This window comes from Plantactinospora sp. BB1 (assembly GCF_003030385.1).
Taxonomy (GTDB): Bacteria; Actinomycetota; Actinomycetes; order Mycobacteriales; family Micromonosporaceae; genus Plantactinospora.
This window is the reverse complement of the sequence record NZ_CP028159.1, coordinates 3,725,564-3,840,086: the sequence shown is the minus strand read 5'-3', so window position 1 is coordinate 3,840,086 and position 114,523 is coordinate 3,725,564. Positions and strand designations below refer to the sequence as shown.

General features: G+C 72.2%; 106 protein-coding genes and 1 pseudogene (2 of these 107 cut by a window edge). 46 read left to right on the top strand and 61 right to left on the bottom strand.

The genetic code is table 11. The annotated features are described in order from the left end of the window. The 4 genes from C6W10_RS16835 to C6W10_RS16820 form a co-directional block, all read left to right on the top strand. Positions 1-278, top strand: partial view of a family 16 glycoside hydrolase gene (locus C6W10_RS16835; protein ID WP_159104618.1) — the final stretch only. 2,773 nt of this gene lie to the left of the window's left edge; 278 of the gene's 3,051 nt are visible here — the last part of the coding sequence; its start codon lies beyond the left edge, outside the window; its stop codon occupies positions 276-278. A gap of 50 nt (positions 279-328) precedes the next feature. Next, the gene (locus C6W10_RS16830; RefSeq protein ID WP_199853955.1) at positions 329-1,564 is read left to right on the top strand and encodes a multicopper oxidase domain-containing protein; all 1,236 of its coding nucleotides are present in this window, start codon (positions 329-331) and stop codon (positions 1,562-1,564) included. Between the two features lie 35 nt (positions 1,565-1,599). Then, a complete protein-coding gene (locus tag C6W10_RS16825) occupies positions 1,600-5,676 on the top strand; it encodes a ThuA domain-containing protein (RefSeq protein ID WP_107258896.1) in 4,077 nt (1,358 codons plus the stop codon). Between the two features lie 217 nt (positions 5,677-5,893). Further along, positions 5,894-6,628, top strand: coding sequence for a TetR/AcrR family transcriptional regulator (locus tag C6W10_RS16820; protein WP_107258895.1), 735 nt, complete (start codon positions 5,894-5,896; stop codon positions 6,626-6,628). A 25-nt stretch (positions 6,629-6,653) separates the two neighbouring features. Here C6W10_RS16820 and C6W10_RS16815 read toward each other — a convergent pair whose 3' ends face one another. Genes C6W10_RS16815 through C6W10_RS16795 form a run of 5 tightly spaced genes read right to left on the bottom strand, consistent with a single transcriptional unit; the run spans position 6,654 to position 10,927 of the window. Next, positions 6,654-7,154, bottom strand: coding sequence for a hypothetical protein (locus C6W10_RS16815; RefSeq protein WP_159104617.1), 501 nt, complete (start codon positions 7,152-7,154; stop codon positions 6,654-6,656). Positions 7,155-7,194: 40 nt separating this feature from the next. After that, positions 7,195-8,448 carry an MFS transporter gene (locus C6W10_RS16810; protein ID WP_107258893.1) on the bottom strand — a complete coding sequence of 418 codons (1,254 nt, stop codon included), beginning with the start codon at positions 8,446-8,448 and terminating at the stop codon, positions 7,195-7,197. Next, complete coding sequence (locus C6W10_RS16805; protein ID WP_234361812.1) at positions 8,445-8,963, bottom strand: MarR family transcriptional regulator; 519 nt, start codon at positions 8,961-8,963, stop codon at positions 8,445-8,447. The genes C6W10_RS16810 and C6W10_RS16805 overlap by 4 nt, the downstream gene beginning before the upstream one ends. Before the next feature lie 51 nt (positions 8,964-9,014). Continuing rightward, positions 9,015-9,668, bottom strand: coding sequence for a response regulator transcription factor (locus C6W10_RS16800; RefSeq protein WP_107258892.1), 654 nt, complete (start codon positions 9,666-9,668; stop codon positions 9,015-9,017). After that, positions 9,656-10,927 (bottom strand): sensor histidine kinase, encoded by a 1,272-nt coding sequence (locus tag C6W10_RS16795; protein WP_107258891.1) that lies wholly within the window; start codon positions 10,925-10,927, stop codon positions 9,656-9,658. The genes C6W10_RS16800 and C6W10_RS16795 overlap by 13 nt, the downstream gene beginning before the upstream one ends. 167 nt (positions 10,928-11,094) lie before the next feature. Between C6W10_RS16795 and C6W10_RS16790 the strand changes: the two genes are divergently transcribed. Together C6W10_RS16790 and C6W10_RS37365 are read left to right on the top strand one after the other, a co-directional pair. Next, positions 11,095-11,328, top strand: coding sequence for a hypothetical protein (locus C6W10_RS16790; protein ID WP_199853954.1), 234 nt, complete (start codon positions 11,095-11,097; stop codon positions 11,326-11,328). Between the two features lie 29 nt (positions 11,329-11,357). Further along, positions 11,358-11,528: a hypothetical protein gene (locus C6W10_RS37365; protein ID WP_159104616.1), complete on the top strand. Its 171-nt coding sequence runs from the start codon at positions 11,358-11,360 to the stop codon at positions 11,526-11,528. A gap of 22 nt (positions 11,529-11,550) precedes the next feature. Here the strand turns inward: C6W10_RS37365 and C6W10_RS16785 are convergent, their stop codons facing one another. Next, positions 11,551-12,582: a LacI family DNA-binding transcriptional regulator gene (locus C6W10_RS16785; protein WP_199853953.1), complete on the bottom strand. Its 1,032-nt coding sequence runs from the start codon at positions 12,580-12,582 to the stop codon at positions 11,551-11,553. A gap of 30 nt (positions 12,583-12,612) precedes the next feature. Here C6W10_RS16785 and C6W10_RS16780 point away from each other — a divergent pair, with 30 nt between their 5' ends. Beyond that, entirely contained in the window at positions 12,613-13,842 is a 1,230-nt protein-coding gene (locus C6W10_RS16780; protein ID WP_107258890.1) for an MFS transporter, read from the top strand. 33 nt (positions 13,843-13,875) lie between these two features. Here C6W10_RS16780 and C6W10_RS16775 read toward each other — a convergent pair whose 3' ends face one another. Beyond that, positions 13,876-14,829 carry a GlxA family transcriptional regulator gene (locus C6W10_RS16775; RefSeq protein ID WP_107258889.1) on the bottom strand — a complete coding sequence of 318 codons (954 nt, stop codon included), beginning with the start codon at positions 14,827-14,829 and terminating at the stop codon, positions 13,876-13,878. Between the two features lie 83 nt (positions 14,830-14,912). Between C6W10_RS16775 and C6W10_RS38590 the strand changes: the two are divergent. Next, positions 14,913-15,212 (top strand): annotated as a pseudogene (locus C6W10_RS38590) (DUF6010 family protein); the annotation flags it as partial. Here the strand turns inward: C6W10_RS38590 and C6W10_RS16765 are convergent. The 3 genes from C6W10_RS16765 to C6W10_RS16755 all read right to left on the bottom strand — a co-directional run bounded on the left by C6W10_RS16765 (position 15,200) and on the right by C6W10_RS16755 (position 18,379). Beyond that, positions 15,200-15,757 carry an N-acetyltransferase gene (locus C6W10_RS16765; RefSeq protein ID WP_199853952.1) on the bottom strand — a complete coding sequence of 186 codons (558 nt, stop codon included), beginning with the start codon at positions 15,755-15,757 and terminating at the stop codon, positions 15,200-15,202. The pseudogene C6W10_RS38590 and the gene C6W10_RS16765 overlap by 13 nt on opposite strands. Before the next feature lie 115 nt (positions 15,758-15,872). Beyond that, on the bottom strand, positions 15,873-16,985 hold the full coding sequence (locus C6W10_RS16760; RefSeq protein ID WP_107258887.1) for a serine hydrolase: 1,113 nt from the start codon (positions 16,983-16,985) through the stop codon (positions 15,873-15,875). A gap of 161 nt (positions 16,986-17,146) precedes the next feature. Beyond that, on the bottom strand, positions 17,147-18,379 hold the full coding sequence (locus tag C6W10_RS16755) for an MFS transporter (RefSeq protein ID WP_107258886.1): 1,233 nt from the start codon (positions 18,377-18,379) through the stop codon (positions 17,147-17,149). 91 nt (positions 18,380-18,470) lie between these two features. Here C6W10_RS16755 and C6W10_RS16750 point away from each other — a divergent pair, with 91 nt between their 5' ends. From C6W10_RS16750 to cphA, 3 genes are all read left to right on the top strand, one after another. Next, the gene (locus C6W10_RS16750; protein WP_107258885.1) at positions 18,471-19,091 is read left to right on the top strand and encodes an ABATE domain-containing protein; all 621 of its coding nucleotides are present in this window, start codon (positions 18,471-18,473) and stop codon (positions 19,089-19,091) included. A 293-nt stretch (positions 19,092-19,384) separates the two neighbouring features. Next, complete coding sequence (locus C6W10_RS16745; RefSeq protein WP_107258884.1) at positions 19,385-20,224, top strand: cyanophycinase; 840 nt, start codon at positions 19,385-19,387, stop codon at positions 20,222-20,224. Between the two features lie 24 nt (positions 20,225-20,248). Further along, positions 20,249-22,954, top strand: coding sequence for a cyanophycin synthetase (gene cphA, locus C6W10_RS16740; RefSeq protein WP_234361811.1), 2,706 nt, complete (start codon positions 20,249-20,251; stop codon positions 22,952-22,954). A 36-nt stretch (positions 22,955-22,990) separates the two neighbouring features. On the opposite strand, the gene C6W10_RS16735 is transcribed toward cphA, so the two are convergent. Both C6W10_RS16735 and C6W10_RS16730 read right to left on the bottom strand, forming a co-directional pair. Continuing rightward, positions 22,991-24,733 carry a substrate-binding domain-containing protein gene (locus C6W10_RS16735; protein ID WP_234361809.1) on the bottom strand — a complete coding sequence of 581 codons (1,743 nt, stop codon included), beginning with the start codon at positions 24,731-24,733 and terminating at the stop codon, positions 22,991-22,993. A 199-nt stretch (positions 24,734-24,932) separates the two neighbouring features. After that, positions 24,933-25,514: a dihydrofolate reductase family protein gene (locus tag C6W10_RS16730; protein ID WP_107258882.1), complete on the bottom strand. Its 582-nt coding sequence runs from the start codon at positions 25,512-25,514 to the stop codon at positions 24,933-24,935. 319 nt (positions 25,515-25,833) lie between these two features. Here C6W10_RS16730 and C6W10_RS16725 point away from each other — a divergent pair, with 319 nt between their 5' ends. Further along, on the top strand, positions 25,834-26,361 hold the full coding sequence (locus C6W10_RS16725) for a DinB family protein (RefSeq protein ID WP_107258881.1): 528 nt from the start codon (positions 25,834-25,836) through the stop codon (positions 26,359-26,361). A gap of 116 nt (positions 26,362-26,477) precedes the next feature. Here C6W10_RS16725 and C6W10_RS16720 read toward each other — a convergent pair whose 3' ends face one another. After that, on the bottom strand, positions 26,478-27,587 hold the full coding sequence (locus C6W10_RS16720) for a cellulose binding domain-containing protein (protein WP_107264003.1): 1,110 nt from the start codon (positions 27,585-27,587) through the stop codon (positions 26,478-26,480). A gap of 601 nt (positions 27,588-28,188) precedes the next feature. Between C6W10_RS16720 and rox the strand changes: the two genes are divergently transcribed. Further along, positions 28,189-29,613: a rifampin monooxygenase gene (rox, locus tag C6W10_RS16715; protein WP_107258880.1), complete on the top strand. Its 1,425-nt coding sequence runs from the start codon at positions 28,189-28,191 to the stop codon at positions 29,611-29,613. Between the two features lie 88 nt (positions 29,614-29,701). Here the strand turns inward: rox and C6W10_RS16710 are convergent, their stop codons facing one another. The 5 genes from C6W10_RS16710 to C6W10_RS16690 form a co-directional block, all read right to left on the bottom strand. Continuing rightward, the gene (locus C6W10_RS16710) at positions 29,702-30,268 is read right to left on the bottom strand and encodes a hemerythrin domain-containing protein (protein WP_107258879.1); all 567 of its coding nucleotides are present in this window, start codon (positions 30,266-30,268) and stop codon (positions 29,702-29,704) included. Between the two features lie 52 nt (positions 30,269-30,320). Beyond that, positions 30,321-30,755 (bottom strand): RidA family protein, encoded by a 435-nt coding sequence (locus C6W10_RS16705; protein WP_199853951.1) that lies wholly within the window; start codon positions 30,753-30,755, stop codon positions 30,321-30,323. Between the two features lie 50 nt (positions 30,756-30,805). Next, complete coding sequence (locus tag C6W10_RS16700) at positions 30,806-31,639, bottom strand: SDR family NAD(P)-dependent oxidoreductase (protein ID WP_107258877.1); 834 nt, start codon at positions 31,637-31,639, stop codon at positions 30,806-30,808. 110 nt (positions 31,640-31,749) lie between these two features. Continuing rightward, positions 31,750-31,932 carry a family 1 glycosylhydrolase gene (locus C6W10_RS16695; protein ID WP_369931447.1) on the bottom strand — a complete coding sequence of 61 codons (183 nt, stop codon included), beginning with the start codon at positions 31,930-31,932 and terminating at the stop codon, positions 31,750-31,752. 97 nt (positions 31,933-32,029) lie between these two features. Beyond that, positions 32,030-33,163 carry a LacI family DNA-binding transcriptional regulator gene (locus C6W10_RS16690; protein ID WP_234361807.1) on the bottom strand — a complete coding sequence of 378 codons (1,134 nt, stop codon included), beginning with the start codon at positions 33,161-33,163 and terminating at the stop codon, positions 32,030-32,032. Between the two features lie 465 nt (positions 33,164-33,628). Between C6W10_RS16690 and C6W10_RS16685 the strand changes: the two genes are divergently transcribed. Together C6W10_RS16685 and C6W10_RS16680 are read left to right on the top strand one after the other, a co-directional pair. After that, positions 33,629-34,681 carry a lytic polysaccharide monooxygenase gene (locus tag C6W10_RS16685; RefSeq protein ID WP_107258875.1) on the top strand — a complete coding sequence of 351 codons (1,053 nt, stop codon included), beginning with the start codon at positions 33,629-33,631 and terminating at the stop codon, positions 34,679-34,681. 84 nt (positions 34,682-34,765) lie between these two features. Then, positions 34,766-36,481 carry a cellulase family glycosylhydrolase gene (locus tag C6W10_RS16680; RefSeq protein ID WP_107258874.1) on the top strand — a complete coding sequence of 572 codons (1,716 nt, stop codon included), beginning with the start codon at positions 34,766-34,768 and terminating at the stop codon, positions 36,479-36,481. Between the two features lie 246 nt (positions 36,482-36,727). Here C6W10_RS16680 and C6W10_RS16675 read toward each other — a convergent pair whose 3' ends face one another. Further along, on the bottom strand, positions 36,728-37,366 hold the full coding sequence (locus C6W10_RS16675) for an ATP-binding protein (protein WP_234361805.1): 639 nt from the start codon (positions 37,364-37,366) through the stop codon (positions 36,728-36,730). A gap of 208 nt (positions 37,367-37,574) precedes the next feature. Between C6W10_RS16675 and C6W10_RS16670 the strand changes: the two genes are divergently transcribed. Further along, positions 37,575-38,027 (top strand): STAS domain-containing protein, encoded by a 453-nt coding sequence (locus tag C6W10_RS16670; RefSeq protein WP_107258873.1) that lies wholly within the window; start codon positions 37,575-37,577, stop codon positions 38,025-38,027. 24 nt (positions 38,028-38,051) lie between these two features. Here the strand turns inward: C6W10_RS16670 and C6W10_RS16665 are convergent, their stop codons facing one another. Continuing rightward, positions 38,052-38,468, bottom strand: a complete 417-nt coding sequence (locus tag C6W10_RS16665) for a YeeE/YedE thiosulfate transporter family protein (protein ID WP_107258872.1) — start codon at positions 38,466-38,468, stop codon at positions 38,052-38,054. Continuing rightward, positions 38,468-39,139: a YeeE/YedE family protein gene (locus C6W10_RS16660; RefSeq protein ID WP_107258871.1), complete on the bottom strand. Its 672-nt coding sequence runs from the start codon at positions 39,137-39,139 to the stop codon at positions 38,468-38,470. Before C6W10_RS16660 ends, C6W10_RS16665 begins: the two co-directional genes overlap by 1 nt. Positions 39,140-39,938: 799 nt before the next feature. Between C6W10_RS16660 and C6W10_RS16655 the strand changes: the two genes are divergently transcribed. Together C6W10_RS16655 and C6W10_RS16650 are read left to right on the top strand one after the other, a co-directional pair. After that, positions 39,939-40,613 carry a TOPRIM nucleotidyl transferase/hydrolase domain-containing protein gene (locus C6W10_RS16655; RefSeq protein ID WP_234361803.1) on the top strand — a complete coding sequence of 225 codons (675 nt, stop codon included), beginning with the start codon at positions 39,939-39,941 and terminating at the stop codon, positions 40,611-40,613. Positions 40,614-40,812: 199 nt separating this feature from the next. Further along, positions 40,813-41,361 (top strand): hypothetical protein, encoded by a 549-nt coding sequence (locus tag C6W10_RS16650; protein WP_107258870.1) that lies wholly within the window; start codon positions 40,813-40,815, stop codon positions 41,359-41,361. A gap of 67 nt (positions 41,362-41,428) precedes the next feature. Here C6W10_RS16650 and C6W10_RS16645 read toward each other — a convergent pair whose 3' ends face one another. Then, positions 41,429-42,208, bottom strand: a complete 780-nt coding sequence (locus C6W10_RS16645; protein WP_234361801.1) for a protein phosphatase 2C domain-containing protein — start codon at positions 42,206-42,208, stop codon at positions 41,429-41,431. A gap of 94 nt (positions 42,209-42,302) precedes the next feature. Beyond that, on the bottom strand, positions 42,303-42,722 hold the full coding sequence (locus C6W10_RS16640; protein ID WP_107258868.1) for a universal stress protein: 420 nt from the start codon (positions 42,720-42,722) through the stop codon (positions 42,303-42,305). A 210-nt stretch (positions 42,723-42,932) separates the two neighbouring features. Between C6W10_RS16640 and C6W10_RS16635 the strand changes: the two genes are divergently transcribed. Beyond that, a complete protein-coding gene (locus C6W10_RS16635; RefSeq protein ID WP_107258867.1) occupies positions 42,933-44,318 on the top strand; it encodes an APC family permease in 1,386 nt (461 codons plus the stop codon). Here the strand turns inward: C6W10_RS16635 and C6W10_RS16630 are convergent. After that, on the bottom strand, positions 44,315-45,025 hold the full coding sequence (locus C6W10_RS16630) for a DNA alkylation repair protein (RefSeq protein ID WP_107258866.1): 711 nt from the start codon (positions 45,023-45,025) through the stop codon (positions 44,315-44,317). The two genes, C6W10_RS16635 and C6W10_RS16630, sit on opposite strands and share 4 nt — an antisense overlap. A 74-nt stretch (positions 45,026-45,099) precedes the next feature. Continuing rightward, on the bottom strand, positions 45,100-46,011 hold the full coding sequence (locus C6W10_RS16625; RefSeq protein ID WP_234361799.1) for an alpha/beta fold hydrolase: 912 nt from the start codon (positions 46,009-46,011) through the stop codon (positions 45,100-45,102). 67 nt (positions 46,012-46,078) lie between these two features. Between C6W10_RS16625 and C6W10_RS38585 the strand changes: the two genes are divergently transcribed. From C6W10_RS38585 to C6W10_RS16615, 3 genes are all read left to right on the top strand, one after another. Continuing rightward, complete coding sequence (locus tag C6W10_RS38585; protein ID WP_234361797.1) at positions 46,079-46,231, top strand: hypothetical protein; 153 nt, start codon at positions 46,079-46,081, stop codon at positions 46,229-46,231. 342 nt (positions 46,232-46,573) lie between these two features. Further along, entirely contained in the window at positions 46,574-47,050 is a 477-nt protein-coding gene (locus C6W10_RS16620) for an STAS domain-containing protein (protein WP_107258865.1), read from the top strand. 120 nt (positions 47,051-47,170) lie between these two features. Then, positions 47,171-47,428, top strand: coding sequence for a DUF3040 domain-containing protein (locus tag C6W10_RS16615; protein ID WP_107258864.1), 258 nt, complete (start codon positions 47,171-47,173; stop codon positions 47,426-47,428). Between the two features lie 166 nt (positions 47,429-47,594). On the opposite strand, the gene C6W10_RS16610 is transcribed toward C6W10_RS16615, so the two are convergent. Beyond that, positions 47,595-48,845, bottom strand: coding sequence for a CdaR family transcriptional regulator (locus tag C6W10_RS16610; protein ID WP_107258863.1), 1,251 nt, complete (start codon positions 48,843-48,845; stop codon positions 47,595-47,597). Positions 48,846-49,228: 383 nt separating this feature from the next. Between C6W10_RS16610 and C6W10_RS16605 the strand changes: the two genes are divergently transcribed. After that, entirely contained in the window at positions 49,229-50,695 is a 1,467-nt protein-coding gene (locus C6W10_RS16605) for a beta-1,6-galactanase (protein ID WP_107258862.1), read from the top strand. Positions 50,696-50,840: 145 nt separating this feature from the next. On the opposite strand, the gene C6W10_RS16600 is transcribed toward C6W10_RS16605, so the two are convergent. Then, a complete protein-coding gene (locus tag C6W10_RS16600) occupies positions 50,841-51,671 on the bottom strand; it encodes a class II fructose-bisphosphate aldolase (protein WP_107258861.1) in 831 nt (276 codons plus the stop codon). A gap of 143 nt (positions 51,672-51,814) precedes the next feature. On the opposite strand from C6W10_RS16600, the gene C6W10_RS16595 reads away from it, so the two are divergent. Further along, the gene (locus C6W10_RS16595) at positions 51,815-53,203 is read left to right on the top strand and encodes an L-fuculokinase (protein WP_199853950.1); all 1,389 of its coding nucleotides are present in this window, start codon (positions 51,815-51,817) and stop codon (positions 53,201-53,203) included. 67 nt (positions 53,204-53,270) lie between these two features. Then, entirely contained in the window at positions 53,271-54,248 is a 978-nt protein-coding gene (pfkB, locus tag C6W10_RS16590; RefSeq protein WP_107258860.1) for a 1-phosphofructokinase, read from the top strand. A 144-nt stretch (positions 54,249-54,392) separates the two neighbouring features. On the opposite strand, the gene C6W10_RS16585 is transcribed toward pfkB, so the two are convergent. From C6W10_RS16585 to C6W10_RS37350, 5 genes are all read right to left on the bottom strand, one after another. Beyond that, complete coding sequence (locus C6W10_RS16585) at positions 54,393-54,713, bottom strand: TraR/DksA C4-type zinc finger protein (protein ID WP_107258859.1); 321 nt, start codon at positions 54,711-54,713, stop codon at positions 54,393-54,395. A 114-nt stretch (positions 54,714-54,827) separates the two neighbouring features. Then, positions 54,828-55,685, bottom strand: coding sequence for a rod shape-determining protein (locus tag C6W10_RS16580; protein ID WP_107258858.1), 858 nt, complete (start codon positions 55,683-55,685; stop codon positions 54,828-54,830). A gap of 111 nt (positions 55,686-55,796) precedes the next feature. Further along, entirely contained in the window at positions 55,797-55,976 is a 180-nt protein-coding gene (locus C6W10_RS37360) for a hypothetical protein (protein ID WP_159104614.1), read from the bottom strand. Between the two features lie 259 nt (positions 55,977-56,235). After that, positions 56,236-56,418 (bottom strand): hypothetical protein, encoded by a 183-nt coding sequence (locus C6W10_RS37355; RefSeq protein WP_159104613.1) that lies wholly within the window; start codon positions 56,416-56,418, stop codon positions 56,236-56,238. A 131-nt stretch (positions 56,419-56,549) separates the two neighbouring features. Further along, complete coding sequence (locus C6W10_RS37350) at positions 56,550-57,065, bottom strand: universal stress protein (RefSeq protein ID WP_159104612.1); 516 nt, start codon at positions 57,063-57,065, stop codon at positions 56,550-56,552. 570 nt (positions 57,066-57,635) lie between these two features. On the opposite strand from C6W10_RS37350, the gene ygiD reads away from it, so the two are divergent. Beyond that, positions 57,636-58,517 (top strand): 4,5-DOPA dioxygenase extradiol, encoded by an 882-nt coding sequence (gene ygiD / locus C6W10_RS16570; RefSeq protein ID WP_234361795.1) that lies wholly within the window; start codon positions 57,636-57,638, stop codon positions 58,515-58,517. Positions 58,518-58,581: 64 nt separating this feature from the next. Here ygiD and mnhG read toward each other — a convergent pair whose 3' ends face one another. From mnhG to C6W10_RS16520, 11 genes are all read right to left on the bottom strand, one after another. Next, positions 58,582-58,941: a monovalent cation/H(+) antiporter subunit G gene (mnhG, locus tag C6W10_RS16565; protein WP_107258856.1), complete on the bottom strand. Its 360-nt coding sequence runs from the start codon at positions 58,939-58,941 to the stop codon at positions 58,582-58,584. Beyond that, positions 58,938-59,267 carry a monovalent cation/H+ antiporter complex subunit F gene (locus C6W10_RS16560; RefSeq protein ID WP_107258855.1) on the bottom strand — a complete coding sequence of 110 codons (330 nt, stop codon included), beginning with the start codon at positions 59,265-59,267 and terminating at the stop codon, positions 58,938-58,940. Before C6W10_RS16560 ends, mnhG begins: the two co-directional genes overlap by 4 nt. After that, positions 59,264-59,815, bottom strand: a complete 552-nt coding sequence (locus tag C6W10_RS16555; RefSeq protein ID WP_107258854.1) for a Na+/H+ antiporter subunit E — start codon at positions 59,813-59,815, stop codon at positions 59,264-59,266. The genes C6W10_RS16560 and C6W10_RS16555 overlap by 4 nt, the downstream gene beginning before the upstream one ends. Continuing rightward, a complete protein-coding gene (locus C6W10_RS16550; RefSeq protein ID WP_107258853.1) occupies positions 59,812-61,317 on the bottom strand; it encodes a Na+/H+ antiporter subunit D in 1,506 nt (501 codons plus the stop codon). Before C6W10_RS16550 ends, C6W10_RS16555 begins: the two co-directional genes overlap by 4 nt. Beyond that, a complete protein-coding gene (locus C6W10_RS16545) occupies positions 61,314-61,805 on the bottom strand; it encodes a Na(+)/H(+) antiporter subunit C (RefSeq protein ID WP_107263997.1) in 492 nt (163 codons plus the stop codon). Before C6W10_RS16545 ends, C6W10_RS16550 begins: the two co-directional genes overlap by 4 nt. A gap of 14 nt (positions 61,806-61,819) precedes the next feature. Next, positions 61,820-64,738, bottom strand: a complete 2,919-nt coding sequence (locus tag C6W10_RS16540; RefSeq protein WP_107258852.1) for a Na+/H+ antiporter subunit A — start codon at positions 64,736-64,738, stop codon at positions 61,820-61,822. Beyond that, positions 64,732-65,217: a cation:proton antiporter regulatory subunit gene (locus C6W10_RS16535; protein WP_107258851.1), complete on the bottom strand. Its 486-nt coding sequence runs from the start codon at positions 65,215-65,217 to the stop codon at positions 64,732-64,734. The genes C6W10_RS16540 and C6W10_RS16535 overlap by 7 nt, the downstream gene beginning before the upstream one ends. A gap of 1,042 nt (positions 65,218-66,259) precedes the next feature. After that, positions 66,260-66,601 (bottom strand): conjugal transfer protein TraR, encoded by a 342-nt coding sequence (locus tag C6W10_RS16530; protein WP_107258850.1) that lies wholly within the window; start codon positions 66,599-66,601, stop codon positions 66,260-66,262. Between the two features lie 638 nt (positions 66,602-67,239). Then, on the bottom strand, positions 67,240-68,370 hold the full coding sequence (locus tag C6W10_RS16525) for a hypothetical protein (RefSeq protein WP_107258849.1): 1,131 nt from the start codon (positions 68,368-68,370) through the stop codon (positions 67,240-67,242). 205 nt (positions 68,371-68,575) lie between these two features. Beyond that, positions 68,576-68,803, bottom strand: a complete 228-nt coding sequence (locus tag C6W10_RS37345; protein WP_159104611.1) for a hypothetical protein — start codon at positions 68,801-68,803, stop codon at positions 68,576-68,578. A 1-nt stretch (position 68,804) separates the two neighbouring features. Continuing rightward, the gene (locus tag C6W10_RS16520; protein ID WP_159104610.1) at positions 68,805-69,659 is read right to left on the bottom strand and encodes a CBS domain-containing protein; all 855 of its coding nucleotides are present in this window, start codon (positions 69,657-69,659) and stop codon (positions 68,805-68,807) included. 675 nt (positions 69,660-70,334) lie between these two features. On the opposite strand from C6W10_RS16520, the gene C6W10_RS16515 reads away from it, so the two are divergent. From C6W10_RS16515 to C6W10_RS16480, 8 genes are all read left to right on the top strand, one after another. After that, a complete protein-coding gene (locus C6W10_RS16515) occupies positions 70,335-71,057 on the top strand; it encodes a class I SAM-dependent methyltransferase (RefSeq protein WP_107258847.1) in 723 nt (240 codons plus the stop codon). A gap of 125 nt (positions 71,058-71,182) precedes the next feature. Continuing rightward, complete coding sequence (locus C6W10_RS16510) at positions 71,183-71,389, top strand: DUF3072 domain-containing protein (protein WP_107263996.1); 207 nt, start codon at positions 71,183-71,185, stop codon at positions 71,387-71,389. A gap of 159 nt (positions 71,390-71,548) precedes the next feature. Beyond that, positions 71,549-72,367 carry an endonuclease/exonuclease/phosphatase family protein gene (locus tag C6W10_RS16505; protein ID WP_107258846.1) on the top strand — a complete coding sequence of 273 codons (819 nt, stop codon included), beginning with the start codon at positions 71,549-71,551 and terminating at the stop codon, positions 72,365-72,367. A 212-nt stretch (positions 72,368-72,579) separates the two neighbouring features. Beyond that, positions 72,580-73,404 carry a carbohydrate ABC transporter permease gene (locus tag C6W10_RS16500; RefSeq protein ID WP_199853037.1) on the top strand — a complete coding sequence of 275 codons (825 nt, stop codon included), beginning with the start codon at positions 72,580-72,582 and terminating at the stop codon, positions 73,402-73,404. After that, on the top strand, positions 73,401-74,231 hold the full coding sequence (locus tag C6W10_RS16495) for a carbohydrate ABC transporter permease (RefSeq protein ID WP_107258844.1): 831 nt from the start codon (positions 73,401-73,403) through the stop codon (positions 74,229-74,231). Before C6W10_RS16500 ends, C6W10_RS16495 begins: the two co-directional genes overlap by 4 nt. A 41-nt stretch (positions 74,232-74,272) precedes the next feature. Continuing rightward, positions 74,273-75,682: an ABC transporter substrate-binding protein gene (locus C6W10_RS16490; RefSeq protein ID WP_107258843.1), complete on the top strand. Its 1,410-nt coding sequence runs from the start codon at positions 74,273-74,275 to the stop codon at positions 75,680-75,682. A 238-nt stretch (positions 75,683-75,920) separates the two neighbouring features. Next, positions 75,921-76,289: a hypothetical protein gene (locus C6W10_RS16485; RefSeq protein WP_107258842.1), complete on the top strand. Its 369-nt coding sequence runs from the start codon at positions 75,921-75,923 to the stop codon at positions 76,287-76,289. A 61-nt stretch (positions 76,290-76,350) separates the two neighbouring features. Beyond that, positions 76,351-76,566: a hypothetical protein gene (locus tag C6W10_RS16480; RefSeq protein ID WP_107258841.1), complete on the top strand. Its 216-nt coding sequence runs from the start codon at positions 76,351-76,353 to the stop codon at positions 76,564-76,566. A gap of 162 nt (positions 76,567-76,728) precedes the next feature. Here C6W10_RS16480 and C6W10_RS37340 read toward each other — a convergent pair whose 3' ends face one another. Genes C6W10_RS37340 through C6W10_RS16460 form a run of 5 tightly spaced genes read right to left on the bottom strand, consistent with a single transcriptional unit; the run spans position 76,729 to position 82,664 of the window. After that, on the bottom strand, positions 76,729-77,661 hold the full coding sequence (locus tag C6W10_RS37340) for an NAD(P)-dependent oxidoreductase (RefSeq protein ID WP_159104609.1): 933 nt from the start codon (positions 77,659-77,661) through the stop codon (positions 76,729-76,731). Further along, positions 77,649-78,611 (bottom strand): hypothetical protein, encoded by a 963-nt coding sequence (locus tag C6W10_RS37335; protein WP_159104608.1) that lies wholly within the window; start codon positions 78,609-78,611, stop codon positions 77,649-77,651. Before C6W10_RS37335 ends, C6W10_RS37340 begins: the two co-directional genes overlap by 13 nt. Then, entirely contained in the window at positions 78,608-81,262 is a 2,655-nt protein-coding gene (locus C6W10_RS16470; protein WP_107258840.1) for a PEP/pyruvate-binding domain-containing protein, read from the bottom strand. The genes C6W10_RS37335 and C6W10_RS16470 overlap by 4 nt, the downstream gene beginning before the upstream one ends. A 5-nt stretch (positions 81,263-81,267) precedes the next feature. Next, entirely contained in the window at positions 81,268-81,915 is a 648-nt protein-coding gene (locus tag C6W10_RS16465) for an isoprenylcysteine carboxylmethyltransferase family protein (RefSeq protein ID WP_107258839.1), read from the bottom strand. Further along, entirely contained in the window at positions 81,912-82,664 is a 753-nt protein-coding gene (locus tag C6W10_RS16460) for an AfsA-related hotdog domain-containing protein (protein ID WP_159104607.1), read from the bottom strand. The genes C6W10_RS16465 and C6W10_RS16460 overlap by 4 nt, the downstream gene beginning before the upstream one ends. A gap of 330 nt (positions 82,665-82,994) precedes the next feature. Here C6W10_RS16460 and C6W10_RS16455 point away from each other — a divergent pair, with 330 nt between their 5' ends. Next, positions 82,995-83,735 carry a polysaccharide deacetylase family protein gene (locus C6W10_RS16455; RefSeq protein ID WP_107258837.1) on the top strand — a complete coding sequence of 247 codons (741 nt, stop codon included), beginning with the start codon at positions 82,995-82,997 and terminating at the stop codon, positions 83,733-83,735. Between the two features lie 77 nt (positions 83,736-83,812). Here C6W10_RS16455 and C6W10_RS16450 read toward each other — a convergent pair whose 3' ends face one another. From C6W10_RS16450 to C6W10_RS16405, 10 genes are all read right to left on the bottom strand, one after another. Further along, a complete protein-coding gene (locus tag C6W10_RS16450) occupies positions 83,813-85,048 on the bottom strand; it encodes an iron-containing alcohol dehydrogenase family protein (protein WP_107258836.1) in 1,236 nt (411 codons plus the stop codon). Beyond that, positions 85,048-85,887, bottom strand: coding sequence for an ABC transporter ATP-binding protein (locus C6W10_RS16445; protein WP_107258835.1), 840 nt, complete (start codon positions 85,885-85,887; stop codon positions 85,048-85,050). Before C6W10_RS16445 ends, C6W10_RS16450 begins: the two co-directional genes overlap by 1 nt. Further along, positions 85,884-86,666: an ABC transporter ATP-binding protein gene (locus tag C6W10_RS16440; RefSeq protein ID WP_107258834.1), complete on the bottom strand. Its 783-nt coding sequence runs from the start codon at positions 86,664-86,666 to the stop codon at positions 85,884-85,886. Before C6W10_RS16440 ends, C6W10_RS16445 begins: the two co-directional genes overlap by 4 nt. Further along, on the bottom strand, positions 86,663-87,637 hold the full coding sequence (locus C6W10_RS16435) for a branched-chain amino acid ABC transporter permease (RefSeq protein WP_107258833.1): 975 nt from the start codon (positions 87,635-87,637) through the stop codon (positions 86,663-86,665). Before C6W10_RS16435 ends, C6W10_RS16440 begins: the two co-directional genes overlap by 4 nt. Then, entirely contained in the window at positions 87,637-88,521 is an 885-nt protein-coding gene (locus C6W10_RS16430) for a branched-chain amino acid ABC transporter permease (protein ID WP_107258832.1), read from the bottom strand. Before C6W10_RS16430 ends, C6W10_RS16435 begins: the two co-directional genes overlap by 1 nt. 11 nt (positions 88,522-88,532) lie before the next feature. After that, entirely contained in the window at positions 88,533-89,702 is a 1,170-nt protein-coding gene (locus C6W10_RS16425; RefSeq protein WP_107258831.1) for an ABC transporter substrate-binding protein, read from the bottom strand. A 132-nt stretch (positions 89,703-89,834) separates the two neighbouring features. Beyond that, positions 89,835-91,316, bottom strand: a complete 1,482-nt coding sequence (locus C6W10_RS16420) for an NAD-dependent succinate-semialdehyde dehydrogenase (RefSeq protein ID WP_234361793.1) — start codon at positions 91,314-91,316, stop codon at positions 89,835-89,837. 5 nt (positions 91,317-91,321) lie between these two features. Next, the gene (locus C6W10_RS16415; RefSeq protein WP_107258830.1) at positions 91,322-92,287 is read right to left on the bottom strand and encodes a MaoC family dehydratase N-terminal domain-containing protein; all 966 of its coding nucleotides are present in this window, start codon (positions 92,285-92,287) and stop codon (positions 91,322-91,324) included. Further along, positions 92,280-93,110: a citryl-CoA lyase gene (locus C6W10_RS16410; protein WP_107258829.1), complete on the bottom strand. Its 831-nt coding sequence runs from the start codon at positions 93,108-93,110 to the stop codon at positions 92,280-92,282. The genes C6W10_RS16415 and C6W10_RS16410 overlap by 8 nt, the downstream gene beginning before the upstream one ends. Then, positions 93,107-95,227 (bottom strand): acetate--CoA ligase family protein, encoded by a 2,121-nt coding sequence (locus tag C6W10_RS16405; RefSeq protein WP_107258828.1) that lies wholly within the window; start codon positions 95,225-95,227, stop codon positions 93,107-93,109. Before C6W10_RS16405 ends, C6W10_RS16410 begins: the two co-directional genes overlap by 4 nt. Positions 95,228-95,520: 293 nt before the next feature. On the opposite strand from C6W10_RS16405, the gene C6W10_RS16400 reads away from it, so the two are divergent. Further along, complete coding sequence (locus C6W10_RS16400) at positions 95,521-96,036, top strand: MarR family winged helix-turn-helix transcriptional regulator (RefSeq protein WP_107263993.1); 516 nt, start codon at positions 95,521-95,523, stop codon at positions 96,034-96,036. 84 nt (positions 96,037-96,120) lie between these two features. On the opposite strand, the gene C6W10_RS16395 is transcribed toward C6W10_RS16400, so the two are convergent. Then, positions 96,121-97,128: a hydroxyacid dehydrogenase gene (locus C6W10_RS16395; RefSeq protein WP_234361791.1), complete on the bottom strand. Its 1,008-nt coding sequence runs from the start codon at positions 97,126-97,128 to the stop codon at positions 96,121-96,123. Positions 97,129-97,291: 163 nt separating this feature from the next. Between C6W10_RS16395 and C6W10_RS16390 the strand changes: the two genes are divergently transcribed. From C6W10_RS16390 to C6W10_RS16380, 3 genes are read left to right on the top strand one after another with little or no spacing between them, the layout of a single operon-like run. After that, positions 97,292-98,281: a sugar ABC transporter permease gene (locus tag C6W10_RS16390; RefSeq protein ID WP_234361790.1), complete on the top strand. Its 990-nt coding sequence runs from the start codon at positions 97,292-97,294 to the stop codon at positions 98,279-98,281. After that, a complete protein-coding gene (locus C6W10_RS16385) occupies positions 98,278-99,177 on the top strand; it encodes a carbohydrate ABC transporter permease (RefSeq protein ID WP_107258827.1) in 900 nt (299 codons plus the stop codon). The genes C6W10_RS16390 and C6W10_RS16385 overlap by 4 nt, the downstream gene beginning before the upstream one ends. A gap of 28 nt (positions 99,178-99,205) precedes the next feature. After that, positions 99,206-100,846: an extracellular solute-binding protein gene (locus C6W10_RS16380; RefSeq protein WP_159104606.1), complete on the top strand. Its 1,641-nt coding sequence runs from the start codon at positions 99,206-99,208 to the stop codon at positions 100,844-100,846. A gap of 24 nt (positions 100,847-100,870) precedes the next feature. Here C6W10_RS16380 and C6W10_RS16375 read toward each other — a convergent pair whose 3' ends face one another. Both C6W10_RS16375 and C6W10_RS16370 read right to left on the bottom strand, forming a co-directional pair. Further along, positions 100,871-101,938, bottom strand: a complete 1,068-nt coding sequence (locus C6W10_RS16375) for a LacI family DNA-binding transcriptional regulator (RefSeq protein WP_107258825.1) — start codon at positions 101,936-101,938, stop codon at positions 100,871-100,873. Between the two features lie 56 nt (positions 101,939-101,994). Continuing rightward, on the bottom strand, positions 101,995-103,950 hold the full coding sequence (locus C6W10_RS16370) for a DUF2264 domain-containing protein (RefSeq protein WP_107258824.1): 1,956 nt from the start codon (positions 103,948-103,950) through the stop codon (positions 101,995-101,997). A 155-nt stretch (positions 103,951-104,105) separates the two neighbouring features. Here C6W10_RS16370 and C6W10_RS16365 point away from each other — a divergent pair, with 155 nt between their 5' ends. The 7 genes from C6W10_RS16365 to C6W10_RS16335 all read left to right on the top strand — a co-directional run. Continuing rightward, entirely contained in the window at positions 104,106-106,865 is a 2,760-nt protein-coding gene (locus C6W10_RS16365) for a Tat pathway signal sequence domain protein (protein ID WP_107258823.1), read from the top strand. Next, entirely contained in the window at positions 106,862-108,748 is a 1,887-nt protein-coding gene (locus C6W10_RS16360) for a hypothetical protein (protein WP_199853949.1), read from the top strand. Before C6W10_RS16365 ends, C6W10_RS16360 begins: the two co-directional genes overlap by 4 nt. 236 nt (positions 108,749-108,984) lie before the next feature. Continuing rightward, entirely contained in the window at positions 108,985-110,382 is a 1,398-nt protein-coding gene (locus tag C6W10_RS16355) for a family 43 glycosylhydrolase (RefSeq protein ID WP_199853948.1), read from the top strand. Between the two features lie 21 nt (positions 110,383-110,403). Next, positions 110,404-111,849 (top strand): glycoside hydrolase family 43 protein, encoded by a 1,446-nt coding sequence (locus C6W10_RS16350; protein ID WP_107258821.1) that lies wholly within the window; start codon positions 110,404-110,406, stop codon positions 111,847-111,849. 159 nt (positions 111,850-112,008) lie between these two features. Next, positions 112,009-113,826: an ABC transporter ATP-binding protein gene (locus C6W10_RS16345; protein ID WP_107258820.1), complete on the top strand. Its 1,818-nt coding sequence runs from the start codon at positions 112,009-112,011 to the stop codon at positions 113,824-113,826. A 71-nt stretch (positions 113,827-113,897) separates the two neighbouring features. Next, positions 113,898-114,032 carry a keywimysin-related RiPP gene (locus C6W10_RS16340; RefSeq protein ID WP_159079647.1) on the top strand — a complete coding sequence of 45 codons (135 nt, stop codon included), beginning with the start codon at positions 113,898-113,900 and terminating at the stop codon, positions 114,030-114,032. Between the two features lie 40 nt (positions 114,033-114,072). Then, a protein-coding gene (locus C6W10_RS16335) for an asparagine synthase-related protein (RefSeq protein ID WP_107258818.1) crosses the window boundary here: on the top strand, positions 114,073-114,523 show its 5' portion. Its footprint extends 1,391 nt past the window's final position; only the first 451 of its 1,842 coding nucleotides appear in the window; the start codon lies at positions 114,073-114,075; its stop codon lies off the right edge, out of view.

The following is a 114,523-nucleotide window of genomic DNA, read 5'->3' as shown; positions in this document are numbered from 1 at the left end:
TCGACCGGGTCGACCTCGACGGCGCCCGGGTCACCCCGAAGGGCACCTGGAACGACTACGAGATCCGCGTCGTCGGCCAGCACTACTCGGTGTTCCGGAACGGCGAGTTGATCAACGAGTACCTGAACGTCCCCGACGCCGTCTTCAGCCCGCCCCGGGCGGACGATCCCGGCGGCGCCGGGCGGCAGAACGCGACCGGCTACATCGGCCTGCAGAACCACGGGGCCGGCGACATCGTCACCTTCCGCAACGTCCGGATCGCCCCGCTGACCCCGTGACGTCGCACGCCGTCCTCTCCCCCGCCTAGCCGAGCGATTGGATCGAAACGTTGGACAAGGAAACGAAGGACATCGGCGAGGTCGTACTCTCGGCGCCCGCCGCCGGGCCGGCGTCGCAGCCGGCGTCGCCGGTCCGGCTGCTCGGCACGAGCGGCGGCCGGGCCCTGATGGTGGCGGCCATCATGCTGGTGACGCTCGTCGGCGCGGGCGGGCTGGCCGTGGCCGGCGGCGCCACCACGGCCGCCCCGCCGGCCGAGCGGACGGTCGAGGCCGCCGCGGCCTCGGCGGAACGGCCGGCCGGCTGTGTCACCCCGGACCGCCGGCTACAGATGTACGCGGTCGAGCTGCCCAAGGACCCGGTGACCAACCAGGTCCGGCTCGGCTACGGCCTCACCCCGCAGACGGCCTCCTACCCGGGGCCGACGATGGAGATGATCGAGGGGGAATGCCTGGCGATCACCCTGCACAACCAGGTGCCGGCCGCCACCCTGGAGCAGTTGCGCACCGACCCGGCGCACCCGGTCGGCGTCTCGCTGCACGTGCACGGGGTCAAGTACACCCAGATGTCCGACGGCACGGTGCACAGCAACTCCTTCGTGCCGCCGGGCGGGTCGCGGACCTACATCTGGTACGCCAAGCCGCGCACCGCGACCTCGCAGGGCACCGCCGGCTACTGGTGGTACCACGACCACGTGGTCGGCGGGCCGCACGGCACCCAGGGCCTCCGCTCCGGGCTCTTCGGCGGCCTGGTGGTACGCCGGCAGGGCGACCCGAGGCCGGACCGGACCTACGTGACGGCCTTCGGCGACCGGCAGACCATCAACCTGCGGCGCAGCGCGGAGGCCGACACCTGCGACCCGGTGAACCCGCAGCCGGGCCCGACCTGCCTGGTCGCCAAGCTCGGCGAACGCATCGAGTTCATCGTGATCGGCATCGGCGACGACATGCACACCTTCCACGTGCACGGACACTCCTGGGCGGACACCCGGACCGGCCTGGTCCCCGGCGGCAACAAGGCGCTCATCGACTCGATCCCGGTGATCGACAACAAGACCCTCGGCCCCGGTGACACCTTCGGCGTGCAGATCGTCGCGGGCGACTCCGTGGGACCGGGGCACTGGATGCTGCACTGCCACATGCAGTTCCACTCCGACCTGGGCATGTCGACGACGCTGCACGTGCTCGACGAGAACGGACAGATGCCGCCGCACGCCGGTGGCCACCGGCCGGCCGCGCCGGCACAGGGCGCCGCCGCACCGGCCGGCGCGCACGGGAACCACCGATGAGTAGAACTCTTCGTACCCCCTCTGGAGGAGGAGAAATGGCTCACCACCGCCATTTCCGGCTGTCCCGATCGGTCGGGCGACACCGCCCCGACCCCGTCGACCCGCCGTCCGCCGCGCTCGACCCGGTTTCCCGGGCCCGGTGGCGTGGCGCCGGACCGCTGCGCCGGGCGGTCGCCCTGGCCTCGGCCGCCGTGCTCACGCTCGGCCTGCTGGGCGCGCCGGCCGCCGCCGCCCCGGACGGGAGCGTCGGCGGGGTCGCGCCGGCCTGGAGCGGCCAGGCGGTGAACGTACTGGTCTTCCACGGGCCGGCGGCGTCCCAGGACGACCCGGTCGCCCGGGCCGTCAGCACGATCCGCAAGCTCGGCAACGAGAACGGTTTCACCGTGCACGCCTCCGCCGACCCGGCGGTCTTCACCGCGGACAACCTGGACCGCTACCGCAGCGTGGTCTTCCTGTCGGCGAACGGGGTGACGCTGAACGACGCCCAGGAGGCGGCGTTCCAGGCGTACGTCAAGGGTGGTGGCGGCTTCGTCGGCATCCACGACGCCGCCCGCGCGCAGCCCGGCTCGGAGTGGTTCACCGGTCTGATCGGTACCCGCCCGGCGGCGAGCCTGCCCAACGCGGAGAAGATCGAGAGCGTCACGGCCAGCGGCAACAACCCGCCGAACGAGATCGTCGAGAACCTGATCGACGGGTCGACCGGTACGAAGTGGCTGACGCGTACCCCGACCGGCTGGGTAGTCGCCAAGCTCGGCGCGCCGAAGGCGATCGCGCACTACGCGCTCACCTCGGCGAACGACTTCACCGGCCGGGACCCGAGGGACTGGACCCTACAGGGGTCGGCCGACGGCGAGACCTGGACGGACCTGGACCGCCGGACCGGGGAGACCTTCTCGGGGCGGTTCCAGACCAAGCAGTACACGTTCACCAACACCCAGCCGTACCAGTACTACCGGCTGAACATCACCGCGAACAGCGGTGAGCCGCTGATCCAGCTCGCCGAGCTGTGGCTGATCGGCCCGGACGCCGGACCGGCGCCGGAGTCCCGGGTGCAGGAGGCCGTGGTCGAGGTGGTCGACCGGCAGCACCCGGCGAACAAGGGCCTGCCGCTCAACTGGACCCGCGCCGACCAGTGGATGAACTGGGACCCCAGTCCGGTGGGCCGGGTGCACACCGTCGCCCAGGTCCGGGAGCGCAGCTACCAGCCGGGGCTGGGCGGCAACGGCGCCTTCCACCCGATCTCCTGGTGCCGGGACTACGACGGCGGCCGCTCGTTCTACACCGGGATGGGGCGCACCGAGGCGAGCTACACCACCGACACGAAATTCCGCAGCCACCTGCTCGGCGCGTTGCAGTGGACGACCGGTCTGGTCCGGGGCGACTGCCAGGCGACCATCGGGGCGAACTACAGGATCGAGCGGCTGACCGCCGCCAACCAGTCCGGCCAGCTCGACCAGATCGGTGAGCCGCACGGCCTGACCATCGCCCCCGACGGCAAGGTCTTCTACATCGGCAAGGCCGCCTGCCCGAGCGGGCCGATCGTCGACTGGGCCAACCCGGACGTGGGGCTGGGCTGCGGCACCATCCACCAGTGGGACCCGAAGAGCAAGCAGGTCAAGCTGCTGACCACGCTGGAGGTGATGGGCAACCGGGGCAGCGGCAGCGAGCTGGTGAAGAACGAGGAGGGCCTGGTCGGCATCACCCTCGACCCGAAGTTCGCCGAGAACGGCTGGTTCTACGTCTACTGGATGCCGCACGAGTCGATCGACCGGGAGCGCCGGGTCGGCCAGCGTACGGTTTCCCGGTTCACCTACGACCACGCCGCCCAGTCGGTCGACCAGGGCACCCGCAAGGACCTGCTGCACTGGGACACCCAGATCCACAGCTGCTGCCACGCCGGTGGCGGGATGACCTTCGACGAGTCCGGCAACCTCTACATCGGCAGCGGCGACAGCAACTCCTCCGGCGGGTCGAACGGCTACTCCGGAAACAACTGGACCCAGGAGTACGCCGGGATCTCGTTCCAGGACGCCCGGCGTACCTCCGGGAACACCAACGACCTGAACGGCAAGATCCTGCGCATCCACCCGGAGCCGGACGGCACCTACACGATCCCGGACGGCAACCTCTTCACCGGTCAGGAGCAGGGCGGCGGAAAGACCCGACCGGAGATCTACGTGATGGGTGTCCGCAACATCGCCCGGATCGCCTGGGACCCGGTCAACGACTGGCTCACCGCCGCGTGGGTCGGCCCGGACGCCGGTGCCCCGAGCCCGGAACTCGGCCCGGCGAAGTACGAGACCGCCACCATCATCACCTCGGCGGGCAACCACGGCTGGCCGTACTGCATGGGCAACCGGCAGCCGTACCGGGACCGCAGCAACACCGACGCCACCGTGCTGACCGGCTGGTACGACTGCGACAACCCGAAGAACGAGTCGCCGCGCAACACCGGTCTGGTCAACCTCCCGCCGGTACGGGACAACATGATCTGGTACTCGCCGCAGGGTGGTGGCCCGGTCTTCCCGAAGCGCACCGACGGCAGCGGGCTGCCGACGTACAAGGCCGAGGACGCCACCTACACCCAGCCGTACCTGAGCGGCGGCGGTCAGGCCATCATGGACGGTCCGACCTACCAGCGCGAGAAGGTCGACGTGAACAGCGGCGTCGCCTGGCCGGCGTACTGGGACGACAAGTGGTTCATCGGTGACCAGTCGAACGCCAACAACCGGATCGCGGTCACCGTCGACCCGGAGACGGTCGCGCACGCCGGGGCGCCGGCCTTCGCCGAGGACCTGCGCAGCATCATCCAGGGCGGTACCGGCCCGAACCAGCTCGACTCCTGGATGGACGCGAAGTTCGGGCCCGACGGTGCGCTCTACATGCTCGACTACGGTCGGGGCTTCTTCAGCCTGCACCCGAACCAGAAGCTGGTCCGGATCACCTACCAGGGTGGCCAGGCCACCCCGAACCCGAGCCTGGCCACGGCCCGGTCGGTGACGCCGAGCCAGCCCCGGACCATCGGGTTCTCCGCCGCGCGGGCCGGCGGGGTGGCCTGGGAGTGGGACTTCGGCGACGGCAGCAAGCCGTCGCACCAGGCCCACCCGACGCACACCTACAAGCGGTACGGGACCTTCACCGCGACGCTGAAGGTGACCTACGCCGACGGTGAGGTGGTCACCGGGAAGATCGACGTGAACGCCGGCTGCGCCGCCGCCGACGCCCGGCCGACGGTCTGGATGCTGGACACCGACACCGGGGTGGAGAACCGGAAGGTCGGCGGCGGCTGCACGATCAACGATCTGATCGACGACGAGACCACCTGGCCGAACCGGGCCTCGTTCGTCACCCACCTCGACGCCGTGCTCGCCGAACTGACCGCCGCGCACGTCATCGACAACCGCGAGTCCAGGGCGCTGCGCCGGGCGGGTACCCAGTCCCCGATCGGTGCCACCGACGGCTACCAGCCGATCTTCGACGGTTCGGCGAAGTCGCTGGCCGGCTGGCGCCAGGCACCGGGCGGGTCGTTCTCGCTGCGCCCCGACGGGTCGATCCGCAGCTCCGGTGGCCTCGGCATGCTCTGGTACGCCGACCAGCAGCTCGCGGACTATTCGATCAGGGTGCAGTTCCGCGACATCTCCCCGGAGAACGTCCGGGCCAACAGCGGCATCTTCGTCCGGTTCCCGGATCCGAGGACTCCGCTGGAGCAGCGGCCGGCGGGCAGTTGTGGCACCGTCGGGTCGGCCCGTACCTCCCAGGCATGGGTCGCCATCTACTGCGGCCACGAGATCCAGATCTACGACGGTGAGACCGGCGAGCCGCAGAAGACCGGCTCGGTCTACAACTTCGCGCCGAACACCCTGGACCGGGCCGGTGCGACCCCGAAGAACCAGTGGAACGACTACGAGGTCCGGGTGACCGGCCAGCACTACACGATCGTCCGCAACGGTGTGGTGATCAGTGAGTTCGAGAACGCCCCCGGCAAGCAGTCGTCCCGCCAGGGCGACCCGCCGACCGACCTGCGGCAGTTCCTCAGCGGCTTCGTCGGATTGCAGAACCACGGCAACAACGACGTGATCGAGTTCCGCAACATCCGGGTGCGGCAGCTCTGAGCGAACGGTGCCGGATACGGGTCGAGCGGCCCGTATCCGGCACCGCTGTCTTTCCAGCCGAGCAGGTGCGAGCTGCCGGCGGCCCGGCGTCGCCCCGGCCGGCGGCAGCGCGTACGGCCGGCTCCCCGTCGCGGGTCGCGGTTGGCGAACGACGGTCGCGAACTACATTGGCAGCGGCCGGAGGCGTCGTTCGACAGCGGGAGGGGGTACCGCCGCGATGGTGGGCCGAGCGGACCAGCCGATCTGGCTGCGGCCGGAGTCGCTGCCGGCGGGTCGTCCGGCGGAACGCAGCCGCGCCGAGGTGACCTCGGCGGCGATCGCCCTCGCCGACCGGGACGGGCTGGAGGCGGTCACCATGCGCCGGGTGGCCGCGAGCCTCGGGACCGGCCCGGCGTCGCTCTACCGCTACGTGGCCGCCCGGGACGAACTCGTCGACCTGATGGTGGACGCCGTGGCCGCGGAGTACGACCTCGCCCCGCCCGGCGACGACTGGCTCGCCGATCTCGTCGAGTTCGCCCGGCAGACCCGTACGATCATGCGCCGTCATCCGTGGCTGGCACCCCTGGTGACCGGTCAGCCGGGCATCGGCCCGAACGGCCTCGACCTGGTCGAACACGTCCTCGCCGTACTCGCCGACCACCCCGCCGCCGTCGGCGTCAAGTTGCAGACCTTCGCCATGCTCAACGGCATCGTCGCACTCTTCGTGCAGGCGGAACTGGCCGGCGCCCGTCAACGCGGGGGCCGGAGCACCGAGCAGTGGCAGCAGGCACAGGCGGCCTACCTGCGCCACGTCGCCGCGCAGGGTCGGCATCCGCGTCTTGCCGAGGCCATCGCGCGGGGATCGACCGGGGCCACGGCCGAGGAGGATCCGTTCGACCTCATCGTCTCGCGCACCATGGCCGGCATCCTCGGGCCGGCGACTCCCGCCCCGTCGGCGGACGCCGGCCGGTAGCCGTCGCGCCGTCCACTCGGGCCGCTCAGTCGCTGACTCCGAGGTGCAGCAGCCACACCCGGTCGCGCACCCGGACCACGAGGTCGACGTAGGCCCCCTCGTACCAGTCCCGGGCGTGCACGGTGAGGGTCCAGGACTCGGCGGAGGCGGGCCAGAGCCGCCCCATCAGGGCCACGGCCCAGTCCGTGAGCGCTTCGGCCAGCAGCCGTGCGGCCCCCTGCTCGGCCCAGGCGTGCGGCTGGCGCCCCGGGACGAACATTCCGGGAAGTGCCGCCCGGGCCGTCGCGGACCAGGAGTCCACCGGCTCCAGGCCCGAGACCCGGCAGTTCGCCGGTAGCAGCGCGTTCACCGCCGCGACCACGTCGTCGCCGGTCAGCGGGCCGTCCACCAGGGTGAACGTGCAGGCGTGGTCGGTCTCCTCCAGCAGGTCCTCCAGGACCCGGAGCGCACGGTTGACCATCTCCGGGACCGCTTCCTGCGTCGCGTTCCTCGCCGCCGACAACCCGGCCCAGTCGAATTCCGTCACGGCGACCAGGGTAGTGATCATCCCCGTCGAGGGGTGTCCCTCAGCTGTGTGCGGGGGCGGGAGATTCCCGGGTGCTGCGCAACCGCTGGAGTTGCGGGACGAGGGCGCTGATCAGGCCCAGTCCGGCCAGGCAGGTGAGCCCGCCGACCACCAGGGCGGTGCCGGCCGTGCTCCCGGCCGCGACCAGCCCCGCGCGGAGGCCGCCGAGGTGTGGTCCGGCCGTACCGACGATGTGTTCCAGCGCGGCGACCCGGCCACGGTGGGACTCCGGCGTACCCGACTGCACGATCGTTCCGCGTGACACGACGGACCAGGTGTCGGCGGCACCGGCCAGCGCCAGCAGGGCGAGCACCACCGGAAGCTGACCACTCAGACCGACCCCGGCCAGTGCCGCCCCCCACACCCCGGCGCAGCACAGCAGCACGAGGCCGGGGCGGTCCCGCCGGGTGATCGTTCCGGAGAGCGCGGAGGCGAGTACGCCGCCGACCGCCACCGCCGAGGTGAGCAGGCCGAGCACCTCCGGCGAACCGCCGAACTTCTCCTGGTTGATGACCGGGAAGAGGGCCATCGGCATGGCCAGTACCGTCGCGGCGAGGTCGACGAGGAAGGCGGCCCGGACCACCGGGGTGCGGGCGGCGTAGCGGATCCCCTCCCAGACGGCGGCGGCACCGGCTCGCCCGGTCCCCTCGGTCGGGCCGGTCGGAGGCAGCCCGGTGATCCCGATCAGGGCGGCGACGGCGGCGATCCCGTTGATCACGAAGCAGACCGTCGTCCCCCACCGGGCGGTGAGCAGACCCGCCAGGGCCGGGCCGAGGAGCACCGCCAACTGGAAGGAGAGGTGGTTGAGGGCCAGTCCGGCGGCCAGCCGGTCGGCGGGGAGCAGCCGTGCGACGAAGGTACGGCGGGCCGGGGTTCCCAGTGCGGAGAAGGCCGCCGCGACGGCGACCAGTACCAGCATGGCCCAGGTCCCGTCGGCCGGCCCGGCGGCCACGGCCGCCATCAGGAGGCTGGTCACGATCTGGCCCCAGGTGGTGGCCAGGGCCAGCCGCCGCCGGTCGACGTGGTCGACGAAGGCGCTGCCGAGCAGGGCGAAGACGATGAGCGGAGCGGCGGTGAAGAGGCCGATCAGCCCGACCGTCACCGGGTTGCGGGTGTGCTCCCAGACATAGAAGGTGACGGCGAAGACCCCCAGCTGGCCGCCGAGTCCGGAGGCTGTGGTGCCCAGCCAGAGACGACGGAACGTGGGGTACTCGCGCAGCGGGCGGGTGTCGACCAGGGCGCCGGGAAGGCTCATCGCAGACGTCCGTCGAGGGCCTGGGCGAGGTTGTCGGCGAGGCGCTGGCGGAACGAGCGCGTCGCCAGCGCGGCGTTGATGTCCTCGACGACCCGACTCAGCGGATACGGCAGTTCCGCCTCCAGTTCCCGCACCGTGGCCTCGGTCGCCCGCCACTCCGCCTCCAGCAGCGGCAGCACCTCCCGGCCCCGGCTGCTCAGCCGGATCCGGCGGGTCCGACCGTCACCGCCCTCCGCGCTGTCGACGAACCCCGCCGCGCGCATCGCGGCGGCGGTCTGGCTCATCGCCGAGTGGGTCACCTCGACGGCGGTGGCCAGTTCCTGGATCGTCATCGACTCGTGTCGGGACAACTGGATCAGGGGACCGACGAACCGGGTGCGCAGCCCGGATATCCCCGCCTCGTCGTAGAGCGAGGCGATCTCCTGGTCCATCGCGTTCAGCATCTGCCACAGCGGGCGCCAGTGGCTGCTGTCGAGCAGGTCCCGGCTCTCTTCCCTCTTCTCGGCTCCGGTCACGCAGCCGACGTAACAGCACTTATATAAGCGCTGTCAAACCAATTGCGGCGCTCATCGCTGGGTGTCCTCCAGATAGCGCAGGACCGCGGTCACCCGCCGGTCCGCCCGGTCGTCCGGCGGCAGGTCCAGCTTGGCGAAGATGCTGCGGATGTGCTTGTGCACGGCACCCTCGGTGACGAACAGGCGCTCGGCGATGGCGCCGTTGCCCAGCCCCTCGGCCATCAACCCGAGCACGTCACGCTCGCGCAGGCTCAGCCGGCTCAGCGTGCTGTCGGGACGGCTGCGCGCCAGCAACTGGCCGACCACCTCCGGGTCGACCGCCGTACCGCCGTCGGCGACCCGGTGCAGCGCGGCCAGGAACTCGTCGACCCGGCCGACGCGTTCCTTCAACAGGTACCCCAACCGCACCGTGCCCCCGGCGAGCAGCTCGGTGGCGAAGGTCTGCTCGACGTACGCCGACAGGACCAGCACGGCAAGACCCGGCTGGCGGCGACGGGCCTCGACCGCGGCGACGATCCCCTCGTCGGTGTGCGTCGGCGGCATCCGGACGTCGACGATGGCGACGTCCGGGGCGTACGCGTCGACGGCCGCCAGGAACGCGCCCGGCGTGTCGGTGGTCGCGACCACGTCGAGCGACTCCGCCCGCAGCAGCAGCGCCAGACCCTCCCGCAGCAGGGGGTCGTCCTCGGCGATCACGATCCGCACGGCAGCTCCACCTCCATCGTCGTGGGCCCACCGACCGGGCTGGTGAGCCGGAACCGCCCGTCGTACGCCTCCACCCGGCGACGGATGCCGACGAGGCCGGACCCGTCGCGCTCCTCGGCACCGCCGTGGCCGTCGTCCGCCACCCGCAGCAGCAGCCGGGCGCCGGCCCGGCGCACCGTGACGGTGGCGCTGGCCGCTCCGCTGTGCCGGGTCACGTTGGTCAGCGCCTCGGCCACCACGAAATAGGCGGTGGCCTCGACCGAGGCGGCACAGCGGCCGGGCACCTCGACGTCGACCCGGCAGGGCACCCCGCAGCTCGCGGCGAGTCCACCGAGGGCACCGGCCAGCCCGCGATCGGCCAGGACCGGCGGGAGGATGCCGCGCACCACGCCACGCAACTCGGCCAGTGCCTGCTCGGCGGCGTCCTGCGCCCGCTCCAGCACGTCACCGGCGAAGACCGGATCCCGGGCCACCGCCCGCCGGGCGGCACCCAGCAGGACGGTGACCGCGACCAGCCGGTTCTGCGCACCGTCGTGCAGCGACCGCTCGATCCGGCGCAGCTCGACCGCGTGCGCGTCCAGCGCCGCCGCGCGGGTCGCGGTCAACTCCGCCACCCGCAGCGACAGGTCGGTGTCGGCGGGCGGCGCCAGCAGGCGACGTCCGGGCCACGCCTGGAGCCGCGCCATGCCGGGGCCGAGGCCGACGACGACGGCCAGCCAGCCGACCCCGGTCAACCCGACGGCCAGCGCGTCCAGCAGCCCCTCGATCCGCCAGTACACCAGCCCGGGGCCACCGGCCTCGGCCGGCAGCAGCCAGAACCACAACGGGAAGGTCAGGCTCTGCACCGCGTACAGCGGCAGGCCCAGGCCGACCAGACCGATCACGAACCCGCCGGTGGCGTGCACCAGCAGCCAGGCGAGATCACGCCGTACGGCGGCATCCCGCAGGGCGGCCCGCGCTCCGGCCGGTACCGGCCCCGGACCGATGATCTCGGGGCCCCACCGGGACAGCCGGGCCCGCTCCCGATCGGCCACCGCCCGCACCACGCGCAGGGCCGACGGCACCAGCAGCAGCCCGACGCCGACCGGAACGGCCAGCACGACCGCGACCAGGTAGCTCAACCCGCCCAGCGCCAGCAACGCCGTGCCGAGCCCGCCGACCAGATGCTCCAGGGCGTCGACCGAGTCCCGTGCCCGGTCCCGCAGATAGTGCCGGACGGAGCGCCACCGGGCGCCGGCCGGGTCGTCGGTCGTCCTCATCCCACCTCCCGGCCAGACCCTAGGACACCCGAGGTCGTCGCCGCGAGGTGCCGAGCCGGGAAGTACAGCCTGCTGTACTCCGGTCGACGCGCTGGCGGGATCGTCGGCGGCCGGCGGTGTTCCTAGCGTGGGACGTACCGCCGAACCGACCGCACCGGAGGTACCCGATGGCCGACCCGTACCGAATCCCGCAGACGCCCGACCCGACCGTCCGGCCCGACCAGGCCGCCGGCCGGAGGGTGCTCCGTCCACTGCTCTGGACGGTGCTGATCGTCAGCGCCGCCGCCAACGGGGTCTCCTCGATCACCGGTCTACCCGCGCTCGTGGGGATCGGCTTCGGCGTCGTCACCCTCGGCTGCGTCGCCGCCCTGGTCGTGCACCACTACCGACACCGCCGCTGACCGGCACGTCACCGGTCGGACCCGCAGTCGTGGCGTGGACGTTCTCCCGGTCCGGTTCCGCCCCGCACCTCTTCGGCGAGCGGCTGCGGGACTTCGAGCGGGACCTGCCCGCCCTGCTCCGGGAGGCGGCACCGGACGACCGTTTCGCCGAGCACCTTCCGCCGACCGACATCCAGACCTGGCGCAGGCCACGGGACTGAACCGAGCGGGTCGTCGCACCGGTCAGCCGCCGGTGGATGCCCGCCGGACCAGCCGCCAGTCGTCGCGGTGATCCGGTGCCGGGTCGCCGAGCGCGGCGGTGGCACAGGCGGTCCCCTGCGCGCGCAACGACTGGGCCACCGTGGTGAGCCCGTGTTCCCGGGCCACGTCCGAGTCGTCCCAGCCGCTGATCCGGACCGGGTCGGCCGCCTCGCGCAGCGCGGCGAGCGCCAGCCGGTCGCTCATCGCGGCGACGGCGTCGAGGTCGGGCGCGGCCGCGAGCAGGTGGCGCATCACCGACCGGGCTTCGGCCTCGTCGTTGGTGCGACACACGCCGACCGGCACCTCCGACCAGTCGATGCCGAGTTCCTCGGCGGCGTCACGGTATCCGGCCAGCCGGTCGCGGGTGACCGGGTATCCGACGGTGTCCGGCTCGACGCCACGGCGGACGAAGGTGTCGCGCTGCCGGTCGACCGGGAAACTCAGCACGGCCGGCCGTCGGGCGGTCGCGAACACCTCGGCACCCACCGCACGGGCGGCGCCGCGGTTGTCGATGCCCACCAGCGTCGTGCCGTCCCGCCCGGGACCGCCGTGCACGACGACCGGGCGGCGGGTGCCGCACGCGGCGGCGAGCGCCGGGTCGTCGCCGGTGGTCGTCCAGACGACGTAGGCGTCCACCGGGGCGGCGACCACCCGGCCGGCGTCCTCGTCGCCCGTTCCGGTCGGCACGATGAGCAGCCCGTAGCCGCGCTCGGCGCACACCTCGGCGATGCCGGCGAGGAAGGCGACCGCCTGCGGGTCGTCGAAGGCGTAGCTGAGGTGCTCGCCGAGCACGACGCCGAGGGTACGGGTGACGCCGTAGCGCAGCGACCGCGCGCTGGGGTCCGGTCCCGGGTACCCGAGGGCGGCGGCGGTGCGCAGCACCCTGCTCCGACTCTCCTCGGAGACCCGCTCGGGGCGGTTGTAGGTGTACGACACCGTCATCGGCGACACGCCTGCCGCCCGGGCCACGTCGGTCATCGTCACCCGGCGGGTGGTGGGCTGGCGCGGTTGCACCCCCGAATGATACCTGTGTAGCGTTACACAATGCCTGTCGTCTCCCCCCACCGGCAGCTCGTCACCGCCACCTACCTCAGCTCGACCGCCTTCGGCGCCTTCTGGGGCACCTGGGGTTCGGCCGTGCCACGCGTACGCGACCAGGCCGGCCTCGACGCCGGCCAACTCGGCACCGCGCTGCTGTTCATCAGCGCCGGTGCGCTGCCCGCGATGCTGCTGACCGGCCGGGCACTGGACCGCTGGGGGCTGCGTCCCACCGCCCTCCTGGTCGTCGCCCTGGGCGGGGCGGGACTCGCGGCCGGCGTCACCGCTCACGGGTTCCCGAGCCTCTGCGCCGGGCTCGTCGCCGTGGGCATCGCCAGCGGCGCGGCCGACGTGGCGATGAACTCGGTCGGCGGGCGCGCCGAGCAACGCTCCGGGAGGCCGATCATCACCCGGGCCGGCGCGGTCTTCTCCACCGCCGTCGTCGCATCCAGCCTCGGCACCGGCGCGGCATTCGCCCACGGGGCGCCCACCTGGGTCCCCTTCGCGGGCGTACTGCTGCTGTCGGTGCTGGCCGGCGCCGGCATCCACCGCGCCCTGCCCCGCCACGTGTCGGCCCCGGAGCCGGGCGTGCCGGCCGGTGGCACCGGCAGCCGGCTGCCGGTCGTACCGCTGCTTCTCGTCGGCGTGCTCGGCGCGCTCGCCTTCGCCAGCGAGAACGCCCACCAGAGCTGGGGTGCGGTCTTCATGGCCGACGTCCTGGCCGCCGGACCCGGACTGAGCGCGACCGCCCCGGCCGCGTTCGCCGCCGTCGTGGCGGCGACCCGCTTCGCGGTCAGCACGCTGCCACCGAAGTACGCCCGGCCGGTCCTCGTCCTCGGCGCCGTCGTCGCGGCCGGCGGCGCGGCGCTCCTCGCGCACGCCCCGACCGTGCCCGTCGCGCTGGCCGGGCTGGTCCTCGCGGCCGCCGGGACCGCCGCGCTCTTCCCGACGCTGCTGAGCATCGTCTCGCGCAACGTCGTCGAATCCGCGCGTGGCCGCGCGACCTCGATCGTGACGGTCGTCTCCTACCTCGGCTTCCTACTGGGGCCGGTCTACGTCGGCCTGTGGGCGTCCGGGACCGGCCTGCGCGGCGCCATGGTGGCGGTGGCGGCGCTCGGCCTCGCCCTGGCCGCACTCACCCTTCCGCTGCTGGCGCTGAGCCGTTACGCGGTGACGCCCCGGCCACCGGCGCGGCACGCCGAGAGCGTCGCCGTGCCGTCGACCCACTCCCCGTGATCCGCCGGACGGAACCGGGCCGCCCGGCCACGGTCAGGGCGTACCGGCGGGCCGCGCCGCCGACGCGAACGACCGGCGGTACTGGCCCGGACTCACCCCGACGACCTGCCGGAACCGTTCCCGGAACGCCGTCGCCGAGGCGAACCCGGCCAGCTCGCCGACCCGTTCCACCGGCTGGTCGCCGGTCTCCAGCAGAAGCTGCGCGTGCCGGACCCGCTGCCGGTTGAGCCACTGCATCGGGGTGGTGCCGGTCTGGTCGCGGAAGTGCCGGCTCAACGAGCGGGTACTCATCGACGCCCGCTCGGCGATGGCGGCCAGGGTCAGCGGGGCGTGCAGGTTGTCGGTCAGCCAGCCGAGCAGGGGCTGGAGGGAGATGCCGGTCGGGGCGGGTGGCTCGTGTGCGATGAACTGCGCCTGGCCACCGGCCCGTTCGAGCGGCATGACCGAGCTTCGGGCGGTCCGCGCGGCCACCGCGGCGCCGTGATCCCGGCGTACCAGGTGCAGGCAGAGGTCCAGTCCGGCGGCGGCACCCGCCGAGGTCAGCACCGACCCGTCGTCGACGAAGAGCACCTCCGGGTCGACCTCCACGGCGGGGTACCGGCGAGCCAGTTCGGTGGCGGCGGCCCAGTGCGTGGTGGCGCGACGACCGTCGAGCAGTCCGGCGGCGGCCAGCAGGAAGGCGCCGGTACAGATCGAGACCACCCGGCCGGTCGCGGCGGTGAGCGCCGCGACCAGTCCGGGCGGGATCGGGGCGTCCACGTCGGCGACACCGGGGACGACGACCGTGTCGGCCTCGGCCAGCGCGGCCAACCCCTCCGGCACGCGGATGGCGACCGGCCCGGCCCGGACCTCGGCGGCGTCCGCGCAGACCCGCACCTGGTACGCCGGGCCGCCGTCGGCCAGCCGGGCCCGGCCGAAGACCTCGATCGGCACGGAGAGGTCGAACGGAACCACGCCGTCGAAGGCGAGGATCACGACGCGATGCATCCGCCCATTCTGGCGCGAACCCGTCGGTGGCTGTCTCGGCAGCCACTGCCGCCAGCCGACCGGCCCGGCTACGTTCGGTGCCCATGACCGTCGTCGTACCGCTGTGCATCGGTGTTCTCTACGTCCTGCTGAACTCCCTGATCGCCGAGCCGCAGCGCCGCCGTTTCAACGCGGTCGTCGTCGCCGGAGCGGGCGCGGCCTACCTCAGCGGCGGCGGACTGGGGATCGGAGAGTTCGCCTTCACCGCCGTGCTCACCTACCTGGCCTATCGCGGGCTGGAGTCGTGGAGGTTCATCGGCGCCGCCTGGCTACTGCACACCGGCTGGGACATCGTGCACCACCTGCGCGGCGAGCCGATCATCCCGTCGGCTCACGACTCCTCGTTCGGCTGCGCGATCTGCGACCCGGTGATCGCGATCTGGTGCCTCGCGGGCGGCCCTTCCCTCTGGGGGTACGGCCGGGCGTGGCTCTCCGGCACGCTCCGGCCCGGTCGGCGGGAATCCGGGGAGTCGGCGTCCAGCCGCTTGTGAAAGTGGTGCTTCGCGGTCCCGTCCGGCATCCCCGGCGTACGTCCGACCTCCCGGTAGCCGTGCCGGCGGTAGAAGTCGGGTGCCTGGAAGGACATGGTGGCGACCACGACGCGGTCGCAGCCACGCCGCCGGATCTCGTCCTCGGCGGCGGCCAGCAGTCGTCCGCCGAGCCCCTTTCCGCGCTCTTCCGCCGCCAGCCAGAGCGAGGTGATCCCGCCGCAGCCGCCCCAGGTCCAGCCGGTGATTCCGCCGAGCAGGGCACCGGCGTCGTCGGTGAGCCGGACGGCGAACGGCAGCTCGTCGTCCGAGACGATGGCGGCCCGGTTGAGCGCCTCCAGCTCGGCGGAGAGGAGCGCCGCCAGCTCGGGGTCGTCGCGCCCGACGGAGATCAGGGTCATCCTCACATCCTGCGTCATCCTGGCAGCGGGGCATCCGGTGTCGAGCCGATCTTTCCGGGAAGCCGGCCGATCGGCAGCTTGCCAGGGTAGCCGCGCCGAGGCCGACGCCGACCGGTCAGGCGCAGACGGCCTCGTCCAGGAACGCGTCGACGGCGTCGTCGACGTCACCGGGGAACTCGGGCGTCAGCGCGATCGTGACCTGACGGCGCAGGTCCAAAGTGGAGAACGACCAGGACTGGTAGGCCAGGGCGTCGCCGTCGTTGCCGTAGACACGTACCCCGCAGGAGGTCTCCCGCCAGGCCAGCCCGAGCCCGTACATCCTGCCGTCGGTACCCGGGGTCATCATCTCGCCGAGCAGGTGGTCCGGCAGGAGTCGACCGTCGAACAGGGCGGCGAAGAACCGGTTGAGGTCCCTGGTCGTGGAGATCAGCTCGCCTCCGGCGCCCATCACCGACGGGTTCATCTCGGTGTAGTCGAGCAGTTCGATCCCGTCGCGCTCCAGCGGCACGTAGCCGCGTGGGTGCGGCCCGCGGATCCACGGCGACGTCCCCGGCATCTCCGTGCCGCGCAACCGCAACGGTTGGATGATCCGGCGTTCGATCTCCGTACCGTACGACTGCCCGGTCACCGCCTCGACGATCTGGCCGAGCAGGAGGTAGCCGGTGTTCGAGTACCCGAAAGCCGAACCCGGCGGCTCGAAGGTCGGCGGGTGCACCATCGCCCGGGCGACGAGCTCGGCCGGATCCCAGCTCCGCCACCGGTTCTGCCCGAACTCCGGGTCCGGCGGCAACGGCAGCGTACGCAGGTAGTCGTACAGCCCGCTGGTGTGGTCGAGTAGCTGGCGCACGGTGCCGGCGTGATCCTCCGGGACGACTCCGGGCAGCCACTGCCGCACCGTGTCGTCCAGCCGCAGCCAACCCTCGTCGACGAGTTGCAGGACGACGGTGGCGAGGAGGGTCTTGGTGATGCTGCCCGCCCGGAACCGGCCGTCGACCGGGACCGTCCGGGTCGTACCCAGTGCGGCGAGGCCGCTGCCGCCCCGCCACACGCGGTGTCCGGCCCGTACCTCCGCCAGCGCGCCCACCGCGCCCGCGGCCACCACGTCGTCCAGCCGTCTCTGCAACCCGCCGCGCTCCCCCGCCGCCGGTGCGGCGGTGGCGGCGGGCGCGACCGCGACCGCCACCAGTACGGTTGTCGCGGTCACCAGCGACCGAAGCACTCGACTCATCCGCCCCCCTGGTTCGTCACCGACGAGCCTGCCGAGGCGGGGCCGCCGGAGACATCCGGGAAGCCCCTGGTTCTCCCCCGGAGAGCCGAGCCGGGGTGACCGCTCGGCGCGGCCCGGCCAGGACGAGGCCCGCCCGGCGCCGAACACCCGTGGACCGGCCGTCAGGTGGCGCGACGGCCGATCGACGACGCGGGCGCCCGGTCGGGCCGCGACCGGTGCGGCACTGGCGCGGGGCGACCGGGGTCGACTCCGGGCCGGCTGAGCCGTTCGCCGAGCACCAGCAGCAGGGCGACGACGCCGAGCAGGGCGCCGAGCAGCATGGTGCTCCGCACGCCGTGGCTCGGCAGCACGAGGCCGCCGAGGAAGGCACCGCCGGTGATGCCGACGTTGACGGCGGCGGAGACCGTGGCGGCGGCGAGGTCGGAGCGTCCGGGTGCCACCTGGAGGACGAGGCCGCCGAGCGCCGCGGTGAAGGCGGCGAAGGCGAGTCCGGCCAGCGCGAGCAGGCCGACGGCGACCGCCGGGCGATGGCCGGACGTGTGGAGCCCGAGCAGTGCCACCGATTGCAGCGCCACGGTGGCGACCAGGGCGAGCCACGGGCTGTGGTCCACCACCGCTCCGATCACCAGGATGCCGAAGACGCTGGCGACGCCGCGCGCCAGCAGGACTGCGCCGACCGCCGAGGCGGAGAACCCGCTGACCTCGGTGACGAAGAGGGCGACGTAGGTGTAGCCGGCGATGGCACCGGCGGTCGCCAGGACGGCCACCGCCACCAGCAGCCAGAAGCGGCGGGCGTCGGGTGTCGCGCCACGGGCGGCGTGGCCCGCTTCGGGCGGCGTCGAGGGGAGCAGCGCGGCGACCGCGACGAGCACGACCGCGCCGAGTCCGGACACTGCCAGGAACGAGGCCCGCCAGCCGGCGCGTTCGCCCAGCCAGGTGCCGGCGGGTACGCCCAGGACCAGCGCGACGGTGCCGCCGGCGAAGACGACCGCGACGACCCGTCCGCGCAGTCCGGGTCGGAACAGCTCGGCGGCGGCCGGCACGACCACCGCCCAGAACAGCGCATGGGTGAGCGCGGTCGCCATCCTGGCCGTCAGCAGCAGCGCGAACGTGCCGGCGAAGACGGTGATCGCGTTGCTGGCCACGAAGCCGGCCAGCAGCGCCGACAGCAGCCATCGGCGTGGGACCCTGCGGACCAGCGCCGTCAACGGGACCGAGGCGACCATCACCACCGCGCCGTACGCGGTGACGAGCGCACCCACCCGCGCCGGTGGGATGGCCAGGTCGGCGGCCATCGGGAGGAGCAGCCCGATCGGCAGCGCCTCGGCCGTGGTGTAGAGGAACGTCCCGCCGGACATGCCGATCAGCGCCCCCACCGCTCGCCCGTTCCCCATCCGACCCTCCGACTGTTACCAGCTAAATCGCTTATGATGGCAACAGGCTAGTGGCGCTCCCGGAGTGGGTCAACTGGTAAAGTGGGTTTCGATGGAAACAGTCGAGGACGTCAGGCGGGTACGCCTGGTGGGCGGCAACCTCGCCCTGGACTTCGTCAACACCCGCACCGGGCCACCCGACGGACCACCGGACGACGACGTACTCACGGGCTATCCCGAGCTGGTCGCCTGGGGCGTGTACGCCGGCGCCCTCACCGAGGCGGAGGCGGCAGCCCTGGGCCCGCTGTCCCGCGCCGATCCGGACGGCGCCCGGGCCGCCCACACGCGCGCACTGCGCAGCCGCGATTGCCTCGACGAGATCTTCCGGGCGCTGGCCGCCGACCGGAGCCCGAGCAGTTCCGCGCTGACCCTGCTCCGCGACGACGAGGCGGACGCGCTCGGCCACGCACGACTCGAACGCGCCAGCGGTTACAGCTGGAGCTGGCGGGACGACAACACCCTCGCCCGCCCCCTCCGGCCGGTGGTGCACGCGGCGGTCCAACTCCTCACCACCGGAGCGCTGGACCGGATCAAGGGATGCGGCGGCTGTCGCTTCCTCTTCACCGACGAGAGCAAGAACCGCAGCCGCCGCTGGTGCAGCATGGACGACTGCGGAACCGCCGAGAAGATCCGACGCTACGTCACCGCACGACGCACCCGCGCGACCCGCTGAGCGCCGACCGGCACCAGAGAGCCCGGCACCAGGGAGCCCGGCACCACGACGCGGCGGCCGGCGCAGTGACGACCGTCCCGAATGCGCCCGCCTGTCCAGACCGTACCGCCGGACCCGGGTCAGCGCCGGACGGCCGGGGCCGCAACCCGCTCACGACTACCGCTGCTGCCAGCGGGTAACCGCGGACCGAGGGCCGGTCGTCCCTCCTGGCGCCCCTGGTGGCCGTCCCGGGCACCCGTACGGGCGCGACACGAGCCGGACCAGGGCAGGCACGTTCGGCGGAGGGAGCGGTGATGCGGGACTGCGAGCCGGCGCACCGGGAGCGGCGCCTGGTCATCGTCGGGGGCGGGGAGCGCGCGGGTGAGCCGGGCAGCGGGATCCTGGAGCGCTTCGTCGACATGTCCGGTGGCGACCGGGCCAGGATCGCGGTGATCGCGACGGCGAGCACTGAGGGCGGGCCGCTGGAGGCGGAGTACGGCGAGATCTTCCAGACCCTCGGCGTCGACGACGTTCGCGGGCTCCGGCTGGAGAGCCGGGAACAGGCCAACGACGGCCGGGTCGTGGAGTTGCTCACCGACGCGACGAGTGTCTTCTTCACCGGCGGCGACCAGTGGCGGATCGCCGCGCTGCTGGGCGGAACACTCGTCGATTCGCTGCTGCACGCCCGGATCGAGGACGGCCTGGTGCTCGGCGGCACCAGCGCGGGAGCGGCGATGATGTCCAGCACGATGGTGCTCGGCGGCGACGGCGTGGGGGTCCGCACCGACAGCATCCGCACCGGACCCGGCATGGAGTTCCTGCCCAGGGTGCTCATCGACATGCACTTCGCGCAACGCGGCCGACTCAACCGCCTACTCAGCGCGGTCGCGCAGTTTCCGCACGAACTCGGCCTCGGCATCGACGAGAACACCGCCATCATCGTCGAGGGGAACCGGTTCGAGGTTGTCGGTGCCGGTTCGGTGACGGTGATCGACGCCGGACCGGCCGACGACATCCGGGTACCGACCGGACCCGACCGGCGGATCGCACTCACCGGCGCGCGCCTGCACGTACTGCCGGCCGGCTACACGTTCGAGTTGGTCGACCGGCGTCCGCAGATCGTCGCCATGGCCGGCGGCGCCCAGGGACGGTAGGGGGCGAGGGTGGAGATTGTCAGCGTGCGCCGTTTGCGGGGACCGAACGTCTACCTGGACCGGCCGGTCCAGGTCGCCCGGGTACGGCTCGGACGGCTCACCGAGCGGGAGAGCCGGGAGTTCCCCGGTTTCGTCGACCGGCTGCTCGACGCCCTGCCGGGACTGGCCGAACACCACTGCGCGGCCGGCACGCCGGGCGGCTTCGTCGACCGGCTGCGGGACGGGACGTACTTCGGTCACGTCACCGAGCATGTCGCGATCGAGTTCTCCGAGCTGATCGGCCGGTCGGCGCCGTTCGGCCGTACCGTCTACGCCGGCAGCGCCGGGCAGTACGACATCGTGACGGAGTGTCCCGCCTTCGAACCGGTCGACTCCACCGTCCCCCGCGAACTCGTCGAACTCGCCGCCACCATGGTCGAAGAGCTGCTGGCCGGGTCGCCGGTACGCCCCGGGCCGCGGCTGAGCGCACTGCGGGACCGCCACGCCGACGAGATGCCGGGCCCGAGTACGGCGTCGATCATCGCGGCGGCGGTCCGCCGCGGCATCCCGGTGGAGCGGGTGGACCGGCTCAGCCTGCTGCAACTCGGTCACGGCCGGCACCGCAGGCAGGCCTGGGCGGCGATGAGCGACCGGACCAGCGCGACCGGTGTCGAGATCGCCGGTGACAAGGAGCTGAGCCGACGTCTGCTGGCCCGCTCCGGCATCCCGGTTCCGGCCGGCGGCGCGGCGAGCACGCCGGACGAGGCGCTGGAACTCCTCGCCGATCTCGGCGGTCCGGTGGTGCTGAAGTCCCGCAACGGCCACCAGGGCGAGCACGTCCACCTCGGACTCTGGACGCCGGAGGACGTGCGGGCGGCCTTCGCCGCCGCCGATGGCGACGTCGTGGTCGAGCGACAGGTCGACGGGGAGGACTACCGGGTGCTGGTGGTCGCCGGGCGGGTCGTCGCCGCGGCGGAACGGGTCCCGGCGCACGTGGTCGGCGACGGCCGGCACAGCGTGCGGGAACTGATCGACCTGTGCAACGCCCACCCCGACCGTGGCAACGGCCACAACAACGTGCTGACCCGGCTGCGGGTCGACGACCTCGTGACCGGGTTGCTGGAGCGGCAGGGCTGGCATCTGGAGTCGGTACCGGAGGCCGGGCGCCGGGTGTGGCTGCGCCAGACCGCGAACCTCTCCACCGGGGGCAGCAGCGTCGACGTGACCGATCGGCTGCATCCGGACGTGGTCCGGCTCTGCGAACGGGTCGCGGCGATCGTCGGTCTCGACATCGCCGGGGTCGACCTGCGGCTCGCGGACATCTCGGCGCCGGTACCGCCGCTCGGCGACGGCGGCACCGGCGCGGTGATCGAGGTGAACGCCGTACCGGGGCTGCGGATGCACCTGGCACCGGTACGGGGGCAGCCGCGTGACGTCGGCGGGGCCATTGTGGACGCGCTCTTTCCCGACGGGTCCGACGGACGCATCCCGACGATCGCGGTCACCGGCACCAACGGCAAGACCACGGTCAGCCGGCTGGCCGCGCACCTGCTCGCCGGTGCCGGGCTGCGGGTCGGACTGACCTGTACCGACGGCGTCTATCTCGACGGGCGACTGGTGCAGCGCGCGGACGCCTCCGGCCCGCGTTCGGCACAGTCGGTGCTCGGGGACCCGACGGTGGAGGCGGCGGTGCTGGAGACGGCCCGGGGCGGCATCCTCCGACAGGGCCTCGGGTACGACTGGACCGACGTCGGCGTGCTCACCAACGTCACCGCCGACCACCTCGGGCAGGACGGGCTGGCCAGTGTCGAGGACATCCTGCACGTGAAGGCGCTGGTCGCCGAGCGGGTACACGACGGCGGCGCGCTGGTGCTCAACGCCGACGACCCGCTCGTGGTCGGACTGCTCGGGCGGGCCCGGGTACGCGCCCCGCACAAGCGACTGCTCTGGTTCAGCCTCGGCCCCGACAATCCACTGGTCCGCAGGCATGTCGCGGCCGGCGGGACCGCCTACGTCGCCGACGACGGCTGGCTGGTCGAGCTGACCGGTGCCCGCCGGCTCCCGCTGATTCCGGTCGCGGCCCTGCCCGGCGCGTTCGACGGGGCGGCCGAGCACGTGATCGCGAACGCTCTGGCGGCGAGCGCGGCGGTCCGGGCCCTCGACCTGCCGCCGGCCGTACTGGCCGGGCAACTGCGCGCCCTCGATCCGGCGACCGTGAACCCGGGTCGGGGCCTGCTGCTGCGGCTGGGCGACGTACACCTGTTCGTCGACTACGCGCACAATCCGGTCGCCATCGCCGCCGTCACCCGGACCCTGCACCGACTGTGGGGACACCGACGGTGCGTCGCCGCGCTGACCCTGCCCGGGGACCGCCGCGACGACCTGCTGATCGAGTCGGCCGGAGTGGTCGCGGACGGCTACGACCGGGTGGTGGTCTATCCCGACGCCGACCTGCGGGGGCGGGCGCCCGGCGAGGTCTCGCGACTGCTCTGCCGGGAACTCGTGCTGCGCAATCCGGGCGTGCGCTGCGAGCAGGCGGGCGACGTCACCGAGGCGTTGCAGGTGGCGGTCGACCTGGCCCGTCCCGGTGACGTGGTGCTGGTCGTCTACGAGAAGCTCGAACCGGTACTCGCGCTGCTGCGGTCGATGGGGGCCGTACCGGCGCCGCCGGTGCTGGCGGTCGACCCCGACGTCACCGCCGACGGGCTCATCGAACTCACGCCGGTGGCGGGTCGAACCGCCGGCACCTGACGCCGGGACGGCACGGCCGGCCGCAGCGCGGCTGGGTCAGCCCGGGGCCGAGCGCAGCGCGATCGCCTTGAGGAAGACGTCACCGATCTTCGCCGGGTCCTCGGTGACCAGTACCCCACCGCCGGTGGTCTTGGTGATCCGTTCGAGCGAGGCCCGGTCGACCGCGTCCCCGATGCCCACGACGATGACCTGGACCGGCCGGTTCTCGTCCTTGAGCCGCTCCAGTTGACCGAGCAGGGCCTCCAGCGACAGTCCGTCCCGGTCGTCGTTGCCGACGCCGTCGGTGAGGATGACCACCGAGTTGACCCGGCCCGGCTGCCAGCCGTTTCGCATCTGTCGATAGGCGGCGAGGACGGTGTCGTAGAGGCCGGTGCCGCCGTTGCGTTTCGGCGTGATCTCCGCCAGCGCGTCGCGCAACGCGCCGCGCTGCGCCGAGAGCGGCCCGACGGGTACGAGTTCGCGGTAGTCCCGGGCCCCGTCCAGTTGCCGGGAGAAGGTCCACAGTCCGACGGCCCAGTCGTCGTTGAACAGTGCCAGACCGTTCTCGGCGGCCAGCAGCGTGACCTGCATCCGGGAGATGTCGCCGGCGGTCGGCACCGGGTCGCGCATCGAACCGGAGACGTCGATCGCGGCGAGCATCCGCCCCGGGGCGGTGATCGCCGACCAGGCCGCCAGCGCCCGGTCGACCACCGCCGGATCGGCCGGGGCGCCCGGCGCCGCCCCGGTGCCCGGTGCGGCCGACGCCGGTGCGGCCGACGGGCTCGGCGCGCCGGCCGGTGCGGGAAAGCCCGCCCCCCAGGTGCCGTCGGCGGCGCGCAGGCCCTGGCGGGCGAGGTCGTTGCGGAAGCGGGCCGTGGCCAGGGCCTGCCGGAGCCCGTCGGCGGCGGCGGCCTTGGCCGGGTCGGTGCCGGCCAGCACCGCGAACGGGTAGTCGAGCGGCATCGGCGCCGGATCGACGTAGAGCGCGGCGAGTGGCACCGGCGGGCGGTCCGCGTTGTAGGCGATCACGTCTTCCTCGGAGAGCACCGCCAGGCTCAGCCCCGAGCTGACCTCCCCGGCAACGGTCGACCGGGGAAACTGGGCCAGCAGGTCGTCGCGGAGCACGGAGGGCCTGGTCGCCAGCGACCGCACCACCGCGGTGCTCGCTCGCCGGGCAGCGGCCCCACCCGTGCCCGCCGTGGCGCCGAACGACATCAGCCCGGACAGGCCCGCGGCGTCGCGGGTGGGTTCGACGATGCCGGAGCGCAGCCCGACGCCGGTCGTGATCCGCTGCACCAGCTCGGCCAGCGTGGGCGTTTCATGGGGCCAGCCGAGGCCCGAGGCGACCGGCTCGGGCATCGCCACGACCACCGGGCTGCGGGCGATCGAGGCGCCGTCGGTCGGCCTGAAGCCGGGGGCGGCGCTGCTCAGCCGCAGCAGCCAGGTGGAGGAGTCGGGCACCCAGACGTCCGGTACGGCGGTCACGGCACCGCTCTGGCCCACCCCGGCCAGCCCGACCCCGTACGTCCCGGCGAGCGCCGCCGCGACGTCGGCCGGCTCGGCCTCGCTGACCGCGACCGTCACGCAGGGGGCGCCGGCATCGGTGTCCCGCTGGTCCCAGGCCGAGACGGCGGAGCGCACGGCCCCGGCGATCTCCGGGGTGGCCGCGACCGTGAGCGTGACCTGTCCGGTGCAGCCGGAGCGGGTCAGTTGCTGGTATCCGACCGACACCCCCGACATCACGGCTACCACCGCCACCGCCACCGCGATGGCACCAACCCTCGGAGAACGTCGACGCATGCGATGGCGGCCAGACACTGGCCAATACTGAACAATCCGCCCCCGTGGCGCCAGTCCAAACGCCGGAAAAATACGATCTCAAATAGCTCCGTCGCCCTGTGTCGCCAAACGGCCTCGGACCGTACCGAAAAAGGGTCCGATGCGCCCGGCCGTACCCATGCCGGCGGTTCCGTCTCGACCCGCGCGGTGTGCGGCCTGCTCAGTGCAGGACGTCGTAAACCAGCTTGGTGATGCCGTTGGCATAGCTCTCCGACTCGCGCAGCTTCAGCATCTGCTTCTCCTTGTCGGTGTCGCTGAACATCCGCTTGCCGGCGCCGAGCAGCACCGGAAAGACCAGCAGGTGATAGCGGTCGATCAGGCCGGCGTCGGAGAGGTTGCGGGCGAGGGTGGCACTGCCGTGGATGATGATCGGGCCGCCCTCGGTCTCCTTCACCTTCGCGACCTCCGCCAGCGAGCGCAGGATCGTGATGTCGCCCCAGTTGTCGACCAGTGCGTCCTGGCCGAGCGTGGTCGAGACGACGTACTTCGGCAGTTCCCTGAGGGCGGCGAAGTCCTCCATCTCCGGCCACACCGGCGAGAACGCCTGGTAGCTGGCTCGGCCGAACATCAGCGCGGTCGCCTCCTCGGTCTCCCGGCCCTTGAGTTCGTACGCCTCGGGCCGGAACTCGATGTCCTGGTAGGTCCATCCCCCGCTGCGGTGTGCCTCGTGCTGGCTGCCGCCGCCGGGCGAGTCGACGACGCCGTCGAGCGAGACGAAGGCGGTGTAGATCAACGTACGCATCTTCGAGTCCTGTCTCTGCGCTGCGTGGATGTCCTCGGTCTTCGGTGCTGTCACCGACCCGGCCGCGGTGGGACGCCGACCCGCCGCCCGGGCGCGTGCTCCACCCGCCGCACGGCACCCGACCCTACCCGGGTACGCGCCGCCGTCGGGTCCCCGTCGCGTCCGGGCGCGACTGTCGCCGCCAGCGATCGCGCGATCGACCGGACCACGCGGAGGAACTTCCCACCGCCCCGAATAGCGGTCAGAAATTGGCCGCTATGGCCCGTAACGTCAGGGGTGCCAGTACGGCGAGGGCGACTTCGAGACGAGGGATGACGAGATGACGACGACGTTGGAGAAGAGCGTGACCGGCGAGCGGGCCGACCTGCTGGAGTCGCTGGGCAAGGCGCGATTCTTCCTGCGCTTCACCGCCCGCGAACTCACCGACGAGCAGGCGGCCACCCGCAGCACGGCCAGCGAACTCTGCGTCGGCGGCCTGATCAAGCACGTCACGGCGGTGGAGCGGCAGTGGGCCCGGTTCATCGTCGAGGGTGGCTCGGCGATGCCGACGGGTGACGATCCGGCCGCCTACGAGGCGCACGCCGCCGGGTTCCGGATGCTGCCCGGGGAGACCCTGGCCGGACTGCTGGCCGAGTACGAGGAGGTCGCCCGGCACACCGACGAGCTGGCGCGCAGCCTGCCCGACCTCGACGCGGCGCACGAGCTGCCGTCCGCGCCCTGGTTCGAGCCGGGCGCCCGGTGGAGTGCCCGTCGGGTGCTCCAGCACGTCATCGCCGAGACGGCACAGCACGCCGGCCACGCCGACATCATTCGGGAGTCGCTCGACGGGGCGAGGTCGATGGGCTAGCCGGGCCGAGGCCGCCCGCCAGCCGCCCGGCTCCCCGGAGGCCGTCCACGTCAGGACAACTCCGGGGGTGGCGCGCCACCCGTCTCCCGGGCGGCGCGCCGGACCGGCTGGCGGAATCAGCTGTACGACACCGAGAAACTGTTCGTGGTGAAGTTCAGCCCGCCCGCCGACGAGGTGATCTCGTAGCCGAACTGGACGTCACCGATCAGGACGTCGCCGTACCAGCCGGCGTTGCGGATCCAGTTGAGCACGGCGCGGATGTCGACGGTCCCCGAGTTGGTGTTGCTGGTGCGGATGAACGAGAAGACCTCGTTGGCCCCGTTGGAGCCTCGGTAGATCTGCCAGGTGTGACCGCCGACCGAGGCGGTGGTCTGGAGCGACCCCAGTGGACCGACCGGCCCGGTCTTGTTCATCCACAGCATGATCTCGTACGCGTGGTTGTTGGCCCAGATGTCGTACGTGCTCGCGTACGCCCCGCCGCTCGGCACGGTTACGTTGAAGCTGCTGGTGAGGCTGCCGATCGCGCTGAGGTTCCGGTTCACGTTCCGGGTGGCGTTGGGGTAGGACTTCACCCCGCCGGTGTTCGGGTGGTTGGCGGTGACGCCCCAGTTGCTGTACGAGTTCGCCCAGATGGTCTGGGTGCCGGCGCCGCTGCCCCAGATGTTGTTGTAGAGCGTGTACCCGCCGTTGGTCCACGTTCCCCACTGGTCGGACGACGTCCAGGCGGCGCTCCCGGGGCGGGTCGGGGTGGGAGTGGGGGCGGCGCTGGTGGGCGGCTGTCCGGTGCCGGGCGAGCCGGTGCAGGCCACCCCGTTGAGGGTGAACGAGGTGGGCGCGGTGTTCGTCCCGTTCCAGGTGCCGTTGAAGCCCGGCGTGACGGTGGCGTTGGTGCCCAGCTCGGCGTTCCACGACGTGTTCGTCACCGTCACCCGGGCGCCGCTCTGGCTGAACTGGCCGCCCCAGCCCTGGGTGACCGTCTGGCCGTTCGCGAAGCTCCAGGCCAGCGTCCACCCGTTGACCGGGTCGCCGAGGTTGGTCAGGGCGACGTTGGCGCTGAAACCGCCCTGCCACTGGTTGACGGTGTAGTTCACCCGGCAGCCGACGGCGGCACTGGCCGGCGCGGTCAGCACCGCCGTGAGGCCGACGCCCAGCAGCAGGGTGGCGGCCACCGCGAGGCCGGCGCGCAGCCGTCGTCGCAGGTTTCCGCGCAGGCGGGTGGATCTCATACGCACCTCCTGGTCGTCCCGGGTCGCCCGGACCGGCGACACGTCCCGCGAGTTTTAGTTGGACATCCCAACTAACTCATCCTGCCACCCCGGCCGCGATTACGACAGTCGTCGATGTCTCCCGCGACCAGCCGGGCAGGGGCGACCGCCGCGCGGGCAGCTGCTCCCGGACCCGTTCGGCCACCGCCGGGCCAGCCAGCGCGGCGGTGGCCGATTCATTCCGCGCACCGCCATCCGACCGAGTGACGGGTTGGCCCGCCGCCCGGTGCCGTTTCCGGCAGCACATCGCATTTCCGTCAGCGCAGCGCGACGGTCGACCATTTTCGGGACCACCGCGATCGACGCGATTCTCCAGCGGCCGAGAAACGACAAAAGGCCGAGAAACGACAAAAGGCAGGGAGTCCAACTCCCTGCCACTCCTAACATATACCGCACCGGGGGCCTTGCGGCAAGACCCGGGTCGTACCGCAGAATCTTCAGCCGAAACCCGATTCTGCGAAGAAACAGCGGAATCGGCCTGAAGATGTCTTCTGTCGACGGCGCGCGGACGCCGAACCGTTTCGCCGACCGCGCGAACCGACCGAAGAACAATGGGGGGTTCATGATTGACGTGATCGTTGCCGGCGGCGGACCGACCGGCATGATGCTGGCCAGCGAGTTGCGGCTTCACGGCGTGCGGACGCTCGTGCTGGAGAAGGAGGCGGAACCGGCCGGGTACGTCCGGGCGCTCGGCCTGCACGTGCGCAGCATCGAGGTGCTGGACCAGCGCGGACTGCTGGACCGGTTCCTCGCGCACGGCCGGCAGCACCCGCTCGGCGGCTTCTTCGCCGGGATCGCCAAGCCCTCGCCGGAGCGGCTGGAGACCACGCATCCCTATGTCCTCGGTATCCCGCAGACCATCACCGATCGCCTGCTGGCCGAGCATGCCGCCGAGGTCGGCGCCGAGATCCGGCGTGGCTGCGAACTGGTCGGGCTGAGCCAGGACGCGGACGGGGTGACCGCCGAGCTGGCCGACGGCAGCCGGCTGCGCGCGCGGTACCTCGTCGGCTGCGACGGCGGCCGCAGCACCGTACGCAAGCTGCTCGGCGTCGGCTTCCCCGGCGAACCTTCCCGGGTCGACACGCTGCTCGGCGAGATGGAGGTGACCGCGCCACCGGAGACGGTGGCCGCCGTGGTGGCCGAGGTCCGCAGGACCGAGTTGCGGTTCGGCGCCGGACCGCTGGAGAACGGGGTGTACCGGGTCGTCGTGCCCGCCGCGGCGGTGGCCGAGGACCGGTCGATCCCGCCGACCCTCGACGACTTCCGGCGACAGCTGCGAGCCACCGCCGGAACCGACTTCGGCGTGCACTCACCGCGCTGGCTCTCCCGCTTCGGCGACGCCACCCGGCTGGCCGAGCGCTACCGGGTCGGCCGGGTGCTGCTGGCCGGCGACGCGGCGCACATCCACCCGCCGTTGGGCGGGCAGGGGCTCAACCTCGGCATCCAGGACGCCTTCAACCTCGGCTGGAAACTCGCCGCCGAGGTCCACGGCTGGGCACCGGAGGGGCTGCTGGAGAGCTACCACACCGAGCGGCACCCGGTGGCGGCCGACGTCCTACAGAACACCCGCGCCCAGATGCAGCTGCTCCGCACCGAGCCGGGCCCACAGGCGGTACGCGGGTTGCTGTCGGAGCTGATGGACTTCGAGGAGGTGAACCGGTACCTGATCGAGAAGGTCACCGCGATCGCGGTCCGCTACGACTTCGGCGCGGGGCACGAGCTGCTCGGCCGGCGGATCCGGGACGTACGGCTGAAGCACCGGCGCCTCTACGAGCTGATGCACGGCGGCCGTGGCCTGCTGCTCGACCAGACCGGCCGGCTCTCGGTGGCGGGCTGGGCGGACCGGGTCGACCACGTCGTCGACGTCAGCGAGGAGCTGGACGTACCCGCCGTGCTGCTGCGCCCGGACGGCCACGTGGCGTGGGCCGGCGAGGACCAGCAGGAGCTGGACCGGGCGCTGCCCCGCTGGTTCGGCGCCGCCGGGTAGTCACCGTGTCGCCGCCGGTCCAACCTGGACCGGCGGCGGACGGCACCCTCAGCGGGTGGCCCGCTCGGTCAGCGGGTGGCCCGCTCGGTCAGCGGGTGGCCCGCTCGGTCAGCTTGTCCCGGAGCCGGTCGACCAGTCCGACGCCCGGGCCGACGAGCTTGTGGAACAACTCGCTGTTGGGCGCCCCGGGGTGCGGCCGGGTCGGAGCCAGCTTCTTGGCGGTCTGCACCTTGCCGCCCAACGCCGCCAGCTCGTCCGGCGGGATGCGACGGCGCAGCTCGGGAAACTGCTCGGATTCCTCGTCCTGCACGTGGTCGGCGAGCAACGTCTCCAGTTCGCGCAGCGCGGTGTCGAACTCGGCGCTGGAGACGTCGGCCGATTCCAGTGCCTTCATGGCCCGCTCGAGCTGCTTGTGCTCCTCCACGTCGTGTGCGACGGCCTTGTCACCGTCGGCGAGGTACTTGCGCATGGCCGGGTAGACGTACATCTCCTCGGCGACGGCGTGCCGGACCAACTCGCTGATGGCGGTGTCCGTCAGGTCACGCCGGATCATCGGGTCCTTGACCGACCAGATCTCCCCGATCAGAGCGGTGACGTCCCGATGATCGCTGATCAGGATGTCGATCACGTCGCCGCCGGACTTGTCACTGCTCATGATTCCTCCGTCTGTCGGGCCGTGTCCCCACCCGTACCCCGGAAACAGCCGGTTACTCCTCCGGGTTCCCGCCCGGTGCCGGCGAGCCCGGCTCGGTGCCGAGCACCGCGTCGACCTCGAACTCCACCAGCCACTCCGGGTCGATGAACCCCGACACCTGCACGAAGGTGCACGCCGGGCGTACCCCGGAGAAGCGCTCGCCGTGGGCGCGCGCCGCCTCTCGCCAACGGGCGATGTCGACCAGCATCACCCTGGTCCTGATCACGTCCGCCAGCGTCGCTCCGGCCGCGCCCAGCGCCTGCTCGGCGATGTCGAGGCAACGGACGGACTGCGCGTAGACGTCCCCCGGAGCGGCCGTGGCGCCGTCGTCGGTGAGCGGCGCGGTGCCGGCCACGCAGACGTACGGCCCGATCCGTACGGCACGGGAGAAGCCGATCTCCGGTTCCAGCGGGGATCCTGATGTCACCAGGCGGCGAAAGGAAGTCACGGCACAAGAACATCACAGAGGCTCGGCCCGGCGCCGGACGGAGTCAGCGCCTACCGGGGCTCCGGCGGAATCGCGGAGCCGTCGAGCCAGGGGGCGAGCAGCGCCATGGTGCGCCGGTGGAGCTCGTCCCGGAAACTCGCCAGGCGGACCTGGCCGGCCGGTTCGGCGACCCGCCGCTCGTCCAGGTACGCCCCGCTCGGCAGATCCGGGTCGCAGGCGGCGTGGATCAGGTTCGCGGCCCCGTACGACGCGCTCTCGCCACGGACCGCGAACATCGCGTGCAGCAGGCGGGTGTCGACGACCCCCGGGTGGACGCTGACGATCGCCGGCCGGTAGTGCCCGGCCTGGCGTACGGCGTGGGCGACCAGGGCGAGCTTGGAGCGCGCGTACGCCGCAGCCGGCTGGTAGCCGTGCTGGAACTGTAGGTCGTCGAGATCGAGGCGGGCGGAGAGGTGGGTCGCGGACGACACGTGCACCACCCGGCCGGTGGCGGGCATCAGCGGCACCAGCCGTTCGGTGAGCAGGACGGCCGCCAGATAGTTGGTCTGCAACGTCGCCTCGTAGCCGTCCGCGCTGCACCGGCGGCGCTCCGCACCCGGCCGGCCCGCGTTGTTGACGAGCACGTCGACCCGGTCGGTGGCGATCGCCACCTCTCCGGCGAGCGCGACGACGTCGTCGAGTCGGTCGAAGTCGGCCCGCAGGTAGTCGACCTCGGCCCGACCGGCCGAGCGGATCCGCTCGATCAACGGCCGTACCGCCGACTCCGGCTCCGGCCCGTGCAGCAGCAGGCGCCGGGCCGACCCGGCGAGGCGGTGCGCCGCCGCCGCGCCGATCCCGCTGGTCCCACCGGTGAGCAGCACCGTGCCGGACGTCTGGCCGGTCATCGCCGATCATTCTCCGATCAGCACCGGCTGGCGCCGATGCGCGAAGCCGACCGTACCGCTTCGTGACCTCGCCGAACCGAGATTCCTCCGGACCCGCGCGGGTGGGCTGCCTAGCCCGGCGCCGCCAGGCGTCCGGTGGCCGCGCGGACCGCGGCGTGGTGTGCGGCCAGCAGGGTACGACCGACCCGCTGCCACAGGGTGGGGTCGGTGATCCCGGGCGGGTGGTACCCCTCCAGGTAGCCGTGCAGGGCCACCCTCTGCGGCTCGTCGACGGTGCAGACGTACGGCATCAGCTCGCCGAGGTCGTCAGCCTCGTCCGACGCCCCGTACGGGACGGATCGGCACGGTCCGCCGACGATCGTGGGTAACGTTCTCCAGCCCGCTCAGCCGTCAGTACGGCGGTGGTGCGGTGCTCTGCCGGACGGTGAGCGTCGTCGCCAGTTCGAGCCCGGCCTGCGGCGCCTTCTCGCCACGTCCGAGCGCGAGCGCCAGTTCGGTGGCGGCCATGGCCATCTCGATCAGTGGCTGGTGGACGGTGGTCAGCGCCGGGTCGACCAGCGCGGTGACCGGCAGGTCGTCGAAGCCCACCACGCTCAGGTCCGCGGGGATGCGGAGCCCGGCCGCGCGCGCGGCCTGGTAGACGCCGAGCGCCTGAAGGTCGTTGCAGGCGAAGATCGCCGTGGGCCGCTGCGGGCGGGCCAGCAGGTCGGCGGCGGCCTGGTAGCCGCCCTGCTGGGTCAGCGCGGTACGCACGAGAAGGTCGCTCTCCACCGCCAGCCCGGCCCCCTCCATCGCCGAGCGGTAACCGTCCAGCCTGGCCCGGCAGCAGAGGATCTGGTCGGGTCCACCGATCATCGCGATGCGCCGGTGCCCCAGCTCGACGAGGTGGCGGGTGGCCGACCGGCCCCCGGCCCAGTTCGTGGCCCCGACGAACGGCACGTCGTCGGGAAGCTCGGCGGTGGGGTCGAAGACCACGAAGGGGATGCCTCTGGCGCGCAGCTGGTCGCGTTGCTCCTGCGACAGTTGGGCGACCGTCACGATGCAGGCCGGACGGCGGGCGAGGGTGTCGTCGATCCAGTACCGGATCGCGTTGCGCTGCGGCCCGAACTCCGTGAGCACCACACCCACCCGCTGCCGGCGGGCCACCCGCTCGACCCCACGGATGATTTCGAGCCCCCACAGGTGCTCCAGCTCGTCGAAGACCAGCTCCATCATGTTGCTGCGGCTGACCGGCGCCGGCTTGCGGTAGCCGTACTGGTGGATCACGGCCTCGACCCGGGCCCGGGTGTTCGCGGCGACACCGGAACGACCGTTGATCACCTTGGACACGGTCGGAATCGAGACGCCGGCCGACTCGGCGATGTAGGAGATCGTCACCGGCGTGGTCGGGTCGCCCCGCGGGTACTCCCGGTCGGTGACCGGTCCGCCCGACTCGGCGCTCGACAAGGTGGCCCCCTCCGTCGCCCGTCCCGTGCTGGCGTCACCGCCACGCCGACCGTACGGCCGGCCACGGGCGCCGTTCACGGCGCAAGGATAGCCGGTTCGGCCGTGTCCGGGCGTGGCCGCGCAGCGGTCCGATGTGGAGCCGGACCGGCCTGCCGATCGATGCCCCGCCGGGCTCGCCCGGCGCCCCGGGCCGAGCACCGAGCCTAGAAAGTTTCTGGATGCGGTCCCGATAGTTTCTGAAGCGGAGCGTAGTGACGCTTAGCGATCTCGGCGACAACCACGGCAAGCGCCAGGCTCAGGCCGTGCTCTATCGCATACATTGACGCACATCATAGAAAGGCGTAGCGTCTGCGGGCAGAAACTTTCGGCGTTGAGTACCGCAGGTTTCCGCCGCTGTGGGAGCAGGCAGCGTCTCGCGGAGGCATCGGGCAGCCTCCGCGGAGCACTCCGATCCGTCGCTCGCGCGTGGGCAGGCCGGGTGACCCGATCGGTCGTCGCGGCACCGCCGCGCATCATCCACCCGCTACGAGCGCTGGAGGCTCCATGTCCTCGTCCGCCCGGGCGCGCCGGCCGTCGGTGCCGCGCCCGCTCGCCGTCGCCGCGACGGCCCTGCTCATGCTCACCGTCTTCCTGGTCGACCCGCAACCGGCCGAGGCGCACGGCTCGGCCGTCGACCCGGCGTCGCGCCACTACGGCTGCGCCACCCGCTGGGTGGACTGGCTGAATCCCGTCATGCGCACGCAGGACCCGATGTGCTGGCAGGCCTACCAGGCGAACCCGGCCGCGATGTGGACCTGGAACGGCCTCATCCAGGACAACGTGCACGACGACCACCGGGCACGCGTACCGGACGGTCAGCTCTGCGGCGGCGGGGACGCCACGTACTCCGCGCTGGACAACCCCGGCCTGTGGCGCGCCCAGGCCGTACCCAACACGTTCACCTGGACCATGCACGACCAGGCCCGGCACGGCGCCGCCTACATCCGCATCTACGTCACCAGACAGGGCTTCGACCCCGTCACCCAACGCCTGCGCTGGAGCGACCTGGAACTGGTCAGGGACACCGGCCCGTTCCCCGACACGGGATGGCCGACCAGACCGGACGACCCGCTGCTCAACGGCGTCGACTACTCCTTCCAGGTCAGCGCACCCGGGCGGACCGGCCGGCACATCGTGTACGCGGTCTGGCGGGCCGGGCACGCCGACCAGAACTACTACATGTGCTCGGACGTACGCTTCCCCGGCGGTACGCCGGACCCGACCACCCCGCCGCCCTCCCCGCCGCCGGGGAACGACGGCTGCACGGCCACGTACGCCGTCACGAGCCAGTGGAACGGTGGCTTCCAGGCCGAGGTGAAGGTGACCGCCGGCAGCGCCGCGATCCGGGGCTGGACGGTGAGCATGGTCTTCCCGGACGGGCAGACGGTCGGCCAGTCGTGGAACGCCTCGGTCAGCTCGAACGGCTCGACGGTCACCGCCGGCAACACCACCCAGAACGGCAACCTCGCCGCCGGGGCCAGCACCACCTTCGGGGTGCTCGGCGCCTGGCTCGGCGCGAACCGGGCCCCCAGCCTCGGCTGCGTGGCCACCCGTTGACCCACCACGTCGGGCCCGCCCCGCAGCGGTGGGGCGACCCGGCGCGCCCGGACAAGGGCGAAACTACGGCAAGGAAGAGTACCGATGAATCTGCTGAACAGACGACGAGCGCGGCTGCGGATCGGCCTGGTCGCCGGTGGCGCCGCCGCCCTGCTGGTCGCCGGAATGATGGTGGCGGTCGGCGCCCCGGCGGCGGCGACCCCTCCCCCGCCGGGCAACCCGATGGCGACGGTGGCCGCCATGCAGCCGGGCTGGAACCTGGGAAACACGCTGGACGCCATCCCGGACGAGACCGCCTGGGGCAACCCGCTCACCACCCGGGCCCTGCTGCGCCACGTGCGGTCGCAGGGTTACCGCAGCATCCGGCTGCCGATCACCTGGAGCAACCATCACGGCCCCGCACCGGAATACGCCATCGACACCGCCTGGCTGAACCGGGTCCGCCAGATCGTCGACTGGTCGCTGGCCGAGGGCCTGTACGTAATGATCAACCTGCACCACGACTCCTGGCAGTGGATCAACACCTACCCCGGTGACCGCGCCGGCGTGCTCGCCCGGTACGACGCGCTCTGGACCCAGATCAGCGCCGCGTTCCGCGACCACTCACCCCGGCTCGTCTTCGAGAGCATCAACGAACCGCAGTTCGCCGACAGTACCGACGAGCAGAGCTACGCCCTGCTGCACGAACTCAACACCGAGTTCGTGCGGATCGTCCGCCGGTCCGGCGGAGACAACACGACCCGGCTGCTGGTGCTGCCGACCCTGTTCACCAACGCCGACCAGGGGCGGCTCGACGCGTTGAACGCCACGTTCGACCAGCTCCGCGACCCCAACCTCGCCGCCACCGTCCACTTCTACGGCTGGTGGCCGTTCAGCGTCAACATCGCCGGCGGTACCCGCTACGACGCCAACGTCGAACAGGACCTGACCGGTACGTTCGACCGGGTCCGCGACTCGTTCGTGGCCCGAGGCCTCCCGGTCATCATCGGCGAGTGGGCCCTGCTCAACTGGGACCACAACCGGCCGGGCGTCATCGAACGGGGCGAGTTCCTCAAGTTCCTGGAGGCGGTCGGCTACCACGCCCGGATCCGCAACCTCACCACCATGGTCTGGGACGCGGGCCAGTTCCTGGAGCGTACCGAGCTGCGCTGGCGTGACCCGGGCGTCTTCGCCATGATGAGGGCAGGCTGGACCACCCGCTCCGGCACCGCCTCCTCCGACCAGGTGTACGTGCCCCGCAGCGGCACCATCACCGGCAGGACGCTCACGCTGAACCCCAACGGCACGTCGTTCCAGGGCCTGTGGCAGGGCGGGCGCAGCCTCGCCCGGGGCAGCGACTACGCCGTCTCCGGCACCACGCTCACCCTCACCCCGGCCGCCCTCACCCGGCTGGCCGGCGACCGCGCCTACGGCGTCAACGCCACCATCGAGGCCCGGTTCTCCCAGGGCGTGCCGTGGCAGATCAGCATCATCAGCTCCGACCCGCCGACCCAGTCGGCCACCACCGGCACCACCGCGTCGTTCGCCATCCCCACCCGGTTCCGCGGCGACCAGCTCGCCACCATGGAGGCCAGGTACGCCGACGGAACCCCCGCCGGGCCGGCGAACTGGACCTCGTTCAAGGAGTTCTGGCAGCACTTCCAGCCGGACTACGACGCCGACACCATCATCCTGAAACCCGAGTTCTTCGCCGAGGTCGACGACGGCACCGTGACCCTCACGTTCCACTTCTGGAGCGGCACCCGGATCACGTACCGCCTGACCAGATCCGGCGACTCGTTGACCGGCAGCACCAGCTGAACGTCGACGGGGCCGCGGCGTCGGTACGCCCGCGGCCCCGTCGACGCCGAGCGTGGGTCAGATCCGGCAGCGCCCCGGAGCCGCCCGATCCCGGGCAGCCCCGAGCACGCGTCATGGTGGACCGGTGGGCCCGACGGACGCCCGCTCAGTACGGCGACCGGGCGTCGGTGTGGAAGACCGCCCAGACCACCTTGCCGCCGTCGGTGGGCAGGCTTCCCCACCGCCGGGCCGTCGCGTCCACGAGCATCAGCCCGCGACCAGCCGCCGACTCGGGCGACGGCGGCAGAGCCGGGGCTCGACGGTGCTGCCGTCACAGACCGAGAGCATCACCTGGGAAGGACACCGGGAGATCCGCAGGTCCATCATCGTCCGCGCGTGCAGCACCGCATTCGCCACCAGCTCGGTGGCCACGATGCTGACCGGGGCGACCAGATTGGGCAGCTCCCATCGGGTGAGGGCCTCCGTCACGACGTCGCGGGCCCGGCTCGCCGAACCCGCGAGCGGCAGCAGCAGTTCGCCGGCCGAGGGCAGTCGCCGGCCCGGCTCGGCCGCCACCGCCTCCCTGGTGGAGCCGAACACCGCCAGCCGGCCGAAGGCGCCGCCGGCCAGCAACCTCGCGGTCCCCGGGTCGGGGGCGCAGAGGAGTACCGGAGTTCCGGGCCACAGGGCCGCCTGCCGCGCCACCGTCCCGAACACCGACAGCGCCGTCGCTTCCCGGACCAGCATCTCGGAGAGGTCGACCAGCAGCCCGTCCGGCTGCTCGGCGAGACACTGCAACAGGCCGGCCCGCACCGTCGCGGTGGTCACCAGGGCGAGGTCACCCGTGAGCCGAGCCAGCAGGTAACTGCCCGCTACCTCGACGTCACACCGGATCACTGGAGCCATCCCGGCATCATTCCCCGATGCGGGCCCGTCCACTCCTGTCCGGGTTGCGAAACCGTGCCGCCGGTCGCGGATCCGACACGGCCACCGCGACATCGGCGTTTGGCTACCTGTCCGCAGGGTAACGCCCCCGGCAGGTCCGGGCAGATTGGACTCGTCGTGCCGACCCCGAGCCGTCCGAACCGATCGCCGCGATCCTCGGGGAGGCGTGATGGCGACCGAGCGACCCTTCGTCGACCCGGCCGCCAGCGCGACGACGCGGCAACCCCCGACCGGTACCCCGGAAGCGGTTCCTCGGGCGGACCCGCTCTCCGCTGACCCGGGTACCCGGGACGAGCAGACGCTCGACGTCGCCGTCGACCCTCGTCCCGACGGCGACGTGACGCTCCGGCTGGACGGATATCTGGACATGGACACGGTGGAGACGCTGCGCCGTGTCTTCGGACAACTGCTCGACCGAGAACTCGCCAGCCTCACCGTCGACCTCTCCCGGTTGACCTTCTGCGACGCGGCCGGGATCAGGGCGCTGCTGGAATGCCGGGCCTGGACCAACGCGCTCGGCGGCACGCTGCTGGTCGTCTCACCCAGTCCGTTCGTACGGCTGATCTTCGAGGTCACCCGGGTCGCCGAGCTCTTCGGCCTCCCGCCGGCCACCGACACCTGAAACCGCCACGGTCGGTCGCGGTCGTCACCGACCGCAGGATCCGACGTCGAGGTGCAGGTATCTGGCGTTGACCCAGCGGCAGAGCCGGGTACCGACCACGATGCCCACGATGGTGACCAGGGCCGGCAGGTATCCGCTGGCGACCTGGATGATCGGGATCGCCGGGCATCCGCCGGAGAGCGCCCAGCCGCCGCCGAAGAGCAGCGCGCCGGGTATCACGCCCGGGTGGATGCGTCCCGGTGTGCGGCGGACCCGGAGCAGGGCGAAGACCGCGACGATCAGCGCGACACCGCCACCGAAGGCGAAGAGCATGCGCAGGTCCTGGAACGTGAACATGCGGTTCAGTTCGGCGTAGTCACCGAACCCGATGTTGGTGACGGTGAAACCGAGAGCGAGCCCGGCGATGATGTTGGCGATCAGAAGTCCGCCCCGGGTACGCATCACACCACCTTCCAGAGCAGGAACGAGACCAGGACGGCGGTACCGAAGAAGACGGCCGTCGCGACGATGCTGTCCGGATGCAGCCGCCCGCAGCCGTTGAGTCCGTGGCCCGAGGAACAGCCTCCGGCGAGACGGGTACCGAAGCCGACGAGTACGCCGCCGACGAAGAGGACCCCGATCATCTGCGGCGGAGAGCCGGTGACGATCTCGCGGAAGCCGTCGCCCATGTCGAGACGGAACTCGAACCGTCCCGCCGTCACCGCCGCCACCCAGCCACCGACGAAGATCGACAGGAGCAGGGCCGCCTGGCTGACCAGTGGCGCCGGGCGCGGGCTGGCAGTCGCGTCGGGCGCGGTCGCGCTCGGCGTACCCGTGGGCGGTTCGACCCCCCGGGCGGCCGTCTCCGGCTCGACGACCCCGGCGTACGGCGGCGTGGGCGCCCCGGCCCGGGTCCCGAAGTGCGCGGCGGTCGCTGCCGCGAGCGCCTCGGTGAGCGCGCGCTCGTCGGCGAACTGGGCGTCCATCCGCTCGGCCCGGCGCTCCTCCCGCCAGTGCAGGACGCGTTCCCAGGCCGAGGAGACCCCGAAGGACCGATCGGTGCTGACGGTGTAGTTGATGGTGACGACGGCAAGGCCGACGGCGCCTGCCCACCAGGGCCAGTAGTTGCTCATGCGGGGCCTGAGATCCAATCGAGAAGGCGGGTCCACCAACGGCGGCGCCGGGGTTGCGGCGGCCCCGCTGGGGTGTTCCGTGGACTCTGTGCGACGTGTGGAAACAGCGGGTGCGTCGGCGGTTGGGGTCGCGTCGCGGCCTGCTCGAAGAAGGCCGTCGGCCGCTCCACCGGTCGTCGGGGATCAGGACCGGACCAGTGTGGCCGGGCCGGCTGGGCCGGTCCGGCCCGGTCGACTCCCGCAGCGGCCGACTTCAGGTGCTGGGCGTTGACTCCGTTCGGCAGCAATATGATCGGCACGACCGCGCCGGTCAGTGACAGCCGGTATCTGGCACACTCCTGCCAACCGTCCGCGGTGTCACAGTAGTAGTCCCGCCAGCTCCGTAAACTGGCGTTGAGGAGTGGAAACAGCGGGCATCGTTCACTGTGTGGGCAGCCCATATCACTCCAGTCTCACCCGCTGCGCCACCCGGCGGACCTGGCGGTCGAGCGCGGTCCCTGTCTGCTGATCGCGGGCAAGCATAGACCATTCACAGTGTGATCACATTCGATGGAGGATCGTTGGGGGCGGCATTCGGGGAGGGCCCCGTACGCCCGTCGGCGCCGACCTCTCCGACCCGCTTCGGACCGCCGTACCCGGTCGCTGTTAATCGCTTGTCGGCCGTCGTACGGCGGGACGATGATGGCGCCCATGCCCACCACCCGACGGGCCGGCGGCTTCCCGGTGCACCGACGACCGGGGTGGAGCCGGGGCGACGTCGGGTGACCTCGCCGCACAGCCACCTGGACCGGGGAACGACATGGATGTCGCCCAGCGCCGCGAGCTTGCCCGCCGGGCGCTCGATGGCTATCTGAGTGGCCCCACCGCGCCCACCTCGGCAACGGCGCACGCCCTGACGAAGGTCGGCAGCGCCCTGGTCGTGGTACTCGTCGAGGGCATCAGCGACCAGATCGCCGTGGAGACCGCCGCGGTGTGCCGTGGCCGGGATCTCGGGGCGGAGCGGGTGGTGGTCGTGCCGATCGGCGGTGCACACGCGATCGGCCGTACCCTGACCAGTTTCCGGGCGCTGCGGATCCGGGCCCGACTTGCCGGCCTCTGCGACCGGGCCGAGGCGGAGATATTCCGGCGCGGGCTGGCCGCCGCCGACGTCGGCGCACCCGGTACCCGCGCCGAACTGGAGGATCTCGGGTTCTTCGTCTGCGTGGACGACCTGGAGGACGAGTTGATCCGCGCCCTGGGCACCGAAGGCGTCGAGACTCTACTCGACTCGCAGGGCGACCTCGGGTCGTTCCGCTCGTTGCAGAGCCAGCCCGCCTGGCGGGGCCGGGAACCCGGGGCGCAGCTGCGACGCTTCTTCGGCAGCGGCTCACGTCGGAAGCTGCGGTACGCCCGGTTGCTCGTCGAGGCGGCGGCCGGCCGGGACGCCCTGCCACGACCGCTCGACGCGTTGCTCACCGCCGTTCGGGTGCCCTGACCTGTCGCCGCGCCGGCTGCGTTGACCGTCGCCACGCCGGGTGCCTTGACCCGTCGCCGTGCCACGCGCACCGGCCGGTTGCCGTGCCGGGTGCGCGCCGCGCATCCCGTCCTGCTGGGGAGGGAGGGGGTCGGGGCTGCCGCCCGGAAGCGGCGACCGGCGGGGCCGATACACTCGCCCGACCAAGATCGGGGGAAGCGTGGGGGCATCGTCGTGGAGCCGCAAGGTTCCATACCAGGCGGACATCGCGGCGGCGCTTCAGCAGGCCCGCGAGGAGGCGTACCAGGAGGGTGACTGCTATCGCGCCGAGCCGAACCTGCGCGCCCGGCAGATGAGCGAGCAGGAGTACGCCGCCGCCTCGGTCGCCGAGATGCGGGAGGGATTCCTCGCCGCGTTCGGCGAGGACGCGGGCGACCCGGACGACGGGCTGGCTCGCGAGGAATGGCATGCGGCGCAGATCGACGTCGTCGATCCGGACACGCTCCTCGCGTCGCAGCCGTTCTCCGGCACCCACTCGGTGATCGACATGATCGGGGTGGCGGACCGGCCCGAGGGCGGCCGGGTGGCACCGCTGCCCGACGACGAACTCGACCGGTGGTTCGGCACCCGCCGCCCGGACGTCGCCGCCGTCGAACGCGCGCTCGGGGAGGGGCTGAGCGGATTCGAGCGGTGGCATGGGGCGTACGTGGTCGGGTACGACGGTGACCGCCCGGAGACCATCTACTTCTTCGGCTGGAGCGGCGACTGAGTTCCGCCCGTCACGACGCCCCGGGGACCCGTGACGAAGCACAGAGCGGCGGGCTCGTCGGCAACGGTCAGCAGCGGTCGAGCTCGGTACAGAACGTGATCGTCGCATCGTCCGACGGCACCTCGTGGCGCGCCTCCGCCTGCCGGACCCGCTGGATGACTCCGGCGGCCCCGCTCGATCCCAGCAGGGCGACCAGTCCCGGCCAGTCGGTGAGCCCGAACCGGTCCACGATCCGGCTGGCCCCGTTGCTGAGCAGGACGGCACCGGTCAGCTCGGTTACGGGCAGGCTTCCGGTGACCGCCTCGTACGCGGCGCGCGGGTCGTCCTTGGCGAGCCAGAACCCGCCCGGCTGGTTGCGGTTGGCACGCAGTTCCGCGAGGACCCGGTGGTATTCGTCGCTGCCCGGCGTGATGCCCTCCAGAATGGACTGGTACGCCCCGCTAATGATCACCTCACGGCGGTCGGCGGAGACCAGGGGTGCACCGGCCACCCTGGCGAGCACGACGACCGAGTCACCGAGGACCAGGTGCTCGACGAGACCGTCGCGGCGGCGCAGCAGGGCTACGGTCGCCGACGGACTTATCGGGTCGGCGACGTCACAGCTGTCCCGATGACTATCCGTCACCTGCTCGATGGCGTCGGCCAGCAGCGCCGCAAGGCTCCGCTCACGCCCCTGTGACAGGCGGCTGAGCAGGGCGCCGCCCAGCCGGTGGGCGTACCAGACGACGCCGTGCCGGCAGACCGAATCGGCGCCGGGGATGCCGGCGCCGTCGATCAGCACGGCCGCGTCGGGTACGGCGCCGGTGAAGTCCTCGTTCGGGTGGCCCGGCGCCGCGACGCTCGTCATCGCCACCCGCATGTCGCGCCGCCGTCCTTCCCGCCGCCCAGGGCCTCGACCGTAGCAGTGGGCCGGGCGCGGTCACCCGGACGACGGCGCCCGGTCAGCGGGAATGATGCGGATGGGTGACCACCAGCACCGGCCGGGGCGACTTTCCGATCAGTGCCAGCGGCAGGCTGCCGAGCAGGCGTTCGGCCACCGCCGGGCGGGTGCTGGACCCCACCACGATCAGGTCGGCCCGCTGCTCGTCGGCGAATTCCAGGATCTGTTGCAGAGGACGGCCGGAGCGTACCGTCACGCTCGCCTCGATCCCGGCCTCGGCCAACCGCCGGACCGCCGCCGAAGCGGCCTGTTGCGCCCGCTCGGTGAAGACGCTGCGCGGCGCCGGGGCCAGTCGTTCGAGTTCCACCTCGTCCACGGCGAGCACCGCGACCGACCCGCCGCTCTGCCGGACGAGATCCGCGACCGCGTCCGCGACCCACGGCTGGTCGGCCTCGGGGTTGGCAGCTAGCACGATGTGCATGTCGTCCTCCGATCACGGGCTCGGCTTCGGGGGTTCCGCCCGCTCATGACGTCCGGGTCAATGCTGGGCCGGGTCGGGTATCCGGAACAAGGGCACTCTCGGAGCGCGCCCGGGCGGTGGATCGAATACCGTGTGGCTCTGCACATCGATGAGGTTTAGCACGCTTCGCGCCGAGTCACACCTCGGAGGCGGAGATGGAGGGGAGGGGCTGTGGCGGACGCACCGGCACCCGGCGACAGCATCGAGCGTGACGAGCCGACCCTCAAGCGGGTGATCGGCCCCGGCCTGTTGCTGCTCTTCGTGGTCGGGGACATTCTCGGCACCGGGGTCTACGCGCTCACCGGCAAGGTCGCCGCCGAGGTGGGCGGGGCGGTGTGGCTCCCCTTCCTGGTGGCGTTCCTGGTGGCGATGCTGACCGCCTTCAGCTACCTGGAGCTGGTGACGAAGTACCCGAGGGCGGCGGGTGCCGCGCTCTACACGCACAAGGCGTTCGGAATCCACTTCCTCACCTTCATCGTCACCTTCGCGGTGATGTGCTCGGGCCTCACCTCCGCGTCCAGCGCGTCCAAGGCCTTCGCCGGCAACTTCGCGGAGGCCTTCGACCTGTCGATCGGCGAGGGGCTCGGGCTCACCGCGGTCGCGGTCGCCTTCATGACGCTCATCGCCCTGGTCAACTTCCGGGGCGTCGCCGAGAGCGTCAAGCTGAACGTGGTACTGACCTGCGTCGAGCTGACCGGTCTGCTCATCGTCATCTTCATCGGGGCCTGGGCGCTCGGCGGCGGCGACGGCGACATGTCCCGGCTGCTGGAGTTCGAGTCGCCGCCGGGCGAGCACGCGTTCTTCTCGGTCACCGCGGCCACCGCGCTGGCGTTCTTCGCCATGGTCGGATTCGAGGACTCGGTGAACATGGCCGAGGAGACCAAGGACCCGGTCCGGATCTTCCCGAAGATCATGCTGATCGGGCTCTGCGTGACCGGGCTGATCTACGTACTGGTGTCGATCTCGTCGGTCGCCCTGGTCTCCCCCGAGGATCTCAGCGAGGGCGACGCCCCGCTGCTCAAGGTCGTCGCGGCCGGGGCGCCGGCCTTCCCGCTCACCGTCTTCGCCTTCATCACGATGTTCGCGGTGGCGAACTCCGCCCTGATCAACATGCTGATGGCCAGCCGGTTGCTCTACGGCATGGCCCACGAGGGGGTACTGCCGCGCGTCCTCGGCCTGATCCACCGCACCAGGCGTACGCCCTGGGTGGGCATCGTCTTCACCACCCTGGTCGCCTTCGGGCTGATCTGGTTCGCCGACCTGACCGCGCTGGGCGGTACGACGTCGCTGCTGCTGCTCACCGTCTTCACCGTGGTCAACATCGCCGTACTGGTGCTCCGGCGCGACCCGGTGGAGCACCGGCACTTCCGGGCGCCCACCCTCATTCCGGTGGCCGGTGCGATCACCTGCGCGTACCTGGCCAGTCCGCTCTCCGGGCGGGCGTCCGACGACTACCGGGTGGCCGGGATACTGCTCGTCATCGGGGTCGTCCTGTGGGCGGTCACCTACCTGACCAACCGGTTCCTGCTGCGCCGACGCGCCACCTCGGATGCCTAGACCAAGCCGGAGAGGTACTCCCGACGCCGCTGCGGTTCGAACTTCTCGATCGCGTACCGCAGCATCACCCGGGGCATCACCCGATAGTGTCGGGCCAGGAACTCCTCCGCCGCCGCCCGGTCCCGGTTGCCCACCTCGCGCAGCATCCAGCCCACCGCCTTGTGCACGAGGTCGTGCGGGTCGTGCAGCAGCCGCTCACCGAGCCGGAACGTCCAGTGGAAGTCGCCGGCCCGGATGAAGGCGAAGGTCGCCATGACGGCGATCCGCCGGTCCCAGACCAGACTCGACCCGGCCAGCCGATCCAGTACGCTGCGGTCCTTGTCGATCAGCCAGGGGCCGACGATGTACGGCGCGGACGAGTCCACCAGGTCCCAGTTGTTGATCCGGCCGGTGTTGGCCAGGACGATGTCGAAGATCCGGCCCCGTTCCTCCTCGTCCCCCTTGGCGAACTTGCGGACCAGGACGAAGAGCGAGGTCAGTCGCTCCTCGTGCACGCCGCTCGCCAGCAGCTCCGCCGTCTCGGCCAGGGAGAGATCGCGCCAGTACCTGCCGGCCACCCGGCGCTGGTCCGGGACGGAGACACCGATGGCCCGGTCGCCCTCGCCGTAACCGCCGGGGACCATCTGGAGGAAGCGGCTGACGCCCTCCGCCCGGCGCGGGTCGGCGAGCCGGGCGAGGTCGTGCCGGACATCCGCGGTCGAGGCCATGATTGTGCAACCTACCCCGACCGCCGGCGCCTCCCCCGATGCCCACGGCGCCGGGCCGGGCCGGGGATGCGGGATCAGTCTGTCGGGCGTACGGCGGTCTCCGTCAGGGCGCGGATCTCCCGTACCACCGTCGGCCACACGGCGCGCGGCAGGTCGTGACCGGTGCCCGGCAGCTCCACGTACCGTGCGCCCGGCACCTTCGTCGCGATGCGCCGACCCGCGGACGGGCGCAGCAGCGGGTCCCGCTCGCCGTGCAGCACGAGGGTGGGTACCCGTAGCTCCCGCAGTCGGGGGCCGTGCCAGGACGCGCCGGTCTGCCGTGCCTGGGCGCGGGTGTCGCGAACTCCGCTGGGCAGCCCGGCGTCGAGTTCGCGCTCCACCCGGGTCCGGGTCTCCGGCTCGTCGAAGGCGTACCCCGGGGAGGCGATCGCCCGCGCCAGGGCCAGACCCGCCGCCACGTCGCCCTCGCGGCCGGCGGGGAAGCGGAAGCGGGTCAGGCGGGCCAGGAAGGGCAGCCGGACATACCTGAGCACGGCCACCGCCCGGGCGTCGCTGGGTACGGCGGCGTAGGAGGTCAGCGTGCGTACCCGCCGCGGATGCCGGAGCGCGGTGCGCTGCGCCACCAGACCGCCCTGCGAGATGCCGAAGAGGTGGGCGCTCGACCAGCCGAGGGCGTCGAGCACGGCGACGGTGTCGTCGGCCATGTCCTCGCCGGTGTAGGCGGGGGGCCGGCGTCGCAGCAGCGCGGCGAGGGGGTTGTCGGCGGGGACGTCGTCGAAGCGGGTCGAGCCTCCGGCGTCGCGGCCGTCGAAGGCCGCCACGTGGAACCCGGCCTCGACCAGTCCGTCGACCAGTCCGTCGGGCCACCAGTACCGGGAGACGCCGAGCCCCATGACGAGCAGCAGCGGCTCACCACCGGCGCCGCCGAGTTCGTCGACCGCGAGGAAAACGTCGCCGTTGCGCGCGCTGCGCGGCGTCCTGATCACGTCGACCTCCCTGACGCACCTCGGATACGTTCGAGAACGCTGTTCGCAAACGACGATAGCAGGGTCGGTGCCCGGGTCCCGCGCTGCGGTGACGGCGGACGGGTTCGGCGGGCTGCCGGACGAGTCACCGGCCGCCGAGGGTGCCGTGGCCCTGTCCATCGAGGGTGCCGTGGCGCTGTCCATCGAGGACGGGACGCGGTCGATCGACGTCGTCTCGTGACCACCCGGGCGTCGGTGACGCCGAAATGGTTGCTGTTGGTCGGCAATGACCGACTGCGGTTGTTGGCCGGTGGCATCCCGTGCCGTCCGCGCCGCAGCGGAGAGACGCTAAGTCTCGGCGGTTGCGCCGGATCCGTGAGGGGGCCGTGATGAGCAGCCGAACGCGGGCGGCCGACGCCGGCCACCAGGGCACCGAGCACAGGCGACAGTACCGGCCGGCCTTTCGCGACCGCCACCGCCATCGCCGTCGACGCCTCGGCGACCGGGCGGCGACCCCGGCGCCCCCGCCGATCCCCCGCCGCACCCGACAGAAGCCCTACCCACCGCAGGCACGGAGGCCACGATGCGTTTCGCACTGAGCCGCACCAGCCACGACACGACGGTCACCCTGGGGGTGGCCGGCGAGGTGGATCTCGGTACCAGTGGTCTGCTGCGCGCCGCGATCCAGGACGCGCTCGGCACGCCGCACGCGGCCGGGGTCACGGTCGACCTCGACGGCGTGACGTTTCTCGACTGTACGGGGATCGGCGCGCTGGTCGCCGGCCACAACACCGCCGTCCGGCTGCGACTGCGGTACCTGGTGACCAACCCGCAGCGGCCGGTACGGCGGATCCTGGAGGTCACCGGCGTGCTCCCGGTCCTCGCCCACAGCCCGGATACGACGCCGCGCACCGGTCCCCCGAGTCAGCCACCGCGATTGGCGATCACCACCACGCCCCACGGTCTCGTCGGGTCCACCCGGCTGTCGCGCGCCGAGACCGCCCACGCCGCGACACACCGCCGAGGAACGGCCCGGCAGGTACCGGGGCTGCGGCGATGACCCCTCTCCCCGTCGGCGTCGTGGATCCGCCGGGCGCCCCGCCGCACCCGAAGTGGCGACGGTTCCTGTGCCCGCGCCGGGTCCCTTCCCGACAGGGCCGTATCGATGTGAGGAGAAATCATGCTCTCCGAAGCGGAACAGCGGCGCCTCGCCGCGATCGAGGCCGGGCTCCGGCTCGACGACCCGGAGTTCGTCTACCGGTTCACCGCCGAGCCACGGAGCCGGCAGACGGATGGATGGCGTGAACTGACCGCGATCATCGCGTTCCTGGTCGCGGTGACGGCGGCGGGCGCCGGCCTGTACATCCTGAGCGCGATCGGCGCCGTCGTCTCGGCGATCGTCACGGTGCGACTCTGGAGCCTGTACCGGCGTCGATGATCGACCTGACGGCGCGTCGGCGCTGGGCTGGGACGTCGCGAGAAAGGCGGGACGCTGGACCGACCAGACCGCCGGTGGTGCCGACAACACCGGGTGGCGATCGCACTGCTCCAGGAGGTCGACGCGACGGCGGCGGCGCGGCTCGCGCGAATCCGTGGCGGAACGCTCAGCCGGCGGTGGGCAGCGGGCTGGCCGGCCAGTTGAGCGCCCTGGCGCCCAGTACCGCGGCGTGCAGGGTGAACCGGTGCTGCGGGTCGGTCGGGTCGTAGCCGATCAACGTCTTGATCCGCTCCAGCCGGTAGGTCACGGTCCGTACCGAGACGTGTAGCCGTTTCGCCGTCTCCGTGGCCACCGCGCCGGTGCCGAAGTAGGCGTCCATGGTGTCCAGCAGCGGCTGGGCACCACCCCGGGCCAGGGTCAGCGGGCTGAGGACGGCGGAGACGAGGTCGACGATGGCGGGCTGGTCGCGGAGCAGCACCCGGTACACCAGGAGGTCATGGGCGTTGACGACCGGGTTGGTGACGTGTAGTCGCTCGGCCATGGTCAACGCCTCGCGTGCCTCCTCGTACGAGCGGGCGATCCCGTAGAGCCCGGGGTGCGGCCGGCCGACGGCGATCCGCCAGGGACGGCCGTGCCGAAGGCGGTTCAGCTCGCCGTGCATCAGTCGCCCGAGATCGTTGCGCGGATCGTCGACGGGGGCCGCCCGGCCGGCCGAAGCCGCCTCGGCCGGGGCGAGCACGACCAGCAGCCCGTCCTTGGTGGCCACCAGGACGTCCCGGTCGCCGAGCCGGTCGAAGATCACGGCCTCCAGGGTGCTGATCGCGGCCTCGGTGTCGGGCAGGCGCCGGCTCGGTGCGGCGAGCGCCACCTGGTGCGCCCGGGCCAGGTCGAGCCCGAACGGCTCGGAGCGCTCGACAAGGGCACCGAGGTCGGAGTCGCCGCGCAGCAGGTCGTCGATCAGCTCCCGGCGCAGCGTCTCCTCGCGCCGGACCAGGTCGCGCCGCGCCACCGCGTAGCCCTCGGCGAGCGTCGCCACCGCCTCGTCGATGACCTGGAGTACGGCCGCGGCAGCGGCCCGTACCGCCTCACGGTCCCGGGACCGGACGACCATCGGCAGGTCGGTCCAGAGCCGTCGCGCCGCCGACAGGTACAACTGCACCACCCGGCCGGCCGAGATTCCCTGCTCGGCGGCTTGCCGACCGAGCCGGCCCACCGCGTCGAGCTCGGCACGTCTGGGGCGGCGTCCACTGACCGCGGCGTCGGCCAGCAGCGAGAGATAGTCGCCGAGCAGGGCGACCGGGACGCCACCGGCGTCGCTGGCGGCCGCATTGGCCACGTCGACCAGCCACTCGTCCCGGGCCGACGACGCGGACGGCGCCGCAGGTCTGCCAGGGCGTTGCCTGCTGCGTTCGGTCACGCCGGACTCACCTCCACCGGCATCGAAGCGTCGACGCCTGTAACGGGCGACCGCCTACCCGGACGGAACACCTTCAGCCGCGCTCATGAGCTGACTGTTCGACCATACTTTGCCGGGCGTCGGCAGGTTACGCCCGACACCGTCCCGGCCCGAGCCGCTGTGCCGGTGCGGCTCCCCCACGGCGGGCCCCGGAGCGCCCCTCGGACGTCACCAGGAGGATCCGACGCCACGGTGATCCTTTCGAACAGACTTCGGATAACCCTTCACATAACTTCTCGACATCGAATCTCCTCTATGGCAGGCTGGCTTGCCAGCACCGAAGGCACGAGTCGGAGTCCTCGTCCCACCTGCGACGCCCGACCGCGAATCGATGGGAGAGCGTCATGGTCACACGGAGAGCCGTGCTCGGCGGGGCCGGCGCCGCGGCGGGCGCCGCCGCGACGGGCGGCCTGCTCGGCGCGGGCACCGCCCGGGCGGATGCCACCATCAGCGTCACACCCGGCGCCGACTTCGGCGCCTGGGAGGGCTGGGGCACCTCGCTCGCCTGGTGGGCCAACGTCTTCGGCAACCGGGACGACTTCGCCGACATCTTCTTCACCACCAGGTCGGTGGCGTACAACGGGGTCACGCTGCCCGGCCTCGGGCTCACCATCGCCCGCTACAACCTGGGCGCGTGCAGTTGGAACTCGGTCGACGGCGCCAGCATGGTGGCCTCACCCAACATCCCCTCGTTCAAGCAGATCGAGGGCTTCTGGCAGGACTGGCGCAACACCGACCCGGCCTCCTCGGCCTGGAACTGGAACGCCGACGCCAACCAGCGAGCCGCCCTGACGAAGGCGACCCAGCGGGGCGCGGTCAGTGAACTCTTCGCCAACTCCCCCATGTGGTGGATGTGCCTCAACCACAACCCGTCGGGCGCGGCGGGCGGCGGCAACAACCTTCAGTCCTGGAACTACGCGCAGCACGCCTACCATCTGGCGGTCACCGCCCGCCGTGCGCGGGACAGCTGGGGGGTGACCTTCCGGACGGTCGACCCCTTCAACGAGCCGTCGTCGAGCTGGTGGACCGCGACGGGCAGCCAGGAGGGGTGCCACATCGACGCGAGCATCCAGCGGACGGTCCTGGCCCACCTGCGGACGGCCCTCGACGACCAGGGCCTCACCGGCGTCGCGATCTCGGCCTCCGACGAGACCAGCTACGACCTCGCCCGCACCACCTGGAACAGCTTCGACGCGCCCACCAGGGCGGTGGTCCGCCAGGTTAACGTGCACGGCTACCAGGGCAGCGGCGGCCGACGGGACCTGCTCTACAACGACGTCAGTGCGGCCGGCAAGGTGCTCTGGAACTCGGAGACCGGCGACAGCGACGGCACCGGCATCACCATGGCCAAGAACCTCTGCCTCGACTGGACCTGGTTGCACCCCACCGCCTGGGTCTACTGGCAGGTGATGGACCCGAGCGCGGGATGGGCAGCCATCGCGTACGACCCGACCACGCGTACCCCCGGAGCGGTCCAGCCGAAGTACCACGTCCTGGCGCAGTTCACCCGGCACATCCGCCCCGGTATGCGGATCCTGAACACCGGCAACGGCAGCGCGGTGGCGGCGTACGACGCGGCCGCCCGACGACTGGTCGTCGTCGCGGTCAACACCGGCGCCGCACAGACCCTCACGTTCGACCTCTCCGCCTTCGGCACGGTCACCGGCGGCGTGACCCGGTGGACCACCGTCCCGGCCGGTGCCGACCGCTACACCCGTCGCACCGACGTCCGGCTCAGCGGCAAGTCGGTCAGCCTCGCCTTCCCCGCCGCCTCGGTGCAAACTCTGGAGATCGACGGGGTGAGCCCCTGACCCGTGCGGCCGCCCGTCGGCGGCGAACGGAGCATCCGCAGCACCGACTTCCGGCGGCTGTGGGCCGGCACGACGTACGGGCGGGCGTGCACGGCAGCAAACGGTTCCGGCACCCCGCCGGGCGGAGCATGCCACGGGGTGGCCGCTAGGAGATCGTGGTGACCAGGTGGGCGACGGTCCGGGCGACCGCGTCCCGCGCCGGCGCCAGGTACTTCCGTGGGTCGACGACCGGCGCGGCGGCCAGCTCGGCCCGGACGGCCCCGGTGAAGGCGACGTTCAGAATGGTGCCGACGTTGATCTTCACGATCCCGGCCCGCACGGCCCGGACCAGGTCGTCGTCGGGGACGCCCGAGGAGCCGTGCAGCACCAGCGGCACCGGCAGCGTCTCCCGGAGCCGGCCGATGAGCGCGAAGTCGAGCGCGGCGGTCCGGTCGGTCATCGCGTGCGAGCTGCCCACCGCCACCGCCAGCGCGTCGACCCCGGTCGCGGCGACGAACTCGGCCGCCTCGGCCGGATCGGTGCGTACCCCCGGGGCGTGTGCCCCGTCCTTGCCGCCGACCTCGCCCAGCTCCGCCTCCAGCCACAGTCCGCGGGCGTGCGCCCAGTCGACCGCCTGCGCGGTGGCGCTGACGTTGTCGGCGTAGTCGAGCGTCGAAGCGTCGAACATCGCGGAGCTGATCCCGGTGCCCTCGACGGCGTGCAGCAGCTCCGGACTCTGCACGTGGTCGAGGTGGACCGCGACCGGCACGGCGGCGAGTTCGGCCAGCGCGGTGACCGCGGCGGCGATCGGGGCCAGCCGGCCGTGGTGGAAGCGGACCGCGTTCTCGCTGATCTGGAGGATCACCGCCCGGCCGGCCTGCTCGGCCCCGGCGACGATCGCCTCGGCGTGCTCCAGGGTGATCACGTTGAAGGCGACGATCGCGGTGTCGGCGGCACGCGCGCCGTCGACCAGTTGGCCGGTGGCGGTGAGAGGCATCGGTGCTCCGTTTCCCGGGGTCTCCCGGTCCGAAGGTGTCGTCCGGGCGGTCGACGTGCCGACTCTTGACAGCGCCGCGACGAAAAGCAAGTATCCGCAGCACCGCACAAGCGGGTGGCACCGCAGCACAAGAGGGTGACCAGGTGGCAGCTCCCCTGCTCGTCGGCCTCGACGTCGGCACCACGGCCAGCAAGGCCGTGGTCTTCACCGAGGCGGGCGAGCGGCTGTCCCAGGCCTCGGTGCCCACGCCCTGGACAACCACCCGCACCGGCGCCGAACTCGACGCGACCGCCCTGTTCGGCGCCGCCGTCGAGGCCCTGGCCGGGGCGCTGGCCGCCGCCCCGCCCGGCCCGGTCGCCGGCCTCGGCGTCGCCAGCATGGGCGAATCCGGGGTACTGCTGGAGCGCTCCGGCGAGCCGGTCGGCCCCGTCGTCGCCTGGCACGACACCCGGGACGGGACGGAACTGACCGACCTGCACGCCCGGATCGGGTCGGAGACGTTCGCCCGCACCACCGGGCTGCCGCTGCGGCACCAGTGGGCGCTCACCAAGCACCGCTGGCTGCGCACCCACCACCCGGAGACCCGGAACGCCGTACGCCGGCTCAACATCGCCGAGTGGGTGGTACGCAGGCTCGGCGGGGCGGAGGCCACCGAACAGTCCCTCGCCTCCCGGACCGGCTGGCTGCGGCTCGACGGCCGGGACTGGTGGCCCGAGGCGCTGGAGTGGTCCGGGGCGCACGCCTCGCTGATGCCCGAGGTAGTGACCGCCGGAACGGCGCTCGGCACCGTCGAGGCGGGCACCGGACCCGACCGGCTCACCGGAGCCACCCTCACCGTCTGCGGCCACGACCACCAGGTGGCCGCGATCGGCGCCGGAGCGGTGCGCCCCGGCGACGAACTGGACTCCTGCGGCACGGCGGAGGCACTGGTCCGGTCGGTCCCGCCGGGCCTGCCCCCGGAGACCGTCGCCGGGCTGGTCACCGCCGGGATCACCGTCGGATGGCACGCCCTGGCCGGTCGCTGGTGCCTGCTCGGCGCCACCACCGGAGGACTGGTGCTGCAACGGGTACTCGCCGGGCTCGGCCTGGACCGGGCCGACCTGACCCGGCTCGACACCCTCGCCGCGCGGGTCGAGCCGGGCCGGGTCGAGGTGCGGATCACCGACGAGGGGCGGTCGGTGGTCGTATCGGCGGGGCAGCCCGTCGAGCCGGCGCAGATCTGGCGGGCGGCGCTGGAGACGGTCACCGACGAGATCGGCGCCATCCACGACGCGATGACCGGGTACAGCGGCGACCACCGCGAGATCGTCGCCGTCGGCGGCTGGTCGCGCAGCGAGACGCTGATGGCGGTGAAGGCCCGCCGGCTCGGCCCGGTACGCCGGTCCCCGGTCGTCGAGGCCGGGGCGCGCGGCGCCGCTCTGCTCGCCGGGCTCGCGGCCGGGGTCTACGGCGGCGTGCACGAGTTCCCGGACGCCGTTGGCAGCACGGCGGGAGCCGACTCCGGTGACACCGCCGTGGCGGGCCGGTGGTGAAGAGCCGACCGCCGTACGCGGGCGAGCGCAGTCAGCACATCCCTCGGACGTCGCGAGTGGAGTACCCGTGATCCTCACCCTGACCCCCAACCCGAGTGTCGACCGCACCGTCTTCGTCGACGCGCTGCCCCGGGGGGCGGTGATCCGCAGTCGTCGTGGTTGGAGCGAACCCAGCGGCAAGGGCGTGAACGTGGCGCTGGCCCTGCAACGTCACGGCCGGTCGACCACCGCCGTCCTGCCGGTGGGCGGTTCGGTCGGCGCCCAGCTCTCCCGGATGCTCCGGCTGGCCGGGCTGCCCGTCCGGGAGGTACCGGTGCGGGGCGAGATCCGCAGCAACATCAGTCTGGTCGAGCCGGACGGCACCGTCACCAAGGTGAACGAGCCCGGTCCGGCACTCGACGCCGGGGAGACCACGGCGCTGGTACGTGCCGTGCTGGACAACCTCACCGGCGTCACCTGGCTGGCCTGCTGCGGCAGCCTGCCCGACGGCGTACCGCCGGACCTGTACGCCGGGCTGGCCGAGGCGGCCCGGTCCCGTGGTGTCCGGGTCGCGGTCGACACCTCCGGCGAACCGCTGCGGGCCGGCCTCGCCGGCCGACCCGACCTGGTCAAGCCGAACTCCGCCGAACTCGCCGACCTGGTCGGCCGACCGCTGCGGACCTTCGGCGACGTGGTCGACGCGGCGCTCCAGGTGCGCCGGCTCGGCGCCGACGCGGTACTGGCCAGCCTCGGCGCGGACGGCGCGCTGCTGGTCGACGCCACCGGGGTACGGCACGCCGAGGCGCGGGTGAGCCGGGTGGTCAGCGCCGTCGGCGCCGGTGACGCCGCCCTGGCCGGTTTCCTGCACGGCAACGGGGCCGGGACGGCCGCACTGCGTACCGCGGTGGCCTGGGGCGCGGCGGCCGTCCAGCACGAGGGAACGCTCTTCTCCGCCGCCGACCCGGATCAGACGGTACTGGTCAGCACCGACGTCGACCCGAGCCGGCCGCTACGGGACCCCGACGTCGTCCCGCACCGGGCCGAACCCGTCACCCGGCCGACCTGACCGGTGCCGGCCGCACCGGGCGGCGGACCGCGCAGGCGGTCGGGTGCGGTCGTCGCGACCCGGTGCCGGACGGGCGCGGCGCCGAACGCCTCGGCTCGTTCGGCGCCGCGCAGCCCGAGGGGTGCGCCACGGGGCACACCCGGGTCAGCTGTTGCGGGCCTGCTGGCACGGCATGCAGAAGCGGGCGTGCGGCAGGATCTCCAGCCGCTCGGTGGGGATCTCCCGCTGGCACTGCTCGCACGTTCCGTAGCTGCCGTCGGTCATCCGCTTCAACGCTTCGGTGCTGTCGGCCACGGCCCGCTGAGTGGAGTTGATCAGAGCGGTGACGGTCTGCGGGTCCAGGCCGATCTGCTCGGGGTTCGTACGGTGCGCCCTGAGCTTGGTCAGTTCCGCGGTCTGCTGGTCGAGCTGGGCTTGCAGGACCTGCTGGAAGTTCTCTAGACGGCTGTTGCCAACGGTGGTCATGGCGCTCCCTTTCTCTGGAATACCAAGGCTGGTGGGGCCGCGGAGTGCGGCGTGGATGCGTCGAGGCGGACCGGTCAGCGTCGGTGCGAGCCGGTCAGCGTGGGTGCGAGCCGGTCAGCGTCGGTGCGGCCCTCGGCGTATCGCCGCGAGGGCGGACAGACCGGCGCCGTGCACGGCGGCGATCCGAGGCCGCCTGGCCGACCGGACCGGTAGCCGCAGGGCGGCGGTGGTGCGGGCCACCAGTTCCGGCGCGATCGCGCCGCCGCCGACAAGGACCAGGCCACGGTGTACGGCGGCCCTGTCGACGTCGCGCGCGTGTGTGTCGCGACGTAGGTCCTGGACCAGGTCGGTGACGGTGTGCACGATGATGTCGTCGGCGGTGGGGCCGGTGAGGTCCCGGATCCCGATGTTGGCCTGCCGCGCCGCTATCAGGCCACCGTCAGCCAGGAGTGCGACCTCGATGAGCTGCGCGCCGATGTCCGCTATGAGCAGTGGACCCGGTGCCGCGCCGGCCCCGATCGCGGCGGCCCGGATGGTGGGCGTGACCAGTAGCCGGGACGGGTCGAAGACCGTACTGAGCAGCTCCCGCATCGCCTCGTCGTCGGCCGCCTTGCTCAGGACCGGTCGGCAGGCGACCACGACCGCGCCGGCGGGCAGCGGTCGCTGATAGCGGGAGAGGATCCGCGCGAGCAGCGCCCGCAGGCCGGTCGAGTCGACGATGCGACCGCGCCGCATCAAGGGCCTGGGGTTGCTCAGGCTGTCGTTGAGGCTGGGCAACTGGACCAGTGGACGTCCCGAGGCCCAGATTCGGGTGTAGCCGCTGCCCAGGTCGATCCCGACCGCGGCCGGCTCGGTGTGGGTGGCACCGGAGGTCGAAGGCTCGGTGCTCGACAGGGTGGTCGAAGGCTCGGTGCGGAAGGCGGCCGCGTCGGACGCCGATTCCAGGGCGCCGCGTTGATCGACGATGCTCATCGTCAAGCCCCTTCCACGTCGAGTGCGATCGGTCGCCGGAGTTGACCGGGGAAAATGCGGGTAGCGCCGGTCGCCTGCCAGGTCATGGCAGGTGCGTCAGGGCGCTGTTGCTTAGCGGGTGGTGCCCCTGGGCGCGCTGCGGGCCACTACACGCACTCGGGCCGCCGGCCTGGCCTGTGCCGGATCGTCAAGACCTGGTGGCGCGAGCGGTGCGCTGTCGGCCGGCGCATCGACGGCATGCGCGCGCAGGTTGGCGACGCCCAGATGATCGGTGACCCTGCCGGTCGTCATCACACCTCCTCGCACGTTCGCGACCAGATAGAACCTCGAGCATCCGCCGCTCGTGCCGCCGGAACACCGGTCGCTGTCGGTAACGTCTTCGTCTTCTTACTGCCGACGGCCGGCAAGGTAGCCTCGGCTACCCGGAACAGGGGCCGCTGAGAGAGAAGGCGGTCACGGCGACCAGCAGCGCCGCGAAGGCCCCCGGCCGGTCATGGCCCAGGCACGCAGGTGGGCGTAGGCGTCGTGTTCGTCGACCGCCCTCCGTCGGTCACGGGGCGACGCGCGGGCCGGTGCTGCCACGCCGGGCGGCGTTTCGCCGGGCGACGTTTCGCCGGGTCAGCATGACGGCCAGGACTCCCCCGACGGCCAGGGTCGTCAGGCCGTGTATCCACTCGCCGTCCCGGATGGCACTGGCGGCGGCCAGCGCCAGCAGGACCACGTGGCCCAGCAACTCGAAGGCGCCCCGGTGCTGACCCCCGGCCCGGATCCGCTCGCCACGCGGTCAGCCGTTCCCGGGATCCTTGTCGTCCCTATCGGTGTCAGGGGCCCCTTACGTCACACCGACGGCTCGGTGACGGGACGTCACACCGACCGCTCGGTGACGGGACGTCTCGCGCGACGCGCCCGCTCGCCCACCGGGGCTGCGACCTCGGGCTGCCCGCTCGGGGTGCCGCCGGGCGACTGGGCCGGCACCAGGATCACCGGACAGGTCGCCAGCCGGAGCAGCCGGGCGGCGACGCTGCCGAGCACGAGGCTGGCCACCGGCCCGTGCCCGCCGTTGCCGACGACGAGCACGTCGGCGCCGGCCCGTCCGGCCAGTTCCACGAGCCTGCGCGGTGTGTCCCGGATGGCGGCCCTGGAGCACCGCACGGTGGCGTCGATCCCCTCGTCCCGCAACCGCCGGGCGGTGCGGTGCAACCCGGCCACGGTCGCGGTGGCGTCCTCGGCGGCCAGGAAGCCGGCACGACTCATCGTGACCTCCTGGACGTGCAGGAGCACCAGCCTGCCGCCGGACGTGCGGGCAAGCCCCGCCGCGACCGTCAGCGCGTTCTCCGCCGACGGCGAACCGTCGACGCCGCAGGCGATGGTGTGGAACACGGATCCTCCTTCGGCGGCCCGCCCGCCGCACAGGTGCCGACGACAGCCGGAACAACCCAGCGCGTGCCGGCGACAGCCGGAACAACCCGGCGCGTGCCGGCGACAGCCGGGACAACCCAGCGCCTGCCGCCGACAGCCGGAACAACCCCACCGCCGCTGCCGGCCGGCGCTCCCCTCCGCACTGCCATCAAGGTTGCTCGGTTCACCGGCCAGCGGCCCTGGCCGCGTCCGGCCGACTTCCCGACCTCTGGTTGCCGGCCCCCGGCAGCCGCACAACCGCCCGACGCCCCGCCCGTCCCGGCAGGCGCACAACCGCCCGACACCCCGCCCGTCCCGGCAGGGTGCCGATGCAGGACCCCGCCCGCCACAACGGCAGCCGTCCCCCCAAAGACGGATATCCAGCGCGGGCCGGCCCGGCGGCGGCATAATGACCGAGATCAACCGCCCGAACGACCCAGGTCAGCCGGAACGGGACACTCGGGTCGAGGTCTCGCACCAGGGGGCGAGCCGACCGGTGGCCGCGTCTCGTCACCGCCGAGGGCGGCAACCACCACGAGGAAGGCCACGATCGTGACTTCGGAATCCGTGCACACCCCGGACGCCACCATGCCGGCAGCCTTCTTCGGCCATGGCAACCCGATGAACGCGCTCGAGGTCAACCGCTACTCCTCGGCGTGGCGGGCCTTCGGCGAGACGGTGCCCCGCCCGCGCGCGATCCTGGTGGTCAGCGCCCACTGGTACATCAACGCCACCGCGGTCACCGCGATGCCGAGGCCGCGTACGATCCACGACTTCTACGGCTTCCCGCAGCAGCTCTTCGACGTGCAGTACCCCGCACCCGGGCTGCCCGAGATGGCCGCGGAGGTCAGTGACGTCGTCCACCCGACCTGGGTGGGTGCGGACGTCGACAGCTGGGGCATCGACCACGGCACATGGTCCGTACTCGTGCACGCCTTCCCCGACGCCTCCATCCCGGTGGTCCAGCTCAGCATCAACGCCGACAAGCCCCTCGACTACCACCTGGAGCTGGGCGCGAAGTTGGCACCGCTGCGCGAACGCGGGGTCCTCATCGTCGCCAGCGGCAATGTCGTGCACAACCTGCGCGGCATGAACTGGAAGCTCGCCGACGAGGGCTACGACTGGGCCCAGCGCTTCGACGAGGACGCCAAGACCCGGATGCTCACCGACCCGACCGAGTTCGCCACCCTCGACGCCCACCCCGACTTCGGCCGCGCCGTTCCCACCCCGGACCACTTCATCCCCGCCCTGTATCTCGCCGGCCTGGCCGGCGCCACCGACGCGCCGGGCACCGAGATCCTGGTCGACGGCTACGCCTACGGGTCGCTGTCGATGACGGCGTACACGCTCGGCCTGCACTGTCCGAGCGGCACCGGCGGCGCCGGCTCGCCGCAACCGCCGGCCGATCTGCCGCCCGACGGGTCCAACATCTAGCCCGGCGACCGCAGGGGCTCGCCGCGCCCGGGTCCGGATGCTTCCGGTACGCCGGCGTCGGCGGTCACCCGGCCCGGTCGTCGCCCTGCCGGGGCGCGGCGAGTTCGTCGGTGATCAGCAGTTCGCGGCGGTACTGGCCGGTCCGGTAGGCGGCCCGGCCGACCATGTGCGCGGCGACGGGTGCGGTGGCGAGTTGGAACGCTCCGACGAGTACGAGGGTGGTGATGTCGACGAGGGTGCCCAGCCGCAGCGCGGTGCCGGTCAGGATGAGCAGTAGCCCGAGCACCTGCGGTTTGGTCGCCGCGTGCATCCGCGAGAGCAGGTCCGGAAAGCGCAGCAGGCCGAGACCGGCGGCCAGGCTGAGCAGGGCGCCGCTGAGCAGGCACGCGGCGGCGAGGACGTCGATGACGACGGAGACGTTCATCGCTGCCCCGCCGGACCGGGCGGCGGGTCCTCCGGACCCTCGGGATGGCGCGGTACCGCCCCGACGACCGGGGCGGCCGGGTCGACGAACCGGCCGACGGCGATCGAGGCGATCGGGCCGAGCAGGGCCAGCCCGAGCAGGATCGGTAGTCCGGTCGCGTCGCGGGTGTAGGCCGCCTCGGTGGCGATCGCGCCGACGGTGATGGCGAGCAGCACGTCGTTGGCGACGATCCGGTCCAGTGTGGACGGCCCTCGCACGATCCGGATCAGTGCCAGGCCGAAACCGGCGGCGAGCAGCACCGCGACGGCGAAGGCGACGACAGTCATGGCTGACCTCTCTCGTTGGTGATCTGCTTCAGCTCGGCGGCGGAGCCGATGGCGCGGACGATCCGGGCCTCCAGGGCATGGACCTCGCGGCGGAACTCCTCGACGGCGTCGTGGTCGCGGACGTCGAAGACGTGGATGTAGAGCACGCCCGCGGCCCGGTCCGTGTCGACGATGAGGCTGCCGGGGATCAGCGAGACCGCCTCCCCGCAGAGGGTGAGGTTCAGGTCCGAGCGCACGGCCAGCCGCACGGCTATCACGGCGCTGCGTGGCCGGTACCCGAACCGGAACGCGGTCCAGGCCAGGTGCGCGCTCGCCGCCACCAGGTCGACGAGAAACCTGGCGGCGAAGCGCAACAGGCCCGCCGGGTGCGGTCGTCCGGCGAAGGTCACCGGCGGCAGCGGGAAGACCGCGAGCACGACCGCGGCGACGACGAGTCCGCCGAGGAGCGTCGCCCAGGAGAAGACGCCCCAGAGCAGCATCCACAGCGCGGTCAGCCCGCCGAGTGCGATCAACCGGTCGCGGGTGCGCCGGCTCGGACGGGCGGTCACGGCACACCGCCGGGGAAGACGGCCCGCACGTAGGGGTCGCGGGCCAGCAGGTCGTTGGCCGCCGTGTCGGTGAGGTCGTAGAGCGGCCCGGCGACCAGCGTCAGCGCGACACCGGCCACCACCAGCGCGGCGGTCGCGGCCACCATCATCCGGGACGAGGGCCGGGGCGGGGCGTCGGCGGACACGCCGGCCGGGGACCGCCAGAACGCCAGGTTCCAGACCCGACCTATCGCGTAGAGGGTGAGCAGGCTGGTCAGGATCGCGCCGGCCACCAGGACGTACGCCAGCGGGCCGCCGTCCTGCACACCGGCGCGTACCAGCCCGAGCTTGCCGAGGAAGCCGGAGAACGGGGGGATGCCGGCGAGGTTGAGCGCGGGGATGAAGAAGAGCACGCCCAGCACCGGAGTGGTACGCGCCAGCCCGCCGAGCCGGTCGACGGCGGTGGTACCGCCGCGTCGCTCGATCAGCCCGGCCACCAGGAACAGCGTCGTCTGGATCACGATGTGGTGGACGGTGTAGAAGACCGCCGCCGCGATGCCGGCCCGGCTGGCGAGTCCCACCCCGAACAGCAGGTACCCGATGTGGCTGACCAGGGTGAACGAGAGCATCCGTTTGATGTCGGACTGGGCGACGGCGCCGAGGATGCCGACCACCAGGGTGGCCAGCGCGGCGACCGTCAGCACGTCGGCCACCTCGCCGCCGGGGAAGAGCAGCGTCTCGGTGCGGATGATGGCGTAGACGCCGACCTTGGTGAGCAGACCGGCGAAGACGGCGGTGACCGGGGCCGGAGCGGTCGGGTAGCTGTCCGGCAGCCATGCCGACAGCGGGAAGACGGCCGCCTTGATGCCGAAGGCCAGCAGCAGCATGCCCTGTAGGAGCAGGCTGACGCTGTCGGGCAGCGCGTCGAGCCGGGACACGAGTTGCGCCAGGTTGAGGGTGCCGGTGGCGGCGTACACCAGGCCGATGCCGACCAGGAAGATGACCGAGGAGAGCAGGCTGACCACGACGTACGTGGTGCCGGCCCGGACCCGGGTCTCGGTGCCGCCGAGGGTGATCAGTACATAGCTGGCGGCCAGCAGGATCTCGAAACCGACGTAGAGGTTGAAGAGGTCACCGGAGAGGAAGGCGTTGGTGACCCCGGCGGTGAGGATGAGGTACGTCGGGTGGTAGACGGCCAACGGCGTCGCCTGCTCGCCGTCCGCCACGCCCTGCCCTATCGAGTACACCAGCACGCAGAGCGTCACCGCGGCGGAGACGACCAGCATCAACGCGGCGAGTTGGTCGGCGACCAGCACGATGCCCAGCGGTACCGGCCAGCCGCCCACCGCCGCGACCAGCGGGCCGCTGCGGGACAGCACCAGCAGCGCCACCGCCGCCGCCAGGGTGGCGGTCAGCACGCCGATGCTGACCGCCCGCTGGATTCGGGGTCGCCGGAACATCAGCAGGGTCACCGCCGCACCCAGCAGCGGCATGACCACGGGCAACGGAACCAGCCAGGTCACGGGCGCCCCACTCGGGTCACACCACGGTCGGCGGTCTCGATCTCGATCTCCGTCTCGCTCTCGTTCTCCGTCTCGCTCTCGGCGTCGGCGTCGGCGTCGGCGTCGGCGTCGGCGTCGGCGTCGGCGTCGGCGGCATCCGATCCCTCGTCGCGTTCGGCCATCGCCATGATCCGACGGTCCTCGATGTCGTCCTGCACCTCGTCGTGGCCGACCAGTCGCCAGCTCCGGTAGGCGAGGGCGAGCAGGAACGCCGTCATCCCGAGCGTGATGACGATGGCGGTGAGGATCATGGCCTGCGGAAGCGGGTCGGTCATCTCACCGGGGGCGGTGGTGCCGACGATCGGCGGACCACCGGGCACCGCAGCGCACAGGATCAGCAGGTTGGCGCCGTTGCCGAGCAGGATCACGCCCAGCAGCACCCGGGTCAGCGTACGTTCCAGCAGCAGCGTCACCCCGGCGGCGAAGAGCACACCGACGGCGACCAGCATGATCAGGCTCAGCTTCACACCAGTTCCTCCGTCTGCTCGAATTTCCGGTCGGCGTCCTGCTCGGGTCTCTGTTCGGCGTCCTGCTCCGATTTCCGGTCGGCGTCCTGATGCCGGTCCACCTCGGCGCCGAGACTGCGCAGTACGTCGAGGACCAGTCCCACGACGATCAGATAGACGCCGATGTCGAACAGCGTCGAGGTGACCAGGTGGACGTGCCCCAGCAGCGGCAGGTGGAAGTCGAGTACCGCACTCTGTAGGACCTGCCCGCCCAGCACCATGGCACCGATGCCGGTACCCACGGCGACGAACAGACCGGCGCCGAGCAGCGCCCCGGCGTCGACCGGGGCGGCGGTCGAGAGTTCGTGCCGCCCACCGGCCAGATAGCGGATCACCAGCGCCAGGGCCGCGACCAGGCCGCCGGTGAAGCCACCGCCGGGGGTGTTGTGCCCGGTGAACAACAGGTACACCGAGAGCAGCACGATGCTGTGGAACAGCAGCCGGGTGACCACCTCCAGCATGGTGGAGCGGCGACCGGCCTCCACGGTGTGCCCGGCCATCAGCCAGATCGGCTCGCCACCCGGCGGCGTCGGCGGAGCGTCGCCGGGTCCCCGGCGGTGCAGTCGCCTGGCCCGCCGGAAGATCAGGCTCGCCACACCGGTGGCCACCGCCACCAGCACCGACACCTCACCCATGGTGTCCCAGGCCCGGATGTCGACCAGGATGACGTTGACGATGTTGTGGCCGCCGCCGTACGAGACCGCCAGCTCCGGGAAGTCCACCGAGACCGGCGTCGCGGTTCGGGCCCCGACGGCGACGTACGCCATGGCGGCCATCACCGTCCCGACCGCGACCCCGATGCCGACCCGGATCCACCTGGTCCCGGGTTGTGGCCGCTCGGAGAAGTGGCTGGGCAACCGGCGGAGCACCAGGACCACCATCACCATGGTGACCGTCTCCACCAGGAACTGGGTCAGGGCCAGGTCGGGTGCGCCGTAGAGCAGGAACAGCCCGGCGACGGCATAGCCGGTGATCCCGACCAGGATCACCGCGGTCAGCCTCCGGCGGGCCCGGGTGGCGAACACCGCCGCGACCACCAGCACCGCGACCGGCAGCGCGTGCAGCGGCGCCGCCCAGAGCTGGACCGGCTGCCCGAACGGCCTGCCCACCACGAGCACCGTGCCGGCCGCGGCGATCAGCACCAGCAGCGTGACGCCGAGATAGAAGGGCAGCGAACCGCGCTGCGTCGCACCGGTCACCTCGACCGCCGCCCGGTCCACCGCGGCCATCAACCGGTCGTAGCCGGAGGCGCCGGAACGGCCGACCGGGCGCGCCGACCGGCGCCGGGCCGGCAGCCCCACCCGGAACAGCACCGCGCCCAGGGCGAGCACCAGGACGGAGAGGCCGAGCGCCAGGCCCGGCCCGTGCCAGAGCGCCAGGTGCGCCACCGGTCCGGCCGCGGTGAAACGCTCGGCGTACGGCGACAGCAGCCGATCCACCGCCGGGGCGGCGATCCCGGCGGCGAGGCCGGCCACCGCGATCAGCATCGGGGCGCCGAGCAGCGCCGACACCACCGACCGGTCCACGCCCGACACGGCGTCTCCGTCGGGATTCGCGCCGGGCACGCTCGCCTTGCTCGCGAAGGCGCCCCAGACGAACCGCAGCGTGTACGCCACGGTGAGCACCGAGCCGGCGATCACCGCGACCAGCACCACCCGACCGGTGACTCCGGTGTCGAAGAGGGACGCGAAGACCGCCTCCTTGCCGACGAAGCCGATCAGCGGCGGCAGCCCGGCCATCGAGGCGGCGGCCAGTCCGGCGGCCACGGCGAGCGCGGGTGCCCGCCGGCCGAGACCGCTCAGCCGGCGCAGGTCACGGGTACCGGTCGCCCGGTCCACGATGCCGACCACGAGGAAGAGTGCCGCCTTGAAGAGCGCGTGCGCCAGCAGCATCGCCACGCCGGCCAGCGCCACGTCCCGGCCGCCGACACCGAGTACGGCGGTCAGCAGGCCGAGTTGGCTGACCGTCCCGTAGGCGAGCAGCAGCTTCAGGTCGTGCTGACGCAGCGCGGTCCAGCCGCCGAAGAGCATCGTGGCGATGCCACCACCGACCACCATGACGAGCCAGGTCGTCGCCGCCGGACCACCGGCCACGGTGATCGCCGGTGCGAGCTGCGCGACCAGGAAGACACCGGCTTTGACCATCGCGGCGGCGTGCAGGTAGGCGCTGACCGGGGTCGGTGCCGCCATCGCCGCCGGCAGCCAGAAGCTGAACGGGAAGATCGCCGACTTGGACAACGCGCCGAGCAGGATCAGCCCGACCGCCGTGGCCAGGTACCAGCCGCCCGGCAGCGCGCCGGCCACCTCCGACCACCGGTAGCTGCCGGCGTGCTCGCCGAGCATGACGATGCCGACCAGCATCGCCAGGCCACCGGCGGTCGTCACGACGAGCGCCTGCAACGCCGCCCGACGGCTGGGCCTGCTGGTCACCGAGTGGCCGATCAACAGGTACGAGCAGACGGTGGTCAGCTCCCAGAACACGTACAGCAGGAGCAGGTCGTCACTCACGACCAGGCCGAGCATGGTTCCCGCGAAGGCGACGAAGACGGCGGCGAACTGGCCCAGGCCCGGCTCGGCGGCGTCGAAGTACCGCGCGCAGTACACCAGGACCAGCGCGCCGATCCCGCCGACGAGCAGCACCATCAGCCACGACAGCGAGTCCATCCGAAACGCCAGGGTCAGCCCGAGCGGGCGTACCCATGGATGAGTCGATTCGACGGCGCCTCCGCCGACGACCTGGCCGGTGTGCGCGGCGGCCCAGCCGGCCGCCGCGAGCGGCGCCCCGGCCAGCAGATAGAACGCCCTCGGCCCGAGCCACCGCACCAGCGCCGGTGCCGCCACCGCGACGACCAGGTGCGCCAGCAGGACGATCAGCACGTGGCGGCCAGCAGGTCCCGCAACTTCGCCAGCCCGTCGTCGTGCCCGACGGCCACGACCACGTCGCCGGCCCGGAACACGAAGTCCGGACCCGGTGAGGCGCTGACCTGCTCACCGCGCACGACCGCGACGATGGAGGCCCCGGTACGGGTCCGCGCCCGGGTATCGCCGAGCGGACGGTCCACGTACGTCGATCCGGCCCGGATGCGGATCCGCACCGCCTGCACCCCGCCCAACGGTTCGACCAGGTCGGAGACGTGGTCCATGGTGACCGTGGCGTGCAGCACATCCGCCACCGAACGGGCCTCGGCCGGCAGCAACGCGACGGTGCCGAGCGCCCGCTCCGGCTCGGCCTGGTCGTAGAGGACCAGGACGTGTCGACCGTCGAGGTGCGACACGATGCCCAACCGGTTACCCTCCCAGGTGGTCAGCACGTGAGAGATCCCCACGCCGGGCAGGCCAATGCGTTCCATCGTCATGGGCACTCCTGTTCAGGATCGGATGCGGTGGACCTGCGGACCGGACCGCATCGTGCTCGGTGGCGGTGGTACCCCGTGCGGAATACGTCCAACCGGGTCTCTCGGGCGACGCGCTGGTCCGGTAACGGCCCCAGGCGCGGATCTCTTGGTCGGGCGGGAAGAGTGGCAGCGGCCCGGTGAGCGTCTCGGGTGGCTCGGAGCCGACCACGATCGCACCGCTGGCGAATCCCGTTCTACCGGCGCAGGTCGAGCCTAACCGGGTCTCCCGACGGCACCATCGGACGGCGCCGGAAATCTAGTTCCGCTGTTCGTTGCCGGTGGTCGGCAATCGGGCTGGTGAACCGTACGGTGGCGGCCTCTCCGCCGCAGGGTTCGCTGCGCCGGAGGTCCGGTCAGCTTGCCGACGGCCGGCATCACGCACGGCCGATCTCGTCTGGTGCCGCACCTCGCCGTACGGCCGCCGCACGGCGACGCTGGAGTCATGCACAGCCATCGTCAGCGACCCCATACCGGCCGGGCCGGCCGTTGGCCGTCGGATCCGCACAGTGCGGCACGATCCGCCCGGATCCGCCGTTTCGGCTGGCTGCTACTCGCGGTGGCGGTGGCGTTGACAGTGACCGGCATGCGGACCGGACACGGCTTCGTACTGGCGGCCGGGCTCGCGCTCGCCCCGGTCGGTCTGCACCTGATCGCTCGTACTCCGGGGGCGGCAGACCTGGTGGAGAGCGGCCGTACCACCCGCAAGAGCGGACCCGGCGACCGTGCGCGAACCGGTCCCGGCGACCCGCCCGGCCCGGTGCGATTCGCATACCCGCCCGGCCGGAGACGCGGACGGACCGGCGGAACAGGCGACAGAAGTGTCCGGAAAGGACGGTGGGGCGGGCGCAACCGGCCACCGTATGCCCATCGACGGACCGAGATGAGCGGTCGCCGGACCAGACGGGATCAGGCGGCACATCCGTGCTGACCGCCCGCTCGGCAGAGCAGGTGCCGAATCGTGCGCAGGCGTACGCCCGGCCGGCGCGACGGGTGCGCTGTCGGGCTATCCGCTGCGCCCGCATGGTTCGCAGAACTGCGCGTGTGGCCGGTTCCGCAACCATTCGATGCTGATCCTCGCCCGGCAACGGCCACAGGTGCCGTAACTGCCCTCGGCCATCCGTTGCAGCGCGTGCGCGGTATCCGCTATCGCCTGCCGGGTGGCGGCGATCTGTGCGGCCAGGCCGGGGTCGTCGCGGCGACGACCGGGCGGACCACTCCGCACGGTGAGGTCGGCGAGTTGGTCGGTGTGCCGCTGGAACTGCGCCTCCAGGGTCTCGCGCAGCGCCTCGATCGGGTCGTACGCGGTGCGGGTGGCCTTGCTCGGGTCGTACACGGTGCGGGTCATGACGCTCGTCCCTTCACCGGACTGGGCTTACGACGCGGGTTCTTTCCGTCGCGGCCGGGAGACGGCCGCCGCCACGCAGGGCCGACCCGCGACGCGGGGCCGGCAGGGCTGCCAGCCGAACGTGCACGCGCCCGCCCGATGACCGGGTGACGGAAACCGTCGCGAGAACCTGCCCGCGCGCCGTCCCGTCGAGCGGCCGGGCGCCGCGACAGACCCGGGGTCTGGCGCGGCCCCCGACGCTTGGCCAGGCCCGCGAACCGCGACCCGGCCGGTTTCGACGCCGACCGCCGGGGCCGGAGCCTCTGCTGGCTCCGCGCGTCCGGTGACGCCACCGGCGGCACGGTGCCCGGAGTAGTCGCCGGGACAGCGGCTGACCCCGTCGTCAGCCGCTGCCCGGCCTGCCGCGCGGGCGCCCGCCCTGTAACTTGTCAACGCCCGCCGGCTCGCTTTCGCAGATCATTCGCCGTACGTCTGACTCCAAGCCTGCCCGTGGGCTGCCGGCACCGCACCGGCACCGGCCGGAAGCGTGCCGGGGCTGTCGTTGCCATACCTCGGCAATCGGCGGCTCGGGCCGCCCAGGCGGGCAGGGTCTGCCGAACGGGTCGGCTGCGGCGACGCGGTGGACCCGGTCCGTGCCCTCAGTCGCGCCGCGTCGCGGCCACCGGGCCGCGCTCCGGCATCCGGGACGGTGCCAGCGCGTGTACCTCTCCTCGGTGGCGCAGCGTCGCCACCCAGGCCAGGTCGAGTTCGTCGGCCGGCTGCAACGTCTCGGCGAGCCGGACCAGCGGGCCGGCATCCACGCCGGTGGCGTGGCCGGGCGCGTCGGTGGAGAGAAACAGCGCCTCGACCCGGCCCTGCTGCGCGGCGGTGAGCACCTCGCGAGGGTCGACGGTGGTACGTCCGGTGCCGCGCAACCGTCGGTAGGTCGCCGCGGCGGCGGCCTCGTCGCGGCGCAGCATCGGCTCGACGAGTGCCCAAGACAGCCGGTGCAGGACGTCCACGGGCATCCCGCGCGGACTGCCGTCCACCCCGGTCGGCAACAGCCGTGGATAGGTGTTCGCCCTGCGGTACAGCGCCTGGAGGGAACGGACGCCGGCCAGGACGAGCGGCACCTGCCCCTGGTGGCAGAGGTCGCCGAGGGCCTGGTCGACCCGCTGGAAGTGCTGTAGCACCCGCTGCGTCGTCTCCTGGTCGCCACCGTCGTGGAACAGCGTCCCGCCACCCGCTCCGGCTCCACCGGCCAGGAACGCGTGGGCGTGCTGCTGCGGCCGGGGCATGGTCAGCCAGACCGCCAGCGGCAGACCTTCCAGGGCCACCTCGTCCAGGCCGCGACGGGTCCCCTCGAAGAGCCGGATCTCGTCGTGCGTGAGCGTGAGTACGCAGAACCGGCCACTCGCGCTCAGCAACGGCAGCAGAGGCCGTACCACGAACCGGTCGCCGACGGTGACCAACTCGGGCAACCGGAGCGGCACGCGCAACTGCCGGACCTCGTCCGGGCCGAGAAACACCGCCAGGCCGTCGCTGGGCTGGTCCCACGACCGGGGCGGGTCCAGCAGCTGCCACGCCGGTCCGAGCACGGCGTCGAGCCGTCCCACGCCGATACCGTCGGCGCGAAGGACCCGCTCGGTGTGCCGGAGCAGATTCCGCAGCCGGATCCGGTTCCGGGCCGTCGCCGGCCCGCCGCGCTGGGTCGGCACGTACAGCGAGATTCGCAGGCCACCGCGGCTGCTCGCCAGCTCCGCGAGATCCGGCGCGGTCAGCAGATCCATCTCGGCTCCAGTCAGACAGTTCACGGGCGCAGCGAACCCCGACCGCCGTGGCCGGCGCGGCTTCGGCTCCGGCGGCCGGTCGTTACGTACCGGCGGCGAAGTCCGGCGCCCGGCACCCCGGTGCCACCCCGGCCGCGCCGGGCACGCCGGCACCGCTCGGGCCGGCTGGGACGGTGGGTGTCGTGGCTACGGCGTCAGGATCGACCTACCAGTTGGCCGGTGGGTCGCTGGCCGGGAAGGACTGCTCCCCCCACTGGTCGACGATGTCAACGGGCCCGCCCGGGGCGACCGGGGCAGGGGTCACCGGGACGCGGTACGGCGCGTCGACGAGCGACGCCGGCACGCGCTGGCCGGATGGGCGTACCCGGTCGACGGGTGCCTGGGGCAGCGGGACGTGTGCTGGGGTAGCGGTGGCCACGGCTCGGCTGGTCATGTCATCTCCGTGTCTTCGATCCGCCGCTGTCGCCGTACGCGGCTACGTTGTGGTCGTACCCGGGACGCCGCAACCGGTGCGACCGGTTGATCGGTATCGGGCCGCCCTGCTGCCATCCGGCGGGTGACCCGTCGGAGGTCGGCGGCTTCGCCGCCGGTGGGACGTCGTCGGCGTCGTAGGTGATCAGGTCGACGACGTCGGTGACGCCGGGAACCATCGCGGTCATCGCGACCGCCGCCATCGCGGTCGTCCTGCGCCGGGTACGGCCGCTGAGGGTGACCCGGCCGTCGTCCACCTCGGCGCGGACGTCATCGGCGGGGATCATCAGGCCGCGCTGGAGCACCCGCTGGGTCACCTCGGCACGGATGACCGCGTCCGGTCGGTCGTGCACCTTCAGCAGGTCGCTGCGGGTGACGATGCCCAGCAACCGGTTCCGGTCGTCGACGACCAGCAGCCGGCCGACCTCCCGGCGACGCATCAGCCGGCCCGCCGCCGCCAGGGACGCGTCGGGCGGGACGGTCACCGGTGGGGCGCTCATCACGTCCACCGCGTCCGTCTCGGGCCAGCGCAGCCGGGGGGACCGCAGGGGCCACCAGCGGCCCCTGGTGTCGTTCCCGGCCTCGTCGGTCCGCACGGTGTCGCGCAGGTCGGTCCAGGACAGCACGCCGGTGACGGTGTCGAATCGGTCGACGACCGGGACGGCGCTGATCTGCCGTTCGGTCAGCACGGACGCGATCTGCGCTACCGGCGCGTCGTCGCGCACCGTGATCACATCGGTGGTCATCACATCGCGTACCCGCCACTGCATGGTGCTCCTCCTGTCCGATCGATCAGGCACCGGAAGCGGTGTCGTCATCAGCAACTCCTGCCGGCGCCCCGCCAGCCGTGGTCGGCCGAGCCTCGCCACCCGGCCCAGGTGCGCCGCCCGGCTCGGGTGGGGCGGAGAAGCCGGTTCCATCGGGTCCGGGCAGTGGAGCCCGGCCCGGCGAGGACCGCACCCGCGCCGCCGTGCGGCTAGGGACCGGGTCGCCGGGGGCTCCGTCGGGTGGACGAGTGTCGTCCCGCAGCGCAAGGCGCGGCGGGCGGAACGGCGCGACAGATACGCACCAACCCAGTACGGCCACGATCGCGACCATCAGCACCCGGTCGAGCACGGCGTACCCGACGGCCAACATCCCCGCCAGCACCGCCGCGGCACCGGCCGCGAGGATCAGGGCGAACCGAAACCTCCCACCCACGAACAGCTCCTTGGATCACGGCGGGCGGCGCTCGCGGGCGTCGCCCACTCCCCGGCGCCTCGGTCCGGGGGCCGTGCCGTGTCTCCATGCTCGCCCGGCTCGACCGGCCCGGACAGGGTCGCGGCGCGCAGACACGATCAGGGTTAACCTGCCGGTGGTCGGCAACGAGACGAGGACGCCGGTACGGCGGTCACCGGACGCCGACCCCTCTCCTGACGGTACGACCGCCCGAAGGCGCAGGTACGTACCGCGCTCGGCCGGCGGGGCCGTCGTCCGGCGGGTACCCTCGGCGGGTGTTCTCGCCCCAAGGCCCGTCTCTGCGCGAACTCTGGGTCCAGGCGATGTCCTCGGTCGAGCGCGGCTACGACCTGCTGGCCCCGAAGTTCGACCACACCCCGTTCCGCACTCCGGAACGGATCCTCGACGCGAGCGCCCACGCGCTGGCCGAACTCGGGCCGTTCGACGACGGGTTGGACGTCTGCTGCGGTACCGGCGCGGGCATGCTGGTGCTCAGGTCCGTCTGCCGAGGTGGGATCACCGGCGTCGACTTCAGCGCCGGCATGCTCGCGCAGGCCCGGATCGCGCATCCGGACGCCTCCTGGGTACGCGCCGACGCCCGGGCGCTGCCCTTCGCCGAGGGCTTCGACCTGGCGGTCAACTTCGGGGCGCTCGGGCACTTCCTGCCCGCCGAACGACCTGCCCTCTTCGAGGGGGTGTACCGGGCACTGCGTCCGGGCGGGCTCTTCACCTTCGCGATCAGCACACCGTCGCCGCCGACCTCGGTCTGGCACTGGGCGACGCTCGGATTCGACCTGGCGATGCGGGTCCGCAACGCCGTGTGGCGTCCCCCGTTCGTCATGTACTACCGCAGCACGCCGCTCCGCGCGCTCCACGACGACCTGACCGCGGCTGGCTTCGTCACGACGGCCGTCCCCCTGGCCGCCCTGGGCCGGCACCGCAACGGCAAGCCCCGGTACCAGCTCTTCCTCGCGCGGAAGCCCGCGGACCCGCGCTGATCCCCGCCGCGCCGCGTGGTGCCGGCTCCGCTCCCCCCGCTCGTGGCGGTCGGCACCGCACCGCACGGGTGATGTTCGGCGCGCCGGACGTCGGGGTAATGGGACAGGCGTTCGAGAAAGAGGAGATGAGCACCGTGACCGATCACAACCCGGAGAAGGACCCCGAGCAGTGGGTGACCGGCGACGAGCCGCCGACCGGACCGCAGGAGTCGTACCTGGCCACCCTGGCCCGCGAGGCTGGCCGGGATGTGCCGGACAACCTGACCAAGGCGGAGGCCTCGCAGCTCATCGACGAGTTGCAGGAGCAGACCGGCCGCCGCGGCCGCTCCTGACCCATCCGCTCGCCGACCCGACCGTGCACCGGAGGTGGGCCTGGACGGGCCGAGCCGCGTCCGGGCCCACCGACCCGGACCACCCCGACGCTTCGCATGGTCGTCACCGCCGCCGGGCAATACGGATCATGAAAAGGTCACGGCAACGGAGGTTCGCTGATGGTCGACAGCATGGTCCGGGCGATGACGTGGAACATCTGGTGGCGGTTCGGACCGCGCTGGCGTGACCGACAGCCGGGCATCCGCGCGACGCTGGAACGGTTTCGCCCCGACGTCGTGGCGCTCCAGGAGGTCTGGGCCGGTGCTGGCACCACCCAGGCGCACGAGCTGGCGGACGCGCTGCGGATGCACGCCGTCTTCGCCGCACCCTCCTACCCGCCCGCGCCGAGGGACCCGGACGCGGCCGACCGGGACGACATCGATCTCGGGATCGCGGTACTGAGCCGGTGGCCGATCCTCGACCACGAGGCACCGGTTATGCCGGCCCGGCACCGCAGCTGGGATCCGGTCGCGCTCAGCGTCCGGGTCGACCACCCTGCCGGCCCGCTGCCCGTTGTGGCGGCCTGCCTCGACTACGGCGTCCCGTACACCGACGACCGCATCGCGCAGGGGGCCTTCGTGGCAGATCTCGCCACCGACCCCCGCTTCGACGGCCCGTGCCCGGTACTGCTGATGGGCGATCTCAACGCGGCCGTCGACTCCCCGGTGCTGCGGCCGGTACGGGACGTGCTGACCGACGCCTGGAGCGCCGGCAACGGAGCCGCCGACGCGGTCACCCTGCCGTCGACCCATCCGTCCGCGCCGTTGGAGGCCGGACCCCAGATGATCGACCAGCGCATCGACCACATCTTCTTCCGCCCCGGCCGCGAGGACCAGCAGGTGCTGGTCGAGGGGGTACGGCTGGCCGGCGAGCCGGTCGAGGGCGTCCATCCCTCCGACCACCGGGCGGTGGTCGCAGACCTGCGCTGGCGCGGCTGATCCAGTCGGGCGGCAGGCACCGGTAACTGCCAGATCAAGATCGAGCCGGAACAATACCAACAGGACGAATGCGTTGGTACTGTGCGGCAGTGTCTCCCCCGCTAGCTGCCGAACGCGCCCCGGCCGGCGCCACCGCGGATCCCCCCGCACCAACCCGTGGCCGGCCACGACGTGAGGCTTCGCTCTCCTGGCTGCTGTTACTGCCGTCGGTCGTGGTCTTCGCGCTGTTCATCTTCTGGCCCCTCGCCCGCACCTTCTACCTCTCCGCGCACGGCAACGACATCTTCGGTGCGCCGAGTGCCTATGTCGGTCTCGACCACTACACCGAGATGCTGTCGGGCGAGTTCGGCGAGGTACTGGCCACGACGGCGCTGTTCACGCTGATCAGCGTGCTGCCCGCGGTGATCGGCGCGCTTGTCGTGGTACTGCTGCTGGAGGCGCGGCTGCGCGGCGTACGGGTGCTGCGGACCGCCTTCGCCCTCCCGTTCGCGTTCTCCGTGGCGACCGCATCGGTGGTCTTCGCCGTCATCTACAACCCGGCGATCGGGATCGCGAACGGCCTGCTCGGAGCGGTCGGGATCGACCGGGTCAACTGGCTCACCGACCCGTCGATCGCGCTGCCCGCCGTCGGTCTGGCCACGGTCTGGATGAACCTCGGCTACAACGTGCTGGTGCTCTCCGCCGGGGTCGCGGCGATCCCGCCCGAGGTGGTGGAGGCGGCTCGGCTCGACGGCGCCACCGGCTGGCGGCTGGCCACCGGCATCACCATCCCGCTGCTCTCCCCGCAACTCTTCTTCCTGGTCGTGGTCTCCACGATCCACGCGTTGCAGAGCTTCGGTCAGATCCACATCCTCACCAAGGGCGGCCCGGACGACGCGACCACCACCCTGGTGTACTCGATCTACGAGCGGGCGTTCGCCTTCGGGGCGTCCGACTTCGGCGGGGCGAGCGCCCAGGCGGTGGTACTGCTGGTGATCATGCTGATCTGCACGGCGATCCAGTTCGGCATCCTGGAGCGGCGGGTGCACTACCGATGAGAAAACCGAACCCCGGCCGGATCGTCGTCTACGTCGTCCTCGGGCTGGCGCTGATCCCGGTGCTCTTCCCGGTCTACTACGCGTTCGCCGGTGCCGTGATGGGCCCCGGTGACCTGGCCAGTTATCCGCCGGCGCTGCTGCCGAGCGCCCTGCACTGGGCGAACTTCGGCGACGTCTTCCGTTCGGTGCCACTGGGCCGGTTCTACCTCAACTCCGCCGTACAGGCCGGCGTGATCACCCTCGCCCAGGTGGTGACCAGCATCCTGGCCGCGTACGCCTTCGCGTTCCTGCGGATGCCGGCGAAGGCCGTGACCTTCGGTCTCTTCCTGGCCACCCTGATGGTGCCGTGGGAAGCGATCATCATCCCGAACTACCTGGCGATCTCGGACTGGGGGTTGACCCGGGGCGGCTTGACCTACCTCGGGCTGGTCCTGCCCTTCCTCGCCTCGGCGTTCGGCACCTTCCTGCTGCGCCAGGCGTTCCTCCAGTTCCCGGCCGAGCTGCGGGACGCGGCGGTGATCGACGGCTGCGGCCACTGGCGGCTGCTGTGGCGGGTGGTCGTACCGCTCTCCAAGCCCTCGATCGCCGCGGTCGGGGTCTACGTCTTCCTCTCCGCCTGGAACCAGTACTTCTGGCCCCTGATCCTGATCCGGGACGCCGAGTTCCAGACCCTCCAGATCGGCATCTCGCAGCTCAACGACGCCGAGGCGGCCCAGCCCGGCCTGGTCCTGGCCGGCGTCGCGCTCTCCCTGCTCCCCACGTTGGCCGTGGTCGTCTTCGGCCAGCGGTACATCGTGCGCGGACTCACCGCCGGCGCACTGCGGTAAGCCCCCGACGAGGACCATCGCATCTCTCAAAAGGAGTAGAAATGGCAAATTCGCGGCTACGCCGGACGGGTGTGGCGGCCGTCGCCCTGCTCGTCGCCACCGCGCTGGTCGGCGGGTGCGGCTCGGGCTCCGACGAGGGCGACTCGGCCGAGGCTCTGAACGCACCGGGCGCCGAGGTGCTCGACAATGCCGACGGCAAGACGACCGTCGAGTTCTGGCACGCCATGAAGGGCGCGAACGCCGCCGCGGTCGACAAGCTGGTCGCCGACTTCAACGCACAGAGCGGCGGCAAGGTCGAGGTCAAACCGGTCTTCCAGGGCAGCTACGACGAGACGATCGCCAAATACAAGGCGTCGGTGCAGCAGAAGAACACCCCGGCCCTGGTCCAGGTCTACGACATCGGCAGCCGGTTCATGGTGGACTCCAAGCAGGTCGTCCCGATGTACAAGTTCATCGAGAAGGACGGCTTCGACACCGCCGACATCGAGCCGAACATCGCCAGCTACTACTCGGTCGAGGGCAAGCTCTGGTCGATGCCGTTCAACTCCTCGACCCCGCTGCTCTATCTGAACAAGGAGGCGTTCGAGCGGGCCCGGCTCGACCCGACCAAGCCGCCGAAGACCCTCGCCGAGATCGGCGAGCTGGCCAAGCAGCTCACCGTCAAGGACAGCAGCGGCAAGACCATCCAGTACGGCTTCGGCGCGGCGATCTACGGCTGGCTGCTCGAACAACTCCTCGCCACCGACGGCAAGGAGTACTGCGACAACGGCAACGGGCGGGACAAGCTCGCGACGAAGGTGCAGTTCGACCAGGCCACCGGCGTGCAGGTGGCGCAGTGGTGGGCCGACCTGGTCCGCAACGGGTACGCGACGAACACCGGCCGGAAGACCGACGACGCCCAGGCCGCCTTCAAGGCCGGTACGGTCGCGATGCACCTCGAATCGACCAGCGTGCTGCGCGGGTACGTCGACGCCGCCAAGGGCCGGTTCACCGTCCTCACCGCGCCGTACCCGAAGGTTTCCGACGCCTCCGCCGGTGGACCGATCATCGGTGGCGCCTCGCTCTGGATCAACGGTGTCGGGCACAGCGACGCCGAGAAGCGCGGAGCCTGGGAGTTCGTGAAGTTCGCCTCCGGGGCGGCCCAGCAGGCCCAGTGGCACACCGGGACCGGCTACGTGCCGATCAACCCGAAGGCCCTGGAGGAGCAGATCGACAAGGACTGGGTGGCCCAGTACCCGCAGTTCCGGACCGCGGTCGACCAGTTGCACGCGCTCCCGCCGTCGGTCGCCTCCGCCGGCTGCCTGCTCGGGGTGATGCCGCAGGCGCGCAAGGCCTCCGAGGACGGCCTGGAGGCCGCGATCGTCGGCGCGAAGCCGGCCGAACAGGCGTTGAAGGACGCCGCGGCGAGCGTCCAGCCGGAGATCGAGAGTTACAACAAGTCGGTCGGCTGAGCTCGTCGGTGGCAGTGACGAGGGCCGGCGGGCGGCCGGCGGGCAGGCCGCGACCTGTCTCGACGGTCGTCCGCCGGCCCACTGCCCCGGCGGCCGCCGATCTCCCGCCCGGTCGTCGGCGGCGGCGGAACCCGCCGACCGGACCTGTCGGGCAGGCGCGGCTGCGGGGGTACGCACGGTAAATTCGGGCTCGGGCGAGTTCGCGGCCTTACCTGTCACGATCGTTCGTGGAGCTGAGATGACCTATTCGGGGTCGATCATCCGGGAGAGCCTGGAGAGACTCGACGTACTGGCCGAGGTCAGCGTCACCAACACCGTCGTCGAAGAGGTGACGGAGGCGCACCGGACGCCGCGGCTCACGGTCTGGACCCGCCACGACATCGAGATCGACGACGAGCGCGTGGACGAGGTGGCGCAGCGGATCAGCGAGGCCATCGACCCGGCTCACCCCGGCAGTTGGTACGTCGACTTCAGGTCACCGGACGCGCACTACGTGATCTTCCGGCACCGGGTGTTCCGGGTCGACCCCTCGACCTCCGGATACGAGCAGGTCAAGGAGTACGGGGCCCGGCTGGGAATTCCCGCCAGCCAGCTCGATTTCGCATAGCGGAGGCGGATGGTGAACGCACCGACCGAACCACCCTGACCGGGCACCCCACGGGGCGGCGGTGGCGATCTGTCTCGACGACGCGTACGCCATCGCGCTGCGGGCCGTCGCCTCGGCGGCCGGGGTGCACCTCACCGTCCGCTCGGCGGAAAGCACCCTCGACGTACTGACGACGGACACCGAGGTGTGGGCCGGATCGTTGGGACTCGACATCGGCGTACGGTCCGGCGGCGCCCGCAGCGCGGCACCACAGCCGAGGCCCTCCGGCCCGGCCTGAGCAGCGTCGACCGGGGCGGGCCGCATCCGGCCTCGGCCCTCAGCTCGACGGGTGGAGCGTGCTTCGCCATCGGCCCGCCGAGTCGGGCCCTGTGCCGTCCGTGGTCGTCCCGTCGGCCGCCCCCGCCACTCCCGAGTCGGCCGAGGGCCGCGCGGTCGCCGGTCACCCGTCCGCGACACGTGACCGGCACGCCGGACAGGATCGGCCACAGCCGGTGCCGCCGCCGGGTTCCGGTAGGTCGAGGGTTCGCCACAGTCGTGAGCTGTCGTACCAGTGGTCGGTGAAGAGCAGCCGCAGTTGCCGGGGCGTGAACGGGGCGGGGAGCCGCCGTTCGGCCTCGTCCAGGCTGATGCTCTCGGCCGGAAGTGGGTTGTTGGCATGGCGGGTGACCAGGTCCCGGACCCGTACCGGGCACGGATCGGTGGCGTGGTAGACCCCGCCGGGCGTCAGCGGGGTGCGGGTGGCGGCGGTGGCGATGACCGTGCCGAGGTGTTCGACCCGGATGGTGGAGAGCCAGGCCCGACCGTCGTCGACCCAGGCGCCCAGCGCGCGTACCAGGTCGAGCAGTGTCGGCAGGAACCAGGTGTCGCCCGGGCCGGTGATGAACATCGGACGGAGCACGACGCCGCCCGCGGCGCGTACCAGCCGTTCGGCGTCGTACCGGGAGCGGCTGGTGGGCGAAACCGGGCGAGGGTCGAGCTGGTCCTCGGTCGGGCCCCGGTGCACCCCGTCGCCGTAGACGGCGGCGGTGCTCAGGGCGAGGATCCGGCGTACCCCGGCGCGACGCGCCTCCGCGAGCAGTGCGGCGGTGCCGTGGTGGTTGACCAACTGACAGGTCTCCTCGTCGCCGCCGATCCGGGCCGCCAGGTGCACGACCGTCTCCACCCCGTCGCAGATGCCGTGCAGCGACGAGGGTTGCCCGAGGTCGGCGGGGACCAGCCGCACGCCGTCGCCGCCCACGATCTCGGGTGTACGGCGGTGCACGAGGAGGCGGACGCGTCGGGCTTGCACCGTGGTGAGCAGTGCCCGCAGCGTGGCGGCGCCGACGAAGCCGGTACTCCCGGTGAGCAGGATGCCGCCACTCACCAGGGCCACCCGACCTCTTGGACCGCGAGGGCCTGGACGATCAGCCCGAGGTAGAACCAGGCCAGGAATCCCCTTGCCGGCGCGGTCGGCCAGACCGGTACGGACCGGGAGAGGAACCGCTCGCCACCGGCCCACAGGAAGCCACCGGCGGAGAGCGGAAACCATGCCGCGAACGCGGCGAGACCCTCCGCCCGCCAGGGCCGGAACATCACCAGGGCGATCGCCGCCGCCCCGAGTGCGGAACCGATCGCCAGGCCCGCGCTGCCGCGTCCGCCGACGACGTTGGAGTAGTAGTTCGGTTCGTCCCGATGGGCCCAACTGGTCTTCCGGGCGAACTCGAAGTGCAGGAAGACGGCGGCGAACATCAGCAGGACCGGTACGGCGTGCCAGGTCGGTTCGGCGTCGGTGCGGATCAACAGGGCCAGCCAGATGTAGCCACTCACCAGCAGTTGACCCGGATAGCTGACCGTCAGGTTGAGGAAGAGCCGCGCGCTGGCCCGGGGCGCCGCGCGTTCCCATCCGACGAGCAGACAGACGTAGCCGAGGTTGAGCAGCGACCAGCCGGCGAGCCAGGGGGAGATCGCCAGGTTGACGGCGACGACGGCCAGTCCGCAGGCCACCGTCGCCGCACGCACCTCGCCGAGCCGTACCGCGCCCCGGGGCAGCGGCCGGTCCGGGTGGTGTTCACGGTCGTACGCCAGGTCCTTCTGCTCGTCGACGATCCGGATGAAGAGCAGCGTCATCAGCACCGACGCGATCTCCACCAGGAGGTACGGGCTGAGCTGCCAACGCCCGATGTTCGGCTGGACCAGCGAGATCGAGCCGTCGAGGGCGAGGACCCAGAGCACCGCGTAGCTGCCGTAGACCCGCACCGGGAAGCGTTCCCGGGCGAAGGAGAGCAGCCGGCCCGCCGCACCTGTCCTGCCCGCCGTCATGTTCTCCGCCATGCCTGCCGTCATGCCTCCTCCAGAAGCGTCACGGTGCCCTCGGCGCCATCGATCTCGATGGGGGCGCCGTCGGGAATCCGGTCCGTCGCGCCGGGCACCGACACAACGGTCGGGATGCCGAACTTGCGGCCGGTGATGGCCGTGTGCGAGAGCATGGTGCCGCGCTCGACCACGATGCCCCGGGCCGACATCATCAGGAAGAGCCATCCGGGATCGGTCTCCCGGGCGATCAGGATCATGTCGTCGCACCCGTCCACCCGGGCGTGCGGGTCCCGGACGACCCGGGCGGTGCCACGGACCCTGCCGCTGCTCGATCCCAGCCCGCGCAACTGCGCCCGCCCGCCGGCACCGTCGCCGTTGACCGGGGTCGGGTCACGACCGGGATCGGGCCAGGTGTCCCGTACCGGCCCCATGGTGGCGAAGTGCATCGGCAGTTCCGGCCCCGAGCGTTCGTACTCGGCCCGGCGCACCGCGACGAGTGCGTCGAGCTGGTCGGTCGACCCCGTACCGTCGAAGTACCCGAAGATTTCGTCCTGGGTCAGGTGCACGACATCGGCCGGATCCGCGAGCACTCCCCGGGCGGCCAGGGCGTCGCCCAGCGCCGAGAAGGTGCGTTTGGCGTAGCCGAACAACTCGCTGCGGGAGTAGCGGGAGTCCTCCCGGTACCGGATGTAGCGCCGCTGGCGGGCCAGCAGCACCGCGAGGATCAACCGCCGGGGCGAGCCGGTTCCGAGGAGTTCGGCGAGCCGGCGGTCGCCCCGGTCGCGGGCGGCGCGCTCGGCGTCCCGCAGCCCGGCGACCGTCATGCTCTGCTCGGCGTACGACCGGATGACCCGGACCAGTTGCTCGGGCCGCTGCCGGGGGTTGGCCTGCTCCAGCTTCAGTTCGTGCAGTCCCCGGTCGCCGTAGCGCTCGACGTGCTCGTGCAGCCGGAGCGCGAGCGCGTCACCGTACGCGCCGCCCGCCATCGCATGCCAGACCTCGTCGTCCGGGCCACGGGCGACCGCCGCCGCCAACCGGGGGTCCGCCCGGACCCGCTCGGCGATGTCGACAATGGACATGAGCGCCCGGATGCTCTGGTTCTCCTCGTCACCGCAGAGCAGGTCGCTGAGCAGTCCGGGGTCGGCGTCCGGCAACCAGCGCGCGAAGAGCGCCGTGGTCGCACCGGCGGTGCTGGTCAGCAGGAGGTCGTTGACCAGCGTCCGGCCCCAGTGCCGGCCCACCTCCGCCCAGACGTGGTGGAAGTCGTCGATCAGTCCGAGCGGGTCGGTCGAGTCGAGTGGGCAGCCCCGGCGCGGCCCGGCGACCCCGGCCCACCAGCGCCCGAAGTCGCGCATCGCCCGGTCGTGGGTCACCGCCAGTCCGGCCAGCCGCAGTCCGGCCAGCACCGACCGGTAGATGCCGGTCGGGGTACCCGGAAGCCGGTCGCGCCGGGCGTCCGGCGCCGTCCGCTCCAGGCCCATCATCCGCTCCCAGGCGGCCCGCCAGAGGGGAAAGAGCGCGGTGCCGCGGTGCAGGCGGTACCAGGCGGAGAGCGAGTAGTAGATCCGGCCCCGCAGCCGCCCGATCATGCGGTCGAGATCGGGCTCGCGGCGGCGAAGCTCGGCGGCGCTCATCCCGAACCGGCGGTAGAGATCGGTGAAGATGGCCCGGTAGAACCGCTGCGCGAAGGAGTACGTGAGGACCGTGCTGACCCCGGGAAAGCTCTCGGTGATGTTCGCGTTGCTCCAGAGTCGCTGCCGCGCCCAGTCGAGCACGATCGGCCGGCTCTGCAACACGTGCACCCGCCCGTCCGCGGTGATGGTCCCTTCGATGTCCTGTGGTACGCCGAAGAGGTCTTCGATGCGGTGGCCCAGCCGGACCAGTTCGGTCAGCCGCGACCCGCGCAGCACCGGGCCGGGTGCCTCGGCGCGCTCGGCGACGTGCGACCGGACCTCGCCGGTGGCCCGGTCGACGAAGTAGTGGTCGACCGGCACCTTCTCCTGGACGATCCCCTCGCCGATGCCATGTCCCGCCGCGATGACGGTGTCCCGGCTGCCGAGGCGGGGGTCGGCGGTGAAGAGCACGAACGACCGCTCCCCGAACACCATGCGCTGGACACCCACCGCCATCGCCACCGCCGGTCGACCGGTGTCGGCGGGTGCGGCCCGACCGCCGGCCACGGCGTGCCGGTACAGCAGGCTCTCCGGGTTGAAGGCGGACGCCCAGCAGTGCCGGACCCGCTCCAGCAGCCGGTCCCGGGTCACGTAGAGGAAGCTGTCGCTGAGCCCGGCGAACGCGTCGTCGGTGGAGTCCTCGCTGTCGCCGGGAGCTGCTCCGACCGCCGACGCCCGGACCGCGACGACCGCGTCCGGGCCGAAGGTGGTGTCGAAGGTGCGCAGTGTCGCGGCGGCGAGGTCGGCGGGGATGGTGGCGTCGGCGACCAGGCTCCGCAGTGCGGCGGCGTGCTCGGCCAGGCTGGCCGGGTCGGAGTAGTCGATCCGGCCCAGCCGGTCGGCGATCTCCGGCTGGTGGGGACGCAGGATCTCGGTGTAGCAGCGGGTGGAGAGGCAGAAGAACGGCGGGACGGGCAGGCCCGCTGCGGCCATCTCGGCCTGGCGGGCGAACTTCGGTCCGACGGCGGCCACGGCCCGCAGGTGCCGTCCGGTGACGATCCGGCGCATCGGCCTCACCACACGAACGGCACGAGGCGGCGCAACCCGGTCGCGTACCCCGCGTATTCGGTGGTGTCGAGGAGGAGCCGCTCCTCGACCAGGATCCGCACCACCACCGCCGGTGCCAGGAGTACGACCAGGGCGGCGGCGCTGGCGTTGTTGAGGAAGAACAGCACGAAGGCCAGGTGCGCCAACAGCATTCCGGCGTACGCGGGGTGCCGGACGAGCCGGTACGGGCCGGTGCGCACGATCTGGTGGTCGGTGACGGTGCGGACCTTGTGGCTGTAGAAGCGGCCGAGCGTCCGGATCGCCCACAGCCGGAGCGCGACACCGCCGACGAAGGGCACCAGCAGCAGGGGCATCCAGGGCCGGTACGAGTCCCAGCTGGGCGAGATCAGCAGCGCCGCCAGCACGAGGACGACCCGGGCGAGCCCGTAGAGCAGCACGGTGCCCCGGTCGGTCGTCCGGGGGTCCTCCCGGGCGCTGCGTACCGTGACGTGCGCCTCCAGGACCAGCCAGACCAGGTAGCCCGCCAGGAAGAACACGGCCACCCGGTACTGCGGCGACGACCACCGGGTGAGCGCGTGCACCAGGGCCAGGCTGGTGGTGAGGCCGATGACGCCGAGTGCGATGACCGGAAAGCGGCGTAGGACGCCGGTCATCGGACGACCTCGGCCGGTGCCCGGAGGATGTCGTCGAGAAGCTCGTTCGCCATCCGCTTCTCGATCGCGGTGAACGAGGTCGCGTTCATCGCGCTGAACGTCATCGTGCACTGGGCCGCGCGGGCGCCGTTCTGCACGATGTCGACGCTGACGTCGAACCGTAGGCGGTCCGGTCGCCGGGCGTCCAGCCGGTCGACCGTGTAGAGCACCGTGGCGTCGACCGGGAAGAGGAACCGGTCGAACCGGGTGGTCCAGGAGTGCAGCAGGTACTGCAGACCCGGGCCGGACCGCTCGGCGGCGTAGAACCCCTCGGTCACGGCGAGGATCATCTGCCGGGCGGCCTCGTTGATCACCATCCCGGAGACGTGCCAGCCGCTGACGTGGTCGAGCACCAGCTCGTTGTCCACGTCGATGGCCAGCCGGGCCCGGAACCGCTCCGGCTCGATCCGTTCCACGTCGGCGAGCAGGACGTTCTCCTGTCGCCGCTTGTGCACCCGGGACGGGTGCACAACGTCCCGCTGCCGGTCCGGGATGGTGATCCAGCCGGTGAGGCCGCGCCGGGACAGCTCCTGCTCGATCCGCTCCCGGGCGGTGCCGTCGAGACACTGCCCGAGGATGATCTGTCGTCGCTCCTGCGGGTCGTCGTATCGGCCGCCGCGAAGTTCGGCGAGGAACTGGGACAGTCCACGGACGTCGGGACGGTTGGTCGAGGTGGCGAAGCGGTCGCCGACCACCAGCATGCGCTGCATAGGATTCCCCCTGATCTGTCTGGAGCGCAGAGGATCCGCCAGCCGGTGCGGAGAGCGTCGTGGCCGGTGTCTTGACAGGTGTCCTGGGTGCGTGCCTCCGCCGGCCGCAGCCTCGGCTCGTTGCTGGCGCGGGCACGCCGCACCGCCGCCTCCGAGGTCCATGGCGTCTGCGACTGATAGTAGTCGATCTGTGACGAGGCGTCGAGTGTGGACGGTGGCCCGAAGCCGGACGTACCGGAGCGGCCGGTCGTCGCCGCACCGCACACCCACCGCCCGCCCGGCTCCGAGCAACGCCCGCCGCGACGACGGCTGTCGATAGAATTCGGGCCCATGGAGGGATCCCTCGTACCCGGTGAGATCGGTTCGTCACTGCACGGCGTCAGAACCGGCGAGCGTACGGTGGCGTTGACCTTCGACGACGGGCCGCGCAGCGGTGACACCGACCCGGTTCTCGCTCAGCTCGCACACGCCGGCGCGTACGCGACCTTCTTCACCCTCCTCGTCCGCGTCCGCCGCGAACGGCTGCTCCTCGCCGAGATCGTCGCCGCCGGGCACGAGGTCGCGCTGCACGGCTTCGACCACCGTCGGCTCACCCGCACCGACCCGGCGGTGGTGCCGGCGCTGCTCCGCGACGCCCGCGCCGAGCTGGAGGACCTCACCGGGCTACCGGTCCGGTTCTTCCGCCCTCCCTACGGCGCGCAGAACGCCCTGGTCTGGCAGGCGACCGTGGATGCCGGGCTGGTCCCGGTGGTGTGGCAGCGGGAGTGCCGCGACTGGGACACGGTCGCCCCCGACCTGGCGTTCGCGGAACTCGACCACCTCGAACCCGGCATGGTCGTGCTCGCGCACGACACCGTCGCGCTCCCGGACGACGGCGCCGAGCCCTTCGACCCGCCGGCCGTCGACCGGGGCGCGGTCACCGCCGCCATCCTGTCCCGGATCGGCGCGCAGGATCTGGTCCCGACGTCGCTCGGACGCGCGCTGAGCACCGGCACCCCGGACTGGCGCGTCTGGCTCGACACGTCGGCTGCCGCAGCGCTCCCGCTGGCTCCCGTCGGCGAGGCCGAATAGGCCGACCCGGGTCCGGGAATCCGGGCGCCACGTCCGAGGTACGCCGACGGCGGCGTCGACGGCCCGTACGCCCGAGGCTAGCCGAGCCCCGTCCGCGACCCCGCCGTCGCCGTCTCGGTCGAGCCCGCCGCGAACGCCGCGCCCAGATCGCCGGTACGCATCGCCGGGACGAGCCGCCGCAGGGCGTCCACGGTCATCGGCGTCGGGTTGTTCGCGCGCGGGTACTCCGCGGCACACCGCTGCGCGATCCGGTCGTCCGCCTCCGCGCCGATGCCCAGCTCCGCGAGGGTGCCCGGCAGTTCCAGCCGACCGAGCAGGGCCCGGACCGCCTCCGCCGCGTCGAGCAAATCGTCGCCGCGTCCCGAGCTGAGGGCCCGGGCGAGGGTACGGGCACAGTCCGGTTCCAGTCCACCGGCGTTGAACGCGATGCAGTACGGCAACGCCAGCCCCGACGAGACGCCGTGCGGTACGGACCGCTCGTGCGCGACGCAGTACGCGAGCGAGTGCCCCAGCAGCACACCCGCGTTGAGCGCCTGGCCCGACAGGTGCGACGCCCAGAGGCAGGCGGCCCGGGCCTCGACGTCACCGTGGCAGGCCGCCTCCAGGTTGCCGACCAGCAGGGCGATCGCCGCCCTGGCATGGTGCACCGTCATCGGCGAGCGGTCGGTGGACATCAGCGACTCGGCCGCGTGCGACAGCGCGTCCATCCCGGTGATCGCGACGATCCGTCCGGGCAGCCCGTCGAGCAGGGCCGGGTCGAGCACGACGGCCGTGCCGACGTACCCGGGGGTGGCCGAGATGCGTTTCGCCCCGGCCACCGTCACCATCGCGGCCCGGGTCGCCTCGGAGCCCGTACCGCAGGTCGTCGGCACCATGACGAGCGGGGCGACGCCGCCGGGCGGCGCGACCGGGCCGAGCCAGTCGGCGGCGCCGCCGTCGTTGCGCAACAGCAGCGCGACCATCTTGGCGGCGTCCAGCACGGAGCCGCCGCCGACCGCGACGACGACGTCCGCGCGGACCTCCCGGGCCCGCGCCGCCGCCCGGTCGATGCGGTCGTCGTCCGGTTCGGCGCCGAAACCGCCGACGACCGTCACCCGGTACCCGGCGTTCAGCGCGTCCAGCATCGACCCGAGTAGTCCGGCGCCCGCGACGACGTCGTCGACCGCGACGAGCACCGAGGCGCCGTCGGGCAGGTGCAGCCGGGACGACAGCACCCGGGCGACCAGGGCCGAGCTGCCCCGGCCGCTGACCACCGTGGCCGGCGAGACGAACTCGGCGGTCGCGCCGCTCGCCGGTAGGAACACCGTCTCCATCAGGACTCCCCCAGTTCACCGGATCCGGCCGGTACGGCCCGGTCCGCCTCCGCCCGGACGCGGGGTTCCCGCGCCGGATCCGCCGCCCAGGGAACCGGCGGCTGCGGCCGACGGGCTCCCGAGTACAGGTCGCCGATGCTGTCCCGGTCGATGGCGCTGGTCGGGCCGTGCCAGACGATCCGCCCGCCGTTCAACACGTGCAGGTACGAGCAGGTGCGCTCGACGACCGAGAAGTTCTGTTCGACGAGCAGGACGGTGATGCCGCGCTCGTTCAGGGTGCGGATCGCCGCCACCAGCTCGGAGATGAGCTTCGGCGACAGCCCGGCCGTGGGCTCGTCGAGCAGCAGTACGTCGCAGGTCGCCATCAGCCCTCGGGAGACCGCGAGCATCTGGCGCTGGCCGCCGGAGAGGTTGCCCGCCGGGTCGCCGAGCCGGTCCGCCAGTACCGGGAAGATCTCCAGCACCGACTCCCGTGCCTGGTCGTACGGGGTGGCCCGCCGGCCGGTGAGCCAGGATAGCCGCAGGTTCTCGGCGACCGACAGCTCCAGGACGGCGGCCCGCTCCTGTGGCACCATCGCCAGGCCGAGCCGGCGCCGCCGGGCCGGGGAGAGCCGGCTGGCGACCTGTCCGCCGATCGACACCTCGCCGGTGGTCCGGACGAAACCGGCGGCGGCCAGCAACAGGGTCGACTTCCCGGCCCCGTTCGGGCCCAGCACCCCGACCGCGCTGCCCCGCTCGACCCGGAGCGAGACGTCCTTCGCGGCGGCCACCGCGCCGTGGTAGGCGGAGAAGCCGGTCAGCTCCAGCGCCGCCGGTTGCCGGGTCGGATCGTCACTCATCGCGCCACCTCACCCAGGTACCGTTCGCGGACCTCGTGCGAGTCCAGGACCGTGGCCGCGTCCCCACGGGCGAACTCGGCCCCCTGGTCCATCGCCACCACGGTGTCGGCCAGCGACCGGACCAGTTCGAGGTTGTGCTCCACCAGCAGCGCGGCGACCGAGGCGGACCTCAGTTTGTCGATCTCGGCCGCCAGCCGCTGCTGCTCCACCGAGGAGAGTCCGGCGAACGGCTCGTCGAGCAGCAGCACCCGGGCGCCGGAGACCATCGCCCGGGCGATCTCGACGAGGCGCTGCTCGCCGAGGCTGAGTTCGCCCGGACTGTCCTGGGCGAGCCGGTCGAGCCCGAGCGCCGCGAGTGCGGTGACCGCCCGGTCGCGCCGCTCCCGGGCGCCCCGGGACAGCCCCGGCCCGCCGAGCAGCTCGAACCAGCGGCGGCGCACGTCGCCGGCGACCGAGCCCATCGCGACGTTCTGCCAGACCGTCAGCTCCGGGATCAGCCGAGGCGTCTGGAAGGTACGCACGATGCCGAGCCGGCTGCGCTGCGGCGGCGACAGTCGGGTCAGGTCGACGACGTCGTCGCCGTACCGGACGGAGAGCGCCGCCACCGTGACCGGCACGAACCCGGAGAGGCCGTTGATCGCGGTGCTCTTCCCGGCGCCGTTCGGCCCGATCAGGGCCAGGATCTCGCCGCCGGTGACGTCGAGGCTGAGCCGCGCGACCGCGACGACGCCGCCGAACCGCACGGTCATCTCGCGTACGGAGAGTCGAACGGTGTTCATCCGGTGCTTCCTCTCAGCGCGTGGATCCGCCCGCCGACCCAGGTCACGAGCTGGCTGAGCCCGCGCGGCATGAACAGTGCCACGAAGGCGAGCGCGACGCCGTAGAAGACCAGCCGGTATTCGGCCAGCGGCCGGAGCAGCTCGGGCAGGGTCACCACGACCACCGCACCGAGCACCGGCGCCCAGCGCCAGCCCCGGCCGCCGATGATGGCGATCGCGATCAGCCGGATGGAGGTCTCCAGCGACATCTGGTCCGGCCCGATGTAGTGCACGAGCTGGGCGAGGAACGCGCCCGCGATGGTGACCGGCACCGAGCTGATCATGAAGGCGAGGAGTCGTATCCAGGCCACCGAGAGGCCGAGCGACTGGGACGCGGGTACGTCGAACCGGGTGGCCAGCATCGCGGCCCCGAGCGGTGACTCCCGCAGGCTGCTCTGTAGGTAGTACGCGACGGCGAGCACCAGGCCGGACATCACCAGTACCTGCCCCGGACCGGCGAATCCCGGTACGGCGATCTGCTGGATGCCGCTGATCCCGGCGTACCCGCCGGTGAGCGGGGTCGCGTTCTGCACCACGACGACCGACAGCAGGCCGATGGCCAGGGTCGTGATGCCGAAGTAGTAGCCGACGACCCGCAACGTGACCAGCACGATCAGCGCCGCCACCACCAGCGAGACGAGGATCGGGACCAGCACCGCCAGCGCCGGCGAACCGGACTCGGTCAGCCTCGCCCAGCCGTACGCGCCGATGGCGAAGAAGACGACGTGGCCGAGCGAGACCAGTCCGGTGTACCCGACGAGGATGTTCAACCCGACGCCGGCCAGGGCGAAGATCGCGGTCATCGCCGCGATCTGGGCCTCGTGCGGGCCCAGCACCGCCGCGAGCGCGACCGCACCGGCCGCGATCGCCGCCGCCTCGCCGAGGTGCACGCCCTGCCGGGTCGCCCGTGCCGCACCGCGTGCCGCCGCCATCAGACCACCCTCGCCTTGACGCCCCGGCCGGCCAGGATGCCCTGCGGCAGCACCAGCAGCACGGCCATGATGATCAGCGGCGCGATCGCCTGCCGGGCGGCGGTGTTGAGATATCCCGCCGCGTAGTTCTCGGCGAGGCCGATGATCACGCCACCCACGACGGCGCCGTACGGGTGCCGGAGCCCACCGATCATCGCGGCGGCGAAGCCGCTGATCGTCAGCGCCACACCCATGCTGGCGCTGACCAGCAGCACGGTGCCCAGCAGTACGCCCGCGAACACCCCGACGATGCCGGCGAAGACCCAGCCGACCACCGTCAGGCGGGCGACCTGCACCCCCGACAGCCGCGCGGCGTCCACGTCGGCCGACATCGCGCGCATCTGCAACCCGATGTCGGTCTTCCGGTAGAAGACGAAGAAGGCGGCCATCAGCAGCCCGGCGGCGAGCAGGATCGCGAAGTAGTCGAACGAGATGCTGAACGACTCCAGCCTGACCGCCTGGGCGGTGACCGGGCTCGCCAGCCGGTACGTCTCGGAGCCGAGCACGTTGTTCGCGAGGTTCGCCAGTACCGTCGAGACGCCGATCGTGCCGACGATGATCAGGTCGATGTCCCGACGCCGGGCCATCGCCGGCCGGACGAAGAGCAGCCCCAGCAGCACGCTGGCGACCAGCACCACCGCGACCGCCTCCAGGAAGCCGCTCAGGTATCCCCCACCGGCGGTGGTGCGGACGGCGACGAAGAGCGCGGCGAGCATGACGATGTCACCCTGGGCGAAGTTCAGCACGCCGGTGCCGTTGAACAGCGTCGAGATGCCGAGTGCCACCAGCGCGTAGCCGCAGCCGATGCAGAGCCCGATGATCGTGAAATAAAGTAGCTCAGTCATCTCCGGTGCGGTCAGACAGCGACCGTCTCTCCTGTCTTCCAGAGCCGGAACGCGAGGTCGTCAGCCTTGATCGGTGCCCGCTCGGTCAGGTTCCACGGCGACCTGCCGCAGGCCAGACCCTCGATCGCGGTCGCCTTCGACAGCCACTCCTGCACCGCCTGCCGGCTGGTGCCGCCCTGCTTGAACGCCCGGATCAGCACCGTCATCGCGTCGTACGCGGTCGCGCCCTCGAAGGTCAGCGGGTCGTCCGGGTACGCCTTCGCCCAGGACTCGGCGAGGGCCCGGCTGGCCTCGGACTCGTCGCCCAGCGGCGTCATGAAGTAGAGGCCGTCGGCGTCCTTGCCGGCGATCTCGCCGACCGCGATGTCACCGGCGGCCACGTTGCCGACGATCGGCACGTTCCAGCCGATCTCCGCCTTGCCCTTCACCACCGCCGCGTACGGGGTGCCGAAGCTGAACATCGCCACGAAGTCGGGATTCTTGCGCCGCAGCGAGACGAGTTGCGGTGCGAGGTTCGAGGCGGTCGGCTCGAACGTCTCGGACCCGACGATCTCCAGGTCGGACGCGCCGAGAATGGCGTCGAGCTGCTGCTTCGCCGAGGTGCCGTACGCGCCGGTGTCGGTGAAGATGCCGACCCGGCGGAAGTTGTTCCGGGCGGCGAAGTTGATGACGTTCCTGATCTGCTCCGAGTCCCGGGCGTTCACCTGGTACTGGAACGGGTTCTTGATCGAGTTGCTGGCGCCGAAGACGAACTCGGGCAGCCCGGCCGCCTCGACGGCGTTCGCCTGGGCGAGCGCGACCGGCGACGAGTGCGCCCCGAACATGGCGACCGCGCCGGCCTGGGCGAACCGGGTCACCAGCGGTACCGCCTCGCTGGGGTTGTTAGCGTCGTCCTGGAAGTCGACCTTGACGGAGATGTCGCCGAGTTCGCCGGACTCCTCGGCCTGCTTCAGGCGCAGCTCGATGCCCTTGCGGTACAGGTTCCCGGTCCGGGACACCGCGCCGGAGAACGGCAGCGCGACGCCGACCAGTACCTCGCCGGAGGCCGACTCCTCACCGGCGGCGGTGACGCTGCCGGAGTCGAGTGAGCAGGCCGAGAGGGCCCCGGCGGCGAGGACAACGGCCAGGGTGGTGCGGGTGCTCGCGGATATCCATCGTGGGGGTCGCCTGCGGTGGAACATCAGGTCTCCTATTCCGGCCGGCCGGTGTGGCGGCTGGCCTCTGCGCCCGAGCCGGGCGGGGTGGTGGAACGTCGCAATTCGGTGTGGCACCGCCGGGCGGTGCCGGCGCTCATCCCCAGGAGCCGGACGCGGTCATCGCCTGATCGCGATGGCCTTCGTCTCGACGTAGTCCTCGATCCCCTCGGTGCCGCCCTCCCGGCCCTGGCCGCTGTTCTTGAAGCCGCCGAAGGGCAGCTCCGGCCGGTTGGGCATGGCGTCGTTGACCCCGATGACGCCGAACTCCAGCCGCTCCATCGCGTCCCAGAGCCGGTTGAAGTCCGCGCCGAACACGTAGGCGGCCAGCCCGTACGTCGTGTCGTTGGCCCGGGCGACCACGTCGTCGCCGTCGTCGAACGGATAGACCGGGAGCACCGGCCCGAAGGTCTCCTCGTGGGCGATCTGCATCCCCTCGTGCACGTCGGTCAGCAGGGTCGGCTGGTGGAAGGCGCCCTTGAGCCGAGGGTCGTCCGGCGTCCAGCGCCCGCCGCCGGCCAGCACGGTGGCCCCCTTCGCGACCGCGTCCTCGACGTGCCGCTCGACCTTGGCCAGGCCGGCGAAGTCGATCAGCGGACCGGTCGTCACCCCGGCGTCGAGCCCGCGCCCGAGGCGCAGCGCGGCGATCCGCTCGGCGAGCCGGCCGGTCAGGTCGGCCAGCAGGGACCGGTGCACGAAGAGCCGATTGATCGAGATGCAGCTCTGGCCGGCGTTGGGGAACTTCGCGAACATCAGGTTGTCGACCGTGCTGTCCAGCTCCGCGTCCGGGAAGACGATGGCCGGCGAGTGGCCGCCCATCTCCAGCGAGACGCGCCGCAGCACGGCACCCGGCCGGCGGGCCAGGCTCAGCCCGACCTCGGTGGAGCCGGTGAAGCTCACCTTGCGGATCCGGGGATCGTCCATGACCGCGTTGACGACCTCGGCCGGCCGCGAGGTGGTGAGGACGTTGATCACGCCCGGCGGAAGCTGCTCGTTGATCAGCCTGGTCACCGCGACCGCGATCAGCGGGGTCTGCTCGGCCGGCTTGGCGACCACCGGCGAGCCGACCGAGAGCGACAGACCGATCTTGCGCATCAGCATGCTCGCCGGGAAGTTCCAGGGCGTGACAAGTAGCGCCGGACCGACCGGGGCGGTGAGGACGACGCCGCGGCCGTTCGCCGACGAGGGGGTGATCCGGCCGTACGCCCGGCGCCCCTCCTCGACCCCCCACTCCAGCATGGCGGCGCCCCGGAGGATCTCGCCGTGCGCCTCGGCGTACGGCTTGCCGTTTTCGACCGAGAGCAGCCGGGCGAGTCCCTCGGCGTGGGCGCGGATCGCCTGCACGGCGGCGCGCAGCCGGCCGGCCCGGGCCTCGGCCGCCTCGGTACGCCAGCCGTCGTAGGCGGCCACCGCCGCCTCGACCGCGGCGCGGGCCTCCGCCTCCCCGGCGTCGGCGGCGCGTCCGACGACGTCGAGCGTCGCCGGGTCGAGTACGTCGAAGGTGGTCTCGGCGGTCGTCCACTTCCCGGCGATGAGCAGGGTCCGACCGGGCTCGCCGGGCAGCAGGCCGGCGTCGAATTCCGCGGTGACGGGCTGAGCCACGACACTCACTCCTCTTCCTGGGTTGGGGATCGGGTCTGCGTAACCGCGCGGTCCGGGTCCGGCCGGAGCGCGGTGGATGCCGACGCGGCCGGCGCCGGTTCGAGCAGGGCGGTGCCGACGGTGGAGACGGGACCGCCCTGGGACTGGCCGTAGAGCCGGAGTCTCGTCCCGCCGTCGCCGCCGGCCGGGTCGGGCTCGACCCAGACCGTGAAGTCCGCGCCGACCAGGTCCATCCCCCGGTACGACGCCGACAGCTCCCGCAGCACGCTGCCGGTGCCGCCGTACTCCAGCGCGCCCCGGGCCAGCCAGGCCAGCTTCAGCAGGCCGTGCACGATGGTTCCGGGCAGGCCGCTGGCCCGCGCGTAGGACTCGTCGTAGTGCGCCTCGTAGAGGTCGTCGGTGGCGACCGCGTACTGGACGACGTCCCGACTGGAGACGGTGGCGGAGAAGACCCGGACCGCGTCCCCGGGCAGTTCCGCCCCGGTCGGCCGACCGGCTGCGGCGGGCCGCGCTCCGGCCGCCGTCGACGGTGCCGGCGGTACTGCCGACGACTCCGGGTACCGCCGGATCGCGGTGTACCGCAGCCTCGCCACCTCGACCGGGGTGTCGGCCCGGCGGTACACCGTCTCGATGGTGTAGATTTCCAGCCGGCCGGTCCGGCCGTTCTTGACCTCGGCGTCGATCACCGTGGAGTTCCGGACGAGCGCGTCGCCGACCCGGACGTCCGCCAGCCACCGGCACGCGTTGCCGCCGTTGAGCCGGGCCGGCGCGTCGGGGACGCCCAGGGCGAAGGCGTCCACGTACTGCGCGCTCAGGAAGGACGGTGGCACCAGTTCGGCCTGGCCGTCGGCCGGCAGATAGGGGTGCTGGGCGAGCCCGGAGACCTGCCGGACCCGCTCGGCCCGCCAGCGCTCGCAGACGAACGGCGCCCAGCCGGTGCTGTTGCCGACGATCGTCGACGGATCACGCATCGGGGCCTCCCGCCGGGTCGCGCTCCTCGTCCAGCCAGCTCGCCTCGCGCAGCGCGCTGCGTACCCGGGGGGCGATCGGCTGGTCGAGTTCCTCGTTGATGTGTGCGAGCAGTCCGGCGGTACGGCTGACGATCGCCATCCCCCGGTGCAGGTGCCAGGGGACGCCGGCACCGAGCAGGATCGCCGCCGCCGCTCCGGTGGCGTTCACCACGAGCCGCCGGCCGCTGCGCTCCTCGATCGCGGCGCCGACCTCGGCGAGCCAGCCGGTCTCCTCGGTCGCCACGTCCAGCTCGGACGCGACCTGGAGCAGCCGGATCGCCCGGGGATCACCGGTCCGGTGCAGTCCGTGCCCGAAGCCGGGTATCCGGCGGCCGTCGTCGAGGATCCGGCCGACCGCGTGCTCGGCCGCGACCCGGAGGCCGGTGCCGGCGCGTATCCGCGCACCGATCTCCGCCAGCAGCTTGCCGGCCTGCTCCATCGAGCCGAGCAGCGAGCTGCCGGCGCCGAGCACCCCGGCGGCCAGGGCGCCCTGGAGCGCGTCCGGCGCCGCCGAGTAGGTCAGCCGGGCGGCCAGGGCGCTCGGCTGCATCCCGTGGTCGACCAGGCTGACCAGCACGGCGTCGACCGCCCGGACCTGCGCGGCCGAGGGCCGCCGGCCGGTCACGGTGAGCAGCAGGGTCTCGGTGTACGAGGTGTGCCCGATCAGCTCCTCGACCAGGTCGTACCGGCGCAGTTCGATCCGCTGCGCGTTGGCGTGTCCGACGTTGGTGGAGATCCCGAGGTCCGGGCGGCGCACCGCCGGTTCGGAGGTCGCCTCGCTCATCGGCCGGCCCCACCGGTGGTGAAGGCCAGCGCGTCGAGGACCACGATCCGGCCGTCGACCACCCGGATCGGGTTGCACTCGATCTCGCCGATCCCCGCCGTGCCGTCCCGCACGACGGCGTCGAGCCGGGCCAGTACGGCAGCGAGCTGCTCGGCCAGTGCCGGCACGTCGACCGACGTCGGCGTCTCGAACTGTGCCCGGAGCTTGAGCCGCCGCAGCTCGTGTGCGACGTACCCCGGGTCGTACGGCGGCACCAGGGTCCGTACGTCGTCGATCTCGTTCGCCCAGATCCCGCCGCTGCCGAGCACGGCGCGGCTGCCGAACGTCGCGTCGGGCAGCACCCCGACGATCAGCTCCGGCCCGGCCGGTACCTGCTCGACGACGAGTGCCCTGGTCATGCCGAACTGCCCGGCCATCCGCTGGTACGCCGCCGCGAGCCGGTCCGGGCCGTCCAGCCCGACCTCGACCGCCCCCTGCCGGGCGCGGTGCGCCAGGAAGGGCTCGACGAGCTTGAGCACGCACGGGTACCCGATCTCGTCGGCCGCGGTGAGCGCCTCCGCCGCGCTGCCGACCCCGACCCGGCGCGGTGTGGGTACGCCCAGCCGGTCCAGCAGCGCCATCGTGCGCGCCTCGTCGAGGCCGTGCCGCTGCCCGTCCCCGAGCCACGGCAGGTCGTCCCGGAGCGCCCCGCCGAGGTCGACCGTGGTCGCCGGACCGGACCGGCCGGGTGCCTGCCGCTGGCCGTGTCGACCGGCGCGGACGAGCCCCATCCCGCGCAGTGCCCGGGCCGGGTCGGCGCCGACCACCAGGCCGGCCTGGGCGGCCGCGAGGCGGATCCGGTCACTGACGCCGAGCCAGGAGAGCACCAGCGGGCTGCGCAGTTCGGCACGGGTGCGGACGAGGATGTCGATCAGCTTCTCCCCGAGGTACTCCATGCTGCCGAGGAAGACCAGCAGCGTGTCGACCGAGGGGTCGCGGTCGAGGATCCGCAGGGTGTTCGCCATCAGGTCGACGTCGTTGATCACCTGGGCGGTGAAGTCGATCGGGTTCGTCAGTCCGGCGAACGCCGGCAGTGCCGCCCGCAGCTCCCGCATGGTCTCGTCGGCGAGGTCGGTCAGCGGTACGCCGTACCGGTCGCAGGCGTCCGACAGGTACGCCGCCGCGCCGCCGGAGTTGGTCGCCACCGCCAGCCCGTCGACCGGGGTCTCGATGGTCAGGGCGCGGGCGACGTCGACGGCGTCGTCCATGCTCGCCAGCCGGACCGCGCCGAACCGGTCGAAGACGGCGTCGAAGGCACTGTCGACACCGGAGAACTGCGCGGTGTGCGAGGCGACCGACCGGCTCCCCCGCTCGGACGCGCCGGACTTCAGCAGGAAGACCGGCTTGCCGGCGGACTGCAACTCGCCGAGTGCGACCGCCAACTGGTCGCCGTCGGCGACGCCCTCGACGTAGCCGAGCACGGCCGAGGTGGCCGGGTCGGTGGCGAGGTAGCGCAGGTAGTCGGGGAACGTCACCCCCGCCTCGTTGCCGGTGGCGACGACGTGTGAGAAGCGGCCGCCCGCCCAGTACGCCTCGGTCAGCAGGTTGAAGGCGGTGCCGCCGCTCTGCGAGACCAGCGCCACCCCGCCCGGCTCGATCGCCGGCATGGTTTCCAGGGTCGTCGCGAACGTCGCGAAGGAGCGGTGCGCGAACGACGCGAGCCCGAGGCTGTTCGGTCCGGCGAGCGCTATTCCGGCCGATTCGGCGATGCGGGACAGCCGATCCTGGAGCGCCTTTCCGTCGGCGCCGGTCTCGGCGAATCCGCCGCCGAACACCACGGCCGCCCGCGCCCCGCGCTCGGCCGCCTGTTCCAGCGCGGCGACCGCCGCCTCCGCCGGAATGCAGATGACGAACAGCTCGACATCCGCCGGCAGTGCGGCGATGTCGGGATAGCAGCGGAGGCCCTGCACCGACTCGTACTTGGGGTTGACCGGGTAGACCGACCCTCGGTAGCCACGGTCGGCGAGGATGCGCAGCGGGCGGCCGCCGATCCGGTCGGGCCGGTCGGACGCGCCGACGACAGCGATGCTCGACGGCCGCAACAGGTAGCGGATCGACTCGTACCGCGGAGTCTGCATGGATTCTCCGTTCCAGGGGCCGACCGCCCGCAGCCAGGACGAACGGGGCCAGGGCCGGTGGTGATGATCGCAGAGTATGTGCACCGGGTGTTGTGAATGTCAACAGTCTCGCGCCAGGTCGTTCGTCGGCGGGACGGCCTGCGGCGACGGCACGGACCACGCCCGATTCCCGGACATCGACACGGCTGCGCGCGCCGGGCCCGCGAAGATCGACCGGACGCCCGGCCGTGACCGGCACCGCCCGGCACGGCCGGCTCGGAGCGGTCCGGATCCGGCGTGGCAAACTTGCCCGCATGGTGGACGCGACCGCAGGCGGGGAGACCCTGGCGCCGGATCTGGTGATTACCGAGCTGCTCTCATTTCGGCTGCACCGGGTGGTCAACGCATTCGAGCGCAGTGCGGCCCTGCTCTTCCGCCGGGAATTCGATGTCAGCCTCGGTGAATGGCGAGCGTTGGCGCTGCTCGGAGGCGGAGTGGCGAGCACCACGAATCGCATTGCCCGACTCGCCGGCATCGACCCCGCTCAAATGAGCCGCATCGTCACCAAACTCGCCGACCGCGGTTTCGTCGTCCGTTCCAGCGGCCCCGGCAACAGTTCACCCCTCTCCCTGACGCCGGCCGGCCTGCGCACCTACCGGGGTCTGATCGCGGCGGCGCGGGCCCGGAACACCGCGTTCCTCTCCGCCCTCACCGAGGAGGAGATCGTCCATCTCAACAGCGCGCTGGAGAAGCTCGCGACCCTCGCCATCGGCATGGAGCGGGCCGGGCCGAACTGCGACGGCGGCCCGACCACGGAAATCGGGCGGTGATCCCCTCGGTCACCCCGGCCGCCAGGTCCCGGAGAGGACGCGCGAGCCGGCCGGGGCGGACCGGGAACGGTCGGCAGGCATAGCTCAGGCGATCCGGTCCAGGTCGCGACCGCGTACCCGGCCCGCCAGCGGTTGACCGTTGGCCAGCCGGGCCACCTCGGCCACCGCGTGTTCGCCGAGCCGCCTCAGCTCGTGCCCCTGCGAGCCGGCCAGGTGGGGCGTGACCAGGACGTTCGGCAGCCGCAGCAGCGGGTGGTCCGCCGGCAGCGGCTCCGGTTCGGTGACGTCGAGCACGGCGTCGATCCGGCCGCTACGGCAGTGCTCGGTGAGGGCGGCGGTGTCCACAAGCGAGCCCCGGGCGGTGTTGACCACCGTCGCGCCGTCCGGCAGCAGGGCCAGTCGCCGGGAGTCGAGCAGGTGGCGGGTCTCCGGCAGCTCGGGCGCGTGGATGCTGACCACGTCGCTGCGGCGGCAGAGTTCGTCGGCGTCGACGAGTTCGGCGCCGAGCTGTCGCGCCTCGGCCGTGCTCAGGTACGGGTCGGCGAGCAGCGGCTGGACGTCGAAGGCGCGCAGGCGCTCCAGGACGAGCCGGCCGATCCGGGACGCCCCGATCACCCCGACCGTTCGGCCGTACAGGCCGGTGCCGGTGCCGGAGCGCCAATCGCCGCCGGTCCGGTCGTGGGCGTACCAGTGGGCCCGGACGAGCGCCCGCTTGCCGGCGAAGACGACGGCCGCCACGGTGTACTCGGCGACCGGTACGGCGTTGGCCTGCGCTGCCGAGGAAACGGCGATGCCGCGCTCGAAGACGGCCGGGGTGACGTGTCTCTTCACCGAGCCGGCGGCGTGCACCACGGCGCGCAGCCGGGGGGTGGCCGCGAGCACCCGCTCGTCGATCGGCGGGCAGCCCCAGGCGGTGACCAGCACCTCGATCTCGCCCAGCGCGGCCCGGGCCACCGGGGTGTCGAACGAGGTGAGGACCGCGTCCGGCGCCAGTCGGACCAGCGTCCGCAGCCGCTGTAGCAGATCCGTGGGGAAGAGGGCGGGCAGCGCCCAGGGCTGCATGGCGAGGGCGGCGGCGGGGCGGTCCGGCACGGATCGGTCTCCTGAGCTGGCTGTTGTGTAAACGGTTACCTAAGCAGGAGCCTAGGCAGACAGAGGGCAAGAGGTCTATGGGTTGACTCGCCTAGGTAAACGCTTTATCTTCGTGCCACCTTGTTTCGGTCACATGACGATCGTGATGATGGGAGGCCGCCGGGTGAGTGCCACCGATACCAGGCGGCCGTCGGAGATCCGGGATTCCGGGCGCTCCACCGCCGCCGCCACCGGCCCCCGGCGCCGGCTCGGCCACCGCCAGCGGATCCGGCGCGATCTGGTCCTCCTGCTGCTCATGGCGCCGGGGGTGGCCTACTTCCTGGTCTTCCACTACGGCGCGCTCTTCGGCAACACGCTCGCCTTCGTCGACTACGTGCCGTTCCTGGGACTGGCCGGCAGCGAGTGGGTCGGGCCGGACAACTTCCGGCAGATGTTCGGCGACCCCGAGTTCTGGAACGCGGTACGCAACACGCTGGTGATCGCCGCGCTCCAGCTCGTCTTCTTCTTCCCCGCCCCGCTCGCCCTGGCGCTGCTGCTGCACAGCCTGGTGGGCAGCACCGTCAAGCGGTTCGTGCAGAGCGTCGTCTACCTGCCGCACTTCCTCTCCTGGGTGATCGTCCTGGCCCTCTTCCAACACATGCTCGGCGGCGCGGGCGTGCTAAACGGCTGGTTGGGCGAACTCGGCCTCGGCTCGGTACACGTGATGGGCAACCCCGACACCTACCGGCCGCTGGTCGTCGCGCAGCTGATCTGGAAGGAGTGCGGCTGGGCCACGATCATCTTCCTGGCCGCACTCTCCCAGGTGGACGAGCAGCAGTACGAGGCGTCGGCGCTGGACGGTGCCGGCTGGTGGCGGCGACTGTGGCACGTGACGCTGCCCGGCATCCGCCCGGTACTGGTGCTGCTGCTGGTGCTGCGGCTCGGCGAGTTCCTCGACGTCGGCTTCGAGCAGTTCTTCCTACAGCGCCAGGCGGTCGGCCCGGAGGCCGGCGAGGTGCTCGACACCTTCGTCTACTTCACCGGCTTCGCCAACGGCGAGTTCGGGTACGCGGCCGCCGCCGGCCTGTTCAAGGGGGTCATCGGGGTGGCCCTGGTCTACACCGCGAACAAGGTCGCGCACCGGCTCGGCGAGCAGGGGGTGTACCACCGATGAGAGCCGTGGTCCGGCAGAGCCGGGCGAGCTACCCCGCCTGGCAGGGCAGGCCGGGTCCGGGGATCCGGATCGCCAAGGCGGTCGCGCTGGCCGTCGTCGTGCTGCTCGTTCTCTTTCCGATGTGGACGGTGGTGGCGACCAGCCTGGCCGAGCCGCAGGACGTGATCGCGAACGGCGGCTGGGTGGTCTGGCCACGGCGGGTCAGCTTCGAGGCGTACGCGGAGATTCTCGACGGCGGCATCGTGACGCGGGCGCTGCTGGTCAGCGCGGGCGTCACCGTGGTCGGCACGGCACTGAGCCTGGCCTGCACGGTCGCCCTCGCCTACGCGCTGAGCCGCCCCGGCCGCTACGGCGGGCGGCCGGTACTGCTGCTGGTGCTCTTCACGTTCCTCTTCCCGCCCGGGATGATCCCGCTGTTCCTGGTGGTGCGCAGCACCGGGCTGTTCGACCAGTACGCGGCGCTGGTCCTGCCGTTCCTGGTGAACGTCTTCAACCTCGTGGTGATGCGGGGCTTCTTCCAGTCGATCCCGGCCGAGCTGCTGGAGGCGGCCCGGATCGACGGTGCCGGCGACTGGGCGGTGCTGTGGCGGGTGGTGCTACCCCTGTCCAAGGCGGTACTCGCGGTCGTCGGGCTCTTCTACGCGGTCGCCTACTGGAACCGCTTCTTCGAGGCCATCATCTACTTCAACGACCAGTCGAGGTGGCCGATCGGCACGGTCCTGCGGCAGTACGTCACCAGCGGGGCCGACATCACCGGTGAGGCCTCCGCCGTCGCCGCGCCCCAGTCGACCCAGATGGCCGTGGTCGTGCTCGCCACCGCGCCGATCGTCTGCGTCTACCCGTTCCTCCAGCGCTACTTCGTCAAGGGCGTACTCACCGGAGCCCTCAAGGCCTGATCTCCACCCTCCCGAGAGGACGGATGCGATGACTCTGCACGCTACCCGGCGGTCGGTGCTGAAGCTGGCCGGCGTCGGCGCGCTCGCCGGCACCGCCGGACCGCTGCTCGCCGGCTGCGGCGACGGTTCCGGCGGCGACGTCGGCAACGCCGGCAAGGACCTCGTGCCCTGGCCCACCTACCTGCCGTTCGCCGGCCCGCCACCGGACGCGCCCGGCGACGAGACCGGAGTGCAGCCGCTCTACCTGAGCTACCCGAAGCAGGTGGTCCGGTCGGTCGCCGACACCGTCGGGGACGGCTCCGACGTCACCGCGATGGTCATCACGTACGGCGCACCGCCCAGGCCGGTGGAGGCGAACAGGTACTGGCAGGCGATCAACAAGGCGCTCAACGTCAACCTCAGGGTCGTGGTCGTACCCGACGCCGAGTACGGCCAGAAGATGGCCACCCTGATGGCCTCCGGCGACGACCTGCCGGACATCATCATGTTCACCAACCTCGCCCTGCCCCGCGCCGCGGAGTTCGTCCAGGCCCGCTGCGCCGACCTCTCCGACCTGGTCGGCGGCGACGCGGTCCGGGACTACCCCAACCTGGCCAACATCCCGACCCGCACCTGGCAGGGCATGGGCCGGATCAACGGCCGGATCTACGGCGTCCCGCTGGAACGGCCCGTCCCCGGCAACAGCCTCTTCGTCAACCGCACCGCGCTGAACCAGGCGGGCGTGCCGAAGGACTGGGACGTCGAGGGGTACGTCGCCGGGACGAGGAAGGTCACCGGCGGCCGGCGGTGGGGCATCGCCGGCTCCAAGTCGCTCTTCGGCGGCCTCGGCGCGGTCACCTACCACGCCGGGTCGATGGGCGCGCCGAACGGTTGGCGGGTGGAGGACGGGAAGTTCGTCAGTACCCTGACCACCCCGCAGTTCGAGGAGGCGCTGGGCGTCATGCGGCGCCTCGCCGAGGCCGGCGCGTACCACCCGGACACCCTCACGCTGAGCGCCACCGACCTCCAGACGTTCTGGTACAACGGCACGGTGGTGTCGATCACCGACGGGTTCGGCACCGTGGCGCTGTCGAACATCTCCAAGATCGACCGTCGGTTCGAGTTCGACCTCGGTCGGCCGTACGGGCCGAATCCGACGCCGTGGCGCGGCAACAGCCTCTTCGGCTACGTCACCTTCAAGAAGGCGAGCACCGACCGGGTCAGGATGCTGCTGCGGATCAGCGACTACCTCAGCGCCCCGTTCGGCACCGCCGAATTCGAGCTGGCGAACTACGGCGTCGAGGGCGTCCACCACACCAAGGACGCCGACGGGATCAGGACGACCGAGCTGTACAAGGTGGAGAACAACACCAACCTGCCGGTCAAGTACCTCGGGGTCGCGCCCTCCGTGCTGTATCTCCCCGGCTTTCCCGAGGCGGCCCGGGCCGCCCACGAGTGGGAGAAGGCGGTCCTGCCGAAGAGCGTCGCCAACCCGGAGGTGGGGCTGCGCTCGGCGACCGTGAGCAGCAAGGGCGCCGAGCTGAGCCGGATCGCCGGTGACGCGGTCTCGGCGATCGTGTTCGGCCGCCGGGCGGTCTCCTCCTGGAAGGACGCGGTCAGCCAGTGGCGCCAGGCCGGCGGCGACCGGGTCGCCGAGGAACTCGCCGTCGAGTACGCGGCGGCGAAGTGACGACCGGCGTCCTCACCGGGGTTGTCACCGGAAGCGGGGACGGACCGAGTCGCGGACGACCAGGTGCGTGCCGAGGGTGACGTGCGGCGGGGTGCCGCCGCGTGCCTCGTGCTCCAGCGCGAGGCGCACGGCGGTGCGCCCCACCTCCTCGTGCGGCAGGTGCACGGTGGTCAGGCCGAGGTCGAGCGAGGGAGGCAGGTCGTCGAAGCCGACCATCGACACGTCGTCGGGCACCCGCAGCCCGTGCTCGGCCAGCGCCCTGTGGGCACCACCGGCGAGGAGGTCGTTGACGCAGAAGACGGCGGTGAAGTCCGGCGGGCCGGCGACCAGCCGCTCCTTCATCATCCGGTAGCCCTCGTGCCACTCCATCGTGCCCTCGACCTCCAGCGCCGGGTCGTGCGGCACCCGGTGCGCCTCCAGCGCCCGCCGATAGCCGGCCAGCCGCCCGTCGGCGGTGGTGTAGCCGGGGCGGCGGCCGACGAAGAGGATCCGCTCGTGCCCGGCGGAGAGCAGGTGGCTGGTGGCCGCGAAGGCGCCACCGGCGTTGTCGTACTCCACCACCACGGCGGGGACGTCCGGGCCGAGCGGCGGCCGGCCGCACAGCACCAGCCGGGAACCGATCGCGGCCAGGGCGTGCGCGTACTGGCTCATCCGCTCGCGGTACTTCTCGTCGGCCACCACGTTGCCGACCAGGATCACCGCCTCGGCATGCTGCTCCCGCATGAACTTCACCATCGCCAGCTCGCGCTCCGGGTCGCCGCCGGTGGTACCGATCAGGCAGAGCCGGCCCTCGGCGGCGGTCTGGGTCTCCACCCCCTGGGCGACGTGCGCGTAGTGCGGCGAGATCACCGAGTTGAGCACGATGGCGACGCTCTTGCTGGGCGTGCCGGCCAGGGCCCGGGCGTGCGCGTTGGCGACGTAGTCGAGTTCCTTGACCGCGCGCATCACCCGGGCCCGGGTGGCCGGCGCGGCCGGGTAGCTGCCGCTGAGGATCCGGGAGACGGTCGCGACCGAGACGCCGGCCCGGTCGGCGACCTCGCGGATCGTGGACCGCCGCCGACCACCCGCAGGTTCAGCCGTCCGCCGCGCCATCGTCCTCCATCCCGGGCAGGTGTTCCGGAAAACGGTTACAGAAACAGGTCGCCGTGTCAACCCGCGGGCCATCGCACGGGCGCGCCACCGCCGGCCGGGAAACGGGCGTATCCGGGTTCGGCGCCGAGGGTCACCTCGACCCGCTCGCCGTCCGGGAAGGTCGCCGCTACCCGGTCGCCGTCGACCAGCACGGTGACCGACTCGGCGACCGCGGCCGGGTCGACGCGGTCGCCGGTGAGGGCGACCAGGCAGACGTAGACCGCACTACCGCCGGGATGCTCCGGCGCGGTCAGGTACGGCGTGGCGGAGCAGACCCCGTACGCGTTCGCGTCCAGGGCGTGGGCCACGGCGGCGTCCCGCAGCCCGTACCGGGCGATCGCCACGCTGGCCAGTCCGTCCGGCCGCCGCACCGAGGCCCACCCGGGCCCGGTGTCGACGCTCGGCGGGCGGGCAGCGGCGAGTGCGTACCCGCCCTCGCGTACCCGACAGCCCGGTGGCGCGGTCACCCGGTGCACCCGCAGCTCCCACGGCCCGCGCACCACCGATGCCGTCTGCACCCGTACCGGGCCGCCCGGCAGCTCGTCGGAGTACGCCGAGGCGGCGAACCGGTCGTGTACGGCGATCGGCTCGATCCGGCGGCGGCGGGAGATCGTGCCGTCCGGCGCGAGTACGGCGAGGTGGCCGTCCACCGCCCGGGTCCGGGCCTCCTCGCCGGTCTCCGGGGCGGCGTGCGAGGCGTATCCGAACCGGGTGTAGTGCGGGTCCTCCAACCCGTCGGCGCCGAGGTGACGGGCCCGGTCGCTGCCGTGGTTGACCAGCCGCACGATCCCGTCGTGCCGGGTGGCGTGCAGCAGCCAGCCGGGTGCGGGCAGCGCGACGACCCGGTCGGCATCGTCGATCGGGGCGGCACTCTCCCGCTCCGTCCACACCGGATGGTCGGCGGGGAGCAGCAGGCCGAGGAACGCCTTGCTGGCCCAGTACGGCGACGCCGGCCCGGAGTAGGGCTGGGTGCAGGGCAGGAACCGCTGGTACCAGCCGAGGTCGAGCAGTCCCCGCTCGTCCGGCACGCCCCGCTCGTGGAAGTGCCGCAGCACCCCGCTGGCGATCCGGCGCGTCCGGCCCGGCGGCAGCGTGGTGGCGTCGGTCAGCTCGCCGAGCCAGAGCGGGGCGACGCTGGCGAACCGGTAGCACAGCGACCGACCCTGGTGCACCGGCGCGCCGTCCCGGCCGAACATGTGCTGGTACTGCCCCAGGAAGGCGCGCAGCCGCTCCCGGTACCGGTCGCCGCGTGCCCGGTCGCCGGACATCCGGGCCCAGAGCAGCGGGTAGAGGTGCATCGCCCAGCCCGCGTAGTAGTCGAAGCACTGCCCGGCGCCGTCGGTGTACCAGCCGTCCCCGACGTACCACTGCTCGATCCGGTCCAGCCCGGCGTCGATCTGGGCGGGATCGTGCGGCGCCCCGACGGTGGCCAGGAACTGCTGGACCACCACCGGGAAGAGCACCCAGTTGCTCTGCCACGTCCGCTTGCCGGCGACTCCGGCCAGCCAGTCCACCACCCGCTGTCGCACCGGCGGGTCGAGCCGGTCGAAGAGCCACGGCCGGGTCTCGTGCAGGGCGAGGGCGATCGAGGCCGCCTCCACGAGTTGCTGGGAACAGTCGGCCGGGGCCGGCCACGCGTACCGGTGTGCGGGGTCGGTGCCGTGGGCGAGGCCGTCCGCGTAGCGCTCGATCAGGGCCGCCGGCACGTCACCGCCGGCACCGGCTATCCGGAACGCGGCGAGCAGGAACGTCCGGGCGTACCCCTCCAGGCCGTCGCAGGAAAGGCCGGCGCTGCCCGGCCGCCCGGGCAGGCGCACCTGGGCGAAGCCCGGCACCGCGTAGGGCAGCACCGCGTCGAGCAGGCGGTCGGCGGCGGCCTCCCAGTGCGCCCGGGTCCACCCGGTGTACGGCGAGAGCCAACCATCGACGGCCGGAGGCTTAGTTAAAGCGTTTGTACCGATGCGGACGAGCATAGGTCACCGCCGTGATCACGATCAACTCCCTTGTACCAGCGCGACCAGCCGCGAGCCCCTCTCATTGACATCGATGCAACTCTCTGGTTACCTGCACGACATAGTAAGCGTTTCCACAGCGGCCCCGGCCGCGACCCGACGAAGTGGAGTGCGCTATGCCCCAACTGCCCAGACGCAGCCTGCTGATGGGCGTCGCGATGGCCGGCGTCGCGACCCAACTCCCCGGCCCCCGACCGGCCGCCGCCGCCCCACCCCGGGTCGCACCGGCCCGACCCGAAACGCCCCCCGCCGCCAACCCCGACGCCCGGGTGCCGCTGCGCTGGCTCGACGGCGACGCACCCCGCGCCCTGGTCGGCGCCACCTGGGGTGTGCCGTGGCCGCGCGGCGCCCTGCCCCGGGGCCAGGAACTCGCCCTGACCACCGCCGCCGGCACGCCCGTACCCGTGCAGTCCTGGCCGACCGGATTCTGGCCGGACGGCACGGTCAAGTGGACCGCCCACGCGATCGGCACCGGGGTACCACCCGCCGCCGACTACCTGCTCCGGCCCGGCCAGCCGGCCGCACCGGACGTCCCGTTGCGGGTCACCGAGACCGCCAGGGTGATCGAGGTGGACACCGGCGTCGTCCGCTGCCGGATCGCCCGGCGCGGTCGGGTGCTGGTGCCCTCGATCGTCCGCGGCGACCGCACCGTCGCGGCGAACGGCACCCTCGTCTGCCTGCGCCGGGACGCCACCGGCGAGGACGAGGCGGGCACCGTCCGGCAGCAGCGGTTCAGCGCCGAGATCCACGAGGTACGGGTCGAGCAGCGCGGCCCGGTGCGAGCGGTGGTCCGGGTCGACGGTCGGCACCGGGCCACTCGGGGTCGCCGGGAGTGGCTGCCGTTCACCATCCGGCTCTACCTCTACGCCGGCAGCGACGGCATCCGGATGGTGCACACCTTCGTCTTCGACGGCGACGAGCGCAGGGACTTCGTCAGCGGCCTCGGCGTCCGGTTCCAGGTACCGATGACCGACCAGCCGCACGACCGGCACGTGCGGTTCGCCGGGGACGGCGACGGGATCCTCGGCGAGGCCGTTCGCGGGATCACCGGCCTGCGCCGCGACCCGGGTGCGGCGGTCCGGCAGGCGCAGGTCGCCGGCGAGCGGACCCCCGACGTGGCCGGCTGGGACACCCGGGTGAGCGGCCGGCTGCACCTCGTGCCGGCCTGGGGCGACTACAGCCTGCGGCAGCTCTCCGACGGCTGCTTCGACATCCGCAAACGCACCCGGACCGGGCACGGCTGGGTGCAGGTCGACACCGGTCGGCGGGCCGGCGGCCTCGGCTATCTGGGTGGCGTCTCCGGCGGTCTCGCCTTCGGCATGAAGGACTTCTGGCAGCTGCACCCGACCCAGCTCGACGTCCGGGGCGCGGCCGGTGAGAGCGCCGAGGTCACCGTCTGGCTCTGGTCACCCGACGCCACCCCGATGGACCTGCGCTTCTACCACGACGGGATGGGCCAGGACAGCTATCCGGAGCAGCTGGAGGGGCTGGAGATCACGTACGAGGACTACGAGCCAGGCTTCGGCCGCCCGTACGGGATCGCGCGTACCACCGAGATGTACTTCTGGGCGCTCGGCGGCACGCCTTCCGCCGACCGGTTCGCCCAGCTCGCCGCGGCCGTCCGGACCCCGCCACTGATCGTCGCCCCGCCGGCCCAGCTGCACGCGGCCGGCGTCTTCGGCGACTGGAGTCCGGTCGACCGGAGCACCCCGGCACGGCGGGAGATCGAGGACCGGCTCGACTTCCTCGTCGACTTCCACCGCGATCAGGTCGAGCAGCGTTCCTGGTACGGATTCTGGAACTACGGCGACATCATGCACAGCTACGACCCGGACCGGCACGTCTGGCGGTACGACGTCGGCGGGTACGCCTGGGCCAACTCCGAACTCTCCCCCGACCTGTGGCTCTGGTACCAGTACCTGCGCTCGGGCCGGGCGGACGTGTTCCGGTTCGCCGAGGCGATGACCCGGCACACCGGCGAGGTCGACGTCTACCACCTCGGTAAATACCGCGACCTCGGCACCCGGCACGGGGTGCTGCACTGGGCCGACAGCGCCAAGCAGTTGCGGATCAGCAGTGCCGCGTACCGACGCTTCTACTACTTCCTCACCGCCGACGAGCGGGTCGGCGACCTGATGCGCGACCTCGTCGACGCCGACCGCACCTTCCTGGCCCTGGACCCGATCCGCAAGATCCGCACCGAGCCGTACGAGCCGGACCCGCACGCGCTGGGGATCGGGTTCGGCACCGACTGGAGCGGCCTCGCGGCGGCCTGGCTGACCGAGTGGGAGCGCGACGGCGACCCGGTCGCCCGGACCAAGCTGGTCAACAGCGCCCGCTCGATCGCCGCCCAACCGAACGGCTTCATCCAGGGCGACGGCCTCTACGACCTCGACACCGGGCTGTTCGCGATCGGCCCGCCGAAGGTGAGCGTGGGCTCGCTCGGCGCCGTCTTCGGCCTGGTCGAGATCTGCGCCGAACTCGTCGACCTGCTCGACCTGCCGGAGTTCACCGACGCCTGGTTGCAGTACTGCCGGCTCTACAACGGCACCGCCGCCGAGCAGATCGCCGAGACCGGGCAGTCGTTCGGCAGCCTCAACCTGCGCCAGGCGCACGCCCGACTCACCGCGTACGCCGCCGCCCGGACCGGCAACCCGGCGCTGGCCGCCCGCGCCTGGCAGGAGTTCCACACCGGCCACGCCGGCTATCCACGCAACCTCGACTGGCGTTCCGTCCGGGTCGAGGGTCCGGCCGTGCTGAAACCCGTCGACGAGGCGAGCTTCGTCTCCACGAACGCGAGTTCCCAGTACGGCCTGGCCGCGATCCAGTGCCTGGCGCTGGTCGGCGACCACCTACCCGCTCAGGAGGAGCGATGAGACCGAGGACGAAGTTCTGCGCAGTGCTGGCCGTGACGACCCTGCTGACCGGCGCCGGAGTGGTGGTCGCGCTGGGGGCGGCGGCCGCGCCGGTCCGGTCCGGGGCCGGGCCCGGCGTCACGGCGGGCGACCCGAGCCGGCTGCCGGCCGACCCCCGTCGGATGGAGAGCCTCGGTCGCGGGGTCGTCGCCGTGCGGTCGAGCGGCAGCCAGGTGCTGGTCAGCTGGCGGCTGCTCGGCCTCGACCCCGCCGGTATCGGCTTCAACGTCTACCGGGCCACCGGCGGCGGTGCGGCCGTGAAACTCAATCCGTCGCCGCTGACCGGCGGGACGAACTACACCGACGGCACCGCGAACCTGGGCCAGTCGAACACCTACCACGTACGCCCGGTGGTCAACGGTGCGGAACAGGCGCCGAGCCGTTCGTTCACGCTCTCCGCCAACCACGCCACCGAACCGGTGGTCCGGGTGCCGTTGCGCGCCGGTGGGGCGGTCAAGTTCGTCTGGGTCGGCGACCTCGACGGCGACGGCGAGTACGACTACGTGCTCGACCGGCAGACCTCCCCGCAGACCGTCGAGGCGTACCGCGGCAACGGCCAGTTCCTCTGGTCGGTCAACATGGGCCCGAACAGCACCAACCAGAACAACATCGAGGGCGGCTCGGCCACCATCGACGTCGGCCACAACGACGGCGTCACCGTCTACGACCTCGACAGCGACGGCCGCGCCGAGGTCGCCCTGCGGATCGCCAACGGCGTCCGGTTCGGCAACGGCACCACCTTCACCAACAGCGACAACAACCGGCAGTTCATCGCCATCCTCGACGGCCTGACCGGGGCGCCCCGGGCCACCGCACCGGTGCCGACCGACTACCTCGCCGACGGCCCCATGTACGCCCGCTTCGGCGTCGGTCACCTCGACGGGGTCAACCCGAGCCTGGTCGCCTTCATGAAAAACCGGATCGGCAGCGGCGACTTCAACCTGATGATGACCGCCTGGCGGTTCACCGGCCAGTCCCTCAGCCAGCAGTGGAAGTGGCTGCGCGGCAACCAGAACACCCCGGACGGGCACAACACCCGGATCATCGACGTCGACGGCGACGGCCGGGACGAGGTCGCCGAGATCGGGTTCGTACTCAACGGAAACGGCACCCTGAAGTACTCGCTGGGACCGCAGGGCGTCATCCACGGCGACCGCTTCCACATCGCCAAGATGGATCCCAACCGGCCGGGTCTACAGGGCTACGGCGTCCAGCAGGTCAACCCCAGCGGGCTGCGCCAGTACTACTACGACGCGGCCAACGGCTCCATCATCTGGCGGCACGTCGAGTCGGGTACCGCCGACGTGGGGCGCGGCATGGCCGGTGACATCGACCCGCGCTTCCCCGGCATGGAGGTCTGGTCCTTCTCCGGGCTCTACAACGCGCCCACCAACCGGCTCGCCGAGCCGAACACCTCGCTCCAGCCGTGGCCGCAGCTCGGGCTCTGGTGGGACGGCGACGTCACCATGGAGCTACTCAACGACGGCAAGATCGAGAAGTGGAACCCGAACAGCCCGACGGCGAGCGGCAGCGTGCCCCGGCTGGTCAGCACCTGGAACTACGGCGCGGTCAACGCGAGTCAGGGCGTCCAGCCGACCTTCGTCGGTGACATCCTCGGTGACTGGCGCGAGGAGGTCGTCTACACCAACGCCAGCTACAACGAGCTGATCATCTTCACCACCAACCAGCCGAGCGGCACCCGGCTGTACACGCTCGCGCACAACCCCGCCTATCGCAACGCGATGACGCTGAAGGGGTACATGCAGTCCCACCACGTCGACTACTTCCTCGGCGCCGGGATGAGCACCCCGCCCCGGCCGAACATCAGCTACGCCGCCCGGTAGCCGAGGGTCCGGCAGCAGGACGGTGGGTGGGGCGGGCCCCGGGTCGGCAGAGCGGCCCGGGACCGACCCCACTCCGGTATCGAGAACCGTCGAGGGCTTGACAGGCACCATGTGAGCGCTAACACTCAGCGCTAACAGCACGGTCCCCAGGTGCGAGCGGTGGGCGCCCGACCGCTGACGAACCTGTCCCGATGTGTGCACCGGCCACGGCGGCCGACCCGGATCGGAGTCTCGTGATGCGCATCCTTCCCGTCCTCACACTCTCCGCGGTGGCGGCCGGCCTCCTGGTCCTGGTTCCGGGGTCGCCCGCGCGGGCGGCGACGCTGCCCACCGGCGCGCGGTCGCTGGAGTCGGTCGGCCTGCCCGGACGGTACCTGCGACACCAGGACCACCTCGGGCGACTCGACGAGGTGACGAGCGGCAGCACCGCCCAGACCAGACTCGACGCCACCTTCACCGTGGTGAACGGGCTGGCGTCGCCACGGTGCTACTCGTTGCAGGCCGCGAACGGGCAGTTTCTGCGGCACCGGGACTGGCGCCTGCGGATCGACCCCAACACCGGCGACCCGACGTTCCGGGCCGACGCCACCTTCTGCCCGGTGGACGGCCCGGTCGCCGAGTCGGTCTCGCTCGCCTCGTACAACTACCCCGACCGGCGGATCCGGCACCGCGACTCCGCGCTCTGGCTCGACCCGTACCAGGACACCGCGACGTTCCGGGCGGAGAGTGCGTTCCGACTCACCGCACCGTGGGCGCCGAAGACCACCAGGGGGCCGGTCATCCCGGGCCTCTTCGCCGACCCGCACCTCACCACCTTCAACGGCCGCTACTACCTCTACCCGACGACCGACGGGTACGCCGGCTGGAGCGGCACCTACTACAAGGCGTTCTCCTCCACCGACCTGGTCAACTGGACCGACCACGGCGTGATCCTCGACCACGGGCCGGACGTGTCGTGGGCGGACGACTCCGCCTGGGCCCCGGCGGTCGCCGCCGGCAACGGCCGCTACTACCTCTACTTCAGCGGCGGCGCGGCCAGCGGCAACACCGCCAAGCAGCTCGGCGTCGCCGTCGCGGACACCCCGACCGGACCGTTCCGCGACGCGCTGGGGCATCCACTCGTGCGCGCCGGCCAGTTCCCCGGCGGTCAGGCGATCGACCCGATGGTCTTCACCGACGACGACGGAGTGTCCTATCTGTACTGGGGCCAGGGCGTGGCGAGGGTCGTCCGGCTCAACGCCGACATGGTCTCGTACGACCCGGCGCAGGTGCGCACCATCACCCCACCCGGCTACAACGAGGCGCCGTTCGTGTTCAAGCGGAACGGCACCTACTACCTGATGTGGTCCGAGAACGACACCCGCAGCGAGGACTACCGGGTCGCGTACGCCACCGGGACGTCACCGTTCGGGCCGTGGACCAACCGCCGGGTCGTACTCCAGAAGCGGCTCGACGCCGGCATCAGGGGCACCGGCCACCACTCGGTGGTACGGGCGCCCGGCACCGACACCTGGTACGTCGCCTATCACCGGTTCGCCGTGCCGGCCGGTAACGGCACCAACCGGGAAACCACCATCGACCGGATGGAGTTCAACGCCGACGGCACCATCCGGCCGATCGTCCCGACAGCCTAGGGTCACCGGAGGGAAGCTTCCATGTCGAGAACAGTCGTCCGGCTCAGCGCGGTACTCGGCGCCGCCTGCCTGCTCCTCACCTCGTGGTCGGCGGCGGTGCCGGGACAGGCGGCGGCGCTGGACCCGTTCACCGGCTACCTGATGGCGCACTTCATCGGCGAAGGGGCGGCCGGTCAACAGATCTCCGTCGCACACAGCAGGGACGGCCTGCACTGGACCGACCTCAACAACGGAGGTCCGGTCCTCCGCTCGACGGTCGGCACCCGTGGCGCCCGGGACCCGGCCCTGGTCCGCTCCCCCGCCGGAGACCGTTACTGGATGATCGCGACCGACCTCTGCATCGGCTGCGGACAGGACTGGGACGGCGCCGTCAACAACGGCAGCCGCAACCTGGTCGTCTGGGAGTCCACCGACCTGGTGAACTGGTCGGCGCCCTGGCTGCTCAACGTCGCCGGTGCGATCCCGGACGGACGCAACGCCTGGGCGCCGGAGGCGATCTGGAACCCCGCCACCGGCGACTACGTCCTCTACTGGGCGACGAACGCGACCCGCAACGGGGTGCTGAAACACCGCATCTACCAGGCCCGGACGACGAACTTCCGCAGCATCGGCACCCCACAGGTGTACATCGACCGGGCCGGCACGCAGGGCATCATCGACACCCAGATCGTCGAGGTTCCGGCCGGTGTCGGCGGCTACCGCTACGTGCGGGCCTCCGGCGACGGCCAGATTACCGTCGAGGGAAGCGACTCGGTCCTCGGCACCTGGACCACCCTCGGCAACCTGGCCGGGATCGGCCTTACCGGCTCGCAGGTCGAGGGGCCGATGTGGATGCGGTTCAACACCCGCACCGAGTGGGCGCTCTATCTCGACCAGTACTCCTCCGGACGCGGGTACCTGCCCGTGCTGACCGCCAACCCGTCGAACCCGGGCGGCTACCGGATCCCGGCGTCCGGCTCCTACGCCATGGGCGGCACCGTCAAACGGCACGGCTCGATCCTCAACCTGACCGCCGCCGAGGAGAGCCGGGTGCTCGCCCGCTGGGGCCACAGCACACCGGTCAACCGGATCCAGTCCTACAACCACCAGGACCGGTACGTGCGGCACGCCGACTTCGACGTACGCCTCGACGCCAACGTCAGCCCGGCGCAGGACGCCCAGTTCCGGCTGGTACCCGGGCTGGCCGGCGGCTCCGACACCAGGTCGTTCGAGTCGGTGAACTTCCCCGGCCACTACCTGCGGCACTACGACTTCGACTTCCGGCTGGAGGCCAGCGACGGCACCGCCACCTTCGCGGCCGACGCGACCTTCCAACCCGTCGCCGGGCTCGCCAACTCCGCCTGGACCTCGTACCGGTCCTACAACCACCCCGACCGCTACATCCGGCACAGCGGCTACCTGCTCCGGCTGGACCCGATCGGCGACGCACAGGGCCGAAGCGATGCCACCTTCCGGGCGACCAGCTAGCCGCCCGCCCGGCCCGGGGCCGGCGACGGCTGCACTCCGCCGGCCCGGCCCGCCGGTAAAAGCTCCGGTATAGCTCGAATATCGGACCTCACCGGAGGGTGTCGGTGGGCCGGCGCCGATCACGGCCGGCACCTCCGACACCCCGGTGAGGACGACGGCATGCTTCCCATCCCCGGTGCCGCCGGTCGGGCGCCGCTGGCGTCCCTGCTGAGCTACGTCCGCCCGCACGCCCGTGGACTGCTCGGCGGAGCGGCCCTGATGTTCCTCGGCGGACTGGCCAACCTCGCCCAGCCGATGGTGGTCAAGAGCCTGATCGACGCGCTGACCGGCGGCACCCCGTACCGCGAGCCGATGCTGCTGCTGGTGGCGCTGTTGCTGCTCAGCGTGGTCGTCGGGGTCTGGGGCATGTACCTCGTGGAGCTGACCGCCGAGAGCGTCGTGCTGACCGCGCGCCGCCGGCTCGTCGCCCGGCTGCTGCGCCTGCGCGTCGCGGTCGTGGACGGAGCCGAGCCCGGGGACCTGCTGTCCCGGGCGACCGGGGACACCACCCAACTGCGCGCGGCGGCCACCAGCAACGTCGTCGACCTGGTGGCCGGGGTACTCCAGATCGCGGGCGCGGTGGTGCTGATGGGCCGACTCGACGCGGTCCTGCTCGCGGTGGTACTGGTCGTCCTGCTGATGCTCGCCGCCGTGACCCTGGCGCTGGTGCCACGGATCCGCAGCGCCGGGGAAGAGGCGCAGGAGGCGGTCGGCGGGATGGGTGCGGTCCTCGAACGTACCCTGGGCGCCTTTCGGACCGTCAAGGCCAACGGCGCCGAGGAGCGGCAGGCCGCCGCCGTGCACGCCGCCGCCCGGCAGGCGTGGCGGCGGGGGCGGCAGGCGGCGCGCTGGGTCTCGCTGGCCGGCATCGCCACCGGCCTCGCCGTCCAGGTCGCCTTCATCGTGGTGCTGGGGGTGGGCGGGGCGCGGGTCGCCGCCGGTGGTCTCGCCGTCTCGTCCCTGGTGGCCTTCCTGCTGTACCTCTTCTACCTCGGCGGCCCGGTGACCCAGCTGGTCGGCGGCGTCACCGGGCTACAGGCGGGCCTGGCCGCCGTCCGGCGCATCGACGGGATCGCCGAACTCGCCGCCGAGGACCTGGACCGGCCCGCGCACGCCCCGGCGGCGGGCATCCCCGCGCCCGTGACGGTGGCGTTCCGGGACGTCTCGCTGCGGCACCGGCCCGGCGGCCCGGCGATCCTGGAACACGTCGAGCTGCGACTGCCGGCGACCGGGCTCACCGCCGTCGTGGGACCATCCGGAGCCGGCAAGACGACCCTGCTGGCGCTGATCGAACGCTTCTACGACCCCACCAGCGGGCAGGTCGAGATCGACGGCCGCGACGTCCGGGACTGGCCGCTGGCCGACCTGCGCGCCCGGATCGGCTACGTCGAGCAGGACGCCCCGGTCCTCTCCGGAACGCTGCGGGACAACGTGACGATGGGCTCGGCATCCGCACCGGAGCCGTGGCTGGTGGAGGTCCTCGAACAGACCCGCCTCGTCCCGCTGCTCCGGCGGCTCCCGGACGGCCTCGACACCGCGGTCGGCCACCACGGTACGACGCTCTCCGGCGGGGAACGGCAACGCATCGCCATCGCCCGTGCCCTGCTGCGCCGACCGGGGCTGCTGCTGCTCGACGAGCCGACCTCGCAGCTCGACGCCATGAACGAACGCGCGCTCGGCGAGATCGTCGCCGCCGTCGCCCGGACCACCACGGTGGTGATGGTGGCGCACCGGCTCTCCACGGTGACCCGGGCCGACCGCATCGTCGTGCTGGACGCGGGCCGGGTTCGTGCGGTCGGCACGCACGCCGACCTGCTGGACGGCTGCGAACTCTACCGAGGACTGGCCGCGACCCAGTTGCTGACCGGAGCCGCTGCGCAGGCGCCGAGGCCCGGTGCGCAGGCGCCGAGGCAAAGCGCCGATATCGCAACAATATAGATCGACCTCGGATAGTGCTTGCACCACGGGCTCAGGACGCCGGAGCCCGACCACACCGAGGAGGTACATCGATGGTGAAGAAGACCGCATACGAGCGGCCCACCCTGTCGAAGCAGGGCACGTTCGCCCGCAAGACGGCCGGCAGCCTGTTCACCAGCTGCCGGGAGTCGTTCGTCACCCAGAAGCCGCGTTCGGTCTGCAGCTGACGGCCCGGACCCACCGTACCGACGCAGAGGGGTAGTACCCATGGTGGCCGTTCCGGACCTGGCATCCGGGCTCTCGTGGTTCGTGGTCGTCCCGGACACCGACGCCGGTCGCGCGCTCGTCGAGCCGCTCCGGCACCGGGTCCCGGAGCTGCGGACCCTCACCCATGCCTCCGGGCGTCCATGGCTGCTCGGTCGGTGGACCGACGACGAGGTGGCGGTGGCCGAGTTCGGCGACCGCCGCCTCGTCGCGCTGGGCGAACACCGTCTCTCGGCCGGTGACCTCGAACGGCGTGCTGCGGGCACCCGCGACGCCGCGCAGATGTGTGCCGCCCTACAGGGCCTGCCCGGCAGCTTCCACACGCTCGCCACCACCCCGGCGGGGACGGCGGTGCAGGGCAGCCTGTCGGGATACCGCCGGGTCTACTTCGTCGCGGCGGGCGAGCGGAGCGCCGCCGGTGACCGGGCCGACGTACTGGCCGGGCTCACCGGTG

Coding starts and splice junctions, on each gene's coding strand:
- C6W10_RS16825 (WP_107258896.1), top strand. CDS start 1,600: ATGGCTCACCACCGCCATTTCCGGCTGTCCCGATCGGTCGGGCGACAC.
- C6W10_RS16820 (WP_107258895.1), top strand. CDS start 5,894: ATGGTGGGCCGAGCGGACCAGCCGATCTGGCTGCGGCCGGAGTCGCTG.
- C6W10_RS16810 (WP_107258893.1), bottom strand. CDS start 8,448: ATGAGCCTTCCCGGCGCCCTGGTCGACACCCGCCCGCTGCGCGAGTAC.
- C6W10_RS16795 (WP_107258891.1), bottom strand. CDS start 10,927: ATGAGGACGACCGACGACCCGGCCGGCGCCCGGTGGCGCTCCGTCCGG.
- C6W10_RS16790 (WP_199853954.1), top strand. CDS start 11,095: ATGGCCGACCCGTACCGAATCCCGCAGACGCCCGACCCGACCGTCCGG.
- C6W10_RS16780 (WP_107258890.1), top strand. CDS start 12,613: ATGCCTGTCGTCTCCCCCCACCGGCAGCTCGTCACCGCCACCTACCTC.
- C6W10_RS16775 (WP_107258889.1), bottom strand. CDS start 14,829: ATGCATCGCGTCGTGATCCTCGCCTTCGACGGCGTGGTTCCGTTCGAC.
- C6W10_RS16765 (WP_199853952.1), bottom strand. CDS start 15,757: ATGACCCTGATCTCCGTCGGGCGCGACGACCCCGAGCTGGCGGCGCTC.
- C6W10_RS16760 (WP_107258887.1), bottom strand. CDS start 16,985: ATGAGTCGAGTGCTTCGGTCGCTGGTGACCGCGACAACCGTACTGGTG.
- C6W10_RS16755 (WP_107258886.1), bottom strand. CDS start 18,379: ATGGGGAACGGGCGAGCGGTGGGGGCGCTGATCGGCATGTCCGGCGGG.
- C6W10_RS16750 (WP_107258885.1), top strand. CDS start 18,471: ATGGAAACAGTCGAGGACGTCAGGCGGGTACGCCTGGTGGGCGGCAAC.
- C6W10_RS16745 (WP_107258884.1), top strand. CDS start 19,385: ATGCGGGACTGCGAGCCGGCGCACCGGGAGCGGCGCCTGGTCATCGTC.
- C6W10_RS16735 (WP_234361809.1), bottom strand. CDS start 24,733: ATGCGTCGACGTTCTCCGAGGGTTGGTGCCATCGCGGTGGCGGTGGCG.
- C6W10_RS16730 (WP_107258882.1), bottom strand. CDS start 25,514: ATGCGTACGTTGATCTACACCGCCTTCGTCTCGCTCGACGGCGTCGTC.
- C6W10_RS16725 (WP_107258881.1), top strand. CDS start 25,834: ATGACGACGACGTTGGAGAAGAGCGTGACCGGCGAGCGGGCCGACCTG.
- C6W10_RS16720 (WP_107264003.1), bottom strand. CDS start 27,587: ATGAGATCCACCCGCCTGCGCGGAAACCTGCGACGACGGCTGCGCGCC.
- rox (WP_107258880.1), top strand. CDS start 28,189: ATGATTGACGTGATCGTTGCCGGCGGCGGACCGACCGGCATGATGCTG.
- C6W10_RS16710 (WP_107258879.1), bottom strand. CDS start 30,268: ATGAGCAGTGACAAGTCCGGCGGCGACGTGATCGACATCCTGATCAGC.
- C6W10_RS16700 (WP_107258877.1), bottom strand. CDS start 31,639: ATGACCGGCCAGACGTCCGGCACGGTGCTGCTCACCGGTGGGACCAGC.
- C6W10_RS16685 (WP_107258875.1), top strand. CDS start 33,629: ATGTCCTCGTCCGCCCGGGCGCGCCGGCCGTCGGTGCCGCGCCCGCTC.
- C6W10_RS16680 (WP_107258874.1), top strand. CDS start 34,766: ATGAATCTGCTGAACAGACGACGAGCGCGGCTGCGGATCGGCCTGGTC.
- C6W10_RS16675 (WP_234361805.1), bottom strand. CDS start 37,366: ATGGCTCCAGTGATCCGGTGTGACGTCGAGGTAGCGGGCAGTTACCTG.
- C6W10_RS16670 (WP_107258873.1), top strand. CDS start 37,575: ATGGCGACCGAGCGACCCTTCGTCGACCCGGCCGCCAGCGCGACGACG.
- C6W10_RS16665 (WP_107258872.1), bottom strand. CDS start 38,468: ATGCGTACCCGGGGCGGACTTCTGATCGCCAACATCATCGCCGGGCTC.
- C6W10_RS16660 (WP_107258871.1), bottom strand. CDS start 39,139: ATGAGCAACTACTGGCCCTGGTGGGCAGGCGCCGTCGGCCTTGCCGTC.
- C6W10_RS16655 (WP_234361803.1), top strand. CDS start 39,939: ATGGATGTCGCCCAGCGCCGCGAGCTTGCCCGCCGGGCGCTCGATGGC.
- C6W10_RS16645 (WP_234361801.1), bottom strand. CDS start 42,208: ATGACGAGCGTCGCGGCGCCGGGCCACCCGAACGAGGACTTCACCGGC.
- C6W10_RS16640 (WP_107258868.1), bottom strand. CDS start 42,722: ATGCACATCGTGCTAGCTGCCAACCCCGAGGCCGACCAGCCGTGGGTC.
- C6W10_RS16630 (WP_107258866.1), bottom strand. CDS start 45,025: ATGGCCTCGACCGCGGATGTCCGGCACGACCTCGCCCGGCTCGCCGAC.
- C6W10_RS16620 (WP_107258865.1), top strand. CDS start 46,574: ATGCGTTTCGCACTGAGCCGCACCAGCCACGACACGACGGTCACCCTG.
- C6W10_RS16615 (WP_107258864.1), top strand. CDS start 47,171: ATGCTCTCCGAAGCGGAACAGCGGCGCCTCGCCGCGATCGAGGCCGGG.
- C6W10_RS16605 (WP_107258862.1), top strand. CDS start 49,229: ATGGTCACACGGAGAGCCGTGCTCGGCGGGGCCGGCGCCGCGGCGGGC.
- C6W10_RS16600 (WP_107258861.1), bottom strand. CDS start 51,671: ATGCCTCTCACCGCCACCGGCCAACTGGTCGACGGCGCGCGTGCCGCC.
- C6W10_RS16585 (WP_107258859.1), bottom strand. CDS start 54,713: ATGACCACCGTTGGCAACAGCCGTCTAGAGAACTTCCAGCAGGTCCTG.
- C6W10_RS16580 (WP_107258858.1), bottom strand. CDS start 55,685: ATGAGCATCGTCGATCAACGCGGCGCCCTGGAATCGGCGTCCGACGCG.
- C6W10_RS37360 (WP_159104614.1), bottom strand. CDS start 55,976: ATGACGACCGGCAGGGTCACCGATCATCTGGGCGTCGCCAACCTGCGC.
- mnhG (WP_107258856.1), bottom strand. CDS start 58,941: ATGAACGTCTCCGTCGTCATCGACGTCCTCGCCGCCGCGTGCCTGCTC.
- C6W10_RS16560 (WP_107258855.1), bottom strand. CDS start 59,267: ATGACTGTCGTCGCCTTCGCCGTCGCGGTGCTGCTCGCCGCCGGTTTC.
- C6W10_RS16545 (WP_107263997.1), bottom strand. CDS start 61,805: ATGCTGGTCGCCGTCGGTGTGCTCTTCGCCGCCGGGGTGACGCTGCTG.
- C6W10_RS16535 (WP_107258851.1), bottom strand. CDS start 65,217: ATGACGATGGAACGCATTGGCCTGCCCGGCGTGGGGATCTCTCACGTG.
- C6W10_RS16530 (WP_107258850.1), bottom strand. CDS start 66,601: ATGACCCGCACCGTGTACGACCCGAGCAAGGCCACCCGCACCGCGTAC.
- C6W10_RS16525 (WP_107258849.1), bottom strand. CDS start 68,370: ATGGATCTGCTGACCGCGCCGGATCTCGCGGAGCTGGCGAGCAGCCGC.
- C6W10_RS37345 (WP_159104611.1), bottom strand. CDS start 68,803: ATGACCAGCCGAGCCGTGGCCACCGCTACCCCAGCACACGTCCCGCTG.
- C6W10_RS16520 (WP_159104610.1), bottom strand. CDS start 69,659: ATGACGACACCGCTTCCGGTGCCTGATCGATCGGACAGGAGGAGCACC.
- C6W10_RS16510 (WP_107263996.1), top strand. CDS start 71,183: ATGAGCACCGTGACCGATCACAACCCGGAGAAGGACCCCGAGCAGTGG.
- C6W10_RS16505 (WP_107258846.1), top strand. CDS start 71,549: ATGGTCGACAGCATGGTCCGGGCGATGACGTGGAACATCTGGTGGCGG.
- C6W10_RS16495 (WP_107258844.1), top strand. CDS start 73,401: ATGAGAAAACCGAACCCCGGCCGGATCGTCGTCTACGTCGTCCTCGGG.
- C6W10_RS16490 (WP_107258843.1), top strand. CDS start 74,273: ATGGCAAATTCGCGGCTACGCCGGACGGGTGTGGCGGCCGTCGCCCTG.
- C6W10_RS16485 (WP_107258842.1), top strand. CDS start 75,921: ATGACCTATTCGGGGTCGATCATCCGGGAGAGCCTGGAGAGACTCGAC.
- C6W10_RS37335 (WP_159104608.1), bottom strand. CDS start 78,611: ATGACGGCAGGCATGGCGGAGAACATGACGGCGGGCAGGACAGGTGCG.
- C6W10_RS16470 (WP_107258840.1), bottom strand. CDS start 81,262: ATGCGCCGGATCGTCACCGGACGGCACCTGCGGGCCGTGGCCGCCGTC.
- C6W10_RS16465 (WP_107258839.1), bottom strand. CDS start 81,915: ATGACCGGCGTCCTACGCCGCTTTCCGGTCATCGCACTCGGCGTCATC.
- C6W10_RS16460 (WP_159104607.1), bottom strand. CDS start 82,664: ATGCAGCGCATGCTGGTGGTCGGCGACCGCTTCGCCACCTCGACCAAC.
- C6W10_RS16455 (WP_107258837.1), top strand. CDS start 82,995: ATGGAGGGATCCCTCGTACCCGGTGAGATCGGTTCGTCACTGCACGGC.
- C6W10_RS16450 (WP_107258836.1), bottom strand. CDS start 85,048: ATGGAGACGGTGTTCCTACCGGCGAGCGGCGCGACCGCCGAGTTCGTC.
- C6W10_RS16445 (WP_107258835.1), bottom strand. CDS start 85,887: ATGAGTGACGATCCGACCCGGCAACCGGCGGCGCTGGAGCTGACCGGC.
- C6W10_RS16440 (WP_107258834.1), bottom strand. CDS start 86,666: ATGAACACCGTTCGACTCTCCGTACGCGAGATGACCGTGCGGTTCGGC.
- C6W10_RS16435 (WP_107258833.1), bottom strand. CDS start 87,637: ATGGCGGCGGCACGCGGTGCGGCACGGGCGACCCGGCAGGGCGTGCAC.
- C6W10_RS16430 (WP_107258832.1), bottom strand. CDS start 88,521: ATGACTGAGCTACTTTATTTCACGATCATCGGGCTCTGCATCGGCTGC.
- C6W10_RS16425 (WP_107258831.1), bottom strand. CDS start 89,702: ATGTTCCACCGCAGGCGACCCCCACGATGGATATCCGCGAGCACCCGC.
- C6W10_RS16415 (WP_107258830.1), bottom strand. CDS start 92,287: ATGCGTGATCCGTCGACGATCGTCGGCAACAGCACCGGCTGGGCGCCG.
- C6W10_RS16410 (WP_107258829.1), bottom strand. CDS start 93,110: ATGAGCGAGGCGACCTCCGAACCGGCGGTGCGCCGCCCGGACCTCGGG.
- C6W10_RS16405 (WP_107258828.1), bottom strand. CDS start 95,227: ATGCAGACTCCGCGGTACGAGTCGATCCGCTACCTGTTGCGGCCGTCG.
- C6W10_RS16400 (WP_107263993.1), top strand. CDS start 95,521: ATGGTGGACGCGACCGCAGGCGGGGAGACCCTGGCGCCGGATCTGGTG.
- C6W10_RS16385 (WP_107258827.1), top strand. CDS start 98,278: ATGAGAGCCGTGGTCCGGCAGAGCCGGGCGAGCTACCCCGCCTGGCAG.
- C6W10_RS16380 (WP_159104606.1), top strand. CDS start 99,206: ATGACTCTGCACGCTACCCGGCGGTCGGTGCTGAAGCTGGCCGGCGTC.
- C6W10_RS16375 (WP_107258825.1), bottom strand. CDS start 101,938: ATGGCGCGGCGGACGGCTGAACCTGCGGGTGGTCGGCGGCGGTCCACG.
- C6W10_RS16370 (WP_107258824.1), bottom strand. CDS start 103,950: ATGCTCGTCCGCATCGGTACAAACGCTTTAACTAAGCCTCCGGCCGTC.
- C6W10_RS16365 (WP_107258823.1), top strand. CDS start 104,106: ATGCCCCAACTGCCCAGACGCAGCCTGCTGATGGGCGTCGCGATGGCC.
- C6W10_RS16360 (WP_199853949.1), top strand. CDS start 106,862: ATGAGACCGAGGACGAAGTTCTGCGCAGTGCTGGCCGTGACGACCCTG.
- C6W10_RS16355 (WP_199853948.1), top strand. CDS start 108,985: ATGCGCATCCTTCCCGTCCTCACACTCTCCGCGGTGGCGGCCGGCCTC.
- C6W10_RS16350 (WP_107258821.1), top strand. CDS start 110,404: ATGTCGAGAACAGTCGTCCGGCTCAGCGCGGTACTCGGCGCCGCCTGC.
- C6W10_RS16345 (WP_107258820.1), top strand. CDS start 112,009: ATGCTTCCCATCCCCGGTGCCGCCGGTCGGGCGCCGCTGGCGTCCCTG.
- C6W10_RS16340 (WP_159079647.1), top strand. CDS start 113,898: ATGGTGAAGAAGACCGCATACGAGCGGCCCACCCTGTCGAAGCAGGGC.